Here is a 112080-nt window from a genome sequence, read left to right as displayed (position 1 = left end):
CCGAACCCTTCGCTTTTTAAGTTTTCTTCTAGAGAACTAATCGCTTCTTCTAAGCTTTTCGATGTTTTTACCGTGTAATCAAACATCAAATCTCCTCCTGTTAAATTAAAATGATTTCCTTTTTTAGACGAAACTCGGAGTCGATACTATTCTGCCCCATCCTGTAGCTTTAAACCTGATATCAACGGCAGCAGCCCCAAGTAAAATTACATCGCATGTTTTACACCTTTTTTAACAAGTACCCAGTTCGCTGGATAGCTTGTACAAAAGCCAATAATCATGGCGATTTGCATCATGAACCAAAAGACCGCGCTGTCTGGTTTGGGTGCCTGTGTAAAAAAGACATAATGTGATAAAGCCATCCAGCCAAACATGCCGATTTCAAAGGCAATAAGGGACCACGTATCCGCTTTTAACGCGTTTTTCAACTCTTCTTTTGAGCTATTATCTTTCATACTCATGCCGTAGTATTGAAAAGCAATTCCCGCTATATAAGCGAGAATAAATTCCGCTACGTAATCCGCAAAAAGTACACTTCCGGCAATCGTCCACCCTGTTAAAAATACAATCGGTGCACCAATTAAATCTCCAATCGAGCACCCGCTGCTGCAGTGCGTAGTCGATACAAAAACACTTTGCCAAAAAGGCTTTTCACTATGATGGTGCTCGTGATGATGACCCTCATGAGCATCATGCGTATGATCAGAGGAATGATGAGCATGATCGTGTTTTTTTCGATCTTTACGCCCTAATTTAAAGTAAAACCATATCCCGGCGACAGGAAAATATAGCCCCGTAATAGGCCACACAATATTCATCACAAACATCATCTGCGGATGCCTGATCACGTCGATTGTAATAACTAAAAATTGAATAATTCCGATTGCAATAGCTATATACGAAAGTATTTCTAGCCAGCTCATGTGCTACACTCCTTTAAGATTTATCTATCAACCACATACCCTCCACCCCTATATTTAAACGTAAAAAGAGAGACTGCTCATTACTTAATAAGTTTTACAGCACTCTTATGTTTATTATGTTTACTAAACTAAACGATAGTCTAATGTAATAGAGAGAGAAGAAAAATAAGGAGGAATTTTACAATGTCTCACGAAAATTATCAAACCGTTATTCAAACGCTGCATGACTGTATGAGTGCCTGCAACCATTGTTTTGATGCTTGTCTAAAAGAAGAAAATGTGGGTATGATGGTGAACTGTATCCGTTTTGATCGAGAATGTGCAGATATTTGCGGATATTTGGAACAAGCTCTAGAAAGAGGAACGCCTTTCGTTGCTGAACTGGCTGGAGTTTGCGCCGAAATTTGCGAAAAATGCGGAAATGAGTGTAAGAAACACGATCATGACCACTGTCAAAAATGTGCGGAGGCCTGCTTGAAATGCGCGGATGAGTGTAGAAAATTAGCTGCATAATCTTTAGAACATAAAAAAGCTAGAACCCTTGAAGCGCATTTCAGGCATTAAGGGTTCTTTTTAATGTATTGGAAAAGAGAAGACATCACGCCACCTCAGGACAGAATCTATAGACTCCCTAAAAAATGAATAAACTTTTTAAGACTTTGAGAGCGCTGCTTCCCTTTCTTTACTACAAAATCAATATGAACGTCTTCTGAAAGCTCTTGATATTCAATGCTTTTCATATCACCACGAGAATTTACTACGCTAGCCGGGACTACACTCATGCCTATTCCATCACGAACGCCTTGTAAAATAGCTTCTAATGAATCAAATTCCATAATATTGGCTTTATGTATATGATGTTTCTTTGAAAACTCTAATAGTCTGTTTCTATAGATGCAGTTTACATCACTATTAATGAGTAACGTTAGTTGACCTGTTTCTACTCTCTCTGCGGATAGAGGTGAAATAAGCACCATTTTTTCTGCATAGTGATAAACCGTTTCAAACTGAGCCTCATTATAGATACCGCTAAGAAAAAGTCCGTCAATTTCTCCGTACGAGAGCATTTCTTGTAAGGCTTGTTTTCTATCTGTTTTTATTTTAACTTCAATATTTTGTTGTTCTTTCAGAAAAGATGAGAATAAAGAAGGAATTTTAATAGCGGAAATCGTCTGCGAGGCACCAATAATCAAGGATCTTTTAAACTTATTCGGATTAACTTCTGCTTTAGCTTCCTCCATTAAACGTAAAATACGCTGTGCGTAGTCAAACAAAGCTTCCCCTTCGTTTGTTAACGTAACTCCTCGATTTGTACGTATCAATAATTTGGTGTCTAATTCTTCCTCTAGATTTTTAATCCGCTGGCTGATATGCGGCTGCACATACCCTAATACCTCCGCAGCTTTTGATAGTGACTTTGCTTCTGCGACACATTTGAAAATTCGTAAGTCTTGGCTTTCCAATTGTAATTCCTCCGTTGATATCACTTTAAATGATACCTCTCTTAGTATTACCTATTATATCCTTTTTTCCATCGAAGATATAATAAAAGATGTTAAGAGAAAGGAAGGTTTATAGAAATGAACGATTTTAAAAATAAAGTATTTATTATTACAGGCGGCGGCACTGGTATAGGCAAAGCAACGGCTTTAAAGTTAGCTGACATGGGCGCGAAACTTGTTATAAACTACAGCGGCTCAGAAACAGAAGCGAAAAAAGTTGTGGAGGAGATTATAGAAAAAGGAAGCATGGCTTTTGCTTTTAAAGCGAATGTAGCCAACGAGCACGAAGTGAATGAAATGATTCATCAAACCATTGCACAATTCGGACGGTTAGATGGATTAGTGAATAATGCTAGTATTACAGCTCAAATCCCCATGAATGACTTAGAGTCTGCAACGGATGACATGTGGGACTCTTTATATGATGTAAACGTAAAAGGCATGTTTCACTGTGTAAAAGCAGCCGTTCCACATATGAAAAAACAAAAGTCAGGAACGATTGTTAATGTAGGAAGCGTTGCCGGTACAACTGGAATCGGCTCTTCTATTCCCTATGCAGCAACAAAAGCAGCAATTCATACGATGACTAAGTCGTTAGCCATTGCACTCGCACCACATATTCGAGTAAACTGTATCTCTCCTGGTGCAGTCGACACAAAATGGTGGTCTGGCAACGAAGATAAAATGTATCAGCTGGCAGGAAACCTACCTCTTCAGCGCATTTCTTCTCCTGAAGATATCGCAGATGCTATTTTGTTTCAGTTAAAGCAAGAGTCCATAACAGGCCAAGTGTTTACGATTGATAACGGGCAAACTCTTTAAGCATACGTGAATATTCCTAAAAAAGAACCCCACTACTAGCAAGAAATAGTAGCAGGGTTCTAACAAGGCTACTGATTCAACCTCTATTTACCCAGTGAAAATCCTTCAAACAGCCGGCCTCCATGTGGCGCTAACACTTTATCCACCAGTTGAATTACTTTATCTTTATTTCCTGTTTTATAAAAGGTATCAAATGCCTCTACAAACTCTTTACTAAAGCGTTCATTATAATCATTCAAAGACCGGACAATCCATTTAGAATCCCCGATCCAATGACCATTCGTTCTTAAAACAAATTCATGCGTTATGTAAGCGAGCGTGTTAGCAATAAAAAGTGATTCACCTTTATTTGAAGAACCAATTAAATCATCTAAGGCATCACTTATAAAATATCTTTTTAATCTAATCGTCTCTTCCGACCATTTTTCCGGGCCTTTTTCTAGTAATTGTTTCGCTTCTTTTTTTATAGACTGCATCACTCCTTTATCCGCTAAAATAATTCCCTCGGAAATCATTCTCGGCAGTGACGGTCTAGCCCTCTTACAGTCGCTTTTAAAAAAAGCTTGGTATGAAGCCAGGTTATGAGCAAAAACTTCAATGGCCCATCCAAATTCAATGAGTGACTCCCTAACAGAAGAGGTAAAACTCTCATCAAAAATAACAAGGTCAAGGTCGGACGTGCGCGTAGTTTCTCCTCTCACCACGCTTCCAGCGAGTAATGCGCCTTGACAGTTAGGGTAATGTTTAAGAATGAATTGTGTAGCTGCCTGCAGCGGTTCTAACCTTTTTAGCTCTTTCATCGTATTCCTCCAAAAAACAATATATATGGTTTTTCTGGTTAGAACGTGTAAATTCCTTTAAATTAAAAGCTAAGCGTTTGTTTTAATGCCTGAATAGAAGTTCGAACCCCTGCTTCAACTGACATTGTTAAATCTTCCATTTCTAAAGAAACTTCTTCATCATAGCCCATCATCTTAACAACAGAGAAAAACTCTTTCCACCACTGTAAATCTTGACCACAGCCTACGGCCACGTAATTCCAGGCTCTATTTGCTACATCCGTCACTTCTTTTGTTTCCATCACTCCGTTCACTCCTGATAGATGTCTCTCAAGGCGCACGTCTTTTCCATGAACATGGTGAATGGCTGCTCCTAATTCTCTAGCTGACAAAATAGGATCTGCGCCCATCCAGATTAAGTGGCTTGGATCTAAATTTAATCCTACGATAGGTCCTACCGCATTACGAAGTTTAAATAACGTTTCAGGGTTATAGACTAGTTGAGAGCTGAAGTTTTCAAGAGCGATTTTTTCAATATCGCAGGCTTCAGCTTTCTTAACGAGCTCTTTCCAGTAGGGGATGGCTACTTCATTCCACTGGTAATCTAAAATCTCTTTTAACACTGGAGGCCAGCTTACTGTATACGTAATCCAGTTTGGAATCTTGTCTTCAGGACTTCCGGCTGGTAATCCGCTCATCATGATCACTTTCTTTACACCTAATAACTTTGCCAGTTCAAACGTTTTATCCGTTACTTCCCGATGTTCTCTTCCCAGTTCACCTGGATCTAAAGGATTTCCAGAACAGTTTAACGCACAAAGCTTGATGTTACGCTTTTCTAATGCATGTAAAAATTCACTTCTCTTATCATCACTTTCTACTAATTCATTTAGTTTTAAATGGGGTGCCGGAGACCAACCCCCTGTGGTCATTTCGATTGTATTGATTCCCATCTCTGCGATTACATCTAACATTTCTCCAAAAGGTAAATGTCCCAAACTGTCTGTTACATAAGATAATTTCATTGTCTTCTCCTCCTAAAAATTTCGTCTGCAGCTTTTAATCTCAATAAGCTAAAAACACTGATTGTAAACGTTTTTATTTAATTTTAATAAAGTATAGCTATTATTATATAATTCCGAATCTTAATCGTCTTTGCTTTAAGAAGACTACTTTTTATCTTTTCAGGACATTTTTGAACCTTATTAGTTTTATTCCATAAAAATAACTCTCCTCTGCTTGGGACACATGTAAGCAAAGAAGAGTTGGCTAATCTTTATATGCAGTTGTTTTTAATTTTGTATATAGATTACGAAAACGTCCTGGTGAACTGCGCATTGAAGCTGTAAAAACCCGCGTAAAGTAGTGAACATCTGGAAATCCTGTTTCTTGAGCAATATCTCTAATCGATAAATCAGTTGTTTTGAGCAGTATCACAGCTCTTTTAATTCTTTCATTTTGTACATATTCCGAGTAGCTGACACCTAATTCAGTTTTAAAGAGACGAGACAGATGCCGGCTAGATAGGTGTAAATGAGTCGCTGTCTCCGTAAGTTTAATAGAATTGGCTAGATTATCTTTAATGTATAATTTTGCTAGATTAAGGGTTAAAGAAGATGTCTTTTGAACAGCTTTCTGATAATGGTAATTTAAAGGCAAAACAAAAGTATTTATGAGCGAAAGAATAAGAGAATGAGCTAAATTTGTCAGTATTTCTTCAAAAAAGACATCTTCTCCTTTTGCGGCATGGTTCAAAAGAAACTTCCAAATGAATGGAGCCGTTCCATCTTCTTTTACATCTATTACTACTTTAGAACATCGTTTAGCTTCTTCTATTAGCTTGATGCACTTTTCAGTTGATTCTGATTCAACCAGTTCAAAGCCTACATACAAGAGAAAAAGCCCCCTATCGCTTTTTATGTGGTGTAATACGCCGGGCTTTGAAAGAAATAGTGTATTTTCTTTTACCGGATAGGGATGCCCGTCGTCTATATAAATTCCTTTCCCTTCAAGCACGTAACACACCTCAAAGAAAGAATGTTTATGAGAGACATTATCATAGTGCTTGGGCATAACTCCCCAATAATGAACGTGAAAAGACGCTCCGTTTCCTTGTGTACGATGAACACGTTCATTTAAAGAAATTTTCCCCGCGATAAGATTAGCTGTCATATGCTTCACCCCCTTCTTATCTGAAGGAATCTGTAATTTATAAGAAATTTCAGAATTTAAATTCCGTTAAAATGTGAACATGATTGATGACGATGATTAGCCGTTTTATGTCTGACAGCTTAACTAGTTACAGAAGATGGTTTTATTTCTTTAATTGTTTTGACGATAAACACCGGAACAGGCAGCAAGCTGAGTTTTCCTAATGAAGTAATGATGCGAATATACTTCATTTCACCTTCCACATCAATTTCATCTCCGATACTCCAGCATTCCATTGATTTTTGGCTAAGAACAGGAAGAATTTTCAGTGCATCGCCATCAAAGGAGATGTTATCTTTCACCTCTAAAAAAGAAAGATGATCCATTCTTTTATAGTGATGCTTTGGATATGTTCTTTTTTTGAATACTGTTCCCTTAATCCTCACTAAAGTCACCTTCTCTTTTTTATCAGAGTATTCCTTCCGCTTTGCTGTAAACAAGAGAAGACAAAGGTGATGGTCTCTCTTGTTTACTTCTCAGCAAAAAACATCATAGCATGTAAACAGCACTAGTTAATTTTCTTAGCTGAGCCTTCAAGCTGGATAAAATTTTTCACTGTAGCTTTACTTCCGCAAGACTCGCGTACGATTAGTTCATCTTTTAATACAAACTTTTTTTGTTCTAAGGCTTTTCCGCTCATCAATCCAAGCAGTAATTCCATCGCTTTTTTTCCAATTTCATATTTAGGCTGCTCAATTGTTGTAATATGCGGTTCAATGATATCCGACATTTTTGAGTTATCAAATCCGACTACAGCTATATCTTCAGGCACTTTTAACCCGCTGTCTTTTGCGGCTTTTATCGCTCCGATCGCCATTTCATCGTTAAAAACAAATACGGAAGTTGGCCGTTGTTCTAACGATAATAAGCGAATCATTTGATGATAACCGGACTCTAGGCTAAAATCTCCTTCTTGAATAAAAGCGGAATCCACGGGTAAATCGTGGCTAATCATCGCTTGGCGGTATCCTTTTAATCGATCACGGCTTAAGATAACATTCATAGGACCAGTGATATGCGCAATTTTGGTATGCCCAAGGCTTATTAAATGCTCCGTTATTTTTCGCGCCCCGCTAATATTATCAATAGATACGGTAGAAATATCTAAGCCATCAATGTACTCACACGCAAGAACCGTAGGGAACTGTCTGGAGACTTGTTCAATTCTGTCTTTATCCATACGGGCTGTTAGAAGGATCATGCCGTCCGCTTGCTTTTGGAATAATAAATCAACAAACTCTCCTTCTCGCTCAATGTCATTTTCTGTATCTCCTAAAATTACTCGGTAACCGCTGTTAATCGCCGTATGCTGAATTCCTTTAAGAACTTCAGAAAAAAACGGATGAGTAATATCAGGAACAACTACTAAAATGGTTTTTGTTTCTTTTTTTCTAAACTGTCTTGCGATGATATGGGGCTGATAATTTAATTCTTCAATGGCTTTTAAAACTTTTTCCTGCGTTTCTTTGCTTACTAGGTGGGGCTGACTAAGAACTCGCGAGACAGTAGCTGGAGCTACATTAGCTAGTTTGGCCACATCACTCATTTTAACTGACATACGTTCACTCACCTTTATCTGTAGTAATTAACATTTTATAATAAAAAGTTCTATCCGTTTTGCATCTATCTTTATTATACATTACTAGCATAATAAAGCCTCTCTTTATCATCATGATGGAGTCCGGATAGAACAATTAAGGCTATTTTAAACTAGCTATGCCCACAAGTTCTGATCTTCTTTCAAGCATAAACCATGAAAAGTGATGCAAAACATATCTCGTTATGCTTTGCATCACTTCAGTCAATCACGTTAAATGTTTAGGCCTTCTTTAATATTTAATCCTTCTCTAATTGACTTTAACGTTACTTCGTTTGACCATTCCGGTCGATCAGGGTAAGCAAATACAGAGTTTGTTACGATGCCGTCAAATTTAATTTCTCTTAATTTGCGATACAGTGCGTCAAAATCAATTTCTCCTTCACCAGGATTTAAATGCTGGTGAATCGTTACTTTCGCATCAGGTGGATTTACAATATAGCGCAGTCCAAACGCTGCTTTATGGTTAAGAGTATCGGCAATCAGAACGTGTGCAAGCAAATCACCTGCTTCATCAATATGCTTTGCTACATCGCCAATGCCATCGTCATAAAAGAAAGCATGAGGGACAGAATAAACTAATTTAATCCAGTCTTTGTCCAGCGCACGAATCATTGCAATTGCTTCTGTGTTTAACTCAATAAAATCATTTGGATGCGATTGAAGGTTAAGCTTAATTCCTTCTTTTTCAAAAATCGGCATCAGCTCTTCCATCGATTTAACAAAAGCCGCTTCGCTTTCAACAGGGCGGCTCTTGTCGCCGCTGAACTCACTGTTCATTAAATCTACTTCCAGCTCAGAAGTAATTTCGATTGTACGCTTCCAGTTCCTTACTGCCGCTTCACGTTCCTGCTCATTTGGTGAAGACCACTGCTGTACCGGAAGCACAGACGAAATCTTTACCCCCGCATCGGCACAGTATCTTTTTAAGTCTTTTATACGCTGTCTATCAACTTTTGGATATTCATAAAACCAAATAAAATCTTTGCGCGGAGATAACTCTACGTATTCATAGCCTAATCTTGCAACTGTATCAATCGTATCTTTTAAACTTGTATTGTCACGGTAATGTGACGGATCATATGCTAAACGCAATGTAAGGCTCCCCTTTCTTTTATGCACACCAGACGTGTCCATCCCCTAAGTTTTAATTAAGCTGTTTTGTAAGCAAACCGTTTTTACAATTACAGTTTGCCTGCTGCAGTTAACGTTTTATGGTAGAAATCAGGACGTTCACCTAACGAAATAGGAACAATGTTTCCTGATTTTTTTGCTTCTAAGCAAGCATCTGAAGTAACGGCCGCAACGTAACCGTCCCAAGCAGTAGGTCCATTCACTTCGCCTTTAAGCGTTGAGTTAATCCAGTCTTGCAGCTCTGTATCATAAGAGTCAATGAATCGATCTTTCCAATCTACTAAAATTTCAGTAGATTTTTTTGCTTCACTGCGCAACACGACGCTTGAAGGCTCAGGTAAATTAGCGATTCCTGTTTCTCCTACTACTTGACATTGAATATCATAGCCGTACTGGCAGTTTACAAAAACCTCAGCATCAATTCGAACGCCTTGCTTTGTTTCAAGCAGCACCATAATTGGATCTTGCAGATGTTCAAGTGCCTTGCTCGTTTTTCGCGGTGCCACGATTTGAACAGATACATAATCGTCATTTAATAACCAGCGCAAAACGTCAATTTCATGGATGAACGTATCAACAATTGACATATCGCCCGTGTATGTATCAGGTACCGTAGGATTTCTGTGTGCGCAGTGAACCATTAATGCTTCACCAATTTGCCCGCTTTCAATCACTTTCTTTAAAGCACGATACCCTGTATCGTAGCGGCGCATATAACCAACTTGCACCAACGGCTTGCCGTGTGTAATTTCAGCGTCAACGATTCTTTTACAGCCTTCTGCCGTTGTAGCAAGCGGCTTTTCGCAAAATACAGGTTTTCCAGCTTGAATCGCTGCCAGCACAAACTCCTCGTGCGTCGGCCCCCAAGAAGTCACAACAACTGCATCTACTTCTTCTGATTTAATTAACTCATGTCCATCATCGTAAATAACGGCATCCAAGCTTTGATTTTTTACCACAGCTTTTGCTTGTTCTTGGTTTACATCCGTAACCGCAACGATTTTTCCGCCTGATAACGTGTTTGTAATTCTTCTAATATGATCTTGTCCGATTGCTCCTGTTCCAATAACACCAATTTTCAACACCATAATCTATGGCCTCCTTTAATATGTGAGCTTTAAAAATAGAAATAAATGCTTGGTTCCACGTTTTATTTTGCTTTAAAAACTTTATATGACGCTTCTTTCTTATCCCATGCCGCTGCAAAAACAGTAGCGGTTAACCCTAAGGCTGCTGCAAAAAAGAAGCCTGCTTTAAGTCCCGTCCAAGAATTTAATATTCCTGCAGCAAAAGGACCTCCGAATATCCCTAACGCATACAGCGCTTGATAGCCTCCCATCGCCGTAGCTCTTTTTTCTGCAGCTATTCTTTCAATAGACATTCCTAGCATAAGAGGAAACACTAATCCTAATGAAAACCCGTTCACGCTTTGAATGATACAAAGCAAAAGTTTATTTTCCGTCATAGGAATCATACAGGTAAAGAATGCAGCCAGAAAAAAAGCGGCCTTCAAGATGCTCCATTTTCCAAAGCGCCAAACAAATAGCTTTTCCATAATAAGAGGAGCAGCCGCATGAGGGATCATAAAGGAAAAGACAATCAAACTCAGCTCGCTCTCTTTAAATCCTGCGCTTAATGCGTACGCAGGAGTAAAACCAAACATGGTCGTGAAAATAAAGCTGTGTGCTAGAATAGACAGCAGCGAAATTTTTAATAGCGACGGCTCTTTTATTACGCTCATTAATTCTTTAAGCTTTATAGGCGATCTCTTTACGTTCTCTTTGGGCTCGTAAATGAAAAGAGAAAGAATAGTGCCTATTACACTCAAGATTGTTCCTATCCAAAACGGAGCATGCCATCCCCACTCACTTACAATGTAACCGCTTAAACTCATACCCAAAAGCTGAGCCAAAACCACTATAAACGAAATGATATTCATAGCACGAGTCGTTTTTTCACGTTCAAAGTAGCTTGAATATAAAATCGTAAAGGCAACCCACGTTGCAGCTGCCAATCCAGCCAAGCAGCGTGATATAAACACGCCTATTAAGCTATCGGTCAACGAAAATAGCAGGCAGCTTGACATGCTGGCTATCATGCCGAAGATAACAAACGGTTTTCTCACTTTCACAAAGTCTGAAAAGATCCCGAGCGGCAAGCGACATAATAGCTGCATGAGTCCATAGCTGCTTAACACTACACCAATAAAGGCATACTTGCCTCCCAGCCCTTCCATATAAGGAGACAAAATAGGTACGTAAATAAACTGTGAGAACCAAAAGATAAATGAAACGGCTGCAAAAAGATACTTATCTTTGACGGTACTTATAGCACTCAACTAATCACTTCCATTTTGTTGCGACGAAAAAACCGACTTTTATTTTTTTATACGATTGTACTACAGGGTACTAGCAAATGTCGCTAGTATCCCATCGTACGATAAGTAAATTCTTAGTAGCGTGCCGTAACCATTTTCTTTCTTGTATAAAACTCTACGCCGTCCGTACCGTTGGCATGAAGATCGCCGTAGAAAGAGTCTTTCCAGCCTGAGAATGGGAAGAACGCCATAGGTGCCGGCACCCCTACGTTCACTCCTAGCATGCCTGACTCAATATTTTCACGGAACTCGCGTACACTTGCGCCGCTGTCTGTATAGATACAAGCACCGTTTGCGAATCGAGAGTTATTAGCTACTTCAATAGCTTCTTCTAATGTTTTTACACGCACGATAGAAAGCACCGGTGCAAAGATTTCGTCTTGCCAGATTTTCATTTCTTGTGTAACGTTATCAAAAATAGTGGGTCCAACAAAATAGCCGTTCTCTTTTACCGCGTGATCTTCTCGGCCGTCACGAACTAAGCGAGCTCCTTCTTCTACGCCAGCTTCAATATAGCTAAGCGTACGTTCTTTATGGTTTTCACGAATAACCGGCCCTAAGAAAACATCTTTTTCTAATCCGTTTCCAATGACAATATTGTTTGATTCTTGAACAAGTCGTGAGATTAATTCATCTGCCACGTCTTCTTGCACCGTCACGACAGATGCTGCCATGCAGCGTTCACCTGCTGAACCGAAAGCAGCTCCGATAATTTGTTTTGTTGCTACGTTTAAATCTGCATCGTTTAATACGATTGAGTGGTTTTTAGCACCCGCTAATGCTTGAACACGCTTTAAGTTTTCTGTACCTTTTTTATACACATATTCAGCTACTGGCTGTGAACCTACAAACGAAATTGCTTTCACTAATTTATGTTCAAGAAGGCCGTTTACCACATCATGCGCGCCGTTGACAATGTTTAATACGCCTTTTGGCAATCCAGCTTCTTCAAATAATTCTACTAATCTTGCTGCTAAAAGCGGCGTGCGCTCAGACGGCTTTAATACAAATGTATTACCGCAAGCAATTGCAAGAGGGAACATCCAGCAAGGAACCATCATCGGGAAGTTGAACGGCGTGATCCCGCCAATAACACCGATTGGATAGCGATACATGCCAGACTCAATGCCCGTTGCAATATCAGGAAGCTGTTTTCCCATCATTAACGTAGGAGCACCCGCTGCGAATTCTACACATTCAATTCCGCGCTGTACTTCTCCGCGCGCTTCATTAAAGCTCTTTCCGTTTTCAAGCGTCACAAGCTTCGCTAACTCGTCCCAGTTATCTACTAATAGCTGCTGATATTTAAATAGAATACGTGCACGTTTTGGCACCGCAGTTTTTGCCCATCCTTTGAAGGCTTCATTTGCAGCCTGTACCGCTTGATCTACATCTGCTTTTGTGGAAAGAGGTACCTCTGCAATGACTTCACCCGTTGCAGGATTATAAACTGGTTCTGTCAGACTTGTAGATGAATCCACCCATTCGCCGCCAATATAGTTTTTTACTGTTTTTACTGTTGTTTGTGTCATGTTCATTCTCCTCTCAATTTTTGATTACGCTTGTTGCAGAACTTCTTCGGCTGTATCCATAAACTGCTTAATTTCTTCTACAGTTGGCATTGCATCTGAAGAACTGTGTTTTGAAATAACGATGGAAGCAGAAGCACCGCCAAATCTCATCGCTTCAGGAATTGTAAACCCTTGCATTAACCCGTAGATAAAAGCAGATGCGTAAGAGTCGCCAGCTCCAAATGTTTTAAGCACTTTCGTTTTAAAGATGCCGCCTCGATGAGACTGGCCGTCTTTTGTATAAGCAATCGACCCTTCTCCTCCATGCTTGATTACGACAATCTTAGCATGATGGGAAAACCATCGTTCAGCTGTAACTTGATCATTTGATTCTTCATAATTTAAAAGCTTTTCCATCATATCGAATTCTTCTCGCGTACCGATTATTACGTCTGATTTTTCTGCCGCTAAATTATAGTAGACGGCAGTCTCAGCTTCTGATTCCCACGTATACGGACGGTAGTCCACATCAAAGAATACAACTACGCTATGTTTTCTCGCATATTCAAGAGCAAGAAACACGGCTTCTCTTGAAGGACTTTTAGCAAGAGCAGTTCCAGAGATAAGCAGCGCTTTTGATTGCTTAATATACTCTTCAGAAACTTCTGTTGGATGGAGCTTTAAGTCTGCCACGTTATCACGGTACATCAGGATGCTGCACTCTTCAGGACTTTTAATTTCAGTAAAGGCAAGTCCCGTTACGGCTCCTGTTTGATCAATTACAATGCCTTCAGTGTTAATGTTATTTTGATTTAAATATCTAGTGCTGAACCGCCCCATTTGATCATCTGACACTTTTCCAATAAAGCCTGTCTTCATTCCAAGCCTTGAAAGACCAATGGCGATGTTAGCAGGAGATCCTCCTACGTATTTTGTAAACGTCATCGTTTCTTCCATTGGGCGATTAAATTCATTTGCATTTAAGTCGATGCAAAGCCTTCCTACTGCAAGAAGGTCAAATCGCTTTTGTGAATCAAATGTTAAATAACTCATACTCGCGTCGTCTCCTTACTTTAATGCTAATTTTTCTTCCATAACCCATTCATGATCTTTGCTATTATTAAATTTCCATGTTCGGACAGGACCAGCCATGACGTTTAAATAATAAACTTCATAACCTGGAGGCGCAGATACCGGGTGATACCCTTTAGGAACCAAGACTGCATCTCCATCTTTAATGACCATTGTTTCATCTAGAGATTGATCGTCCGTATATACTCGTTGAATTGCAAATCCATGTCCTGGGTTGACTTTATGGTAATATGTTTCTTCTAAATACGATTCATGCGGCAAGTTGTCTTGATCGTGCTTATGAGGAGGATAGCTTGACCAGTTTCCTTCCGGCGTAAACACTTCCACTACTAGCAGACTATCGGCCGGCTTTTGTTCTGGAAGAATGTTATGGACTTGTCTCGCGATATTTCCTGCTCCGCGATGCTCTACGCCTACATCCTGCGGCGTAATTAAACGAGCAGGGTATGTACCTTTTCCAGGTGCTGCGCAAACTGCAATTTCTAAGTCGGTTACAGCTTCTACTTCATAGTGATCATCATTCGATACATATACGGAGTACGGAGGGATTTTTTCAAAGATATTCATTCGCTGTCCGATGTTTTCCCATTTCTCTTCTTTTGTAGAAATGTTGGACTTACCGGTTAAAATCACAATACAAATCTCTTGATTTTCCGTATTTTTTTTTAGCTTTTGGCCTTTTTTTAATGAGTAAACGTCAAAGCCAATGTACTCCCATCCTGCAGATTGTGGGGTGATGCTTAGTACGTTTCCATCACTGTCAGCTGTTTGTGTTGGTACGATTAAATCAGCCATTCCTTTCCACACCTTTCTATTTCTTATTTTTTAACGTGTTTATGCTAGGGACACTCTTTAATCAAGCAAACTGGATATTCTAGCTTTTTAAAAGATTAATATTTTCTTGCCTTTTGTAACTGGCTTTCTTTGCCTTCAAACGCCGTTTGAACGTTTGAGCTTTCAGATACGGCTGCTACTCCTACATGCCACCAAGAATCGTAGCCGTCCGTCATTGTTTTTGGAAGAACTTTAATGTCAATCAGTGTACTAACACTTTGTTTTTTTGAATCTTCAATGGCATATTCAAGTTCTTCCATCGTATACACTTCGTATGTTTTGGCTCCGTACGCAGCTCCAGATTGAGCAAAGTTGATGCGCATAATATCTCCATCAAGCTGCCCCGTCCGCGGGTTACGAACGCGGAACTCTGTGCCGAAGCTTTCAATTCCATTATCCATCTGCAAGTTGTTGATGCAGCCAAAGCCGGAATTATCAAAAAGAACAATATTTATTTTAATTCCTTCTTGAATGCTCGTTACCAGCTCACTATGAAGCATTAAGTAGCTTCCGTCTCCTACCATTGCATACACTTCTTTATCCGGCTCAGCCATCTTAGCGCCTAAGGCAGAAGCAATTTCATAGCCCATACATGAATATCCGTATTCAAGGTGATACGTATTACGTTCATTTGAGATCCACATGCGCTGAAGGTCACCCGGGAGGCTTCCCGCTGCACATGTAATAATAGAATCAGGTGCAATGAGTTCGTTTACTTTACCAAGCACAGTCGTTTGGACAAGTTCGGTGCTTAGGCTATCTTTATACTCCGACAGGCTTTGATCAAAATGCCCTTTAATTTCCGGAATAAATTCTTCGCCTGTGTATGCAATATTTTTTAGTCGAGCCAGCTCTTGATTCCACTCTGATTTGGCTTCTTCAATTTCAGTTTCATAGTCTGATTTATAGCCTTCTAATGCAGACGAAAGAGCTTCAAGACCCACTTTGGCATCCGCGACAATTTTAGTAGCCTCCAATTTTGATGCGTGAAATTCAGAAATGTTAATGGTTAATACATCCGTCTCAGCGTAAAACAGCTTTGAAGAAGTTGTGAAATCTGTAAAACGTGTACCCACGCCAATAATTAAATCCGCTGATTGCGCTATTTTATTAGCAGCGCTATTCCCCGTTACGCCAACTCCTCCTAGATTTAAAGGATGATTGCTTTCAAGACCGCTTTTTCCAGCTTGCGTTTCGCTAAATGGAATATGAAACTTTTCAGCAAATGCAGCAAATGTATCCGCAGCCTCTGAATAACGAACGCCGCCGCCTAAAATAAGAAGAGGCTTTTTCTTTGATTTAATCAGCTCTACTGCATTTCTGATACTTTCTTGCGAAGGCTCGCGGCGTTCAATAAGGTGGGTACGCTCACGGAAGAAACTTTCTGGAAAATCCCACGCTTCCCCTTGTACATCCTGCGGCAGCGCAATTGTAACGGCTCCTGTATCTGCCGGATCTGTTAATACACGCATCGCATTGATCATAGCCGACATCAGCTGTTCCGGACGGCTGACTCGATCCCAGTACTTGCTGACGGACCGGAAAGCATCATTTGTAGAAAGAGATAAATCATGCGTCTGTTCAATTTGTTGAAGAACCGGGTCCGGCTGGCGAGTGGCAAACACATCGCTTGGCAAAAGCAGCACCGGAATATTGTTTGCAGTAGCTGTCGCAGCCGATGTAACCATATTCGCTGAGCCTGGACCAACGGAAGAAGAGCAGGCCATGATTTGCTTTCGATGTTTTTGTTTGGCAAAGGCTACTGCAGCATGAGCCATTCCCTGCTCGTTTCTGCCTTGATATACTTCAAGGTCGCCTGGGTTTTCCTGCAGCGCTTGCCCGATCCCCACTACATTTCCATGTCCAAAAATGGTGAATACTCCTTTAATGAAACGCTCTTTTTTTCCATCAAACTCTACATATTGCTGATTTAGAAATTTTACTAAAGCTTGACTAGTTGTTAACCTTATCGTTTTCATATACCTTCCTACCTTATCTTCTGAAATTAATCACCATCAGATTGATTTTTCTACCCTTTTTTCACATTTTTAAATGAAATCGATTTCATTTGGTGTAATAAATGAGGTTCTATCCTTTTACTTCCTAGCTCTTTCCTTTGTTTCAGCTGCTATTTAGCGATGAGACAAATACTTTCAGCCCCTGCACTTTTCAACGCTTAAAGATGGAGAAAAGCTCGAAAATTCATCATAAATTCCACTTTCAAATGAAATCGATTTCATTTGGTGTTAAAAAAATATTTTTCAAACTCCATCTTTAACTTCCCCATCATTTTTCCATACTCTGTCTTACCTGTAAAACCAGTTTTATTATACATGTAGCTTCGTTTGATGAAATCGATTTCATCTAATTTTAAAACCGCTTTCTTATCTATGAACCTAGTTTATAATATTCAGTTTACTTTGTAAACACTTTTTTAAAAATTTTGTTAGTTTATCTTTTTATCCACTGTAATCGCTTTCTAGATAAGCCCGATGTGAAGAAAAAAGAAAAGGCATACTTCTTTTGTATGCCTACTGGCTCTTAGTCTAAGCGTATGTATAATCACTCAAAAACATTTATTCTTCCGCAAGGACAAACGTAATCTCATTTTCTTTTGCATAGTGCTGATAGCTGACGTCCACTTTATCTGTAATTAAATAATCAATTTCATGCAACTGACAATACGTAACCATTGCATACTTATCAAATTTTGTATGATCTGCTAATAAAAACACTTTTGTACTTCTTTTTATGACCGTTTCTTTGATTTCACTTTCAACGGGCGATGAATTGGTAACGCCATTTGATATGGAAATACCCGTAGAAGCCATAAATACTTTATCAAAGTTGTAATTCTTTACAGGATTGGCATGGTTAAAGCTTGAAAATGATTGAGTTTCACGCTCAAGATAGCCGCCCGTAGAAATTACTTTTAGCGCATCAAAAGGCAAGGCTTTAACTATAACATCTAAACTATTTGTAACAATCGTGATCGATTTGTCTTTTAGAAATTCGATCATTTCTAACGTGGTAGTTCCTGAATCAATAAAGATGACGTCTCCGTCTTCTACATACTGAGCTGCCGTTTTGGCAATTAAACGCTTTTGAAACTGATTTCTTGTTTGTCTTTCATTAAATGATTCAAGCTTCACGTGATTAACGGCTACTCCGCCATATACTTTTTTAATATGCCCTTCATCCACTAACTTTTGAACGTCGCGTCGAATCGTGTTTTTGGAGACTTCAAACACTGAAACCAAATCATCTAATGAGACAGATTCATGTTCAAAAACATACTCTTGAATTTGTTGAATCCGCTTCGTTTTTAACATTTTTACCTCCCCGTTTACCTTTCTTTTCGCTTTTTTGTTACTTACTATTATAACCTTTACAAAAGGCATTTTCTAGAAGAGTAACTGCTAAAACAAAGAGAGATTGAGACATAACTCCATTATTTCCAGCTAAAGACAAACAAGTTAGATACATAAGCTAGTAGGGATCGCTTGTTTCACCGCTGATGATTTCCGTGCAAGGCTTCGCTTTCCGCGGGCGGCCGCTGAGCCTCCTCGTCGCGTACGCTCCTGCGGGGTCTCACCTATTCCGCTTTTCCCGCAGGAGTCTTCGCCTTGCCCTCCAATCATCAGCTAGAAGCAACTCAATAGAATAAAATCCTATTAAAGAAAAAATCCGAACGAGCTGGATTCTCCTTCAAGAATCTCCATTCATCGTTCGGATCTTGCTTCAACTGTAATTCTTTTGTCTCAGCCTCTTTTTTATTAAGCTTTATGACTTGTATGAAACTCTCTCATTTTCTCTTTTACAGTCGCCATCACCGCTTCTTTTCCCGGTGTAAGAATGGTTCGCGGATCATACACGTCACTGTCACTTTCCAACGTGTGACGGACAGCGCGCGCCCAAGCCTGAAGGCACTCAGTGTTCACATTAATTTTTGCATGCCCAAGAGCTATTGCTTTTTGAATTTGGTAGTTTGGTATACCAGAACCTCCGTGTAACACCAGCGGTACATCTGTTAAGTCAGCTATTTCCTTCATTTCATCAAAGCCCAGCTGCGGTTCACCTTGGTACTGTCCGTGAACTGATCCTAAAGCGGCCGCCAAAGCATCGACTCCCGTTTCTTTTACAAGACGCAGACATTCAGCGGGATCAGCGTACACGATGTTGCCAATAAGCCCGTCTTCCATGCCTCCGACTGTTCCAACTTCAGCTTCAACGGAGACATACTGAGCAGCAGCATAGTCTACTACTTGCTTAGTCATGGAAATATTTTCATCAATTGGGTAATGAGAACCGTCAAACATGACTGAGCTAAATCCAGCGTCGATAGCTTTTTTACATCTTTCTACACTCATACCGTGATCTAAGTGAAGCGCGACAGGAACAGTAATATTCATTTCTTCTAACAAACCTTCGATCATGCCTACAATGGTTTTAAATCCGCCTAAATAGTCCACAAGCCTGTCTGAAACGGCTGCAATGACAGGCGCTTTTTCCTCTTCGGCAGCTTGTAAAATAGCCTGTGCCCACTGCAGGCTGTTAATATTATACTGACCAACCGCATAGTTTCCTTTTTTAGCGGCATGAAGCATATCTTTCATTGATACTAGTTTTGAAGATACTAACGTCACTGACTGACACTCCTTATCATGAATATGATTTTGTTGTTTGAAAGCTGTAGTATTCCGAGATAGCCTTAACGGTTGTCTCTTTAGCCGTCTTAATTGCTTCTTCCGCGTTTAATTGATAATATTCAGGTCGGAATAGCTCTACAGATACCGCGTCATTATAGCCTTTTTCTTTTAATGTTGAGAAAATAGCATCTAAATCAATCGCTCCTAGACCTGGCCATACTCGGTCTTCATCTGTTAAGAAGCCAATAGGAAAATCTTCCGTGTCATCAATATGAACGATAAATATTTTAGAAATATCCGCTTGTTTTAAGTCTTCCAACTTTGATCCCATCGCATGGAAGTGGAAGCAGTCAAGTACTAATCCTACGTTATCTCGGTTCACCGTTTGCACAATGTCATACGCTTGATCAAACGTATTAACCGTACACTGAGGGTGTCCTACAAACTCAACGGCGATTTTAACTCCGTAAGGTTCAGCCAATTCCGATAATTCATTCAGCACTTGTACGCAGCTATTTTTAATCTCTGCTTTTACGATTTTTTGTTCTGTTACTAAAGGAACGGCTACGATATACTGAGCGCCTATCTTTTGAGCAGTTTCTAGCATACTCTTAAACTCTTCTATCACTTCCTGGTACTCTTTTTCACTGCGGTTATTAAAGAAAACTAAAGCGTTCAGCGCTAGTGGTTTAATATGATTTGTATCAAAAAACTGTGCTAAATCATCCATTGAGTGACTTTCTAAATACTCAGGGAGTTTATCCATTGTGCGAATTTCGATATAATCATATCCGTGCTTGCTGCAATATTCAAGGTCCTTTACAAGATTTGAATTTTCTAATGTTGTTGCTTCGTTAAAACATAGTTTCATAATGATTCTCTCCATTCTTTACTTAAATAATTTTATTGTCATTCATGACGTCAGCGTCTTCATTATCATAGCTGCGGAACCTTTGCTCCAGTTCTTCAAGCGTAAGCCCTTTTGTTTCCGGTAAAAACTTTTTAACAAATAAAATCGCTCCGATTCCGAATACAACAAAGACAAAAAACGTAGTGGATAAGCCAATGCTGGCCAGTAAAACAGGAAACGTTAAACCTACAAGGAAGTTAATTCCCCACAGACAAAATACGGTAACACCCATCCCTAAGCCTCTTAATCGTAATGGAAAAATTTCTGAAAGCATTAGCCACGTTACCGGAGATATAGCTCCTTGCTGAAACGCGAGGAACGTAATCGTTAGTGCTAATACGATATATGGGAGTGCCGCGGACCCTTCAAATACAAGAGAAAATATACCAATTAGCAGCAGGGCAGTAGTCGTTCCTACCAATCCTGTTATAAGCATTGGTCTGCGCCCAACTTTACCTAGCAGCCAAATGCCTACAAACGTGGCTAAAACGGAGATGACCCCATTTCCGATATTTCCAATAAGGGCAGCTTCTGTTTGAAAACCTGCGTCTTTTAAAATTTCAGTGCCGTAATACATGATGGAGTTTACGCCGGTAATTTGCTGTACGACAGCAATTCCAATACCAAGGAAAACGACTCTTCGAACCCACGGAGTTGTTAAGTCTTTAAACGTTGCTTTTTCCATTTTTGCTTCTTTCTCGTAAGCGCTCTCAATCTCTTGCAGCTCTGATTTGGCTCTTTTACTTTCCCGTATCTTTTGAAGAACCGTTAGCGCTTCGTTATTTTTCCCTTTTGACACAAGCCAGCGCGGACTTTCTGGTACTCTAAGCATGCCAAAGAATAAAAAGACAGCTGGAATGGCAGCGATTGGCAGCATATATCGCCAAACGTGAGGGTTTTCTCCTAGCATATTTCCGATAATCGCGTTAAACGTAAAGGCAAGAAGTTGACCAGTAACAATCATAAGTTCATTTTGAGTTACCATTTTCCCCCGGCTTTCAGCTGGTGACATTTCTGCTAAATATGTCGGTACGGTAACAGATGCGCCCCCTACAGCAAGCCCTAATAGGAAACGGCAAAGAATCATAACGGCTGCGTTTGGCGAAATTGTACATCCAATTGTGGAAACAAAAAATAGAATGGCAAGATACAGAATCGTTTTACGCCGCCCGTTATAATCTGCTAGCCTGCCGCCTACTACCGCACCAAACGCAGCACCAAATAACAGAGCGCTCGTTACAAGACCTTGAGTAAAAGAGTTGAGATTCAATTGATCAGATTCAGACATATAAGGCAGGGCCCCGTTAATAACTCCTGTATCATATCCAAAAAGCAGTCCACCAAACGTAGAAACTAAAATGATCGTACGTAAAAATGAATGTTGATTTCCCTGTTTATCCATGCTAATTCCCCCGTCTTATTTTAAGAATGAATAACTAACTTTTCGTTAATGTACTTTCGGGCCATTAAAGCATATTCCAATGGATGCGCAATAGAAGGGTCCTGTTCCGCCTCCACTACAATCCATCCTTTGTAATTGTAATCAACTAACGCTTTATACACGTTTGTAAAATCTACACACCCATCACCTGGCACGGTAAACATGCCGGCTAGAAACGACTGTAAAAATGACTTTCCTTCTTTTTTGCACTGCTCCAGCACGTTTCTTCTTGCATCCTTAAAATGAACGTGTTTAATACGATCTATATGTTTATGTAGTAGCTCCATATAGTCTCCGTCAGAAACGTAAATATGTCCCGTATCATATAAAAGATGAACATGATTTGCGTCGGTTCCTTCCATTAATCGATCAATTTCAGCTAATGTTTGTACACCTGTCCCCATATGATGATGATAGACAAGACGTAAACCGTATTCTGCTGCGATTTTTCCCAGCTCATTTAATCCTGCACATAATGCTTCCCATTCTTGATTACTGAAATAAGGTTTTTCAGCAAAAACATTTCTTTCAATCCCTTGAACACTATAAGTTTGCTCAGATACGACCGCCACATCAGCATGCACTTCCTGCAGATACTGACAATGTTTGTGAAATAAATTTGACGTTTCCTCTATCCCATCACGAATGATAAAACTGCTAAACCATTGACCTGCAATTTTTAAGTTTCGAAGCTCAAGCTCTTTGTTTAATATGCTTGGTTCAGGAAAAAAACCTCCCACTTCCGTTCCTTGAAAGCCCGCTACGACGATATCGCTTAACAGATGCTGCAGTGTGTTTTCTGCACCAATCTCAGGAATATCGTCATTTCTCCAGCCGATTGGAGCAATTCCCCACAAAATATTTTCGTTTCCCATTTTGATTCCTCTTTTCCCCTTATTGTGTAATGCTGCCTCACTAGAAATAGATAGTGATAAAACTTACCAATCCTATAATTCTACAAATGAAATCGATTTCATTTGTAGATAAAAAAATTCATTTGTTATGTGTTGGTTAAATATTGGTTAAGTTTGAATTAATATTAATATTAAAAACGCTTTCAGTCAATAATAAAATTTCAGAATTTTTTATACACTACAATTGCCTAAAAGCTTATGCCTTCTAAAAATGCTAGTTATAAAAGATATCGTATCCACTTATATAACCACATAAAAAAGCTTTATCTACTGTTATTTCAACAATAGATAAAGCTTTTATGAGAAAAGTTATATTTCTTATTTTAATAGTATGATTATTTAGTATGAATTTATGGAATGGATTTATGAAAAAATGACCTGCACCTTTTTATAATCAGTTTCCTTTTACTTTTATAATAGCTTCTCCGTAGCTTGTCATTGACGTTTTAAATTCAGTTATGAACTTCTCTACTTTTGAAATAGATTTTTTCATTTCATCGTCCCCTTTGCCTCTTATCTAACTCTATTATCAACAATTGTCTGCTGTTTGACAAAGTCAGTGGAAACGGAAACATTCCGCATGAAAACGTACACATATCTGTTAAAAGAGGCAAATCTTCTTATTTGCTTAGTATTTCATCATTTTTCTTTCTTTTTTAGGGTCTCTTCTTACGTGTTTTGGTCATCCACTAAAAGAATTTATGAGAACTTTCTTTTATAATCACTTCGTTTACATTCCCTCGTACTAACAGCAGGATTACTATGTGCATTGACATTAACCTTACCTTTTGTCCCCTTTCCATTTTTTATCCAAATTACCTCTTGCCTTAAAGTTAACTTTAACGTTTAAGCTAGTTTTATAGTTTTTAAAATACAAAAAAGGGGAAATACAATGCTGATTAAAAGAATGACGGTGCAGCTTTCTGGAGGACTCCAAGCTAGACATACAGCTCTATTTGTACGTGAAGCTTGTTCGTTTCAAAGTGACATTTTTATTTCGAAAGATGGAAAATGTGTAAGTGGAAAAAGCATCATGAAGGTCATGGCTTTAGCTGTTAAAAAAGGAGATGAAATAACACTGCTGACAAATGGATTGGATGAACACGCCGCCGCTCGCACCCTTGAAGAATTTCTTTTAACTAAATAGAGAGAAAAAGCTGCTATGCTATCTCTTACTCTCCTTTTTTCATAAAATCATAGAAAACAAATTTTTTTTAAAAAAACTCTTGCTTTAAAGTCGACTTTAACGTTTAAGCTAGGATTGTAGTTTTAAATACATCAAATGACGAAAGGATTGTGTTTTTACTTATGTGTAATCAACATACAACAACATCACGTGTTCTAAGTGCGCCGCATGCAAAGGCAAAATTCGAGAACACGACAATTGAACGCAGAGAACTGCGAGCAGACGACGTTTTAATTGATATTAAGTTTAGCGGTATCTGTCACTCTGATATTCATAGTGCATTCGATGAGTGGGGCGGCGGAATATTCCCGATGGTTCCTGGTCACGAAATCGCGGGAGTAGTTGAAGCGGTTGGAGAAAACGTAACAAAATACAAGGTTGGCGATCGCGTTGGCGTTGGATGTTTTGTTGACTCTTGCGGAGAGTGCGAGTACTGTGTGAACGGTGACGAGCAATACTGTACAAAAGGCGTTGTTCAAACGTATAATTCGTTGGATTATGACGGAAATCCTACATACGGCGGCTACAGCCAAAAAATCGTCGTAAAAGAAGGATTCGTTGTTCGTATTCCTGATAAGTTAAGTATGGATGCAGCAAGTCCGCTTCTATGTGCAGGGATTACAACATTTTCTCCGTTAAAGCACTGGAATGCCGGTCCTGGCAAAAAAGTGGCGATCGTGGGAATGGGCGGCCTTGGACATGTAGCGATTCAATTTGCACATGCAATGGGTGCTGAAGTGACGGTGTTGAGCCGTTCTAACAATAAAAAAGAAGAAGCTCTAAGCTTTGGCGCAGATCATTATTTTGCAACAAGTGATGAAGCGACATTTACTGAATTAGCGGGTCGCTTTGACCTTATCTTAAACACGGTATCGGCTAACCTGAACGTAGATCAATATTTATCTTTACTTCGCGTAGATGGAACGCTTGTTAACGTTGGCGCACCGGCTAACCCAGATCAATACAGCGTATTCTCACTTATCATGGGACGCCGCAGCATTGCTGGTTCACTTGTAGGCGGCATTCGTGAAACACAAGAAATGCTTGATTTTGCGGCTGAACACGGCGTTGCTCCTATGATTGAAGTTATCGATGCGAAGCAAGTAGACGAAGCGTACGAGCGCGTTCTTCGCAGCGACGTTCGCTATCGATTTGTTATTGACATTTCCACACTGTAAATTTAGAGAAAAGCGGGCAGCTCATTGGATGAGCTGCCCGCTTTTTATTTCTTTATAAAATAAGAAAAACAACCGGTAAATTAGGCTTTAGATGAAAGCTGTTCCTGATACTTTTGTTCTAATTTATCATAGTAATCAATTTTTGTTTCCACTTTTCTAAAAGCTGCGTCCAGCTCTCTTTGTTTTTCCATCATTTTCTCTCTATGCTTTTCAAATATCTGCTTGCGCAAACCGATTGTATCATCGCCTTCTTGTGTTAATTCAACAATTTTACGTAATTCTAAAAGAGCGATATCCGTTTTCCGTAAGCAAATAATAAATTCTAGCCACTCGATATCGGACTCGCTAAAAATACGATTTCCGTTCTCATCTCTTTTTATAAAAGGTAAAAGCCCTTGCTGTTCGTAGTATCGAAGCGTATGCGTAGGCAGCCCTACCTTTGCAGCGGCGTCTTTAATATGATATTCCATTCCACTATACCCTCCATCGCCGTTCTTAGTACGGCGTTTGCTTTATGTATCCAAGCTTCCCTTTTTACGGGTGCTTTCAACTCATCTTCTAGGTTTCTACTATACGATATATATAGTAGATTCCGCTATTTTCTTTACTATGAGGTAACTGTATAAATAGTATTATAAACATTAAAGTAAACGTTAAGGCAACTTATAAAGAGCTGCCGTGAAGTCAGCAGCTCTTTTCATTTTTATATAAAATACGATTAATCTGCGGCCATCACTTTACTTAGTTCATTTAATAAATAATCAAGGGTTTGACTGATTCGAACTGTATTACGACTTGTAAGACCTTCTGTAAGTCCTAACATAACCATGTTCTCTCTTGCTGTTTCGATTTCTGTCATTAAGACTTGCATGACAACTCCTTTATACCACTTCACAGCTCATCACCCCTTTTTACTATACATATATCTCATATGCGGTAATCTTAAACCTATCATACAGGTTTTGGGGGGTGAATAGCGAGTTTTATAGCTTCAACAGTTGTATTTTTTATAAAGTAAATATACTAATATACTTATTGAAATAGAAAGTATCACTCCACTCTCTGCTCGAAATTAAGAAAAAGGCCTCCATTTAGGAGGCCTTTTTCTTATTTCTTATAAAACAGTCTCATACAAAGCCTTAGCCTCTAAAATATTCTCTATAATACGAACCTTTCTCACACTCTATCTCATAGCGCAGCCTAGTTTGCTTTCTGTAAAGCTCTTCGGCCAGCTCATTAAATTCACCTTCTGTGATAGATCCATGAATTAAATTGTTGAATAAATTATTAATATGTTCAGTTAATTCTTGAAGTTTTTTTTCTTTCAATGAACGTCACCCTTTAAAATAATTTTCATCTTCTAAAATTATATCAAATAAAACGTTTTCATACGATATATTTTTTACTGAATTATCGTATTAAAGTGATGAAAGTATTTTTTAACGACCGAAAAAACAGACAAGAAGCTCAGATAAATCATGAATCACATGATTTCAGCAAAAAATAAGTGGATAAAGACCGCGGACAAAAAGGCAAATGGTATCAACCGTTTTGACAAAAGCATAGGATGAAAAGAAAAATTAAACGAGAAAAGGAGAATGAGTATGCACTATACACCTTATTATCATCAGTGGCAGACTCCAGTGTATTACGGCTGGCAGCCATATAGTTATTATGTGCCGAATCACTATCACACCAGCGAACAGTTTCAGCAAAGAAACGGTAAATTAAAGGACTACGGACCAAGACCGTTTGTTATTAATATTAATGAAGCGTCAAAGCAAAACAATACGTACCGCACTGCTTTATGGACGGGAACACATTTACAAGTGACGTTAATGAGCCTTAAGCCCGGTGAAGATATCGGCTTAGAAATCCACCCTAACGTTGATCAATTCCTGCGTATTGAACAAGGGCAAGGCGTTGTTCAAATGGGCAAAAGTAAAAACAACCTAACCTTTAAACGAAAAGTCTACGATGATGATGCGATATTTATCCCTGCCGGAACGTGGCATGATGTCACCAATACGGGTACCACTCCGCTAAAGCTTTACTCCATATACGCTCCGCCAAACCACCCATTTGGTACGGTTCATGTGACAAAAGCAAATGCCCTGGCTGAAGAACATTAAAAATAAGCAGAGTGTTATGCAGGATTGGAACGCTTTTTCAGGATCAATACTAAGTGAATAGACAGATGTTGACTAAAGAAGCCCACTAGAAAATCGGTGTATGACCTTTTCTAGCGGGTTTTTTTTAAACTTGCTATACATACAGGATTTTATAGCCAAGGAAAGAATTATAGAATTAACTACTCTTTTTAAACAGCTCAAAATAACTGAAAGGCAAACAAGCGATGAAATTATTTTATAAAATTCCCAAATCAAACGTACATCCTTCTCTTAAACTAGCAAGAAAAATTCTATATATATCTGTAGAAGCAGTCATTATGACCATGCTTGTGATTAAATCTTTTACTGTGGCTTATGAAAGCGACACAAATTTAATTCTCAGGCAGCTAAATGAACTAAAAGCTTCCATTGGGGGATTTGGCATAAACGAATCATTATTTTGGTTTATGATAAAGTGCAGTATCTTCACCATTGTTACATTCGATCTTTGCTTATACGTCCGAAAAATGCTAAAAAGAAACAAAAGAGCTTTATGATTTATACGCTAAAGCTTTTACATTGGACCGCTGTTAATTTCCGTGCAAGGCTTCGCTTTCCGCGGGCGGTCGATGAGCTTCCTCGTCGCTTGCGCTCCTGCGGGGTCTCACCTGTTCCGCTTTTCCCGCAGGAGTCTTCGCCTTGCCCTCCAATCAACAGCTAGAACCATTTAAACACATGAAACCTACATTCAGCATATCAATAAAAAACCGAACAAGTTGGATTCACAATCAAGAATCAAACTCATTCGGACCTTCCTTCACCTAAAATACTTTTTCCCCGGCTTCATGTTTAATAGAAAAATAATAAAAGTAGAGGCATGTTACACCTCTACTTTCTGTTTAGAAATCTACATCGATATCTTCTTGAATAGTTCCGGTCACTTTTTCACTTTTAATTAATTGACCTTCTTTAAATGTTTCTTCTTCCTCATTTTCAACGGGTTTCAGCTGCTTATAGGAAGGAGCTGACGCAGAGCCCAGCTCTTTTTTAAGCAAATGAATTTCGCCTAACAGCTCGGCTCTCAATGAATGAATTAACGATTGAAAATCGTCTTCCCGGCTGTCTTTCTGCTCATTTTGTTCCACAAGCTTCGCTACATAATCCTGAAGTTCCTTTGCCTGCGAGGCCTCATACTCCTCACGATTTGCAGCAAGACGCGAATTCATTTCTTTTTTTAGTAAGTCAATTTCGCCCAACAGCTCTTTTCGAAGTGAATGAACGAGCGTCTCCACTTCATTTTCTTTGCTCTTTTTTTGCAAGTCTTGCTGTATGAGTCTCACTATATAGTCCTGCAGCTCATTTGCGTGCTGTTTTTCTTTCAAAAATGATGACACTTCTGACGGAATGTCAGCAGTGTCAATTGTAAAATTTGCACGTTCATCTCTATTACTTACGGTCTTTTCCCTTGCTCCCATCATATCTGCTGATAGATTGCCAGCTGTCAGAAACGCATTTGATAGTAAGTAAAATGGTGCAGCCATTTGGGAGCTTAGCTGACCGTACCAATCATCTAGTGCTTCCTTAAGGCGCGTTTGTTGATGACTCATATATGCTCCCCCTTTTTAAGCATGAACCGCTGCGTTTGTTTCATGTCTGCTTAAAATTTCAAGACCGTATAAGTTTAATTTGCGCGTCTCCGGCAAGAAAAGATGATTTTCTTCTCTGATTTCTTCCCCGTACATGTTATCAATCTGCTCTGCAATAAACTGTTGAAGGATAGGAGCCAGTCCTCCAATATAAATATATTTATAAACTTTATCTTTTGGCGATGGAAATAGATTTTCAACTTTCGTTAATAAAATTTGCGTGTATTCTCTAAGCGAAGCGTGAATAGGCTCCGTGAGATCTACTTTTTTCCCGCTATTGCCGTCTCTTTGCTCCATTTTTGCTTTATGGATATTGGCAATAATAAACTCTTCTAATGAACGAACATCATCAAAATACTCAAGCAGTTTTTCATTTCTTAGCTTTTCAATATGCTTCAAATATGAAATATCCGTAAGACACTTCAGCGAATTTCTGCTTTTAGGAGCTTGAAGTCCCGCAGGAAGAAGCGCCAGGTCAACCGTGCCTCCGCCCAAATCTACAATTAGCGTTTCAAAATGTTTGAATGCATTTGCTTCTTCTCTATCTTGTAATTCAAAATCTTTTTTGATCGCCCAGCGAGCCACTTCGCTTTCAATACGGCATTTGCTCGTTTCAATATTCACAGTGAGCGTTTTTTCTAACCCAGGAGTCAATACCGTAACCGTGTGCTCTCCTTGAAAACGTTCGGCCATCTTCTGCTGCATTTCACTGAATTTATTTGTTTTCTTAAGCAGCCAAATCGGAAGCATAGTCGAGAAATAATTAATCGTCACATGATTATCCTCTTTGTCTTTTCCTTTAAGTATGTTGTAATAAGCAACTGAAGCTAAAAACATCACATAAGGAATATCAGATTCAGTTTTATTATGTAACTTATTAATATGGATATTGCCTAGCACATGTTTCTCTGCTGCGTCTCCTACTAAATAATACTTTTCTACTCCTTCGATTGTTGTAGAAATCAGTAAATTTTGAAGAAGTAATTCCGGTTCATTTACGCTTGAAGGAAAATGACCCTCTGCCTGATCTTTGGTGATTTCTACTACGTTTGTAGGAATTTCATAGTAATAACCATCCACTAGCGTTTGAAAAATTGAGTTACCAAAATCAACGTTTTGACGTTTGATATCCATCCTTGTTTCTCCCCTTTATCTTTTCGTGACAACACTAATAAGTATATATTTTCCTCATTTGTTTGTCTAAGTATTTAAATAATTTATGTTATTCGAAATTGACAATTAATTAATTTTAGACGGCTACTGTAATTGAAAAGCACTTGAAATGCTTCTTTTTACCAGTACCCCTTTTTACAAGGAATATAACATATGACGCTGTGACTTCCTCTTAAATTTTTCGTAATATAAGCCTTTCTTTTATTTTTTAGAGACACGAGAAAACTAAGAGATGGAAACATAATTAAATCAACCCAATCACAAGACGAACAAATGAGATAAATGAGTTGGACTTCTTTTTACACCGCTGGTGATTTCCGAGCAGGACTTCGCTTTCCGCGGGCGGCCGGTGAGCCTCCTCGTCGCTTATGCTCCTGCGGGGTCTCACCTGTTCCGCTTTTCCCGCAGGAGTCTTCGTCTTGCCCTCCAATCACCAGCTAGAAGCAGTTACATACATAAAACCTACGTTCACCATAACAACAAAAAACCCAAACCATCAATCAGATTAACGGTTTGAGTTTAACTTCAACTAACATACTTTGTCTAAGCCTCTTCCTTTTTTTATTCATTGAAAAGGCCATTTGTTTGGTTTTCTTTGCGGATTTTCTGGCAGTTTGCTAAAGCCTATTTCTTCAAGGCCTTTTTCTAACGTCGCTCTTGTTTTGATTGTTCCAAAATCCACGCCTAAATCCACAACGGTTTGCGCGATTTCCGGACGTATTCCGGTAATCATCGTTTTAGTTCCGATAAGCTGTAAGGCTTTTACAATTTGAAAAATATTGTCTGCTACCATCGTATCGACGATAAGAACACCTGAAATATCAAATATTAAATAACTCAGCTGCAGCTGAGCGCTTTTTTCTAAAGCCGTTTCCATAATAAGCTGGGAACGATGCGTATCAATTTGTCCAACGATTGGCATCACAGCGATTCCTTCAGAAAGAGGAACGATGGGAACTGATAATTCTTCTAGGGCTGCATACGCGCGTTTTATGGTGTCCGTATTATGTTCTTCGTAGATTTCGACAAATATATGATTAAGCTCATCAAGCATCGGATCAATTTTTTTACTTACATCAAGCATCGTAATAGGAGCAAACTGCTTCTGCTGCAGTTCTTCTGTAAAAACACCCCATATCACTGTTCGAAACAGCGCAAGCGATTTTAACGCTTGACTCAAAGAAAGTCCGTTTTCCACAGCCACTTTTCCTATATCTGTACCCCACTGAACGATTTTCTTTAAAACGACCGAGCGCTCCTCGAATAACGACTCGCCTAAATACTCAATGAGTTCCGCTCTCCATTTTAAAACTTCGCTTTCTTCGTGGTAAACAAGCTTCCGCTTATATTCAGAGTCCATCAGATCAGAAAATTGTATCGCTAATTCCTGTTTATTATCGATAATTTTCTTCCCTATATATAACAACTCATCCCTCATTTTTTTCTTTATCTCCTTTAGTTAGCAGAATTAACGATTACATTTTATAACAATAGTTATATCACATACAATATAAAAATATAACCGAAATGAAAAAATTGTTAGGCCCTCCCTATTTACTTTTACCCCTCTTCTTCTAATCGGTATACCTGCCATAATAGGATTGAAATTTCAGCGTTTGGGTAAAAAACTACTATGAATTTATTTCTATACTTATAAGGGGGCTTTTTCAATGAACAAACATAAAGGAACCGTTAAATCTTTCAACGAATCAAAAGGATCTGGATTTATTACACCCGAAGACGGATCAAAAGAAGTGTTCGTTCACTCCAATGCGATTGACCGTGAAGAATATAAAAACCTGGCAGAAGGACAAAAAGTAGAGTTTGAAATCCAAGAAGGAGCTAAAGGACCCAGCGCTATAAAAGTACACCCAGTTGACTGATAGAGTGACATTTACATACAGATTATGGGTAGACTATCGAATCATATACTCTTCGAATCCAAAAACACCTCTTCGACTTTTGTTCGAAAAAGGTGTTTTTTTATATGCTGCAACTAATTCTACATTCAAAATTAGTTACTATTAGCTATTAAAAAAACCGTTCTAAAGTTATCGGACAAGTATCCAAACATTTCCTCTATGAGTGAATATAGTATAGAGTACTGCAAAAAAAGGGTGATTATTATAAAAAAGTATTATTTTAATTACAATGATAAAGATGACAAATATTATGTGGAAAAATCTTATCCTTATAAGAATAAGAAGAAAGCTCACGATAATTTAAAAGAGCAACTTCAAGAAGATGCCCCTGAGGAAACACGCGGCTGGGCTTATGGACGTGAAGAAGATAGCTCTGAAGAATCACAAGTTTGGATTTATGAACGCGAAGAAGATTTCTATGAGGAATCACATGATTTGGCTTCTAGATATAAAGAAGATAAAGGCAAAAAAGGCAGCACGCGGGAGTCAGCATTTAGAGCGCTCAATTTAACGATGCCTCAAAATGTTCCTGCCAATACGTTTGTAAAAGCAGTTTTCCCAACTGAACAATTTGATTTAGCAAATGAATATAACCCGATTACTTCTACCTTCCGCCCCAAAAAAGATGGCGTATATTCCATCATTGCTACAATTGGATTCTCTCCTAATGACCAGATGCTAGATTATAGAACACGTATAGAAATACGTGTAAATGGGACAACCGCTATCGCTATCGATAACGATTTCTTTGGCGGGAACACACCGTTTGTTAATGCGGTATCCGTGTCTACTATTTACAATTTAGAAGCTGGAGATCGCGTTGAAGTTTTTGTTCAAAGCAGCATAGCTGGAACAATCGTCACATCCGAAGATGGCTCACACTTTGAAGCAGCCAGATTTCCTTCTCCAACAAATAACTAACACTAGCTTTTAGCCAAAAACATCAATCCCCTCTTTTTAGATGGCTTCATTTTTCTAAGGGAGGGGATTGATATGAACATTAGTGGTCTAAAGGTCCATAGGAACTTTTTAAGCGTTTGTATGTACATAATTTTTTAGTGGATTTATAACATTAATTCAGTGTATCAAATCATGTACTTCTATGTAGTTTGCTGCCTCACTCACGCTTGCTTCGCTAACTTTTCCGTTACGCTGCCAAGCTCTTCAACTAATCCACTTAAAAATTCCGCCGTCTGGTCAATGATCTGCAGCGATTGCAGCTGACGCACGGAAGCAGAAGAAATGTTGCTGCTGCTTGCAGCCGATTGGCTGGCAAAAGCGGTCATATCGCTGACGGCATGGAGCACCTGTGTAGATCCGGCTGCTATTTGCTGAGCAGAAGCAGCCGTTTGCTGAATTTGTTCGTGAACGTACGCAGATGCATCGGCGATTCGATTAAAAACATTTTCCGCTTCGTTGGCTAGTAAAATACCGTTTTTTACATCGGCTGTTCCTGATTGAATGAAGGCTACGGCTTGAGACGTTTCTTGCTGAATATGCTGAATGAGCCTTGCTACTTGTTCGGCTGACTGATTGGATTGTTCGGCAAGTTTGCGAACTTCCGATGCTACGACCGCAAACCCTTTCCCATGTTCGCCTGCGCGCGCTGCTTCAATTGCAGCATTTAGCGCCAGTAGATTTGTTTGTGCAGCAATGCCTGAAATCACACTCATAATATCGTTGATTTCCGCAGAACGTTCTTTTAACTGATGAATAACGCTAGCTGCATGCTGAACAGAAGAATCGATTGTATGAATTTGCTGAATTGCTTCTTGAATTTTTTCTTTTCCCTGCACGGCTTCATTTGCTGTTTGATCAGAAGCTTCGCTGACTGCCGCTGAGGCCTCGGCTATTTTGGTTACGCCTTGCGCCATCTCTTCTAGAAACTCGCTGCTTTTTTGAGCCATTATTACCTGCTGCTCAGCTCCTGCCGCTAGCTCTTGCATTGAAGCAGACGTATGATGACTAGCCGTTTGTGATTCTTCTAAATTTCCCTTTAAGTCGTGAACCGTTTGTCTTACCTCCCCATTCGTTTCATGCAGTTTTTTCATCATGTCATAAATGATATGCTGCTTTTGTTCATTTTCCCGCTGAAGCTGTTCTGTGTATTTTTTCTTTGAAATAATTTGCCAAGCAGTTGCCCCTGATGTAAAAAGCAGATAAGCCGCGTGAAGGCAAAGCATCGAAAAAGAATAAGAAGACGTTCCGAAAATAATCGGCGTAAAAAATGGTACAAAAAATCCAGCTAGATGCTCGATGACAAAAATACCCGTCATTAACAATAACAGCTTTACATTTTCATAGTAGGAAAGAATAGCTATCGCCATAAAAATTGAAAAATGATACTCGACCATTCCTCCTCCGCCTACAACCGTGCTGATACTTGAAAACGTCAGCGTTAGCGTCACAAACGCAGGTACTAGGTCGTGTTTTTTAACGTACAGCACAAGCAGCACGCCAAGAAAAAGAATAGGAAGCATCAAAAAGATCAATGACACTTCGCCTGGCGTTGAATTATGTTCCATGGACATGCCGGACATGCCCATCGGCCAAATACGATGAATGATATGTACGAGCAGAGAAAGTATCACTGCTCCGCTTGATAAAACAACCATTAATTTATGTTTATTCATATTTATCCCTTTCTATATTAGACAAAACTTTCTTTATCTATAGAATCGGCTGCAGATTGGTTTTTTTTATAAAAATTCACGTTATTTTTCCCCTGTCGTTTTCCTTCGTACAGCGCTTGATCCGCCTGTTTTAACAGCTCTTGAAACGATTCTCCGTTTTCTGGATAATAAGCGGCTCCAATGGTCGATGTAGCTGTAAAGATGCAGGATTCAATACTCCATTCTTTTTGAAGCTCTCGGTGAATTCGTTCCATAATTTGCTGTATTTCCTCGCGCCTTTCAATCTGCCGAAGCAAGATAACAAATTCATCACCTCCAAGGCGATAAACTTCGTCACATGCGCGAATGCAAGACGTTAAACGATGCGCGTACTGAATTAAAAATGCATCGCCAATATCATGACCAAATTGATCGTTCACTTCTTTAAAATTATCACAGTCTAAAAACAGCAGGCCAAACCTTTCGTTTTGCTCGATGTCAGCCTGTACTTGTTTTTGCAGCATCATTCGATTCGGCACCCCCGTCAAACTGTCATGAAACGCCTTAAACTTCAGCTGATTTTCTAGGTTTTTTTGCGCAGTAATATCGGTTTGAATCAGCACGTAGCTTGAGATTCGATGATGAATATCTGTCAGCGGAACAATGGTCTTATGGCTCCAGACGATGACGCCTTCTTTGGTTATGCTTTTGACTTGCCCTCTCCAAACCTTTCCTTGTCCAATACTTTCAAGAACCCGAAGGTCATAGCTTACATCGAATAACTCATATGATTGTCCAATTAGCTCTTCTTTTTCATAGCCAAATATCGTACAGAACATATCATTGACATACCTAATCGTTCCATACGGATCCAAGACGCTTACGATAGCGGACTCATCAAGGGCATACTTCATGTTTGCTAAATCTTTCACCGTGTTTTCCAACTTTATTTCAGCTGTCTTTTCTTTTGTCACGTCCTGAGCAATCAAGTAAATACCAATCCATTCATTTTCCACTATGATGGGCACGTTTGTAACATATAAATAAATCTTTCCTTTTTCTTTGTGCCACGCTTGAATTTCTTTGCTGTAGCTTTGGTCGTATATGATGTGATGAAAAGGCAAAGCACGGGCATCGATCTTCAATTCTTCTAGAAGCTCCCTATAAGAACTGTTGATGATCTCATGCGCATCGTATCCGAACATTTGCTCACAGGCAGGATTTGCTTGAACAATTTTACCGCTTAAATCCATCATACATATGGCGTTTTCATGGTTCATAAAAAGCGACTTATACTGCTCCATGCTTTGGGCTAATTCTTTTTTAAACTTCTGGATATTTTTACTCATCACTAATAGGTGCGTACTCTTGTCGGCATCATCAAAAATTGGAGTAAGCGTTGTTTCAAACGCTTCAGCTTCATCTGAGAAGGTATTTATGTCATGGTAGGTAACTGGCTTTTTTGTTTCCATCGCTTTCATATAGTAAGGGTAAAGGGAGCGATACGCCCGCTCAGAGAGTACGCTTTCTAGCCGCATGCCCGCTTCTCCTTGGCACCGTACAAGCTTAGCGGCCGCTTTATTCATTTTTTTATAATAAAGATGTTGGTTCTTTACTTCCGCTAAAAAAACCAGCTCATTCATTTGATCAAAATAAAATTCAAACGTATGATCTTTCAACATGGTAGGATGCATCTCCTTCGTTTTTTCACAGATGAACGCCCCCTGTACTTTACACTTCTGTATGAAATATACACTAGATCTTTTCACACACAAACACAACTTTAAATGTACAAACAGTAGTTCTTTTGTATCATTACCTACCCTCCTTAACAAGAAGGGTAAACATGATGAACAAAAATAAAAGAGATTGAAGCATGGCTAAATTAAAGACGAACAAACGGGACAAAGAAGCTCGTAGAGGTTATTTGTTACACGGCGGTTGATTTCGGTGCAAGTCTTTGCTTTTCGCAGGATTCTTCACCTTCCCCTCCACTCAAGCACTAGAAGTCCCTGCATATATGAAACCTACCTTCATCAAAACAATAAAAAATCCGAACGCGTTTGATTCTCTATCAAGAATCAAACGCGTTCGGATTTTCCTTCAACTAATCTGCTTTTATTCTAGCTTCTTTTTTAAACTACTTAATTCCGTAATATTCTTCAAGCGTAATTCCTTTACTCTTAATCGCTTGCGCCACTGGTTTGCCTACATATCGCAAATGCCACGGCTCATATTTATAGCCTGTTACCGCGTCTTTCCCTTTTGGATAACGAATAATAAATCCATATTCTGCTGCGTGGGCATCGAGCCAAGCTGCTTCTTTTGTTCCGCCAAAGCAGTCTTGAGCAGCACATGTGCCGTCTCCTTTTGTTACATCAATTCCAAGACCCGTTTCATGTTCACTCGTGCCTGGCAATGCGCTGTAAGTTGCCGCTTTGTCATAACCGTCTCTTTGAACATACGAACTAAAAAGCGCGCTTTGCGTTGCATGTGAACGGTAAGCCGATACGCCAAGAAGCGTAACGCCTTGTTTTTTCGCACCCGCAAACAGCTGTGCAATAGCAGCGGCTGCTTCACTTCGCATTTTTTTCTTTTCCGTTTGTTCTTTGAATGTAAATGGAATCGTTGTATATACTAAATCTTTCGGAACATAGTTTTCCGGAAGCTTGTTTTGTTTATTCACAACAACTTGGATGCTTTCAGGGGTCGAGACCACTTTCATGCCAGCTAATGCTCGTACGTATTGACCGCTTACATAGCCAACTTTACCTTGATACGTAATTTTCAGCCAGCCGTTTGCTGCTTTAGCCGTTACGTCTATCTGTGTGCCTGCTTTAAGTGTTGCGATAACCGCACCAGAAGTTGAAGCAGTTGTTCGAACATTTAAATTCGCCGTTGCCACATAGACAGAAGCCTCCGGAGCTGGAGCTGGAGCCGGTTCAGAAGAACCCGTTGATTCTTTTACGTACTGCGTGCTCACATAGCCCGTTTTGCCTTGATAGCTTACTTTTAGCCAGCCGTTCGCTGCTTGTGCTGTCGACGTTAGCTGCGTGCCTTGTTTCACCGTTACCACAATCGCGCTTGACGTTGAGGGAGCGCTTCGAATATTTAAATTTGCTGTTGTTACATAGGTTTTGGTCGTTGAACTCGCTGACTTTTTCACATACTCACTGCTTACGTAACCCGTTTTGCCTTGATAGCTTACTTTCAGCCAGCCGCTTGCTGCTTGTCCAACTACCGTTAGCTGCGTGCCTTGTTTCACCGTTGCAATAATCGCGTTGGACGTCGATGGGCCGCTTCGAATATTTAAATTCGCCGTTGTTGTATATGTTTCTGCCGCTGCGCTTGCTACAGTCGGCTCATCCGTAAAATGTAAAGAATGAAGACCTAGAGTTCCTGCCCCTACAAGGGTAAAAGCAAGACCTGTTACCGCTAATTTTTTGTAAAATCTTTGTTTGTTCACTTCTGTCATTTTTTATACCTCATTTGCAAAATATAATAGAAATATATGCTGCTAGTTTAATAGGTTAAATGAAAACAGGATCCGATGTTTAAGCTCAACCTTAACTAAACAGCATTAAGTAAAATTATTCGACGTCTAGAGGCTTACACTTACTTCGTTCCAGCTAGCACGTACTTTTAGAATACCGGATAATCGTGTCAAAAGTATATCAAAATATTTCAAACTTGTTTCCAAACTGATACATTTTCAACAAAAATAGAATAATAGAGCAGAAACAGCAAAAAAACCCTTACGTTTACTCCCAACTGCTTAGGGTAAAAACAACTAAAAACAAAGATTGAGATGGTGATAAAATGAACACGGCAACGGATTTTTCCCCAACTGCGTTTCGAGAACCTCACACATTAAAACAGCATATTTTTGATACGCTTCATTTCTACTATCCCGCTTGTATTGACAACAAAAACGGCGGGTATATCCATGAATACTACGACGACGGCACCGTCAACAACACGCATTCAAAGCATTTGGTAAGTACGGCCCGCTTTATTTATATCTTCAGTGTAGGGGCTCTTTTAGACGGACCGGATTGGTGCAAAGAAGCAGCTCAGCACGGCATTCGTTTTCTACAAAACAACCATTATGATAGAGAGCACGGCGGATATTTTTTTGAAATAGCCGATGACGGAGAAGTAAAAGATGATTCTAAACAAGCATATGGGCACGCTTTTGCTCTTTTAGCTTCCTCCGTCGCATATCAAGCCGGCATTTCAGAAGCAAAAGAAACGATTGAACAGGTATATGACGTGATGGAAAAGTACTTTTGGGAAGATGCGCACGGCTTTTATCGAGACGAATGGGACGCATCGTGGTCGGCTTCTTCTTTATATCGCGGCCAAAATGCAAATATGCACATGTGTGAAGCGATGCTTTCTGCCTTTGAAGCAACAAGAGGTAAAAAATACTTGGACCGAGCGTACACGCTTGCAAAAGGCGTTACGCAGCAGCTTGCTGAACGATCCGGCGGCATGGTTTGGGAGCACTATGATACAGACTGGAAGCCGGATTGGGACTACAATAAAAACAATACAAAAGATGAATTTCGGCCGTACGGCTTTATACCAGGACATCAGTTTGAATGGAGCAAGCTGCTTTTATGGCTTGATCGGCACCGTTCGGAAAACTGGATGACAGAATGTGCAAAAGATTTGTTTGATAAGGGCTGGAACCGAGGCTGGGATGCTAAGTACGGAGGTCTTTACTTTGCGCTGTCGCCTCAAGAAGAGGTCATTGACCGGGACAAAAACTACTGGGTGATGGCTGAAGCCATTTCTGCGGCTTCACTGCTCGGGGTAAAAACCACAGACAGCGGATATTGGAAAGCATACGATGCCATGTTCTCCTACTGTCAGAAACACTTTATCGATCACACACATGGAGGCTGGTATCAGCTGTTAAATCAGCAAAACGAACGCTACAGCTCGAAAAAAAGCCCGGCTCCTAAAGCCGATTATCACCCTGTGGCAGCTTGCTATCAAACGCTGATAGCACTGAATTCTCTCTAAAATAATAATCATAAAGAAACCGTTTTCTTCCAAATGCGTTTATTTTGTTTATTTAAGGGAATTTACTTACTAACAATCATTGTTTCTATATTTCATAAAAAGCACGACTATATATATGTAAGGAGTGAAGATGATGTATTTTTACGCGTTAGCACAAGGAACAGATTCGGGAGACCCAGTAACACTGCATCATGAGAAGCAATTTTCGAAAAAAGAATTTTTAGAGATGTTTAATGAAGCATTAGATGAGTTGGATACGCATCCATCTCCAAGCGATGTTGGTAAATACCTTTGCCGTGCGTACGGATTTCAAGAAATTGAAATCGAGACGGGTGTTGTATGCTACTGCGCTCCTTTTAGAAAGCTAGACGACTCAGATATTATAGAAGACCGTACGTACATGGATGCCACGACCGGAACACTAAAATACAACTAATCAAAAAGAAAGGTTGGATGCGTGTGAAGACCGTACAGAACATTTATCGAACGAGTGAAGCTGTACCAGAATCGGGCGCTTACGTTTGTGCAGAAGGTGAAATTAAACTCTTTCAAAAAGATGATCTTTTTACACCTTGCCCGCACACACGTGAATCAACGACGTGGAAGCCTGTAGATGACGCCTTTTCAACCGGAGAATTGGTTCCGCAAACCGGTCGCTATACCGACGAAAACGGCAATCAAGTAAAGCTAAAAGAAAACGATCTATTTCCAAGATGCCTTCGTTCAGGTGAGCCTACGACGTGGAGGCGAGGATAACAGACAACAAAGCAGCCGCTTATTAAGCGGCTGCTTTTATTAAAGCTTATTTAAAAAATGAATTCTTTTTTCTTCCTTTTAACAGATCGCCCGTCCACCCTTTCATTCGTAGATAGAGATAAATGGCAACGGTCGAAAGGACAATTAAAATGAGTGCATAGATATAGCCAAACTTCAAATCAAGCTCCGGCATCCCTTTAAAGTTCATTCCCCAAAGAGCTCCAAAAGCCGTTAAAGGCGTACTGATTGCTGTCAGCAGCGTTAAAGCTTTCATAATCTCATTTCCTCGATGAGTAGACACAACTTCTTCTAATTTAATTAACGCATCAAATTCTTTTTGATATTGTTCAATCAGCGTTAAGCCAATTTCAATTTTTTTACACATCCGCTGATATTCGACCGTTTGGTTAATTTTTTTATGAAACGCTTCTTCTATTCCCATGGTGACTTCTCGAACAGAACTGATTAAATTTGTCCATATAAGCAGGTCATACCGCGCTTTGTGAATTTCATCTAACACGTCGATGTTATTATTATGGCGCACTTCCCACAGAAGCTCTCTGAAATGACTTTCAAACTGATCAAACCCATTTAAATGTTTTTTCATAATTTCACCTAAAAGAATAAAAAAACTTTCCGCCGTGTTAGCAGACTGCTTCATGCGTTCAATCATTCGTTCATGATTGGTGTTCTCGAGGATTTTCAAATCAATTCCTGCCGTTATAATAAACTCCTCGGTAATATAAAAATGAAACGAATCGTAATTTTTTTGATCAAACGACTCCTTATGATAAATCAGTGAACCATAAATGAGCTCACTTTCTCCTATTACATCTACTTGAATATGATTAGAATTTTTCTTTTGAAGCTGCTGGCAAAACCATTCATCTCTTGGATACTGATATTCTTTGATTATATCAGCTATTCCGTCTGCTTCTTCTAAATCAAACTGATACCATTTCCACTGATCGTTCGTCACGGTATTCATACTTTCCCTCTTTCCCCTTTTATTAGAATTTTTCCCTATATACAATCATTTAAAACCTAACACACAAAATAAACATACATTTCATATCCATCTTTATAAAAAAGGTGCTATAATAAATACGTTGCGCACCTGCGCCATGCTTTATCAGTTTGAGAGGAGAATAACAGTGAAGAAAGATATCGCTTTACGTTCTTATCTGCTAGAAAGTGCACCAACTATGACGGAAGAATGGTATGAATCTTTGGACAAAAAATCTTCTGAAGGCGTATATACCTCTAATGATCCAGACGTCATTCAACGCTTAAAAGCGCAAAACTATGAATTTCATTTATATATTAGCAACGTCTTTATAGAAGATGAAAAAAGCTTTTTTGAATCTTTTAACACGTGGCTAAATAAAGTTGCCAAAGACCAACAGCATCTCAGAACCCCCATTCAAAGTATTATTAAAGAATTTATGAACGTCCGCAAACAATACTGTGAGTATATTCGCCGATTTGCAGAACTTCATGATGATATCACTCAGCAGCATATCGATATGTGGAATGAAAAAGTAGTACGGGTATTTGATATTATTATTTTGAAATTCATCACAGAAGCGCAGGAATATGCCTCAAACCGCCTCCGCTCTCAGCAGGAAATGATTCATGAATTAAGTTCACCTGTTATTGTGATTAAAAAAGACGTGGCTCTTTTACCGTTAGTCGGCGATATTGATACGGCAAGAGCCAAAATGATCCTAGAAAGCACGTTAAAACAGTGTGCAGAAAAACAAATCGCTCATTTGTATATTGATTTGTCAGGAGTTGTGATGATCGATACAATGGTCGCGCACGAGCTGTTTCAGCTGATAAATGCGCTTGATTTAATCGGCGTTAAATCGATTTTATCGGGCATTCGCCCTGAATTAGCCACTACTGCGATGCAGCTTGGTTTAACTTTTGACCATATACGAATTAAATCGAACCTTGCTCAGGCATTAGAAGATGATTCAAAAATTGTAATTGCTTCTAGCACTCATTAATATAGGGATACAAACAAAAAACAGCCCCGGAAGGCTGTTTTTTATTTTTTATGATGAATGTTTTCAGAACCTGATTCATCTTTCGTTTTCGTTTTATTTTTCTCTTCTTTTTGTTCAAGTCTTATATCTTCCAACGGCATAGGATCGACCGTTTCTTCTTCTTTGAAACGTTCAAATAACGTTTCGTCTTGATCTGTTACACGCTGTTCCGTTTCATCTCTTTTTTTTGGTGTATTTGAAATAGATCTTTTCTGGCGTTCTCCCATCTTTTCTCCTCCTTTACTATAGGTGAAGCAATTATGTGTTCATGAAATCTCCGCCGTTGACATGAAGCGTTTGACCCGTCATATAAGATGAATCATTTGAAGCTAGCAGCACATAGCAGCCTACGTGCTCCACAGGATGCCCAGGTCTGCCCATCGGTGTGTCTGTACCGAACTCTCCTACTTTATCACCTGAGAAAGTAGACGGGATAAGCGGTGTCCAGATTGGGCCCGGCGCTACAGCGTTAACGCGAATGCCATCTTTGACAAGCGCTTGCGCCATACTGCGCGTAAAGCCGTTGATTGCACCTTTTGTCGCCGTATAATCGATCAGCTGAGGATTTCCACGGTAAGGATTAATTGACGTTGTATTAATGATCGCACTGCCTTTTCCTAAATAATCAAGCGCTTTTTTCGTAAAATAAAAGTATGAATAAAAGTTTGTTTTGAACGTTCGTTCAAGCTGTTCACTCGTAATTTCTTTAATGCTTTCTTTTGGATGCTGCTCTCCTGCATTGTTCACAAGGATATCAAGCTTTCCAAGCTCACTTACTGTTTTTTCTACCGCTTCGTTACAGAACGATTCGTCTCCTACGTCTCCTGCAATCAGCAAGCATCTTACACCTTCTTCTTCAATACGGGCTTTTGTTTCCTCGGCGTCGCTATGTTCGTTTAAGTAAACGATGGCTACGTCCGCTCCTTCTTTCGCATAAGCAATGGATACAGCTCGTCCAATTCCGCTGTCTCCCCCGGTAACTAGCGCTACCTTTCCTTTTAATTTTCCTGTACCAATGTAATTGTCATCCTCATAAATAGGGAGAGGATTCATCTCACTTTCGATACCCGGCTGGCGGTCTTGCGTTTGTTGGGGCTGGCCTTGTGTTTGTTGATCTTGTAAATTCATTTTAATCTCCTCCTATTTTTGATGGAACTTTTTAGTATAGTCTAGGTTTAGCCTTCTGTTTTGAAGTTCAAACATCTTTTTTTAAAAATTTATGATGTTTCTATTCTCTTTTACTATCTTAGAAAATTCATAGAAAACAAGTTTAAAGTTGGAAACAAAGGCTACAGAATGAGTAGAAGATGTATTTCAGAAATATCTTTTATCAGGAGGTTTGGTTCGTGTATGAAACACATTCAAGTAGCAGAAAACCAAGAGGAGGCAGCCTGCGTCATCCGTTCTTTTTTAAAGAAAGGATTTACAAGCAAAGATATTTATCTGCTGGCCTACGATAAAGAATGGGCTCAGAATTTAACAGAGGCAACACATACAAAAAAGTACAGAATGGCAGAGCAAGGTATGTTTGAAACGGCGGTAAATAAACTTCTTTCAAGAGAAGATGAGCTTCTTTCAAAGATGGCTTCGCTCGGCTTATCCAATCAAGAAGCAAACCGCTATAAAGAAGAAATGAAACAAGGACATATCGTGGTTATTGGCGCACAGAGTCAATCCATTCCCTACTAAAATAGCGGAAACGTTTTTTATCAGCTTATAAGGGTATTTAGTAAAATAAACCATTGTTTATCAAGAAAGGAAGTTATAACGATGTTAAATTATTTGGGAATTCAGATAGGCTCTCTTTACTTTCCTACTAGTATTTTGCTTATCACGTTTCTTGTATTAATCGGCTTTTTTATTTATTTCCTCTCTAGAAGAAGAAAAAACCGCCATGAATCACGTGAGCAATCACGAGGAAAATAAAAGAGAATGCCAATTTAAAAGCCCTTCACGCAGAAGGGCTCTTTGTACTATAAAACAGGCAGATACTTTTCATAGCGAGGGTTTACATAAAAAGGAGGACGAGGTCCTAAAAGCGGCAGCTCCATTATTAATACTGCTTCAATTGTGACGTATAAAGACTATGACCAGTTAATTGACTATACGGCAACCAAAGAATCCATTGTCGGTTTCACTCGTGCGCTTTCCAATAGCGTGATTAAAGACGGCATTCGCGTAAACGGCGGAGAGTGGGTCTCTTCTTAAAAATCTCAATATAAAAAGCATGAAGCCAAGCTCCACGCTTTTTCATTATTTACGGGATTCTTTTTGCAAAGGCGATTTTTCAATAGAACGCGTAAAGCGGTAAACATCAAGCTCTTGTCCTACCTCTGAAGGCAAATACCCAAACGTGGTGAAGCTGTCCACTGATTCCGGCTCAAGTGATAGAGACAATAAATTGTTTTGCGGCTGAGATGTTAAAAAGACGTAGCTTCCTTTTGGGAACGTCACCGTTTTTGGTTTCACGATTGTTTGCACGTCTACATTTGGTTTGTTTTCGTAGGCTTCATTTTCAATCCGGCTGCTAACGCTATACGCTTCTACTGAAAGAGCCGTTTCTTTCGTTAACTTGAAACCTTTTACTCCTTGTCCCTGCAGTTTTGCTGCTAACTCTTCATGTCCTGGCTTTAAAAGATAAGCAGTCGGACGTTCGCGGACAAGCGTCGGCGTTGCTTTCTTTGCACTGTAGTACGTCACAGAAATTTCTTTAACAGACGCGCTTTCCACATCAACCATTTCTAACGTAGAGTTTGGTATTTTTTTATTTTCACTGTTCACAACAATTAGATCATGATCATTTGCATTTTTTCCTTTTTTGACAAGCGCCGCTTTTTCTTTTGCAATCAGCGCTTTAATTTGTTTGGCATGAGCGGCTGTTTGCGTAATCAGCTTTTCTTGCGTAGCAATTTGGGCACTCACTCGCCGCGGAAAATCTTCTCGGCCAATACCGATTCCCCTGCTTTCGACTAAAAATGAAAACGATGGATACAAACCTAATGAGTTTCGGCCGATTCGCGGTTCAACTGAGCCTTCTTCTACTTCAAGCTGCCCTTGTTTATTCACTTGAGACGTATAGTATACTTCTCCAGAATATCCTTGCTTTTCAATGGCTGTAAGCGTACTGTTCACAAACAGCTCATCAGACACGTCTCGAATGCGCTGCGGAATATTTAAGTTTCGACCGGACTGCAGTAAAATGTCGTGATACTTCCACACGCCTTCTTTACCGATATTTTTAAATCCGCTGCTGTAAGGCGTATATTCATGAGCGTCAATGACGACTTCCGGTGAAAAACGGTTAAATTCAGCTCTTACGCTCTGTACTTCAGGGCTTTCAAGCTTTATGTAGTCACGGTTTCCATCTAAATTATTTGCTAGCTGACGCTTGAATGCATAAGATCCGTCTGGATTAATGCGCGGCACAATAACGATGTTCACTTTATTTAGCACATCTTTTCCAAAGTCTTCTGTCAAACGCGTCGCAACGGCGAGTACGGATTCACCGCTTGCCGGTTCATTACCATGAATTTGACTTTGAAGCCAAATCGTTGGCTTTTTCGATGTTTTTCCATCCGCAAATTTCTTTTCCTTTGAAAAATACAGAGCTGGAATGTCACGCCCTTGCTGTGACTTTCCGATAATCTTCAGCTTTACGTATGGACTTTTATGAGCAAGCTTTTGAACATAGCTCATCATTTCTTCTTGAGTGGTAAAGGCGTCTTGTCCTTTCAGAAACGCCGGCGTGGCTTCATTCACCTTTATTTCCGGATAAAGCGCTTTAATTTTTTCCGGCTGGCTATAGTCTTTTCCGTAATAAGGCATCTCAGCTTGTACCGCAAGCGGCGACAGCAATAATCCAATCGACAAAAGAGCCGGCACGGCCGTTCGTTTTACTGTTTTTTTCATTCATTTACTCCTCCCCATCCTCTTGGTTAGACATTTTAAATTTTTAAAATATTTAAAATGTTACATAAATAATTATACCGTTTAAGGAAATAACTTCAAGATAAGGGAGCTGAACCTTTTTGACTATTTTAATGTAGGAGACGAGTGCGATTTTATAACAAAGAGATTAGGACATAGCAAAACCAACTCAATATGAAGACAACCAATCAAGGTAAATGACCTAAACCGTTTCCCCCGCAGGAGCCTTCCCCTTCAATCAACAGCTAGAAGCAGCTACATACATGAGACCTACGTTCACCACCTTAATAAAAAAACACGAACTATTAATCAATTTCCGATAGATAGTTCGTGTTTAAATTCACCTAAAATAATTTTTTCAGTCTCTACTCTATTACAAAGTCCGCTTCTGCTTTTACCACTCCGTTTACAATAACAGAAAGCGTATGCGTACCGCTGTAATGTTTTCTTGTACTTAAATCTTTAAACGCATGCTTTTTTGTGACTGTTAGCGTTTGGCCTGCTTTTGCTTGAACATTTTTTAGCATAAACACTTTTTTAGTGCGGTTTCCTTTTGCTTTTACGTAATGAATTCCGTACTCTATGCGAAGCGGCATGGTTTTTTCCACGGATAGTTCAAATGAAAAGTCAATGCTATCACCGATTGTAATAGTATGCGGCTGTAAGCTAAGCTCTGTGACACTCACTCCTGGGTCATCTCCATAGCCAAAAAGAGACAGAGCTTCAGGGTCTCCTTTTTTCAGCAGTGAACGGCACGCATGTTTAACGATCCAGTCGGTTTTAACGTCTTCACCGTGCCATTTTTTCATCACATCAAGCATCCAGTCTTTTTCTATGTAAGAAATATCATTTAAATGATTGGCTACGCTTTTGCGGACATAAAGCGATTCATCTCGTTTTAACTGTTCTAAGATCGGCAGCGTTTGTTTTGGATCTTGCTTTAACTCAGGTACTGATTGTCCCCACGGAAGTCTAGGCCGGCTTCCTTCGCTTGCTAATCTGCGAATATGATGGTTTTCATCTCCCGCCCACTCAATCATTTGCTGGAGCATTCGATTTTTATCTTGAATTAAAAATGGACGCACTCCAAATTCTGATGTGGAAAACGGCGTAAAAAACGCGAGTGCTTTTATTGAAGCTTCCCAATCGTTCAATCCGTACAGTTCAACGTAATCTGGAAAAATCGTGCCTTGAAGTCCTCCTACCGTTGGAGCCACTTTATAAAGAATATGAAGTGCTTCTTCATAATCCCCCGGCAGCACTTCATGCATCGAAAGCGTAATTCTTCTCATGCGCTCTTTCAGTCCTAAGTCTTCCCAGTCTTGTTGAAAAACCAGCTCATGAAATGCTTGTTTATCAAATGAACTCATTTCGCGTGAAAAAGCGTCGCTTAAGTGCGTAATCAACTCTTCATTAAATACGCTTTTACGTAATTCTTCAGCCATACTTATCCCTCTTTTCCAGGCAGTATTTTATTTTCTTTTGAATAAAGTGCCCGCTCGTACATCCCTTTTTTAAAAATTTGCATGAACAGCTGCTTATTTTTAACTTCTTTAAATCCGTACTGACTGTACAAACCGTGAGCATCTTTTGTTGCCAATAAAATTTTTCGCACGTGTTGAATCGGCTGATAGCGAATCATTTCTTGTACCAGCGCTTTTCCAAGCCCGTTGCCTCGGGCGTGCGGAAGAATAAACACATCCGCCAAATAAGCAAACGTCGCAAAATCAGAAATAATCCGTCCAAATCCTACTTGTTTATCGTACTCATCATACACGCCAAAACAAACGGAGTGTTCAATGGACGTTTGAACAAGGTGAAGCGGAATTCCTTTTGCCCAGTATGATTCATGATGAAGGTACGAGTAGATGACATCTATATCAAGCTTTTCTTTATTCGTATGTATGGTAAACTGATGATTTTCTTTCATGCTGCATCCTCCTTGCTCCTCTATCATAGCACAAATGTTCGCAACAGAAAAAAGCCTTTTCGGTAAAAGGCTTTTTTGCTTAGTATGATATTTTTTTAGAAACAGAAGCATTTTTTCTATAGCGTCTTGCGACTATGTAAATAAGCGGACTGCCAATAATCGTATGTTCTCGCCGTTGCCGGCTTTATTCTTATCTTTGTTTCCGGCCTTATTGATTTTACAAACCTGCGGCCGATTCTTGAAAAAGGCATCGCTCCGGTTCTGCGCGTTGCGTACAGCCAAACGCTCTATTTTCCTTTTGGTGAAGTGATTGTATTTGCAATGATCTTTCCATACACAAAAAATGTGAAAAAGACCGCTCCGATTGTCTTCAGCGCAGTTACGTTAAACGGTATTAACCTTATGATTACAATGATCGTCAATATAGGTGTGCTGGGCGTTACCTTAACATCGAGGTCTGCTTTTCCGCTTTTAAGCACGGTTCAAAGCATTCAATTCGCAGGTTTTTTAGAACGGCTTGATGTGTTTTTTATGGTGGCTTTAATCACGGGCGGCTTCTTTAAAATCGGTCTGTTTTTCTATGCCACTGTGCTGGGCCTTTCCCACGTGTTTAAGCTTAAAAACCCGTCACCGCTTGTATTTCCAATCGGCTTAGTCGTTTTGTTTTATTCATTGTCTCTTGCTCAAAACTATTTCGAACACGTATATGAAGGGTTAAAAATCATTCCCTTCACTTTACATCTTCCGTTTCAAATTGTTATTCCTGCTCTTTTACTCGTGATCGCATTTTTAAGAAATCGAAAAAAATACAGTCCGTCACTGTGAAAAATACTGCAGAAAGTTCGTAGTATGTCCATTTCTCTATTGGATTTAACCTCCTAAAATTATACAATATGGGTAAGAAGCAAAAAGGAGAACCAATATGATTGGATTAATTCTTTCTATTTTACTATTTAACATTCTTGCTTTTAAAACAAACAAGCGCTTCACAGCAAATCAAATTGTTCACATTTGGATGTTCACCATTGCTGCTCAGCATATCTTTGACGTCTTCATTAATTTCAAATTTCACGGCTACTGGTATTTTACACAAGAGACAGACTGGCAAGGTATTTTTGCCTATACTGTTCTCATTCCGCCTGTGAACATGCTTTTTCTTACCTACTATCCTTTTGCCGGAAAGCTCACAAAAAAAGCCGCCTATATTTTACTTTGGTCGGTTGCTGTTTTACTTTATGAAGTAGTGGCCCTTCTACCTGCTCCGTGGGGTTATTTTCACTACGGATGGTGGACATGGTGGTATTCGCTTCTGCTAAATCCGCTGCTGTTTTGGATGGTGGTGCAGTATTACCGGTGGGTGTGTAAAATTGAAAAAAGAGCGATCACTTAAAAATAGAATAGCCTTTGGATCAGCACATCATCATTTTCAGGACCTGCAATAAAATGAATGTCTGCTTCTCCGCTGGCTATTCTTTTTTATTTAAAAACGTCTTTGGACAAGGAAACTTGCTTTTCTTTTTCTTTTCCAACTAACGACACAAGGAATCCTGCTATTCCAGCTATACATAGAACCACCAATAGACCAGTAGTGCCTACTAACAAGCTCACCGCAGCTGACGCTAACATTCCTCCAATATAACGAAAAGTGGAATAAATGCCCGATGCAGTGCCTGATTGCTCTTTTTTGACGGATTGAATATTCATAGCCTGCATAGATGAAACACCGATTCCCGCTCCCACTCCTCCTACTAATAAAGATACAATGGTATAAGAAATGGAGGCATTCGCTAAGTGGAAATAAAGCATCGCCGCAAGCAGCGAAATAAGAAACGATAATCGTATCGGATGTTCTTTCCCTACCTTTTCTGCTAACAATCCTCCCAGCCAAGAAGAAATAGACATGGCTAATGAAAAAAAGAAAAGAAGCAAACCAATTAACCGAATATCATACTGCTTCTCTAGCAAAAGCGGAACAAACAAAATGGTACTATACATCATAAAATTACTGCATAAAATGGAAAGATTTGAAGAAAAAAAAGGACGAACCTTAAAAAGCTTAAAATCAATCAGCGGCTCTTGGACTTTGCGTTCTTGCACAATGAAAAGAACGATAGACGCTATACATATAAAAATAGTCCAAGCATTAAACAAATCACGGTGCGTCAGCATTAGGGTAAAGCTCGTCATGCTTACTCCAAGTAAAAAAGCGCCCCCTATATCCAGCATTTTTGCTTTTTGTTTTACGTTAGACGGCACGTATATAAATGAACAAATCAACGATAGAACAGCAAAAGGAACGTTAAACCAAAAAATCGACGTCCACCCAAGATACTTAATTAAAAAGGCACCTAATACAGGACCTACAGCTGCTCCCAGCCCCATTGATAAGCCAAATAACCCAAGCGTTCTTCCAAGCTTTTCTTTTGGCAAACTGTGTCTCATAATGGCTGTTGCGTTAGGCGTAGCTAGTGCGCCTCCTAATGCTTGCAGCGTTCGAAAAACGGTGAGCGAAAGTAAGTTATATGAAAACACACAGGCGGCAGATCCCACTAAAAAAATAATCATTCCAGCTACGAACATCGTTTTATTTCCATATAAATCGCCAAGTTTCCCCGCGATGGGCTGAGCAACTGCCATCACAATTAAGTAGATAGTTACCACTACTGATACATGTACGATGGAAAGATGAAGCGCTTTGGCAATAGACGGTAAGCCTACTGCAATCATAGTGGAATTAACGGGAATTAAAAAAGTTCCCGTTAAAATAGAAAAGATAATCAAAGACGGCTTACTGCTGTTCAATCGTCACCACTCCGTTAGTTCCGTCTACGGTAACGACATCTCCGTCTTTTAGTAGATCCACGGCTACTTTTGTGCCAAGAACCGCTGGAAGTTTATATTCACGAGCCACTGTTCCTGCATGAGATAAAATCCCTCCTGCATTGGTTACAATTGCGCCTGCAAGCGAAAATAACGTGGTCCAAGCCGGTGCTGTTGTTTCACACACAAGAACCTCTCCTTGTTTAAGTTTAGAAAATTGACTTGGATCTGAAATGATTTTTACTACTCCCGTATAAACGCCTCTTGAAGCGGCACTTCCTTTAAAGATTTTTTGCGTTTCATCTACTTCTGGAGGCCCCATTTTCCCGAATATACGCTCTAATAAAGGATCTTCTCCTGTTTGAGGAGGCGTGCCATAAGCAGGCGGCGTTTTTTTATGACGATTTTCTTCAAACTCCTGCTTTCTATTAACGATCAGTTCATGAGACGCCACGGGCGTTTTTAATACTTCCAGCAATTCATCGTAATAAAAATGAAAAATATCTTGAGGCTGATGAATCACTTGGTGATCAGCTAAAAGAGTTCCTACATTCAGTAAAAACAGTCTTGCTGTAGCGGGCAGCATCGCATCGATATAAAAATGATGATCTTCATCCAACCCCCACGCGTCTAGGGCCCATCCATAAAACAGCTTAAACTGCTTTTTTTCTTGGCACTCTGGCATTTTTGCAAGTACATCATGATAGCTTTCTTCTCTTTTTTTTACGACATCTTCATAATTTTTCTTGAAGTCGTAATCTTTACGCACATAGCCAGCAATAATCGATAGCGCATGTAAAGGATTCTCTACCCACGTCTCATCAATAAACTCGTGCGAATTTGCAGAACGATAGCCATACTCATCCAAAAAGTTTTGCAGATTCTTTAAAAATTCTCTGCCTTCAGCTGTGCCTAATAGATTTGCTTCTATGTCTTCTGACTTCTGGTCCGTAAAAGCTTGTTTTAACGGGCCAGAACGCTTTACCTTGTCAGTTAGTTCCCAAAGTGCTTGATCCGTTTCAAGTGACTTGTTCATTACGCCTTCCAGCAGATCATATACGTAAGCGGTATTCTCATCTCCCGTCAAGGCTCCATATAGCTCTTCTAAAATCATTCCTAAATCACTTCTTGGCATGACAATTTCAAAGTGAAGCTGCCAAGCTTTTTTATAAAAATCATGCAGTTCTTTTACTTTTTCTTCTGCTTCTTTTAAAGATAAGGGACGTTCTGCATTTCTTTTGACTTCCGTATAAAAAGGTAAAAACACCTCATTAACGTACTCATATAATCTAGGTTTAAGTCGAGGTAACAACGGCTTCACTGCTTCTTGGTGCTCCTTTAAGCGATCGTTTACGTCACCGGGAAACGGGATATTTTGCTGATACATTTTTCCATCAGCTAATTTCACTACAAATTGAGCAATAGGCAATTTTAACGTTTCAAAACCTTGCTTCGTCCCATAAGTCATTGCCGGAAGCTGAAAGGAAGCGTATAAAGGACTTAGTGCATGTGCGATATGTAGGTTGTCTTGCACCCAAAATCCTGTTTGTTTTTCTTCCTCACTTAAAAATAGGTCGTTTTGAAATGCAGATAATACGTTCATTTGATTTCCCCTTTCCTTTTCATTATGTAGTAACAGGTCTCACTTGAAGCAAATAAATATGTTCATTTTTTATGGCAAATTCAATGTCTACAGCGTACTGACAATACTGCTCTACTTGATTCGTTAAACGAAGCAGCTGTAGTGCTGTTTCATCTGATATAGAAAATTCTTTTTTTTCTTTATCTGTTGTCACAGCTTTTGTTATTCCTGTAAAACCTGACACTACCTTATACTCTTTTAATCCTAGTTCTTTCATTATATTTTTTGTCTGTTTATGAATAATAAATAAATCCGGGGTCACACCACCTGACACAATTCCCTCTCCTAAGCCGTACGCCACGTTAATGACTACTTCATCTTCACTTTCTGTAATAGGATTTACGCTAAAAATCACTCCGGATACATCGGCTTCAACCATTCCTTGTACAAGGACACCCATCTGGGGATTAGAAAGCGAAAATTCTTTATCTTCGGCGTACGCTTGAACAACGGATGAAAAATAAGAAGCCCAGCATTTTTTTATACTTGTCAAAAGTTCTTCTCTGTTTCTTACGTTTAATATCGTTTCATACTGTCCGGCAAAAGACGCATTCTCCAAATCTTCAAGTGCGGAAGAAGATCTTACGGCTACGGCTTTTACACCAGCACCTTGAATATTGGCATACGAAGAAACAATTTCTTTTTGCAAAGCTAAAGGAAACGTGCCGCTTTGAATCTTACTTTCTATGACGCTGCTATCTTCTGCTTTTATTTCTATTTGGTTAAACGTTAAAAAGGAATGTAATGCGTGAGATGTTAAAACAAATCCTGTAGGGATATGAGAAACGTGCTGAATCATTTTTGAGAGATTGTAAGCTTTTGAACCTACTGCTTGAAGTTCTGCATAACATGCTTTTTCTAAAGAGACGATGTGCAATCACTTAACCTCCTTTCATTTATGTCAAAAGACAATCAAATAAAATAGGAAAATCCATTTAAAACCATAATGTAATTTTATGGAACTAAGTTCAGTTTACCAAAAATTAACATAAATTTAAATATCTTTACAAAAAAATCACAAACCATATTCACTAGAATATGATTTGTGATTTTTTTTATAACTAACACATATAAAAAAACGATAGCCACAAGGGCTATCGTTTTTTATTATTGAGATACCATTACTTTTTGGCGAACGTGCTCTAAGTGATCACGAACCGCTTCTGCTGCTTCTTCTGGGTCTCCATTTTTAATCGCTTCAAAAATGCGCTCATGGTCGGCATCCGTTTGCTTGCGATTTTCTTTTTGGCTTTTATTTAACGAATAAGCAAGCGCTTTTCGATACAAATGGCCCAAATCTTCTACAGCATGAAGAAGGAATGAGTTATGAGCTGCTTTCACGATATCATGGTGAAAGCGATAGTCCGCTTCATGTCCAATTTCTTCACTGTTGTGAACCGTCTTTTTAAATGCTTCTAACGATTCTTTAATTTCAATCAGTTCTTCATCTGTACGGCGCAGCGCGGCTAAGCTTGCTGCCTGCGACTCGATGATAATACGCATTTCAATTAGTTCAAGAACCTGATCTGCTTCAACCATTTCAAACGTCATTGGATCAAGCATCCCCACTAAGTTTACACGTTTTACGTAGCTTCCTCCGCCTTGTCGTGATTCAATTAATCCGCTGGCAGAAAGAACGCTTAGCGCTTCACGAATTGGTGCGCGGCTCACTCCAAACATTTTGGATAACTCATGTTCCGACGGCAAACGAGACTCTGGCGGGAACGTTTTCTCTTTAATCATCTTTTTTAATTGATCAAGCACTTGACTAGATACTTTTTTACGCTCAATAGGTACAAACATACTTCTATTCCTCCTCCAAGTAATTATCTCTCTCTTTTTTTTTAGTTTTCATCGGACCCAGATTAACTATGTGTATTCCGATTTATGTAAACGCTTCAATCTTTGTATTACAAGTATACATTATTTCAATTCAAATGTGTTGATAAAATTTTACTATTATTGTTATTATACCATGAAAACAAGTTATAAATGAATAACGATTCATGGTTTTTTGACATAATACCACTATCTTACATATAATCCGTATACAATCATAATCGCCGCGTCCGCTAACGCATGACTAATAATTGCCGCTTCGGCACCATATCGCTCCCTTATACACGCCCACATTATACCTGCTAAAAAAACGCCTGAAGCCGAGATCCAATTAAAAGGAAACGCAAAAACGGGCAGAATAATAAACAGGTGATAAAGCGTATAAAAGCTTGATGTAACAATGGTTGAAGCGGATAAGGACAGATGCTTCTTCACTTTACTCTGTATATATACGCGCCAATACATTTCTTCCAAATAAGGATTAATAAAAATCAAAATGACGGCTAAAATGATCACTTTCCATCCGCTAAATCCCCATATTTGCAAAACCGCTTGCATATCTTCTACATGAAAGATTTTACCAGAAAAAAACAGGCTGCTTCCAATTATCACAGCGGCACATAGAACTCCACTCAGAGTTCCCACATACAGAGATTTTTTTGTAAGCGCTACCTTAAAGTTAATTTTATTATTCGCATATAAAATCATAAACATCCAGCCGTAAAAGCAAACAAATGTTACCAACACATTTTGGATAAGCCACAAACCGAAAAAAACAAAGATTGTAGGCATGAACAGCAAAAACAAAAATTTTATCATGTTTATGGCGCACCTTCTTTAAGAGCTGCTTTTCTTTTACCTAGTAAACCTTTCGTATTCAAAAGGTTTACTATCTTTTATCTTATAAAAGTCCGGGGGTATTTTCAATTATTTTTTAATTCCTGCTCCAGCTCACGAAGACTTTCAGCAAGCTTTTTCTTTTCTTCTTCAAAGTGGGCATCGTTTTTAAAAGCAGGGGCTGAAGGTTCTAGCTCTTCATTTTCTCTTAGCCAATCCGGCGTCAATTCCTTGCGAATGACGCGCTTTTTAGTAGCGTAGGAAAGCGGCTTTGCAGTCTGTTGACTCGCTAGCGTACGCTGTAACGTTACATAATGCTTATGAAAAAGATGCTGTTTGATATAGGCAAACGCTCGAATCGTATCACCGCTGTATTTAGGCACGTAGTGATCGAATGCTTCATGCAGTCCTGATAGCGCCTCTTCTACAGGTATTTCGCTTTTGGCGACTTCGTACATATGCTTCAAGTCACTCGCTGAAGGATACACTCCTCGGTTTCTTCTAGCAATAAACGCGGCTTCTAACGTTTGTACATAAGCGTCATGCGCGTCTTCTTCTCTTTTTATTTGATTTGTATTTTCTGCAGTAGTCTCTGTTAATGACGCCGTCACAGTGAGTGAATCCGCTGCTTCAATTTGACTCTCCCCTTCTGTCAAATTGACATCTTCGAGCTCTTCAAATTCATCGCTTGGCATAAGCTCTTCTAGTTTCTGATAATCAATCCGGTACCAGACCGTGTTGTTAAATTTAGAGCGGTTGTACTTTCCTTTTACAATCAGGCCTTCTTTTTCAAGCTTTGAAATGATGCGTTGAATCGTTGAAAGCGACCAAAATGGAAACTGCTGCAGCCACTGCTGATTGGTGTTGTATACCCATGTATATCCGTCCTGCACGTTTACGCTTTTTTCAAGCCAGTAGTGAAGCTGCTGAAGAAACAGCGCTCCGTTCACTCCTACTTTGACTGCCAGCGCCGGCAGTACAATTAACGGCTGATCTTTTAATAATAATTTACTCATTACGTCATCTCCTTTGTTATGTAAAATAGCTACTATATATATACAAAGAAAACGAAAAAACGGGGATGGCGGCTTTAAAATCATGTTAAAATATAGAAAAAAACGAGGTGAGCATATGATACGTCAAGGCAGAATTGGCGATGAATCAGGCATTGCGAATGTACACGTAGAAAGCTGGAAATCAACTTATAAAGGACTTGTACCAGATTCTTTTTTAGATTCTTTGAGCGCTGAAAAGCGAAAACCTGTTTGGAGAAAACAGCTGGAGTCAAATTCTATTTTCGTTGCAGAAGAAAACGGTCAAATCGTAGGCTTTGCTTCTTATGGCAAAGAAAGAACCAGCAAGCATCCTTTCTATAAAGGAGAACTGTATGCCATGTATTTACTCGCAGAACATCAGCGAAAAGGAATCGGAAAAGCGCTTATGCATAAAATAGCGCAAGAGTTGGCAAACCAACATATACATACGATGCTCACATGGGCTTTTGAACAAAACGGCGCCTGTCAGTTTTACGAAGGGCTTGGCGGAAAAAGAATCGATCGTGCTGAGGTTGTTATTGAGGGGACATCCCTATCTGAGGTGGCTTTTGGATGGGACACGCTTAAAAATTTGTAAGACAACTCTCTGGACAGATTTTTTTCTTCACGGTAAACTGTTTAGTTGGTATAAAAAGAAAGGATGACTTACCGTGACGAATTCTACTTATCGAAACATTATTTTGCTGGTTCTTTGTGTCACAGCGGGTATCGTCGATGTGATTGGCTACTTAAGCCTTGGCCATATCTTTACTGCAAACATGACCGGAAATATCGTGTTGCTCGGGTTAGCAATCGGAAACTCGCTTGAAACAACTGTTTTTCACTCTCTGACAGCTTTAGGAGGCTTCATTATAGGAGTTGTAGGAGCTGCAATTTTAGTTGGAAACAAAGAAAAAACGTTTTGGCCTAAAGCCGTAACGATCGCACTTGGAATAGAAGGATTACTTTTGCTTGTTTTTGCACTTTTATCTTCGTTTTCTCCTTCTTTACACTTAACTTACTTGTTTATTTTCTTATTAAGCTCAGCGATGGGACTTCAAACAACGGCTGCTCGAAAGCTTGGCGTAGCCGGCATTTCCACAACTGTATTGACAGGGACGCTTGCTAACTTTTTTGAAGACGTAACGGCACGTTTTCGTAGTTCTCGCTACCGCAAAACGTTTAACACCGATGCTATTCTTCGCGCGCTGTCTCTTGTGCTTTACTGCTTTGGCGCTGTTATCGCCGCGCTTGCAGAGCCTGCTTATAAATTTGAAATTATTTGGCTGCCTATTGTGATTTTGTTAGCCATTATCATTTTTGTCAGCACGAAGTTTCACTCTGATTCAGAAAAATAATAATAAACCGAGGCTGGAATAAAAGTATTTTAGTCAAAGGAAAATCCGAACGAGTTTGATTCTTGATTGAGAATCAAATTTGTTCGGTTTTTTATTAGTATAGTGAACGTTCATATATGTAGCAGCTTCTAGCTGTTGATTGGAGGGCAAGACGAAGACTCCTGCGGGAAAAGCGGGCTAAGTGAGACCCCGCAGGAGTGAAAGCGACGAGGAGGCTCACCAGCCGCCCGCGGAAAGCGAAGTCTTGCACGGAAATCAACAGTGCTGTAACAAGCGAACACAATAGCTCATCTATCCAATTTGTTCTCCTTGAGATTATATTGATTTAGTTATGTCTCAACCTTTTTCATTTTCCCGCTAGTGCCGCTAAAACGCCAAAAATGATTGCTGCTGCAGGCCCTACAATGAATAGTCCAATTAAAATTGATCGCATGGCTTCCCATAATGACCGCAAAGGACCTTGCTTAGACTCTGCTTTTTCCACTCTTTCCTCTAGGTGTTCGACTCTTTGCTGAAGCTTCGCTAATTCCTGCGTAACATCTATTTGTTCGCTCATCGCTCAAGCTCCTTTTTACTCTACATTACCATATACTTCCTTACTAAAACTACTATTTATTTGTGATTACTTCAATGCCGATTTCGCGGTAAGCATTTAACACGGTTTCGTTCACATGTTCTTCTGTAATGAGCCAATCTAATGAGTTTGCTGAACTGAAGGTGTACGTTGACGATGTATTGAGTTTTTTAGCTGTTACAATAGCCGCTACTTCACTCGCACTTTTAATCATTTGGCTTTTAATGTGCATTTCTTCAAGCAAAGGAATGCTCATGCCGATTTTAGGATCGATTGCGTATACGCCTAAAAAACAAAGATCCGCTCGAATTTGTTTAAGCGTATCAACCACGCTTTGTCCTACCGTGACCATCGACTCTTTTCGAAACGTTCCTCCAAGAGAAACAACTTCTACAAAGTCATGTTCCGCTAGTGCAACGGTAATTAACGGACTGTTTGTAATGACGGTAACCTTCAAATTCTTTGGAAAAGCTTTGACAAGCTGAATATTTGTTGTACTTCCATCCATCAAGAGCACCTGCCCGTCTTTAATTAACGGAAGCGCCGCTACGGCAAGTGAATGCTTAACATCCATCAATTCACGTTTTCGCTCTTTGTAATCAACCGCAGACGTGGAACGCGGAAGCGCTCCTCCGTGTACGCGCTGCAGCAGACCAAGCGCGTCCATTTCCCGCAGATCTCTTCGGATTGTATCTTCTGAAACATTCAGCGTTTGGCTAAGCGTCGTAGCCACAATTCGCCCTTCTTTTTCAAGCAAATTCATAATTTGTTTGCGTCTTTCTTGTTTTAACATTGCTTGTTCACCTGTTTTCTTTCTGCTTTTTACTTTATTATACTTGTTTCTTTTGTAAAAACAATGTAAAAACGCTTGATTATCAGTGTTTTTTCGTTTATTGTAGGATAAACAAGATAAAACATGCAAAAACAAGTAATAATATTCAAAAGGAGAGATAAGTTTATGAAGATGATTTTTACAGATTTAGATGGAACTCTTTTAAATAGCAGCAGTGAAATTAGTACAATTAATGCAGAAGCAATTAAAAAAGCGCAAAAACACGGAGTTGAAGTCGTGGTTGCTACGGGGCGCGCTTATTTCGACGTGCAGGAAATTTTAAAAAAAGCTGAGCTTTCAAACCTTTGGGTGATTGCCGCAAACGGAGCGACTATTCATGATCCGAACGGACAGCTCAGACATTCTGTTCCGATTGATGCACATCACGTAAAAGAAGCGCTTCAGTGGCTGGATGCAAACGAATTTTACTATGAAGTGTTTGCTGAACATGCGATTTATACGCCAAACTCAGGCCGTGAGCTGCTGGCTATTGAAATTGACCGAGTAAAAAGCGCCAATAAAAACGTGGATGAAGAAAGACTTCATCACGCAGCGGCTAAGCAATACAGCCAAACGGGGTTTGCCTTTGTTGCATCGTATGAAGATATTTTAAATACAAACGCTGAGCTTTATAACGTACTAGCTTTTTCATTTGATGATGAAAAACGAAAAAAAGGCTGGGATCACTTTAGCAAGCAGCATGATATGACGCTTGTCTCTTCGGCTGATCATAACTTCGAACTTGAACACAAAGACGCGTCAAAAGGAAACGCATTAACATACGTGGTAAAAGAGCTTGGCAGCTCTCTTCCTGATACTATTGCTATTGGAGACAGCTTTAACGACGTATCCATGCTGCAAACGGCTGGAAAAGGAATCGCTATGGCAAATGCGCACGCGGAAATTAAAGCACTAGCTGATGACGTTACATTAACAAACGATGAAAACGGAGTAGCTTCCGTTATTGAAAAAGTGTTAGAAGCACAGCTGGAAGCACATTAAAAAAAACGCTTGGCATTTGCCAAGCGTTTTTAAATGGTCATGCGATAAATACCAACAAACCAGCTAAACAGCGCAACTAGAAACAACAGCCATGCGCTGGTTTTCTTTCTTTTTTGCCACTCGATTGCTCCTAAAACTAGCATGGTAAACCCGAGCAGTATATTTAAAAATGAAAGGAACTGGTAGCTGTGAGTGAGCATAATATAAAGAGCCAGTCCAACAGTAATAATTGAAAGAATAAGCTGTAATGCTTTTAACAAAAAATCTCTCCTTACTTGTAATTCACGTCTTCATTCACACACGTCACTAAAGGCTTTTTTTCAAGACCTAAAAGCAGGTTCTGGACGGCTAAATCTGCCATGCGATTGCGCGTTTCGTACGTAGCACTTCCGATATGCGGCGTCACCAGTACGTTTGAAAGCTGCAGCAGTTTATGATCTGCGGGAAGCGGCTCTGGGTCTGTTACGTCCAGTGCGGCATACGCAATTTCTTCATTTTCTAGCGCATTATACAGTGCTTCAGTATCCACTAATCCTCCGCGCGCTGCGTTCACAAAATACGCGCTGTTTTTCATGGCTTTAAATTCAGCTTCTCCGAACATGCCTTTGCTTTCATTTGAAAGCGGCACTAAGCATACGATACAGTCAGCTGTTTGAAGCAGCTCTTCAAATGAAAGGTATACGGCATCAAGCTCTTTTTCGGCTTCATGCTTGCGGCTTCGGTTGTGGTAAACGATGTTCATACCCGATGCCTTTGCTCGTCTGGCAACGGCGCTTCCGATATCGCCCATTCCAACAATACCAAGCGTTTTTCCAAATAAATCAACGCCAAATACCGTTTCCCAGTTTCCTTGTTTCACTTTTTCATAGCCTTCATGAATGCGGCGAGCTGCTGACAGCAAGAGACCAAACGTTAAGTCTGCCGTTGCTTCTACTAGCACGCCTGGCGTATTGCTAAACGGCACCCCTTTTTTGGTGCATGCTTCGACATCTACACTGTCATACCCGACGCCCGATTGAGAAATAACGCGCAAATTTGGCGCTGCTTCTAACAGCTCTTCGTCCACTGTGATGTGGCCGATATTAAAAAAGCCGTCGGCATCACGAAGCCAGTCGCGTAGCGTTTCTTGTGGAATCTTTCCTTCTCCTTCCCACATTTGAATATCGCAGTACTCCGCTAGCTTCTCATAAGCGTTTGGCCACGTTTTTCCAGACATAACAACTTTGTATTTCCCCATGTGTATCTCTCCTTTTCCTTGTTCACTCATATGTATGAATAGTAACTAGCTATCCTATCATAAGCCTACTATAAAGATGAAACTTTTTCCATTCAGTAAGCGTATTTATAGTAAGGGGGAATACGAATGTTTGAAGATGAAATGATATTTGAAGATGATCCGTCCGGAGATGACATTGTTTTTGAAGGTGATGTGCCCGACGACGTAAGCGGAGGCGCTTTTTTTCCAGACGACGCGTTATTTAACGGAATGCCTGCGTTTGTGATGCTATTTTTTGTTATTGTTATTGGTATTTTTCTATTTTCTATTTTTAAAGGGATCGGCACATGGAGTAAAAATGAGCAGTCTCCCCGTCTTTCCGTAAAAGCAAAAATTACGGGCAAACGTACAAACGTTCATCGCCATGGGGGTCACGCTCACGAACATCACCACTCTCACACGTCTACAACTTACTACGTAACCTTTCAGTTTGAAAGCACCGACCGCTCTGAATTGACTGTTTCAGGCCGCGAATACGGCATGCTAGCAGAAGGCGATGAAGGAATGCTGACGTTTCAAGGAACTCGTTTTTTGGATTTTCAAAGACATCCAAGTGAAGAACATACAGATGCCTAGGTTATGACCTCTTGCTTTTAGAGGTCTTTTTTACTGAAATGGGGCATTTATACAGCAAACGACCTATTTGTGCCCTTTTTACATTCTACAAGAACGTTATTCAATACAAAAACATACCGTGTAACACATTCATTTAAACAGGTAGGTGATTTTATGTATTCTCCTTATTCAGGCAGCGGCCTCTACTACGGACATTACGGAGAAGCCCCTCATTCGCATCCTATTCAAACAATACTGGCGCAATACTGGCACGAAACCCACTATCCAGGTCCACACAAAAAATATGTACACGTGTATTATCTTAACCCGGCTTCTCTTCATTATTATCCAGCCTACCGAACGTTTTTGTGAAAAATTGGTGATTCATAAACTTTTTTATTGTAAAATTAATCCATACTTGTTTATTGGAAAGGAGGGTAAAAACAGTGCATAATTCTACAGCAAAAAATAGGGTGATAGTCACCACTTTGCTTTCCGCCCTATTTTTCTGCTTCATTTTGGTTCTTGGTTCGCTTTCTCCTCTAGCAGATTCAGGTCCCAACGTTAATACGTTCGGCTCAACTGGGCTGTGGTTATCTCTTGGCATGGTTCTATTTTTATACCTATTGCCCTTAGCTTTTTATATGTTGGGAATGCATTTCTTAAAATTTGTGATGGCCGCTTTTTGCAGCATTGGCCTTTTAATCGCTGCTAGTACTCTATTACTGATGCCGGCTCTGTTTTTATTCGGATTAGAAGATTTTTCAGGAAGCTTATCTTCAATTATAGGAATAATGATTTCTTGTTTAGGCTTGCTGATCACGAATATTGTGTGGTTTGTTGCTGCGTTTAAAAGACCGTCAGCCACCGTGCAGGAAAGCGTTTAAAATGATGAAGAGGTTGAGGCATCTAAGTCCATTTTGCCTAAATACGAACAAATTGGAGAGATGAGCTGAACCGCTTGTTACACCTCTTTTGATTCCGTGCAAGACTTCGCTTTCCGCGGGCGGCAGGTGAGCCTCCTCGTAGCTTCCGCTTCTGCGGGGTCTCACCTGTTCTGCTTTCCCCGCAGGAGTCTTGGTCTTGCCCTCCAATCATCAGATAGAAGCAGCCATATACATGAAACCTTCCAATAAAAAATTCCAACGAGTTGGATTCTCTACCAAGAATCTCAATTCATCGTTCTAATTTTGCTTCAACTAACATACTTTTGTCACAACCTCTTTTTATAGCTCGGTAGGCAAGTAGTGTAAATACATATCTAAGCAGTCTTCGTACTGCGACAACACGTCCATTGTTTTTTTATGAGGTTTTGTATAAATAACTGGGTAGTCAATTTCACCCCGTATAGAATTCGCTGGAAAAGCCAGTTTTTCTTTTTTTAGCGAAAAGTCGGCCTGCACTCCTTCTTTATTTCCTCTCGCATCTAATCGAATCCATCTCTCTTCACATTTAATGTAAACTGCATTTAAGGCATGAATACAGTAGCCTGTGTCTATCGTATCCCCAAGTATCAGCCTTTGATAACAAAAGCCTGCAGGAATCCCTTCTGCACGCAGCAAAGCGGCTAATAGATTACACTTGCTGTAACAAATTCCTTCCTTTTCTTTTAAAGCCTCTGAAGCGGTTTTCGTGATGATTTTGCTTTGAATATCCCAGGAATGAGATACTTCATCTCTCACAAACTCATAGGCTTTTTTTATGTACGCTAGGGAAGAATGAGGCAAGCTGCTTTTGAGTTCACGTACCTTTTGTTGAATCAAAGGATGTGTAAAGTTCACTTCTGGAAGTTCTTGCGTGTAGTCTTCTTTTTCCAACGATTCACAAATCAATTTCATTTACTTTTTCCTCCTCTTATATTCACCATATGTTTTTTTATACATAATATTGAATTTTATTACATATTTTTATATAATGAAAGACCACTTAAACGGAAAACGATAGTAGATACAAGATTGAAAGAGGTTTTGTTTTTGGTGACGTTATTTTTGACAAATGTACTGCTCGGTCTTTCGATTGCCCTTCCCGTTGGTACGGTGACGATTGAAATGACAAAACAAGGTTTAAAAAACGGGTTTCTTCACGGATGGGTTGTTGGACTCGGAGGAATGACGGTTGATTTATTACTAATTGTGCTTCTTTACTCTGGACTGGCTTCTGTTTTATCGGCTCCTTTTATACAGCTTATCATGTGGCTTATAGGAGCGCTTTTTTTACTTTATATTGGCTATGACAGTATTAAACATGCCGACCATGATATAACGGCTCCTGGAGAACACGTAAAAAAGTCGTTTTCCTCTTCTTATGTGAACGGGATCTTTGTTGCGATTTCTCCTAGCAATCTCATTTTTTGGCTCAGCGTGTTTGGAACGGTGCTGACCAATTCGCTTCAATCCTCTCACTCGTTTCATTTCCTAGTGATTGCTGCCGGAATATTAACAGGGATTTTAATTCATGACCTAGGCTTAATGACGATTGTCTCTGGAACTAGAAAAGTGCTGAATCAGCTTTATATCAAATGGGTTTCTATTGCAGCTGGATGTATCTTAATTGGCTTTTCATGCTATTTCCTCTACCGATTTATTGAGAATCTGCGCCTGTATTTTTAATGTTTCTACATATTTTATGACGTGCTATATCCCCTCTTTATCTAGTATAGAGAGGGAATTTTTATCATCTATCAGGGACTATTAGACAAAAAGTTCACAAATTCGTCACATTTCTATTGATTTTTTTCTCTTTTTATACGAAAATATAAAAAAGGGAGGAAATATCATGAAAATCAAAAAAGCACTTCGCATCTTTATTGGATCAAACGTTCTTGTATTATTAACATTTGGCCTTCTTCCAGCACTATTAGTTAACCCTGATATTGACCTAATTCAATCATTTATTAATTATATAGGCAAGGATTAATTCCGCTTTAAATAGTCTTAATTTTCAATCTATTATTTTCATAAAAAAAGACAGCGCTGGCTGTCTTTTTTAGTAGGTTTGTTTATTTAGTTGAAAACAGCTTTTTCACATCTACTTTTTGATCTTTAACAATCGTATATGTCGCCTGTTTTTTATCTTCAAAGCTAAACGCTTTTATGTAATCATTATCGTAAATCGTTAAACCGTACGCATCTTTTCCGTTTTCAACGATTTTTACCCAGTAAGCTTGGTCAAACTTTGGGTCGAGCTCCTTGCTTTTTTTTACTTCTATCTGTGACAAAGAGTGTACGATCTCTTTCGTATTCTTTTTATCATCTACTACACGCTTTCCTTCGTCCGTATCTATTTCAATACGCGTAACGTTTGCTTCATCTACTTTTATGACGTCTTTTAACTGATAGGCTTTCCCGGTATATGTAAAATAAAATACGACAATAAATAAAAGTGCAGCTATAATAATCGTTCTTTTTTTCAAAAGGAACCTCCTTTTCTACATCACGCTGCATTCACGTGATACACCTTTTTATTCCTCCTGTTCCGCAGCCTTTTAGTACAATGCTGCTTCCTACAAGTAAAATATACGTTAATCCCGGAACAGGAAGTACTAACGTTACCATCAACAGTAACATGCCGATACTTGTAAGAGCTACTTCGGCAGCTCGATTTTTCATTCATTTCACCACCGTTGCTCTGTAAATCTCTTTTTTATAAAGTGATAGAAGTAATATTGATCTACTGTTTACTCATGTGCTTTTAGGTTATAGTTCAGAAATGTTAAAACTTCCACTAGTAAGATCGCTACTTCACATTACCTTCTCTTTTTAACTAACTCATCATGATTTATGAAATAAAAACAGCTCATCTACTGTTGCTCCCAGCTCCTCAGCCAGCTGAAAAGCAAGGGTCAAGCTTGGATCATACTTATTGTTTTCAATTGCATTAATCGTTTGTCTCGATACGCCGCATACTTTTGCCAGTTCGTCTTGAGACATTCGCTTGCTTTTACGCAGTTCTTTAATTCGATTTTCCACCATTCATCACTCATCTCTAAAATGTAAAAAACTTTTTACATCCATATCTTATATTATTTTTCTTGTTACTGTCAAATATGTTTGACAAGTCAATGTCTCTTACCTACCTAAAAAAGAGATTGAGATATAACGAGATTGATCCAGTCTAAAGACGAAAAAATGAGAAAAATGATTGAGTATAAATCCCTTGTTACACCGCCGTTGATTTCCGTGCAAGGCTTCGCTTTCCGCGGGCGGCCGCTGAGCCTCCTCGTCGCTTTCGCTCCTGCGGGGTCTCACCTGTGCCGCTTTTCCCGCAGGAGTCTTCGCCTTGCCCTTCAATCAACCGCTAGAAGCAACGAAATAGATTAAACACCTGTGCAACCTCTCAATAAAAAAAGCCGTACTTATTCATGTAAATACCACCTTTACTTTTACATATTTATAATAACTACACAGAAATTAATATAAAAAAGCACAAACTCCTTAAAGGAAGCTTGTGCTTTTCTATTTCGTTGTTTGTTAAAGCTTCTTACTCATATTAAACCACTGCACGCCTGCATGCTGAGATTCGGCAACGCCTTGATTGATATATCCGTTTTTTTCGTAAAACGGAATCAATTCTTCTTTACATGTTAAAGTAACCGTTAAGCGCTGTTTGCTCCGGGCTTGTTTTTCAAACTCTCTTAGCAGCATACTGGCAATTCCTTTATGGTGATGCTTGGGATTTACAACGATACCTAAAATGCTTTGATGACCGCCTGTCCCAGGGTTCGAAATCGTTTTTTCAAACAAATCATCCGTAATAAACGGAGCTGAAATGACGGGACCGTTCACATATCCGATTATTTCTTCATTTTCTTGGGCGATGATAAACGTATCAGGAATGGTGTTGATCCGCTTGATAAATGCATCTTTTGAGGCAGCTTCTTCAGGTGTAAAGCCTTTGTTTTCTAACCTAATTAATTGGTTTAAATCTTTTTCATCCACTTGTCTTATAATCATTGGAACCTTTCCTTTCATTATGTATTTCTTTTTTTTCTCTAAAAGCTTCTATTACATATAACTATCTCTTTCTACTATATATAAAAATGCCCAAACAAAAAAGGATTGACCTCTGCATCATACAGAATTCAACCCTATTTCGCTTTTTAATTAACGTCTTGATTATTTGATAAATGCTCCAAACGGCTTGCCCACCGGAAGCACAACTCGACCATAGTGAGTATTTAATACAGCCGCTGCAGATCCATAGAATGAAAACAGAGCAATCAATAGCTCTGACACTGCTGCTAGTAAGTGCGTATATTCATATGCCACACCAAATGTACTTAGCGATAATCCAATGAATAAGAAATCGATTAACACAAAAATAATAAATAATACTTTATGAGTGCCCATTGCTCCAACTGTCATAAAAACGCTGAAAATCAAGTAGCCGACAAAAGCAAATGCGAGCTGCTTCGGATCCGCTTCTTTTGCGAGCGCTTCCCCAAATGCTCCAAGCTGAATAAGCCATGTCATAGCTACACCTAGCCAAAATAACCCGAAGGCACCAAAAGCAGTTGCGCCGAAGGTATTATTATGTTTGAAATCTTGCATAGACGCGATTAACTGTCCTATTCCGCCTAAAAAAACCGCCCATGGCAATACCAATGAAACACCATCGGTTACCCCAAGCTTTTGAAACGATGCAACAAGTGTCACCATGGCAAGTCCGAATAGACCTAGCGCTGATGGATCCCCTGTTACAATTTTAACGTGCTGCGTGCTGTTGTTACTCATGTTGTACCTCCCTGATTTTAAAAACACCTTTAAAAAGATACAAAAATGTACGGGAAGTGTCAATGGATATTTTTGGCCTTTTAAAATCCCATAAGACCAAGCAGTGTAGCGGTTACACTGCTTGGTCTTTACTTTCTTATTATTAAACGTTTTGTAATAAATTTTTTCTGGTTTGTTTTGCAGACTCAACCATCACTTTTAAAGCTTCAACCGTCTCGCTGATTCCTCTTGTTTTAAGGCCGCAGTCGGGATTAATCCAAAATAATGCAGGATCAAGTACCTGCAGAGCGCGGTCAATGTTTCGCTGAAGCTCTTCAAGCTTCGGTACGCGCGGGCTGTGAATATCATATACGCCAAGTCCAATTCCTTGATTGTACGTATGTTTTTCAAACGCATAAATTAATTCACCGTGGCTTTTAGACGTTTCAATAGAAATCACGTCGGCATCCAGCGCTTTAATCGCATCAATAATTTCTTCGAATTCCGAATAGCACATATGCGTGTGAATTTGCGTCTCGTTTTGCACCGATACCGTCGCTAGTTTAAATGCATACACCGCAGCATTTAAGTAGCTGTCCCAGTTTTCTCGTTTTAACGGCAGTCCTTCACGCAGCGCAGGTTCATCTACTTGAATCATTGAAATGCCCTGACTTTCAAGTGCTTCTACTTCTTTTCTAAGAGCAAGCGCAATTTGATTTGCCACGTCGTAGCGCGGGATATCATCACGCACAAACGACCAGTTTAAAATCGTAATCGGACCCGTCAGCATTCCTTTAACCGGCTTATTGGTTAAAGACTGTGCGTAGACCGTTTCTTTGATCGTCATCGCCTGCTCGTACGATACATCTCCGTAAATAAGCGGCGGCTTCACGCAGCGAGAACCGTAAGATTGCACCCAGCCAAACTTCGTAAACTGAAAGCCTCCTAATTTCTCACCGAAGTATTCGACCATGTCCGTACGCTCAAACTCTCCGTGCACAAGGACATCTAAGCCGATGTTTTCTTGAATTTCAATCCATTTTTTTATTTCCTCGTTAATGTACGCTTCATATGCTTCATCGCTTAACTCGCCTTTACGCCATTTTAGACGCTCTTTTCGCACTTCTTTTGTTTGCGGAAAGCTTCCAATCGTTGTCGTTGGAAGAAGCGGCAGTTGAAAAGCTTCTTGCTGAACGCGCTGACGTACGTCAAACGGCGCTTGTCGCTCTGCTTTATAGCTGTGCAGCTGCTTCAGCTCTTTTTGCACGTCTTGATGATTTCGAAAAGATGATCCATTTAATGCTTGAATTGCCTGCTTGTTTACGCTTATTTCTTCTTCTATTGCTTCTTTTCCTTGCTGCACTGCTTTTGCTAAAAGCGTGATTTCCTTTAGCTTTTCATCTGCAAAAGAGAGCGCATTTTTCAATACTGGATCAATCGTCTCTTCATTTTCCACCGTGACGGGAACATGTAATAAACTTGATGAAGGCTGCAGAATCAAACGTTCTTTTGATACGGCTTCTTCAATTTCACTGATCGTTGAAAGCTGTTCGTCCAAATTTTCACGCCAAATGTTTCGTCCGTCAATCACTCCTGCTGCCAGCACTTTATCAGTTGGAAAACCATATTTATTAAGCGCAGTGAGATTTTGGCCTCGGTCATGCACAAAGTCTAAACCAATTCCTTCAACAGGAAGAGACACAACTTCTTTGTAGTGATCAACGCTGTCAAAATACGTTTGCAAAATGACTTTTACATTCGGTGCCGCTTCCTTCAAAGTTTGATAGACTTCTGTGTAAAGCGCCAGGTCTTCTTTTGATAGCGTTGTAGCTAAAACCGGCTCATCTATCTGTACCCACTCTACTCCTTCTGCCTGCAGCTCCGCTAAAATAGTCGCATACAGAGGAACAAATTGTTCAACTATTTCTTTAAACTCATTTTTTTTATATCCTTTTGACAGCTTTACAAATGTTACTGGACCTAAAATCACGGGCTTGCCTTCCATATTCAGCTTCTGTTTTGCTTCTTTGTAAAACTGAAGCGGGCGATTTTCTATAAGAGACGGCGTACATTCCTCAAGCTCTGGTACGATGTAGTGATAATTTGTGTTAAACCATTTTGTCATCGTAGAGGCTACCGCACCTTTTGTTCCTCGGGCGATGTCAAAATACGTTTCAAGCGATACCGGTCCTCCGTCATAATCAAAGCGCTTTGGCACTAGACCAAACATAGTCGCTGTATCTAGCACGTGATCGTATAAACTGAAATCGCCGACTGGAATTAATTCAATTCCTGCGTCACGCTGTTTTTTTAGATGCCCTAGACGAAGAGCTTCAATCTCCTGAAGAAAGATATCTTTCTCTAGCTTTCCTGCCCAAAACTGCTCAAGCGCTTTTTTCCATTCTCGTTTTTCACCAATTCTTGGATAACCTAAGTTTGAACTTTTTACACTGCTCATTTTTTCCACTCCCTGTATATTTTTTATCGGTAAACTAAAAAATCTCTCTTTTCGAAATGAAAAGAGAGATGATACGCATACTTAACTAAAGTTGAGATAGCCTGTTTTTCTCAACACGTATTCCTCACTCCTCTCTATATCCCGTAGAGCTTAAGTGCATACAACAGGCAGGTCTCCTGACTTAGGTTCATCGCTTCTTATCCCTTCCCATTTCAACATGAAACAGTGGTTAATAAGTTGCTCCCCATTACAGTGGCGGGACCGCGCCGGCTTTTCACCGGTCTTCCCTTTTAAGCTGCGTACATTCGTTACACACACAGCACCTGATGCATTTTTATAAAATTGTTCATTCAAAATATATTCACATAAAATAAAAAGCCTCTCTATCATGAATAGAGAGGCATAGTATCTATGGAATCCTCTCTTATTTTTCAAAGCTGTACGCTTTGCAGGATGTAGCACCTTTTTAACAAAATTGTTAAATGGTTGCCGGGCTTCACAGGGCCAGTCCCTCCGCCTCTCTCAATAAGAGTTTTAATTGTTTATAATATTTTGAATGTAGAGTCATCTTAACACCTTACATTTATGTTGTCAAAAGAAATTTCAAAAAAATTAGTTTTCAGGAGGCGTTGACGCTAATTTTTGCCTTAACAATTTGTAATCATCTTTTCGATGTGTTTCGATTAAATCTTTCGCTCCTTGGTGATATCCTGACGAATAAATGTACTCTACCGCTGTTTCGATAAGCTTTCTTTTTTCTTCGGCACACTCCCGGTCCATTAGGGGGAACAGTCTACCTAAAAGGTCATTTAAATCTTCCTTGATAAAACGATCAAGTCCTTCTTGCATCTTTTCGTTTGCCATGATTGCTCCTCCATTTGCTGTGTATGTTCTGAGCCTCTATAAGCAGGCATTTCACTGTAAATTTCAAGATAAAGTTAAGTCATTAAACAGTATATCAAGTGAATGTTTTTCTTTAATTACATATGTAATACAAATATATGACAAATATAGAGAATATATCATCATTCATTATCTATTATAACGTTTGACTGAGCCTTCTGCTACAAGGTTTCGTTAAGAGTTATGCACATTTTCCCAAAAGAGGTTGAGACATAACAAAATGAATTCAATCTAAAGGCAAATGGGATACATGAGCTGAATCGCTTGTGACACCGCAGTTGATTTCCGTACAAGACTTCACTTTCCTCGGGAGCCTTCGTCTTGTCCTCCAATCACCTGCTAGAAAGACCTATACACATGAAACCTACGCTTACCTTAACAAAAAAAACAAACCACTAATCAAACATCTTGATCAATGGTCCTTTTTTCACTTCGTCTAAAATCCTTTTGTCCCAGCCTCTTTTTTTGAACCTAGCTTTCTATTTTCTTGTTTTCACAAACAATTTCTTCGAGGTCGTCCAAAATCCTTCCAAAGAAGAGGTCCTAAAATGTCGTACCTGCTTACAAAAAACTGCGTAAAATTATAATTATTTAAAATTAAAGGCGGCTCAAAATCAAGGGGAGCACCCGCGCCTCCTGACAATACAAAATCAGTGCCTCTTCCAAGCGTAAACGACCCGTTTCTGTTTTTTCTAATAAACTGCTCGTCATACGCATGCACGTGGCTGACTAACACTTTTTTCACGCGGTGTTCTTGAATTAAATCAAAAAATTCTTGACTTTGAGGAGTCGTTACAGGAAACCCTTCAAGGTTTGTCCACCGGCCAATATTTGGCTGCGCATGCATCGCTACAACGGTGTTACGAGGAGCATCCTCCAGCTGCTGCTCTAAATAATTCAGCTCTCTATCTGTAAATCCATATATTTTATTCTTGGGACTGATGACATTATTTAATGCGATGCACCGGAAGTTGAAGACAGGAATATCAATGACCCAGTGTACTTTTCCGATAGTGGCTCTGAAGTTTTCAAGATTGCTTTCATCAAGGTACAGTTCATCATGATTCCCTACGCATACAAACATAGGAATGTTTGGTGCGATTTTTTCAACAACCTTAACAAAATGCTCCAAATACTCTTTTTTACCTGTATAGACGGTGTCTCCCCCATGAATAATGAACAGCGGGTTCAATTCCACCGCCTTTTTTAACACAAGCTCAAATTCACCGCTCATCGTGAAACAATCATCGTTTGGTCCGTCACCTCTGCTGTCTCCCATAAAAATAAAGTTAAATGGATCTCTCGGATTTAATTGTTTAATTCTTTGCTTTAATAACTTTTCAGAACGTTCATGAAGCGTCAAATTCATCAACTAGTTAATCCCCCTATTAATAAATAAAGTTAGTTAAAAGTAAACAAGCTTACTTATTTATATGAGAATTTGTTGATGAAGGTCACTACCCTCTTGTAAGCAGAACGCACATTTAAATTAGTTTCCATAGCCTATCTATCCTTTTATTTTGTTAAGCACTGATAGGACCACATAAAAGCTAGAATCCTACAAATCTAAAAAAGAACCCCTTGCTGGGATAGCAAAGGGTTCTTTTTTTAAAACATTTACGACAATTAAACATATTTATTACGCTCAACTGGAGGTACAGAGCTTCTTCCAGAACGAGCTGCCATGTCTGTTTCAATTTGCTCTAGGCTGCGTCCTTTTGTTTCAACCACTACAAAACGTATGAAGAATAAACCGAGAATACAAATGATCCCGAACGTTGAAAAGATAACGCCCAAACTAAACTGATCAGCTAAAATTGGGAACACAAGCCCTACTGCCAGCGATCCAGTCCAGTTAAAAGCAGATGAAATCCCAGCACCGATTCCGCGTACAGAAAGCGGGAAAATTTCTCCTACAATGATCCACGTAAGCGGCGCCCAAGAAAACGCATAGCAAAGGATAAAGCAGCAAAGAGCAATTAACGTAACCCAGTTAACAACGACTTCATTAACCCCTAACGCTCCTAGAATAGCTGGTGTGAAAAAGGAAAGAGCCATACCCGCGCCGCCAATCGTAAGAATGGTACGGCGGTTGAATCTATCAACAAACTGCAGAAAAATAAGTGTTGTCACGACAAAGATTACCCCAACGATAACCGTAAAACCAGCAGCTACCTGCGGCGCTAAACCAACTTGACGAGCAATGCTTGTTGCATAATAAACAATTGAGTTGGAGCCTTGAATCTGCTGAAAAGTTGCCATTCCGACGCCGATAATTAAAGCTAGACGAAACTTTTTATGAAACAGCTGTTTAATGCCTGATTGTTCATGAACAGCTACGCTTTCAATTTCAGACACTTCAGCTTCCACTTCAGCTGTTGAGCGGCGAAGCGTACGCAGCACTTCACGCGCTTTATCTGGCATTCCATTTTTAATTAAGTAGCGAGGCGACTCTGGAAGCTTGATCATACCGATGCATAATACAATTGCGAAAATACCGGCGCTGCCGAGCATTAATCGCCAGCTGTTTGGAACCGGCTCAAAAATAAAGGCTACGATATAGCTTAATAATAATCCAATTACAATCATTAGCTGATTTAAACCTGAAAGCTTCCCGCGAATATGAGCAGGTGCGATTTCTGACATATAGGCAGGAACTAACGAAGAAGCCGTTCCTACTGCTGTACCTAAAAAGACGCGCGCAATCGTTAACGTAATTTCCTCTGGTGCAATCGCTGAACCGATGGAGCCTAAAAGAAAGATGATAGACGAAATTAAAATTAACTTTCTTCGTCCAAACTTATCCCCTAACAATCCGCTTAAAATGGAACCGATAATTGCTCCTCCCATTAGCGATGAAACCACAATTCCCAGCCAGAGCGGACTCAAATGAAACGCTTCACGGATATGACCTTCTGCACCAGCAATAATCCCAATATCATAACCGAATAAAATACCGGCAAATGAGCCGAAGAAGAAGATAAACTTACTTGATACTTTACTCATGATTATATCCCCTTTGTATTGTCTTAGTTTTGCTTTCTATCACACTTATTTAAAACGCTTTCATTTATTCTTAAAAACAGCGTTCTTTTACTGAGGCTATATTTTCATTTCCAAGGAAGCAGCGCTCCCTCGGAAATGTGAATGCTTACTTAATAATGACGTACTCTAGATCCACAAGCTTTGCATAGCTGACGATTTGATCCGTCGTTAAATTTAGTGAAAGAACCGTATGATGGCCTCCTCCGTTTTCAATCCACGCTTTAACGCCGTCTTGGAAGTTCGGCTTAATGTTCCAAAGCACGCGCGCTACCGGAAGATTGGGAGCTGGAACTTCTGGCTCAAATGCCGATACTTCGTTAATTAACAGCTTGTAATGCGTACCGAAGTCAGCCATGGAAACCACTACGCCTTCTCCTTGTTTACCATCAAACACTAAGCGGGCCGGATCTTCGCGGTTACCGATACCTAGCGGAGAAACGATTAGTTTTGGCTTGTTTACCGCTAGCGTCGGGTCTACTTCAAGCATGTGTGATTGAAGCACAGACTCGCGTCCGGGAGCCAATTCATACGTGTAGTCTTCCATAAAGCCCGTTGACTGATTATGGCTCATCACTTTAAGCAAGCGGTCAAGCGCCGCTGTTTTCCAGTCTCCTTCACCAGCAAAGCCGTATCCCTGTGCCATCAAGCGCTGTACCGCTAGACCAGGAAGCTGCTTCATGCCGTATAGATCTTCAAAGTTAGTCGTAAAAGCGCTGTAGCCGCCTTCATCTAGAAAACGTTTAATCGCAATTTCATAGCTTGCCTGTACTTTTACGCTAGATTCCCAGTCTTCTGCAGAATAATCACCGTAGACAAATTCATACGCGTCTGCATATTCAGCAAATAAATCATTGATTTCTTCTTCCGTAACGGCATTTACATATTGAACAAGGTCGCCGATTCCAAAGTAGTCAACCGTCCAGCCGAATTGAATTTGTGCTTCAATTTTGTCTCCTTCCGTTACGCCGACGTTGCGCATATTGTCACCGAAACGCGCAACTTTAATGTTGAAGCTTTCGTTATAAGCAGCGGCTACGTCCATCCACTGTGCAATTTGCTGCTGTACTTCGGGGCGCTCCCAGTAGCCTACTACGATCTTATTTTGCTTGTTCAAACGCGCGTTGATAAAGCCGTATTCACGATCACCGTGAGCGGACTGATTCAAGTTCATAAAGTCCATATCAATCGTTTCCCAAGGAATGCTTTCGTTAAATTGTGTTGCCAAATGAAGCAGCGGTTTTTGCAGTAGCTTGGTGCCGCGAATCCACATTTTTGCAGGCGAGAACGTATGCATCCACGTGATTACGCCGGCAACTTCATCTCGGTAATTCACTTCTTTCATCATCTTTGTAATCGTGTCAGCATTCACAGCTAAATCTTGCAGAACAATCGGATAAGGCAAGACACCGCTTTCATTTAAAGCATCAGTCATGCTTTGCGCGTGTGCCTTTACTTCTGCTAGCGCTTCTTTTCCGTAAAGATGCTGTGAACCAACAATAAACCAAAATTCTTTTTGAGCTGTTTTTAACATGATAATCCCCTTTTCTGTATGTAAGTCTTTTATTGTCCTTGCCCGTAATACGCGTTTTGTCCGTGTTTTCGTAAGTAATGTTTGTCTAATATACGCTGCGGCAGCTCTTCAGCCAGCCCGTTTAATTTTTGTGTAAAGAAGTTCATTTTGGATACTTCGTCTAATACGACGCTGTTCATTACCGCCGTTTTGGCATCTTTTCCCCACGTAAACGGCCCGTGCCCTTGAAGTAAAATACCAGGAACCGCTAATACATCTAAGCCGCGCTTTTCAAATGTTTCGATAATCACCTTGCCCGTTTCCACTTCATATCCGTCATTCACTTCTTTTTCTGTCAAAAAGCGCGCGCACGGTACGGAACCATAGAAGGTATCAGCATGAGTCGTTCCCATTGCCTGTACATCAAGTCCTGCTTGAGCCCAAATGGTCGCCCACGTTGAATGCGTATGAGCAATACCGCCAATTTCGGAATAGTGTTTATATAGTACGGCGTGCGTCAGTGTATCAGAGGACGGATTAAGCTCACCTTCTACCACGCGGCCATCTAGGTCTACGACTACCATATCTTTGGCTGCCATTTTTTCATACGTCACGCCGCTTGGTTTAATCACAAACAAACCGCTGTCTCGGTCAACTGCACTTACATTTCCCCACGTGTACTTGACCAGTCCGTGTTTTGGCAAATCGAGGTTTGCTTGAAATACTTCTTCTTTTAATTTATCTAGCACAGTAACTCCTCCCGTTCTTCGCTGTGATGCTCGGCAGCTGTTTTTTCAATGACTAGCCCTTTTTTATATCTTTTAATAAATGCTTCAAACCCTTTTACATCGAGTTCGTCAGGGTAGATTTCCTGTGCGGTCACTTCTTTAAAAACTTTATCATCCAAGAAATCTTCTAAACTTTCATTCTCACTTTTATTGAGCATGTAAGAAGAAAGAATAGCCATTCCCCACGCGCCGCCTTCTCCTGCTGTGTCCATAACGGAAACCGGGGTATTAATTGCCGCTGCCATCATTTTTTGACCAACTACCGGCGTTTTAAATAACCCTCCGTGCGCTAAAATACTATGAATCTTTACGTTTTCTTCTTTGACTAAAAGATCCATTCCTATTTTTAAAGCACCAAAAGCTGTAAAAAGATGTGTACGCATAAAGTTTGCTAGATTAAAATTACTTTTTGCTGAACGGACAAATAGCGGACGTCCACTTTCTACTCCGGTAATATTTTCACCTGAGAAATAACCGTAGCTAAGCAAGCCCCCTCCATCAGGATCAGCTTCTAGCGCTTTATTTAACATCACTTGAAATAATTTATCCGACTCTATTTTTTGCCCCATCGCTTCCGAAAATTCACGAAACAATCCGAGCCAGGCGTTTAAGTCGCTTGAGCAGTTATTCGCATGAACCATGGCAACTGGACTGCCGCTTGGCGTCGTAACTAAATCAATTTCTGGATAAACGTTTGCAAGCTTTTTGTCTAGGACAATCATCGCAAAAACGGACGTTCCTACCGAAACATTTCCCGTGCGCTTTCTTACGCTGTTTGTCGCCACCATTCCCGTTCCCGCATCTCCTTCTGGAGGACAAAACGGAATGCCCGGCTGCAAATTTTTTGATTGATCTAAAATACTAGCCCCAATGGCTGTTAATATACCTGCTTGCTCGCCTGAAGTATAGACTGCAGGCAGAATATCTGATAGTTGCCACGGATACCCTTTATGAGAAATGAGATCATCAAACTGCTTCATCATATTTTCACTGTAATTTTGCGTGCGTTCATCAACCGGAAACATCCCCGAGGCATCTCCAATGCCAAGCGACTTACTTCCAGTCAGCAGCCAGTGAATATAGCCGGCTAGCGTTGTCATGTAATCAATGCGCGGCAGATGTTTTTCTTGATTGATGATTGCCTGATAGAGATGCGCAATGCTCCATCGTTCAGGGATATTAAATTGGAAATGTTCAGTTAATTCTTTTGCTGCTGCGCTTGTTGTTGCATTACGCCACGTTCGAAACGGAACAAGCAGCTCACCCGTTTTATCAAACGCCATATATCCGTGCATCATAGCTGAAACGCCGATGGAGCCAACTGTTCGAATGGTGATTCCGTAGCTTCGTTCCACTTCTTGCTTCATTTCACGGTAAGCACTTTGCAGACCTGTAATAATATCGAGTAAGTTGTACGTCCAAAAACCGTCTTCTAAGAGATTTTCCCATTCATAACTGCCCGATGCGATCGTTTCAAAGTTTTCATTAATCAGCACCGCTTTAATACGAGTAGATCCAAGTTCAATTCCAAGGGACGTTTTCCCTTTAGCAATTGCTTGTTTGATGCTTTCTTGAGTTGTTTTCACGTTTATTCTCCTTTCTGATAGCTATAAATATACCTATAGCAGTAAGGAAGCGCTTTCCGTTTTATGTAACGCTGTTTGAATTTGTTAACAACCTAAGTATATTTATTTGTACGTACATTTGTCAATATAAAAATTATATATGCACACAAATATTCAAAACACCCTACTCTTCCCTTCTTAAACTTTTAAAAAGTCGGTATCCAATCCTTAAATCATTTCCCTTTCGATTAAAAACCAAGGAAATCTTTTCATTTATTCATGTTCATGATAAAATATGTCCATACAAATTTTACGCATAAAAAAAGTTGAATGTATACAACTACGAAAGAAGTGAAAACATGAAGCCAAAATATCAGGTGATTATTGAGGATATAAAAAGCAAAATTCTTTCAGGCGATTACAGCATGGGCGAACAAATCCCGACTGAATCGGTCATGCAAGAAACGTATGGTGTCAGCAGACATACGGTTCGAAAAGCCATTTTAGAGCTGTCGAATGAAGGATTTTTAAGAAGCGAAAAAGGATCTGGCACCTATGTAAGCAATCAGTATCAATCCAAATCTAGCGGGACTTCTGTCAACAAAACAATCGGTGTAATTACCACGTATATTTCCGACTATATTTTCCCTTCTATTATTCGCGGAATTGAAAGCAGATTAAATAAAGATAATTATTCGCTGCTGCTGGCGAGCACGAATAACGATGTGGAACAAGAAAAAAAAGCGTTGGAAATGATGCTTTCCTACGGAGTAGACGGTCTAATTGTTGAGCCTACAAAAAGCAATTTGTACAATCCAAACATCTCGTATTATTTATCATTCAAAGAACAAGACGTTCCGTTTACAATGATTAACGCCTACTACGAAGAATTGGACGTTCCGTTTTTTTGTCTAGACGACGTTCAGTCAAGCTACCTTGCTACAAATGAATTAATTTCAAAAGGACATACGCAAATTGGACTCATCGCAAAAATGGATGACCTGCAAGGGAAGCACCGAATGAAAGGCTACATAAAAGCGCTCGGTGATGCAAAACTCCGCTTTCAGCCTGAGCATATTTTGTCTTTTAACACGGAAACAAAGCTTGATTTGTACGCTAATTTGAAGACGTTTCTTACTGAAAATCAAGACGAAATGACCGCTCTTGTCTGCTATAACGATGAAGTGGGATTAGAAGTCGTAAATGTATGCAGACAGCTCGGCATTTCCATTCCGGACAATTTGTCAATTATTGGTCAAGATAATTCGTACATCGCTAAAAATGCAACGATTAATTTAACAACGTTAACCCACCCGCAGGAACAAATGGGACACGACGCGGCGGATTGGATTATTAAAAAGCTGCAGGGCAAAAAAGAGTTGCCAAACGAAACCTACTATCAGCCTGTGTTAGTTGAAGGTGAAACGATTAAAGAGTTAAATGCGAAGCGCGACGAAGTTCGTTAAAAGAAGGCTTCCTTAGAGGTCTATAAAACTTTTTATGAGAGAAAGGGATGCACATTATTATGCATCTCTTTCTTTGTGTAATGAACCGGTTCATACCAAAACTTAATACCCTATTCTTTTGTAACAACTTGTTCAATTCTTTTACATGAACACTCATAAAAATCACTCATTGGGATGATTTTATTTTGTGACTTCAGTGATAAAGTTTTATGGAGATATTTATTTAATAATAGGATATACGCTAAAAAAGGAGATATTTATGAAAAAGCTTAGCATGCTGCTGCTCGTTTTAGTCATTGCCGTGGTCGGCTGTTCAAAAGGAAATGAGCAGCAGTCACAGGAAGTAAAAGGAACAATTGAAGTGCCGCAAACTATTAAAGAAAACGAACAAACATCTATTAACGTACTCGTTACACAAGGAGATAAAAAAATCGAAAATGCAGACGCCGTACAGATTCAAGTTGAAAAAGAAGGCTATATCAACCAGGAAATGATCGATGCAAAACATCAGGATAACGGCGCATACAGCACCGACTATACGTTCAAAGACGACGGCGAATATACGATTACTGCTCATGTGACGATAAAAGGCGACATGAAAATGTTTACGAAAAAAGTGACGGTTGGCGAGAAAAAGTAAATAGCCTATCAAAAAGCGACCTCTGCTTGTCAAAGGTCGCTTTTATTATTTCTTTGATTCTTTAATACGGTCAAGATACTGCTTCGCATGAAGCAGACCAAGATTTTTTTCTTTTCGTATGTATTTAATAGCCTGCACATCACTTCGCCCATTCATCATCATCAAATTGACTCTGTTTTCAAAAGCCTCGTCTTTCTCTATTTCTAGCTGCTTCCACTCTTCATCTAAATCACGTTTAGGTGTTTTGAGCAGGAATATCACCAGTATAACAAGAACGCTGCTTGTGGTGATATAAAGCCAAAGCCAATCGAGAAACCAGCTGTTAATCACATTCACTACGATGAGAATGGTGAAACAAGAGTATAGCCTTGTTTGATACTTATTAGCTTTTTTTGAATCTATTTTATTAGAAAATATCCCCACAGTCAGTCCCCTTTTAGCACGTTATCCGCGCTTTTTCCTACTAATCTCTCTTAGTGTAAACTGCAGCTTCTTTTTACCTGACGATGACGCTTTTGGTCGTACCCTCGCTTGTCTGATAGCTTCCTGAACTGTTGCTGCCAATCACTTGTATGCTGCCGTAATTACGATAATCTTCGTCCAAAACATGAGAGGTTTGTAGTTGTTTTAACTCCGTTCCCTCTAAAATAAAGTAAGGGCCGTCATAACTCGTATTCTCGTACTCACCGGAAGAATAAAGGTGCGTGTACGCATAGCGACTAGTTGTAAAGAAATGCTGGTTATTAAGAACCTCTACCTTCGAAAAAAACTCATCTGCGGTCATTAATCGGTCATATTGAGCAGGCTTTCCATCAACTTTGTCACTTGTAACCGTCAACCGATCCTCTCCTTTGTCTTCACATGAAAAACAAGAGCTGTAATCCAGCATTTTATAGGAGTTATGATCAGAAGGATCTATTAATGTAAACCGCATAGAAGATATGTTTTGATCTCTATCTAGCGTTAAACGAAAACTTTCTATTTTTGCATTGTTCTGTGACAGCTGCTGTTCTTTTCGAAATGATTCCCAGCTTTTGCTTACTTCTCCAGACTTCAGCTCATCTCTCGTAAATAGAAGCGTTTGTTTTGTACCTTTATAAACGACATTTACGATACTGAGAATAAGGAGAGCAAGGATTGCCAGCCAGCAGATGGTTTCTGCTGCCTTGTTTTTCGCCATAGTTGTTCTCCCCCAGAAGTTACATGTGTGCGTATCATAAAACAAATACACCTCATACAAATTACCATTTATCCTAAAAAATATCAATTAATCTTACATTATAAAACTGAATATCTAGTTAATTAACAACTCATAAAAAAAGCAGGGCTCTTTTCAAAGCCCTGCACTTTTATTTCATATTTAAATAAGGTTAAACGCTTTTACCACTTGAGCAACCGCAAACGTAACCCCAATCGCAATCACTGTTGGAATCGCAAAGGCAAGAAACGTCCACTTGACATTTTTGGTTTCTTTATAAATATTTACAAGCGTCGTTCCGCATGGAAAATGCAGGAGCGAAAACAGCATCATATTAAGAGCCGTTAGCCACGTCCAGTGGTGATCAAGGAAAATTTGTTTGAGTCTTGTTGCATCTTCAATTTCAATTAATGAACCCGTTGATAAATACGCCATCAGTAGAACCGGTACAACAATTTCATTAGCCGGCAAGCCAATAATAAAAGCAGCTAGTATATACCCGTCTAGCCCCAGCGTCTTGGCAAACGGATCAAGAAACTGAACGAAGTGCATTAAAATACTTGTGTCACCGATATAGATATTAGCCAATACCCACGTTAACACCGCTGCGGGTGCTGCAACAATAATCGCGCGTTTTAACACAAACAGCGATTTATCCAGCGTCGCGCGCACAATCGTATCAACAAATTTCGGCTTACGGTAAGGCGGAAGCTCTAGCGTATAGTGTGTTGGTACTCCGCGCAGCGCCGTTTTAGACAGTGCCCACGATACGAACAGCGTCACCACAATTCCAAACAACACCGTTCCCACTACAACAAGAGCCGTTACGAAAGTTTTAGCACTTCCTGTAAAACCGGTCGCCATAAATAAAGAAGCTAACAAAATCAGCGTAGGCCATCTGCCGTTACACGGAACAAAGTTATTTGTTAAAATCGCCATCATACGTTCACGCGGCGATTCAATAATACGCGTTGACATAATCGCAGCGGCGTTACATCCAAACCCCATCGCCATCGTCAGTGACTGCTTGCCGTGTGCGCCTGCTCGTTTGAACAAACGATCCATATTAAACGCGACGCGAGGCAAGTAGCCGTAGTTTTCTAAAAGGGCAAACACCGGGAAAAAGATGGCCATCGGAGGCAGCATCACGCTAATAACCCATCCCGTACCTCGAAACAGTCCTAGTACAAGAATTCCGTGCAGCCATTCTGGTGCATGCATCGCTTGAAAGAAAGCTGTTAAGTACCCTTCCGCCCAGCCAAAACCTTGTGCGATTAATCCAGAAGGAACGTTTGCGCCGGCTATGGTGATATAAAAGATGACCGATAAAATGCCAAGCATAATTGGAAAGCCCCAAATTGGCGAGGTAAAGACTTTATCTAGCTTTTCTGTGCGCTGAAGCTTTGAGCGGTCTTCGTACACAACTGATTTTTTACATATTTGCTGCGATGACTTGTAAATGCTTGCGACCATATTGGAACGATGATCTTTTTCTTTTGCCTGCTGGGCATAGCGCGTTAGCTGTTCCATGGCTAATGAGTTTTCAGGAGTTAACGGATTTCCCATATGCGCTGTTCCTCCTTTCTGTGTGACTGATATCTTGCTGCTGACGCTGCTGAATGGTTTCTAAAAATGACGTGTCTCCATCAAGAACCCGTAAAGCAATCCAGCGTAGAGGAAATTGATTTCCCACAATAGAAGCGACTTGAGGTTCTAGCTCCTTTAGTGATGCTTCAATTTCTTTTGTGTACTGCACCTGGTAAGGATTAAGATTTACTTGCCCTCGCACGACTTGCTCAATCGCATCCAGCAAATTCGTAATTCCTTTTTTATTGCGAGCTGATATAGTCACAACCGGTACGCCTAACGATTCAGCGATCTTTTTTTCGTTAATTACAATTCCTTTTTTCTTTGCTTCATCCATTAAGTTCACGCAAATCACGACGTTTTCCGTCATTTCCATTACCTGCAGGGCTAAATTAAGATTTCGTTCCATCGCCGTTGCATCCACCACAACAACCGTAACGTCAGGTCTTTCAAATAAAATATAGTCACGCGCTACTTCTTCGTCCGCTGAGTTTGAATAAAGTGAATACGTTCCAGGTAAATCAACGATTGTGTAGAGCTGCTGGTGATGTTCAAATGTCCCTTCTGCTTTGGCTACGGTTTTTCCCGTCCAGTTTCCCGTATGCTGCTTAAGACCGGTTAAGCTATTAAATAACGTACTTTTTCCTGTGTTCGGATTTCCTGCTAATGCAATACGATACTTACTCATCGTCGTCACCTACTTTTTTTACATAAATTTTTGAGCTCTCTTCTTTTCTGAGACCAATCGTTGTATGACTGACTTGATAGGCAACAGGATCTCCTAACGGGCTTTTTTGAAGCACTTTGATAATTGCTCCTGGAATAAATCCTAAATCTAACAAGCGTCGCTTCAAGGCACCTTCGATTTCGATTCGCTCTAGCTGTACCGTTTCACCTGTCGTAAATGTAGACAATGGATAATTATTTACACTAGCCATCTATTTTTCGTCCCTTCTCATTTTTTACCTAAGGTTATGTTTTTTTCATCAGGCCAACTTTTAAGGTAAAAAAAATATGCTCGTTGATTTTTAATAGGGTATTCTGCTGGTGCAGAAAAATGAACATGTCAGCATCATTTATTTAAAATTTTCAGTTTTTACTTGTCATGATACCGAAAGTTTACCACAGGAAACTTTTTTAGTCTAGGGTAAAATACTGTGTTTTTTCTTATTTCTACTGAAGACATAAAGTGCGCCCGCTATTTTATTTAATCATTTAATAAGAGGAATCAAGTCGAAAAATAATTTAGTAAACACAAATTAACAAAAGTAAAAAACTGTAAAAATATGCTATACTAGTGAATGGGTTTTTTTGAAAATAAAGTATTGATTAGCTTTAAAACCTCAAAAAATCACTTTAGGGGGCTTTTATGAAAAGGTTCAAAAGAGTTAGCGCAGTTGTTTTAGGTTTGGCTTTGTTATTCTCACCGCTTGCTCCGCAAACAGTTGCAGAAGCAAAAGTCGTGTGGGGGAATCAGGAACTGGTTAAGGGGCAAATAGGACGCGTTACCGTTTTAAAGAACACGAATCTTTACAACATTAAAAACAATAAGTTAGTAGCGGCTAGAAAAGTTACAAAAGGGCAAGTATTCCGCGTGTATTCTGAGTCCAGCAAATTTGGTGGTCTGTATGGGGTATCAAAGGGTACCTATGCTCAGAAGTCATCAAGTATTAAGTATGAAAAAGCACCTAGTGACAAAATTCAAGCACTAGGAGTAACGGTTACGAAGAAATCTTTAGCAAGCAACATTAGCTATCCGCAGGTATCCGGCCTTATCAATAAACCATTTGAGGCTAGCTATAATCGAAAGTTTTTAAACATTGCGAAAGAAGCACAAAAAGAACACAACGAGCTAAAAGAACAAGAGAAGGAAGACCGTAAAAACGGCTGGGCGCCAGGTCCTTATTCTCGTAATATGACATACTCTGTACCTTACAACCAAGATAATATTTTAAGTGTTGCTATTACGAATGATGCGTACGCTGGCGGCGCTCACGGCAACGCTTGGATTGATACTTATAACTACGATTTGTTAAAAGCTCGACAAATTAGCTTAAAAGATATTATTAACACCAACACTAAGTTAAATAAGGTTAATAACTATATTCGCAATGAAATGATCGCTCGTAATAAAAAAGGTGCTCAGTTCTGGGTTAATGAATTTAAGTCTGTAAACTTAAAAGAAGATCAGTTTTACTACACAAGTGGCGGAATTGCCATTATATTTGGTGAGTATGAGTACGGCCCGTATTCTAACGGCATTCATACGTTTAAAATTCCGTCCAGCATTTATAAATAAGATCGTCGTATAAAAAAACATAAAAAAAGCAGCATGCGAACCATCAGTTCACATGCTGCTTTTTCTTTTTTTCTGCAGAATAAGCGGAGCAAAAAAGAAAGGTGAGCCCTATTCCGCTTCTTATAGCCTAGGAAAAACCGCTTTTAGAAGTATTTTTATAGCGTTTGAAAAAGTGAAATGGTCAAAACTAACGTCAGCAAGGAGCCTGCGGATGTTAACATCATTATCTTTCGGTTACTCTGATTTTTTTCAGGTTTTAAAAACTCTTGAATGGCTACAAACCAGATAACAAAAGTGATTAAAGAAAGTATCCCCATAGACATACGAGCATCTCCATTCATATATGTATTTAAATTTTTAACACATCTAATTAACTACCAAATTGATCGTATCTCCTTGTATTGTATACCGCCCCTTTATTTCTCCGATACCAGTAATTAAAAGGGAATCATCTGTTTCCAATGGTTTATCCTTTAATACGATGAGTAATTTTTTTATATCTTTTAATCCATCCGCACAATAAGTAAGAGATGGTTGTTGAATAAGGTATTCTTGGTTATTTATCCTTACTTTTATATAATTTTTATGTAATAACCTGCCTTCCAAAGGGATGATATTCATTGGATCAAAGGATAAAGCAATGATTTCTCCTTCAATGAAAAGATGGGTCCCTATCTGTGCTTCGAATTCATCCAATTCTTTCTTCCTTGATTCAACCGCAAAATTTACTGCTGCTTCTGTTTCCGGGCTTATTTGAACCTCTTCAATTGCCTGTTTTCGAGGGCCAATATCAAGAAGTTTAATTAACTCAAATAGTGTTGTTTTAGTCTCAAAAAAACTTTCCTTCCAATCAAGTGACAATTCATCTAGCAGCAAACACATAAATAAGCCTGAACTATAACAGCTCCGCCTTGTATTAGAAGTGGATTCAACCACGTCTATTAGATTTTTCCCATATTTTTTTAAAACCAAATCATTAGCGAGCGAAGATTTTTCTGAAAAAGCCTTTAGTTCAACGTACCAGGCAGGCCCTTCAACAGATTCAATTAAATTTTCATATGTTAGATGCTCTTTTATTCCTTCTGACCTTTTTTCCCTTAGACTGATAAACTCGTTCAAATACTGCTTCTTTTTACTGATACCAGTTTCTATCAATGCATTATAAAGACTTTTCCTTTCGCGATTTCGAATTTCTACATTCTCTTTTGTTAAGGGGTAGGTTATTCCCAGCGTTTCATCAGGAAAGCGTTTTTCCCCTTTTACATATTGATTTCCGTGGAATAATTCGTGAACCAATATCGAAAAAAGTCCTTCATAGTCATCGTACAGTTCTATATCAGCAATAGCCGTAGGATAGCCATCAAATAGAATAAGCGTATTTCCCAAAAACTGCTCGTCCCGTTTTAAAATTTCATATGATTTAGGAGGAATGTTATTATACCTAGGATGATTGAACAGGAATATACTGTTTTCGTCGTACAATGCATAGGCAACAAGTTCAAAATTTGGCCAATACCTTTCTACGTTCGTACTAGTTAAGTCCTTGGCAATTTGATTCAGAAAATGATTCATTCTTTTCATCCCCAATTGTTAATTCCCTAAGGAAAGAGAATATTCTTTTTTAGAAAAAAAGGGCTTGTTCAACTTTACCTCCTCGTTAGTTAAACAAGATTACTATTATTATCCTAATTTTAACATAAGTTTCCTAATGTTTGGTTTGCTGTCTTGGAAGAAACGAAATGATTAAAAAATTAAACCATTTTGTATCAACGGTAAAAGACGTTGAAAAAGGAACTTATTAAAAAAAGAGAATGCACAAGGCATTCTCTTTTTAAATGGCTATATAAGGTACTACTCTTTAGACTTACCTACTTCTACTTTTTTCGTAAACATTTTCATGTCACCGTCTACCGTCACGTGAGCGGTAATCATATATTCGCCGTCTTCTTTAAACGTATAGTCCGTGCTGTATACGCCTTTTCCTTCGTGCGGTGCTTTTGTCATTTCTTGATTGATATATCCTTCTTTTTCAACTTGAAACTGTACGTCATCGGCGTTTTCCACTTTTTTATCTCCTTGCGTCACAAGGACTTTAAGCTTGACTTGTTCATTTGCTTGAATTGATTCCGGTACTTCAATCGTTCCTTTTACTTCTTTTGAACTTGAATCATTTCCTTTTGAACAGCCTACTATAGCTATCATTAAAACGAATAATACGATGCTGAGTTTTTTCATTATGTTGTTCTCCTTTGTTATGTAAATGTGAAGTCTTCCTGCAATTTCATATTATACTCATTTATCCGGTAAAAAGAGAAAAAATGCTTATTATCCACATAAAGTTCTTATTTCTACAGTAGCTTTTGCATCTTTTCATTTCTCTACTCTCCCTTCGCTCCACAAAAAAAGCTGAAGAAGCTTATTGCCTTCTCCAGCTTTGCCTTTATCTCTGCGGTTCTTCTAACGTGTACGATGAGAGTGCGTTTTCTACCCATCTTACAAAATCTTTGCTTGCTCCCCAATCAATATTCAATATCCCTTCTGCGCTTCCTGAAGGAATACACTTTACTTTGTTTGGACCGGACACATTTTCTAAAATAATCGTTAGTGATCCCCTGCCGCCGGTGCGGAAAAAATAGCGTTCAAACACAAGCGTACATAACTGCTTGCCGTCTCCGAGATCATAATATTCTTTGTATAATAAGTCACTTTCGGAATTATTTGCATTCACAAGCTTTTTTGCTCCATCAAAAGGAAGCAGCGTCGTTTTAAACTCAATTACCTTTTCCATCACTCAAGCCCCTTTCTATCGCAACAGATATCTACTACTTCTCTTTTTCTCTCTAAAAAACCTGCCGCTTCTCTTTATGTACAATATGGTACAATAGAAAAGAAAAGAAATTGTTTGAACGGAAAAAGGAGCACACAACCTCAATGAATACACGAGATGAAATTATCCAAGATGTGGTTTCAACGATGCGAAACCAAACTAAAAAAATGCAGATGTCAGTTATCCCCACTTTAAAATCATATATTCCTTTAAATGAATTTTTAGCGCTTCACATGCTATATAAAGAAGGGAATCATATCGTTTCTGAGATTGCCGAGCATATGCACATCTCAAACAGCAGCATGACGTGCATCAGCGACCGCCTCATGGAAAGAGAATTTGTTACGCGCGTACGCAGTCAAAAAGACCGCCGCGTTGTCTACTTATCGATTACGGATAAAGGAAAAGCGTTTGCAGAAGAAATGGAAAAAGTACTCACCAAAGAATATGGTGAAAAGCTTAGCCATTTTACGGATGAAGAATTACAGACGTTTCTTCGCTTGTTAAATAAAATGGATATCTAATAAAAAACCAGATGCACGCTAAGCAGGCATCTGGTTTTTATTTTGGTTAGTTGTTGTTCACCTTTAAATTAAAGGCGTCTGAAGTTAAATCTTTTGACCAGTCTTTTTCATGATCACTTACATATGGAATAAATCGAAGCATAATAACGTCTTTATCATTTCGGTACTCTCCGTCCATCTCTAGCACTGTGTCTGTTCCTCCTCCACTGCCGCTTTCAGAAAGATTTCTTCCGTTTTGATCTTTTATGTTTACACCGACATCCGTTCCACCTCGGATGCTTCCGGTTGACGATGTAAACGTATAGTGCAGCTTAATCGAAACAGGCGATACGCGAACTTCTTTGATGGACAATACGCCTTTTATTCCTTTTTCATTAATCGGAATTTCTTTATTTAACGGATACACTTTAGTATCAGCGATGATTTTTGAGCCGTTTACACTAGTGTGTACCGTCCAATTTCCTTTAATTTCTCCGTAGGAATCCCGGTAGTTCCCGCTTTTCGTCTGGCCGGGGTTCTTTTCAAATTCAAGGCTCGTGAACTGAGCGCTGATTTGATAATTTTTATTCGGATCAATATGATCCAGCACATTGTAGCCTTTCATATCGATTTTTCCGTCTCCGTCCGTGTCGGCTTGCGTTAATTTTAAAGCGTACAGATAGTTCCAGCTTCCGTCTTTATTTTTGATTGGTTCCTCCTCTCTAATACTTGAAGCGGAATCAAAAAATGACATGTTTCCAATTTTCACGCGCAGCTCTCCCGGTCGAATTGGCGCGTCTCGTTTAAGTCCTAGTGCGGTTCTTCTAAATTCATCTGCGCTGATCGTTAATCCAAGCAGCACCTGTCCATCATCAAGCATCATTTCATTTACTTTTACTTGAATGCCTTGGTCCGTTGCCGTTTCATTTACCGTTTTTTTATAGCTGCTCAAGCTGCCTTCAGGCTTGTTCATAAGCATCTCAATTTGCTGGCCAATTTGCTGACTGATCCGCACAGCCGATGCCCATACCGTTTCGTTTTGCATCATCACAGGCGTCACAGCAAGCAGCAGCACCGCAGCGGCAATCAGCGGACGCGCTTTTTTTCGCGCCGGCTTTATGTCACGTTTTAAACGTTTTTTCATTCGCTTTTTCTCGCTTGCCGTTAGCTCAATTTCTTCATATTCATCAAAATCTACAGAAGATCCGTTTAATAAGTCGTATTGATTTTTCATCTTTGTCCCTCCTTATTTCTCATTTAAAAATGGCTTTTAATTTTTTTCGTCCGCGCGACAGCCGGTTATATAAATTGCTGATAGTGGTCTGCTGCTTTTCAGCAATTTGCTTCAGCTCGACTTCCTGTAAGTAATACGCTTTAAACAGCTCGCGGTCTCCTTCATTTAAGTGACCTAAAAGTTCTTCCACGTCGTCCCCTTGAACATTATGAACTTCTGACGTTTCACCCACTCCCGCTTCGCCAAGCGATTCGTGCTGGGTTTTTATGTATTTGCGCTGATAGTCAATGGCTTTGTACTTTGCAATAGCCGCAACCCAGTTTTTAAACGTATTTTTCTCCGAATCAAAGCGGTGAATATGATGCCATACCGCTAATAATACGTCGTTTATACACTCTTCTTCATAGCTTTTTAACGTACCTAAATGTTTGCGTACAATGGCCGTAATTAACCCTCCGTACTGATCAATTAACAGCTCCAGCCCTTTTTCTTTTTTACGCATTATACTCGCAACAATCCAGTCATCTTCCATGACATTGCTCCTTTCCGCTTGCTTTTACATCTATTAATACGAATTCTTTTTACAAAACCTATCAATCTTCCTAAATTAAATGAAAAATAAGCTTGTTCCGTATTTCTCTCGCTGGTAAAATAAGCTAAAACCTTTGAAGGAGGCCGCTATGATTACCTATCCTTTTTTTACATCCAACCCAACCATCGGCATAACCGCACCTTCTTCTGGTGTACCTCAAGCTCTTCATTCCATGTTTTCTTTATCGTGTGAACGCATGAAAGAAAAAGGCTTTTCTGTTATACCGGGCGAAACCGTGTGGACGCAGCATAAAGCAAAATCCGCTTCTCCTAAAAAACGTGCAAATGAGCTTCAAGCCATGATTGCTGATGAAAACATCGATATCATTATTCCTCCTTGGGGAGGCGAGCTGCTAATTGAAATTCTTGAACATCTAGACTTTACAAAATGGACAGCAAAATGGGTGCTTGGCTATTCTGACACTAGCGTTCTTTTGCTGGCTATTACACTTAACACCGGGATTGCAACGGCTCATGGAACCAACTTTGTGGACTTGCGAGGAGAGCACTGGGATCCAACGACTGCGATGTGGCAGCAGGTGCTGACGACCCAAAAAGGAGAAAGCGTGGCTCAAGTTTCTTCTGATCACTATCAAAAAGAATGGCAGCATGACAACCCGTCACCATGCGTGTTTCATTTAACCGAACAAACCGCTTGGAAGCATACAGAGTTAAGCGACGTGCACATCGAAGGGCGTCTTCTCGGAGGATGTATTGACGTGATCAGGCACTTAGTAGGAACTCCTTTTGGAGATGTAAAAACGTTTAGAGAAACATACATTCCTGCTGAGCCGGTCATTTGGTACTTTGACAACTGTGAACTGACGACCGCTGACCTTCGCCGCTCACTTCTTCAGCTTAAGCTAGCGGGCTGGTTTGATAACTGCTCAGGTATTTTATTCGGCAGAAGCAGCGCTAATAAGCCCGTTGATTCCTACACCGCTGAAGACGTGTATCATGACCTTGCCTCTGATTTACATATTCCAGTTATCTATGACATCGACTGCGGCCACCTCCCTCCTCAGCTCACGCTTATTAACGGCGCGTATGCTCGTGTTAACGTAAAGAAAAATAAAGGCACAGTCGTTCAATACTTTACGTAAAAAAAGAAGCTTGTATAAAAGTAGTTTGATTAAAGGAAGATCCGAACGAACTTGATTTTTGATGGAGAATCAAATTCGTTCGGGTTTTTTTATGGGTATAGTGAACGTAGGCTTGTTTCATATATGCAGGTGTTTCTAGTGGTTGATTGGAGGGCAAGACGAAGACTCCTGCGGGAAAAGCGGGACAGGTGAGACCCCGCAGGAGCACACGCGACGAGGAGGCTCACCGGCCGCCCGCGGAAAGCGAAGTCTTGCACGGAAATCAACAGCGGTTTATTTCGTTATGTCTAAATTTTATTTTACATATCTGTCATCAGTAATATAAATGTCCCAAATAAGAAAAAAGTTGCACCAAACCACGAGTGGTAGTGCTCTTTTTGCTTTCTTGCAAACTTCCATTCTTCGAAACCTCGAATTACGTAGAGGAGAAAAAAGAAAAGAAACATAAAAACCGAGGTGTAGGCTGGAGGTATAACGAAGATGAGCACTAAAAACGAAGCAAGCATCACCATTTCAATTGTGACAAACAGCGGACGCCTTCCTTTAAAACTTCTCCAATAGCTTTTTTTCATCTTTGTATGGAGCTTTTTTCGCATGACAAGATCCAGAAAGATATAAACAACTGCCAGAATGAGCAAATACACAAGCGTCATTTTCATTCCTCCTTCCGATCGAAAATATCCTTATACTTCCATTTTAAAGAACTTTCCACAAATTTCAAGCGTCTAAAAAATCTTTACACAACTTATTAGTGCAAGCATTCATATATTCAAAAATCGCTAATATATTGACTAATGTACAGGTTGAATTCTCTGTATAAACTCACCTAGAGGGGGACATCAAGTTATGAGAATAAAAGAAGTGAAGCAAGGTGCACTCGCAGCGCTGAAAAACCGCTGGGGATTTGCCGTACTGCTTACGTTCGTTACGTATCTAATTGCTGCCGGGATTCCAGGACTTATTGACTTTTTAATCAACGGATTTCCAAGCGGGTCTGAAACCGAATACTCTCAGTCTACCTTAGCTAATATTGTATCCCTGCTGCTCGTACCGCTCTTTTTCTCTTACTACTGGGTACTATTGCGTCTGGTGCGAGGAGAAAGTGTACGTGTAGGAAACGTGTTTGATTCGTTTTCATGTGCGGGATTATACTTTAGAACCCTCGGACTTTACTTGCTAACGATTATTTATACCGTGCTATGGAGTATTTTATTAATTATTCCCGGCATCATCAAAAGCCTTGCCTATTCACAGGCTTACTACGTATTCCGCGATAACCCCGATCATTCAGTCAACCAGTCTATTACTGAAAGCAGACGATTAATGAACGGCTACAAGTGGACCTACTTTTTACTTGTTTTAAGCTTTATCGGCTGGGGAATTTTAAGTATCATTACGCTTGGCATTGGGTTATTATGGCTCGTTCCATACGTCACAACTTCGCTTGGCGTATTTTATGAAAAGCTAAAAGCAAATGAAACTGAAGTCGCTGAATAAACGAAAAACCGTATTCGAGTTGCGAATACGGTTTTTTTATGGATAGCTTCACGCTGCCTGGTCTCCTCCATCAGAGGGGTTTAACTTTTGATTCTTCGCTTTTTTATTCACTAAATAAATACTGATAATAATAAGCACCAGCCCTGCAAAAAGTGACGACGTAAACGGTTCGTCTAAAAAGAGCGTGCCAATGACAATTGAAATAATCGGAACAAGAAAATTAAAGGACGCCACTTTGCTGGCCTCTCCTCTACTGATTAAATAAAAATAAATGAGCCACGCAACGGCAACGGAAAACAGTGCTAAAAATAAAAGCAGCAGCATAGATGATGAATTCCACACCATATGAGACCATCCTTCCACTCCGCTTCCAGCTGCTGTCATAACCACTCCGCCGACAAGACTTTGAAGGGTAATAAGCCAAATGCCATCTACACTGTCGCTAATACGCTTGATATAAACGGTTCCAATCGCCCAGCTCAGTGCCGTAAGGACAGCTAAAAGAATTCCAATGGCTGAAGCATTAGCAGATAATTCTCCCGTGCTGATGGTAGCTACACCTACAAAGCCAAGAAGCAAGCCCCCTATCTTCACAGCGTTCATGCTTTCTCCAATCCACAGCCATGCAATGATGCCGATGAGCACCGGCTGCAAGTAGACAATTACGCTGAAGACCCCTGCTGGCATAAACATAAGTCCAATCGTTTGCAGACCGTAGAATAAGATTGAATTAAATAGACCTGACACCATATATTTACGCCAGTTCTGCTTCCAGTGAAGCTGCTTATATCTTGGCAGTGCGACTGCTAATAAGATGATTCCCGCACTTAATGACCGCAGTCCAGATAACAAAATAGGCGATGAATAGCCAAGTGCCAGCTTCGACATCGGCCACGTTAATCCCCAAATCAATACGAGAGCAGCTAAAAGACTTCCATTAATAAAAGATGATGACTGTTTCATACAACAACCACTCCTACCTATATGAATGTAAATGACTCACGCGTTCATTCCTCCTTGTATACTACGCTTCTTTTTTGCTCACTTCAATTGCACGCTTTTAATGTACTTCATGTATAGCAGTTATAGTAACTGAGTTTCTATTATGACAGCTTATCTTTCTTCTCTATGTGCTCATCCAGAAAAAATAAAGTGCATCGCTAGTGACGATATCACTTTTTATCTATAGCTTTTATACATCCTAAAAGCCTTGAAGCCATTCAGCTGCTGGGTTTCTGCTCCCATTTTTCATTTAGCTTACATATTTTCTAATAAATCTATGAATCTCCTAAACATTTCTACCTAGATAAATTGTCAGAATTATTACAGAGAAGGTGACAATTCTACTTATATCGCCCTTTAATATTAAAACTATGTTACAAAATGTCGTAATTTGGAATTAGATGTTTACTTTTCCTGTCAGGATTGATAGACTCACACTTGTGAATAAAACAAGTTATGGAAAGGGAGAAAGAACATGCTAAAGAAAGCAAATCGTACAGTTATGAATATGGGGTTAGCAGCATTACTTGTTCCCGCTGCCCTAACATTTAGCACAACTTCAGCAAGTGCTAATGACGGAGGCGCTGCACCAGCACCCGTACAAGAAAAGGTAACGCCAAGCGTACCTCAACAACAAGCAACTACTACTACTAATCAAAAAGTCATCGTAAACGTGAGTGCGTTAAATATTCGTCAAGGAGCTAGCTTTTCATCTCCAGTCGTTGGAACTGCAACACAAGGTCAAGAGTTTGCTATTTTAAAAGAAGCAAACGGCTTAGTTGAAATTGCACCAAACAAATGGATTTCAAAAAGCTCAAGCTACGTAACAATTGCATCAGGTAAACCAAGCGCAAGCCAAGTAAAAGGTGTAAGCACATCAACTCCTTCTACTTCTACAGCATCTGCATCTACATCTGCAGCACAAGAAACTAGCACACCAGCACCTGCTCCAACAACAAGCACGGCTTCTGGAAGCACAGTAAATGTTGCACGTAGTTTAGTAGGATCACCTTACCAATGGGCAGGAAACACACCAAGCGGTTTTGACTGCTCAGGCTTTATCGCATACGTGTTCAACCATAGCGGTCACAGCATTTCACGTACAAGCGTAGCCAACTACTGGAACATGGCGACAAAAATTTCGTCTCCACAACCAGGCGATCTAGTATTCTTCCAAAACACATACACAAGCGGCCCATCTCACATGGGAATCTACATCGGAAACGGCCAAATGATTCATGCTGGTTCACACGGTGTAGCTGTAGCTGACCTAGATGTTTCTTATTATCAAGATCATTTCTTAGGATACGGACGCTTCTAAGAAAAAAATGCCCTCTAATCGTTAGATACGTTCTAACGATTAGAGGGCATTTACTTTTTATCGCTGCGCGACGGAAAGCGCCTTTTCAATGCGCGTTTGAAATTTATGCTTCCAGTCTTCAGCCAGCTCAGCCACTTCTAAAGCCCGCTGCATTCCTTCTACATCTTTTGAGCGATGGAAATATAAATCAAGCGTAAACCAAACGGATACTTGGTTTGGATGAGCTTCAATCAATTTCACTTCCGCATCTTGCGTAATCGTACCTTCTTTCAGCACGCGGCAAAGATAGCCGGTATAGCTTGTCTCAATCATTCGTTTTAAAATCCCTTTAACGCCCGTTCGCTTTGTAATTGTGTCGCATGGATTTCGACCTTGCGTCACTTGAATAACGGCGTCTCCTACTTGATAAACGTCTCCAATGCATACGTCTTTTTCAAGCATGCCTGCTAAGACAAGATTTTCTCCAAACGCAGACATGGGGAGTTCCGTATCAAACTCTTCGTTCCATTTTTTATAGTGTTCATACGGATACACGCACACCGCACGATCCGGTCCGCCGTGATACCTTAAGTCCGCTACCCCGTCACCTTGAAACCCTTCTTTTGCTAAAAACGTTTCGTCTACTTGCTTCTTGCAGATGCCTGTACGCATTTCTTTATCAGGACTGTATGCCATTTGTTCAGGCATTCCGGTTGCTAAATGAATCAGCTTTCTCTCGGGTGTTGTCATTATGTTTACACCTCTTTTATCATTTTTACTAGTTTACCACACTTATAGAGCATTTTATTTACTTGTTAGCTCTCTCAGCGGCTTCCACTTAATTCCTAATGCATAATTAATAGCGGTAGCTGCTACAAATCCAAGCAGCACTCCTGAAACGGTCGGCATAAACAAAGATTGGAACACCGCTACATACACACGCTAGTGTTACAACAAGATTTCCAGTGTACGACCATTTTGGATGCTTTGAAAAAAAGGTTTGAATCGTATTCATTGCTAACTCCTTTGTACTTTTGCTTTGTCATTCTTCATAAATATTCTACCATTAAAAAGGAAAAATTTCTCTTAAACGGCGTATGATAAGTGATTTTGTCTCTTTTTTACTTCCCATGCTGTAATTCCAAGAATCGGAAGTATCATAAATTTTTAAAAATATTTCACAATTATATTAAAAATATCTTCATTTCCTCTTTTTCTTTTGTTCGAAATGATTTAAGATAGTAGAGGCTGTCGAAATATAAGTTATTATGTCAGCTCTGCATGTTTCTTTACATAATAGCACATAGTAAATATTATTTTACAATTACGTCATTTTTTACAATGGCCTAAAAAATTTTGCCCATTTTTAACAAAATTGGCGTAAAAGTTCCGTTTTTGTATAAAATAGAGGCCGATTTACATAGTCATTTCTATGCACGTCCCTCTTTTATAAATATAGAATACATGTAAGGAGAAAAGTAAATGTCAATTTTAATGGGAATTATCGGGATTGTAATTATCTTAGCAGTTGCATTCCTCATGTCGAACGACAGGAAACTTATCAACTATAAAGGCATCGCAGTTATGCTGGTTATCCAGCTTGCTATCTCTGCTTTTATGATGAATACATCGATTGGTCGCAAGGTGCTTGACTTTATCACAAGTGTATTTACAAAGATCTTATCATTTGGTAACGACGGAATTTCGTTCGTGTTTGGAGATCTTGCAGGAAAAGGCATTTTCTTTATCCAAACGTTAGTTATGATTGTATTCGTTTCAGCATTATTAAGTATTTTAAACTACTCTCGTATTTTACCCTTTGGGATCAAATATATCGGAGGACTTGTTTCAAAAATTACGGGACTTCCCCAAATTGAAAGCTTCACAGCCGTGAACGCAATGATTTTCGGTGATACAACGGCGCTAATTGCGGTGAAAAACCACATCGGGGGTTTAACACCAAACCGTTTATTTATCGTTACAACAACGTCTTTAGTATCCGTTTCTTGTTCAATTCTAGGCGCGTACATGCAGATGATTCCGGCGGAATACGTCTTAATTGCCCTTCCGCTAAACGTATTCTCTGGCTTAATCGTTTCTTCTATCGTTGCACCAGTAAAAGTAGAAGATGAAAACGAAGTGGATATCAAAGCACCTGCTAAGCAAGGCACGCTGTTTGAAGCAATCGGTGACGGAGCACTAGACGGCGGACGCGTTGCGTTAATCGTAGCAGCGATGCTTGTGACGTACGTTGGTCTTTTAGCATTAGTGAACTACGTATTAAACGGTGTAATCGGATTAACGGTTCAAGACATTTTAGGCTATATCTTCTACCCAATTGCCTTTATCATGGGTATTCCGGCAGATGAACTAATGAAAGCCGGCGGCGTAATGGGAACAAAAGTAGTAGCAAACGAATTCGTTGCTATGCTTGACTTCCAAAAAATGATGCCTCACCTTTCTGAAAAAACAGTCGGGATCGTATCAGCTTACTTAATCTCATTTGCAAACTTCAGCTCAATTGGCATCGTTCTTGGTACGATTCAAGCAATCAACGGCGAACAAGCTTCACGCGTTGCGAAGTTCGGCTTAAAGATGCTGTTAGTCGCTACATTGGGCTCGATTTTAACAGGTATTATGGTTGGATTGTTTATTTAATGAAAAAGCACTCACTTTTAGTGAGTGCTCTTTTTGTTTGGTTGTTCTTTTTGGGTTATAGCTGGAGCATTTCTACAATGTTGAAATTTATTAAATATCTCTGTTGACATACTCCGAGTTATAGGCACTATTATCAAATGCTTTTTATCTTCATTCTAATAACATTTAAATTAGTTTTACATATTGGATTAAAGCAATATCTCTTATCCCATAAAAAGACAGCTTGCTTTATCAGCAAACTGTCTTTTTTGTAATGACCCGTCCGGGATTCGAACCCGTGTTACCTTTTTAAAAGGACAATTTCTCGACCACTCGGTCAACGGACCAGATAAAATTATAAAATGGCAGAGAAGAAGGGATTCGAACCCTCGCACCGTGTTAACGATCTACTCCCTTAGCAGGGGAGCCCCTTGAGCCACTTGGGTACTTCTCTGTATGGATCTCCTACTGAGATACTGTGGAATAATAGCAGGCCTAAGTGGGCTTGACACCGACCTTACGCTTATCGGACTTGGTCTCTACCAAAATGAGCTGCTTCCCGTTTATGGCGCGCCCGAGAGGAGTCGAACCCCTAACCTTTTGATCCGTAGTCAAACGCTCTATCCAATTGAGCTACGGGCGCTTCCTAAAATGGTGCGGATGAAGGGACTTGAACCCCCACGTCATAAGACACTAGATCCTAAGTCTAGCGCGTCTGCCAATTCCGCCACATCCGCATGTGAAAAATGGTTGCGGGGACAGGATTTGAACCTGCGACCTTCGGGTTATGAGCCCGACGAGCTACCGAACTGCTCCACCCCGCGATAATAATAAAGAGACAATGGAAGAGGAAGAGGGATTCGAACCCCCGCGGGCTTTGACACCCCTGTCGGTTTTCAAGACCGATCCCTTCAGCCAGACTTGGGTATTCCTCCATATTTCAGGTTCAATGGTGGACCTTGTAGGACTCGAACCTACGACCGGACGGTTATGAGCCGTCTGCTCTAACCAGCTGAGCTAAAGGTCCTTTCTAAGTTCTCTCTTAGAATGTGAAGACGGCAATCGGATTTGAACCGGTGATAAAGGTATTGCAGACCTTGACTATGCCACCAATAAGTATGAAAATTATTTATAGTCAGTCACATTTATCCGTATGCTACCCCTTCATATGAAACATGCACTAGTAAGTTAATAATTAATATTTGTTTCGCTACCAACAAAAATTATTTTACCTTATAATTTCGCAGAAGTCAACATCTATGTAAATTGTGTTTTAATACTTAATTTTGCAATTATTAAGTAGGAACATACACCTAAATAAAAACACTCTGTAACAAGAATCATGATTCTTGTTACAGAGCTTGTTTTTATAAAAAGGTTTGCGTAATCGCATTTTCTAAATCTCTTGTAGAAGATTTTAGGTATCGTTTTGTAACATTCACATCAGAATGGCCTGCTAGTTCGGCAACTGTTGCAATATCTATCCCTTTCTTAACTAACTCATGACAGAAAGTATGGCGTAATTTATGAGGATTTACATTATATTTTTTTAACATGTACTGAATTGTACGTGCAGACATTCTTCTATCAAAATTAGAGACAAATAAAGCTTCATGATTAGAATCAAGTGAATCAATATATTTCTTTAAACTATTTCTTGCTTCTGTAGAAAGAGGAACAAGTCGCTTTTTAGACCCTTTAGCCTTACGGATAATTAAAAAACCGTCAGATTTGTTAATCTTTACGTCTTTATGATTCAAAGCACAAATCTCTGATACTCGAATCCCTGTATGTAATAAAGTATATACAATAGCAATATCACGAAGGTTTCCCTGTTGATTTACTTCAGATAAAAGGCGCTCACGCTCACTTGCTTCTAATGACTCTGGTACAACCTCGTTATTTTTCTCTTTTGGTTTACGTTCAATATTTTGAACAATTTCTGGTTTTTCAAGAAAGCGTGCAAAAACGCTAATTGTGACAAAAGCTTTTTCTATAGTCGACGCACTTTTATTATTAGATTCAAGGTTAATCATATAAGTTTGGACATTATTTCTTGTTACTTGCTCTAAATGTCTACCTTCACTTAGAAGCCATTCATGAAATTGGTTTAGCACTGCTCGATAGGTTTTAATCGTATTATCAGATTTGCCTGATTTTATTAACCATCGGCTAAAGTCATCAATCAACGGAATAACTTCTAGGCTATTTTTTTTCACTCTAAATCCTCCTACATGTACTAATAAATTACATAAAACATAACATTTAATTTCGTAGAAATCAATTTAAACGAAATTAATATACAAAAAAACAGCCCATCATTGATATGATGGGCTGTTTTTTTGCCTGACAACGTCCTACTCTCACAAGGACAAAGTCCCCACTACCATTGGCGCTAGAGAACTTAACTTCCGTGTTCGATATGGGAACGGGTGTGACCTCTCTGCTATCGCCACCAGACCTATTAAAGATAGTTTTCTTAACACTAAATAAAAATTGCTAAGTAAAAACACCGTGCACCCGTCGTTGACATGATCAAATAAGCGTTACTTGTACAGTTAGCTCGACCGGGCTGTGCTGCAACACACAGAAGAATCTACTTATGGCTGCTCCCTTCCGGACCTGACCATGTTCATAGGTTTCTGTTGTGCAGGACCTAGTTGTCAACACCACTTGTCCAAGTCAGACCTTACCTGACTCATACCTCTGTTAGGAATTAAACCCTGCTAAGGCGGATTGCAGGTTACAGGGCACCGCCATCTCCCCGTCTAGCACGGTATGTATAGTTAAGGGATTCCCACCTATGTCGTCCTCCCAATCTGTTTTGTGAACCCGCGATCTCGCAGGTGGGTTTCCGCATATTAACGTTCCAGCGATCCTGTTTCAAAGACAGGCATGGCATCAGTCAACAAATGTAGGAATCCCAAATAAACAGTACGGTTCAAAACAAATAGGGCATAACGTACATCGTAGGATAAGTATTTAATGTGTTTATTGATGATATAGATTATCCTACAATAAAATTTCGTAGAAGTCAACATAAACGAAAAAATAACTCCTAACCCTCAATGTTTTCTTATTTGCTCGATTTTCTGTTGTTGGGAAGGGATTCCTTTGAAAGGTGGAAGTTATAAGGAGTGGTGTTTCATTATATTGAGTCCTCCACTTAAAAGTGAAGTTCATTACGATTAGATTTTTATACATCCTTGATCTGACAACACTTTTCTGATGCGGTTATTTTTCTTCTTATCCTATGGGAGAAAAATAAAAAAGCCTACATAAAACGGCTTTTTTATTCTAAGGGTAAATTATTGTTCTGTTAGTTCAGTTATAGAAACACTTTGCTTACTATTTGGTTCATCCAGGTTATGAATTGTAGCTACCCCATTTTGTTGGTCTACATGCTCAATGTAAATGCTTTTCCCGTTATGTATGACATTGGCCATGTCCACTGAATCGGCAATTTCTTGTGCTCTTTGTGCATCCATCTTTATCTAGCCTCCTTTTTATTTATGACAGTGAAAGTATTTGTTTTTAATTAATTTTTATGCATTTAATTCCTCTATATAAAACCAATTTTAATTTTTCAAATGAGACATGAAGCAGTAAAAAAGCTATCTCATTCATAATTTGAGATAGCTTTTCATTTTATTATTCAGTTTAATCTTCTTCTGGAATCTTAATTAAAATGGCTATAGCTATTGTTGCCAAAAATATAACCCCTAAAGTTAGCAATAGACTCGTACTCATATGCCTCATCTACCCTTCTCTTTTCATCCCTATGATTCCATTTTAGCAGAGGAAATTAGGTAATAAAACTGGAAATGATAGCGTTTTACTAAAAATTTTATACATGTTAAAATAATGTAGTTGTTTTAACTCAACCAACGTATTCAACTTTTTGCTTCAGTAGAGCAAGCTACCTCTTTCCTATTTTGGGGTAGCTCTTTTTTTATCGTGATAAACTAAAATGTTGTTTTGGATCTATTTCTTCCTACCTTCGGTTTACATTCGTTATTTACGAATCTGTTCAATCTCTTCTTCTGTAAGCTCCGTTAATTCAGATATTGTTTGATTATCCATACCTTTTTGCAGCATTCTTAATGCTACTCTCTTAATACCTCTTTTTTCTCCTTGCTTTTCAGCTTTTTTTAATGTCAATGTTTCATCTACTTGGAATTCCTGTTTTACTTCATAAGTCATTAACATTTGTGGATCCTCAGTTACACGTGCCCATTCATTCATCGCATTTTTCAACGTTTGATCTTTCTCCATTACAACTTCCTCCAAAAATGAGTAAAATCTTCATCTCTTGACACATTAAACAACAATAATTGTTTTACTAATTATGTGTCCTTTTTACGATACTATTCTCACCTATTCCAAAATCAAATTAATCCCATAAAGCTTGTCCGTCCACCCTAAAACTAAAAAAGAGTAATTACTGCATTAGGTGAGGTGTAAGTAGTAATGTAAGATGTGCTCGGTTGTTTATATGCCGGGGTTAGCTTGGTGATCAATAGGGTTTTGATTCAGAAGCAACTAACAAATTATTTATTTAATTTATATGTTTTTTCTTATAGTTGCACATATTAAAAACAATACTAAATGAAAGCGAGATGAGATAAGTAATGTCAAAACAAGGGACACAGAAAAAGAATCAAACAAGAGAGCAAGTAGAGAAGCAAGATAAAAGAAATGATGTTGAATTAGGCAATGAATTTCAAACTGGCAACACAAGTTCCCAGAGCCAGAAAAAAAGTGGACGCCAAGTAAATAAAAAATAAATTTAACCTTTCGAGGATAATAAAAAACCTCCGTTCAAATTTATGACTTGAACGGAGGTTTCTTTTATAGAGTGAAGAAGACTTATATGAAAAACGATCTTTTTATTTATACGATATTATCTTATATCTTTTTTTATATTTACCTTCAAATTTTCTAATCTGATTCTCTGTATAAAAGTGCGCTACTTTATATCCGTCGTTATTATAGGCTTCTGCGATTCTAAGAGGTTGTTTAACATCTCTTGGATAGTAAGTTGGCATCATGGTCGATATACCATTATAAGTCAGAACACCTGTATTTTTGCTTTTTTCACGATTTAGCACATAAAGCCCTTTAAATATTGCTTCAAATCGTCCCGAAGAAGTTTTAGCATATGCGAATAGCGCGATCTTCTGATTCAGCTGATACATTCTTTTTTGAAAGTAGGCTTCGTTCTCTTCTGCAATTGTATTATATTCAATAAATACTTCCTCGTTTTCAAGAAGTTGATTGTTCCACGTTTCATTAGGGAAAAATTTTAATCTTTTGATATCTGTATTTTCTTCAAATTTGTGCGGGGCGCCGCTTTTTTGAATTCCGTGAGCATAGCCAGATCCAAACACATTGCAACAGTCTGCAACTAACCGTAAAGAAATATTATCGTCGGCATCTATATATCCTTGTTCAATATAAGTATTTGGATCATATTCCTTCTCCGCAGGGAGACACTTTTACAGTAGATGATAAAGCGGAAGTTTCTGTAACAAAAGTAGAGGAAAGGGAACAAGTTGGAAACCAATATGCAAATAAAAAAGCTTCTGAAGGCGGTACACTTGTTGCTGTGCAATGGACTGTTAAAAACATCTCTGACAAACCATTAGGTGCTTTTTCAACCCCAACAATTAACCTCGTTGATGAAAAAGGAACAAAGTATGACGCTGATATTGATGCAACATCAAATTATGCAGTTGAAACTAACATTGATAACTCTAAGATTGCAAGTGATTTAAATCCAGGTATCAAAGTTACGGATGTTGACGTATTTGAGGTTTCAAAAGATAGTTATGCCAAAGGTAAATGGTACATTGAAATAAACGAAAGTAAAGTTCAAATTAAATAATACTTTTCCATACAGTAAAAGCTCACTAGACTTTCAACGTTTAGTGAGCTTTTTATGTTTATATTATTATCCTTACTGTGACAGAGTATATCGGAAAACGGCCCCTTTTTCTGCAGAGAATGTTGAGTATTAATGGGATATTATATACTTGTTACAGACAAATTCAATTTACGCACCGAAATTATAAATAGAGTCCTTTAATGTAAATAGATGCGATATTCTTAGCAATTTGTTCTACAGGATGCTCATATTCATTACGAACAATTTCCCAAAGGTACATTTCATTAGTGAAAAACCACCCTCTTGCTACTAACTCGTTATGTACATCTTTACGTGCTAATCCATTGCGCTGCGCATAGGCAATGTCTTCTGAAATTCGTTGAATAAACTTTTCCCGAATGTTTTTCCATTTTTCTGAAACGAGAGGAGAAATACAGATTTGAAATATTCCCCCCTAACACTCTGTCTGTAACTTCTCCACTAGTTGCATCTGAAAAATTTGCGTGTCTTGAATACCGGCTTTTTGGAGGCCCTGTTTAAAGGATTCTCCTTTTTTTAGTTTTAATAATTAACAAATCTATACTAACTCCACTCATTCATAATTACCAAAAGTTCACATCCATATAAACCGGGTTTTTCTTTTAACAAACCTAAGGTTAAAAATGGAATCACTTGATCTCTCCTCATAAAATGGGATTAATTTTGCTTTACTTACTTTCATTAATAGTAGAGATATTAATAGAAAACTCCTCAAAACTTACTTGTCCCAAGGCAAACTTCATACTTTCAACAAATATACGTTCATTTTTAGTTAGTTCACGCTTTGCTTCCTTTTCAATCCATTCATGCTCAACGTCTAAAACATCTAAAACATGCTTTTGTTTTGAAAAAGCCTCATAGTATCTTAATCCAAACTTTCTTTGAGAGACGGCATCAATATGAATGCCATCTGGATTTGCTGTTAAGCCTGTTGATGTTACAAAATAACAACTTTTTTCTTTGTGGGCGACTTTAGATAATATCTCGTTTATTTGTTTATATTCTACAGCACTTTTTCCGAATCCGACATCTCCAAGGTAATGTCCCAACTCACCGATAATAATCGGGATATCTGGTGCATTCAACTCTTCTCTCAAATGTTTAAATAATGAAAGCAATTTATCTTCATACGTCTTATAACGTTCTCCGTAACTGTCGCTTTCTCCTTGATGCCACAGAATTCCCACTAACTCACTTGTTTCCATTGCGAATTTTGCTTCAGAAATCGCGTGTCTGGTTAACAGTCCGTCAATTGTCCACTCATCAATTGAGCTTCCTCCCTCGGCACATGGTATTAACCCAATAGACTCGCCCGGATGATCCCCTGTCCAAGCTCGAGCAAAAGAGGCTGCCGGCCCAACACCAGATATGTGACGATCAAAATTAAGTGGTTCTGCCATCGTTTGCCATCTACCGTTTCTCAACATATTTATATGCTCATTATAAATCGGCGGTACATCCTCAATAAATCCTCTGCCTGCCATATTTGATTGTCCAATTAACAATACAGATTTCATAGAAATACCTTCTTTCTCTTCCATATTGATCACTTTTTTCTAATTTGCTCGTAGTCATACTTATAGAATTAGTTACACTTTGATATATAGCTTAATTGATAGCTTCAAGGGCTTGTTTCAAATAATCCATTTCAGAGGTTATATCATCTATCTGTTGGTTTAATTGATTTACTTTATCAAGAGTATTCTGTGCATCTAATAAATTAATTTCTAACATCAAACGGCTTGCTTCACTCTCAAGTTCCAATCTCTTTGCAAATAATACCTCATGCTTTTTTATAATTTCGGATTTTAAATTTTTAATATTGTTTTCTTCCATACTTCTACCTCACTAACTTGTAATAACAGTATTTTATTGAAATGTAAATTCCCCTATATAATTTAATAATTACCTACAGGGAGGTTTATATAGCATGGTTAAAATCCCCTTTTTCACTTACAGGAAAACCACATTTATTTCGCATTTACATAAGCTAAATAATAAGAACCAATTAAAATAAATTCCATTATTCACTTTCCTCGGATGGTGTTCATAAGTTCTTGGTGTTGACATTCAGATACATACTGAGCACTCAAAAGCTTCTCTAACTGTTAAAAACAAATACAACATTCCAAAATAAGGGAAATTTTAAATCATTTAGTTTTTTTTGCAGGAAAAGAAAGCGAAGTATATAAAAATAACAGTATGCATTAAAAAGTGTTAAGAACATTTTATTATCATTTTCTATCAGCACGAGAGCAATAATTTGAGAAAAGAGCTTATATCAGTCCGTGTCTTAAGTATGCCTATTATATAGAATGGGTTACTTAGTAAATAAGGGAAGGTGATTTATATGTTAGGGGAAGAAGATTTAAAAGTAAATTGTATATCAGCTGCTATAGGTTTACTCATCCAACATAATATCATCACTCACCAGGAACTGGACAAACTAACTAAAACGAATTATCACGTTTTTTATCATTTTCTCATGGATAAGCTAATTGAAGAAGAGTTTAGTAAGGATAGGGTTGTACAAACATAAGTGCTTCAACAAAAAAAGAAGCGCAAGATCCAAAGCAGGAATCTCCTATTTCAAATGTAATTCGTATAGGGCTCCTTACATATTAGACATGTATAATATGTAAGGGCTTTCTTATTTATCAAAGCCTCCTATAGTTTAAATGTATTTCTTCACAATCTATCATTTGATCAAAGGAACTCTGCCAATAATGTTACAAAAAAAGTCCTCTCCTCGTTTCAGGAAAAGAACGTATATTCAGTTAATTTCACAAGCTACTTCCAAGTCTGATCCAGTTTATCTGAATAAAAATGTAAGGCTTTTTTATAACTTAGTATTTCATTGTCATTTGTCGTATTTAGTAAGCACTTCAATAACAGTTCCATCGCTTGACTATGTTCTTTTAAATTGTACAAGGTCATGGAATAAAACACTTTAATTATATGATTATCTGGGAATAATTCCAGCCCTTTTAAAAATATATCTTTTGATTTTTCATATTCCCCCAAGGCTCTATATGTGCTGCCCAATCCCAATATTGCACCTTCCATATCCTTACAAGGTAATCCTATCTTTATGGCATTTTCGTAAAAGGGCACTGCCTTTTCTTCTTCTCCTAATATGTCAAAGCTCCAAGCACATTGATAGTTATATAAAGCATCGTCTGGACATTCCTTAACTAATTCACTTAGCAATTCGTTAGATTCTTTGTGATTTCCATTCTTTCGTAACGCTAATGCTTTATCAAGTTTGTTATTCAACTTAAATCTCCAACCCTTCTTTTTCCCACTACTTATCTCTTAACATCCTTACATATCCAGAAATTCAGCGTATTCGTACACTTTATCCAGAACTATTTCTTGTTTTAACTATCCTTAATGTTTAATTTTTAAAGGCTAACCCATTGGCCTGCAAAGCTGTTCTAAGTTTAGGTAAAGAAGCCGGCCCCATCCCATGAAATTGTAATATCTCTTTTTCACTAAATGTTGATAGCTGCTGCAAAGAAGCTATCCCGTTGCTTTCCAATGCTCGTCTTGCTGGTGCTGATAGCATGGAAAGAAATCCATTGTCAGGTTTGCGTTCTTGCTCACAGGTTGGGCAGGTCGGACAGTTACTGCTTTTATAATATTTGTGTCCTTTATGACAGATCCTTAGATTTTCCTTTCGGATGTTCATCTTTAATCTCCCCTTTTCCCAAGAATTTTTTTGCTTTCATCCTCTGCCACTTCTTCAATGGATCGTTTATGAAGGAACAAAACCTCCTACGTATAGTAAGCTAATTACCATTAAATACTTATGAGTCTCGTTTCAGGTAGCGCAGCTCCATTACAAATCATGCTAACACCTTACATGTTTGCGTTTGAACCCAAGCCTTCCTCTATCTATATCCTTTTGAATGTTTTCGGAAGCAAGAAGAATACTACTTTTTTTCTTATTCTTCTTAACTTCGACTGGACCTACTGCCTTTGCCGTTTCAAGCGCCTTCTCATGAAGTGGCAAATATGAAACACCGACTGTATAGATAAAATTATTCATAGCCGATTTCGTCCGATCTGGAGAATCGTGAATCGTATTTTCCACTTGATTAAGCATATCGGCAATCTTGCTTGTGCTAAATTCCTCGTCAGGACGATTACCCAAAAGCCAGCAGTAACAACTCCAACCTGCCGACATTTTAAGTTCTTCATCGCTTGCCACCCATCTATCAGCAACAACATGCGCAAAATCGGTTTCTGACAAAGTTACTGCAACTACATAATCGGACAGCATGTAAAAATACGCTTTATCGATCCAACGCTCAAAACCCTCCGCAGTCATCTCTGTTGGGTCTGCAATGATACCAGCAAAATACATAGCGTCATAATTGCCAGACGCATAAAGCTGCTCGGCTAAAGCCTGATTTTTCTTGATTTTCTTTGCAATCGGCTTCATTTTTCCTGTTGCCACTCCAAAAAGTGGATCGTGTGCACCATTGTTTATGTAAGTCTTTTTAATTCGTTCCGTGCCAAGCGCTTCAAGTTCTTTCATAACCATTTCAAAATCCACCGTTCTGTACCCTCCTTCTTCTCCGTTCATAATCTGCTTTTTATTTCCGCCAAAAAGTTGAACAGTCTTTCTTATCTAACATATTAAACTCAATTATTTTTTTAAGTAATTCATAGTTTACTGGCTCAGTCCATAGAATTCGAAACAGGCCTTTAGTAGCGCTGTATCCAGCCTCGGCAATGTCATGCTTAAAGTGCACGATTCCTGTTTCTTCAGGTGAAACGCTCAAATGATGTTTCGCTGAGGCAAAGCCGATGATGAATGTGCCATGATCAGTAAACATTGGCGTATTCCATTTGATTTGTGGTTCCAAATTTGGGAAAGTATCAGCAATCCACGCCAAAACCTCCTCTATTCGATTACGGTGGTCAGGACTATCTATACGCGCTAAATATTCTGCAAAAACTTCCATAGCATTTTCTCCTCAAATAAATTTTTTTTTAATTTACTCTACTTTTATACAAATGGAACACCAGTCAGTTCACTTAACCTTGTTTCACTTTTGACTCAAATACATTAACAATTTGTATTCGCCATGTTTTAAATAAAATGTATTAATCATTTAATCCTTTTCCATTAAGAATGTTTGGAACGCATTTTTCAATCCTTGATTCCCGAGTCTTAGATTGTTTGGCCGCAGAAAAATGCAGAATGTACGCTCTTTGTCGTCCTGGAGTCAATGTAGTAAAAGCCGTTTTTAAAGCAGGCATTTCATCAAATTTATGTTGTAGCTCTTCAGGAATAATGAGTTCTTCAGGCTTTTTAGCTTTGACTTTTAATCCCGCTTTTTCCACCTCGATGGCCTCATAAATATAAGCTTTTAAGATGGCTTCCTTTTCAGCTATTTCTTGCACATTGGTAAACCGAATTTGTCGCGCGCCTTGTACATTCTCCGTTTGTTGGATTAGAATACCATGAGAATCTTGTAACAGAGAACCTTTAGGAAACAGCAGCGCACAGTATTCTTTAAATCCATGCATTAAAACAATGTTTTTTTTCTCGAACGTGTAACAAGGATTCATCCACTTAAAATCTTCGGTCAACTCACAGTCAAGAACAATTTTTCTCAACGTCTCATATTCTTCTTTCCACTTTTTAGCTTTACTTAAAAATTCATCGACCTTAGGATTCATTTTACTATTTGTCATCAAGGAACACTCCTATTCAATTTTTTAATCTTTGGCTCTAGCAATCATACAGGCAACCTTCAATTCATTTAATGATGTTACTATTCTTCAAATGTAGGAAATGCCCTTCTTCAACGTTTGCATTTAATATTAAAAAAACCAAAGCAAGGAATACCTTCATGTCGATACATCTAATGACTCTGTTTGGTAGCTGCTCATAATCGGTCCAAAGAACCTATCAAAAAGAACATTCGTTCCCTACATTATACACGAACAAACGTTCTCTTTTCAATAAGAACTCTAAAGTTTTCCGAATTATCCCTATGAATAACGTCGAATTTATTATTTTATTAAAAAAGAAATACCTTATATACCTAGAGAAAGGTATCGAGATAACGAAAACAAAAAAACATGAGAAAATGTTCTACAAAGCAAAATTTCGGAATGAAATAATCAACAAAATTTGCCATAATAAGTGAAGTAAGGAGGTGTATTATGTTTCGATTGTATGAAGCCTTAATTGGCTTAGTTTAATTTGGGGTTTATCTTTTGTATTTATGAAGTGGCTGCTTCCCTCAGCTGGCATATGGGGAATTGTATTTTTTCGTTGTTTAGCAGGTGCTATCATCTTGCTCCCGTTTTTATGGTGGAAGCGCAGAAAAGTTAAAGAGAAACTGCCCTGGAAGGCATTGATTGTTGTTGGCATATTTAACTGTGGTTTAGCGTGGGGATTAATTTCCTTAAGCGAAACTGAGATAAACAGTACAACTGCCTCTATTCTGAATGCAACCACTCCAATCTGGACAGGTCTTATCGGATTTATTCTTTTTTCTTATCGACTTACCGGACGTCAGTGGATCGGTATTCTTATCGGTTTTTTCGGGATACTCGTCCTTATGGATTTTCAATTTGGTCAGATTTTCGGGAAAGGGTTTGTTGGAATTGGAACAATGCTTGTTGCTTGTATCTGCTATGGGCTTGCTGGGCAGTTAACAAAACGGTTTTTGTCTGAGGTGAGCGTACTAACTATAACAACCTTCACCCTACTAACAGGTGCTATCATTGGTTTAGTTGGGATGCTGATTACCGAACCATTCAAATCAGATTTGTTGATTCATCCACTTCCGATTCTGGCGATTGTGGGTCTCGGCTGTTTTGGTTCAGGATTGGGTCAGTTGATCTATTTTTATATTAATAAAAATGGTGGCCCTGAATTAGCAGCGACGGTTACTTACCTGATTCCTGCCTCGGCCATGGTATGGGGTTATTTACTACTGGGAGAGACAATTACTCCAAACGTAGTTGTTGGACTACTTATTATCTTTGCTGGCGTTTATCTTTCATCTAGGAAATCAAAAAGCAAAACTTCGCGTGTCACTCTCGTTAGCAATAAACAAAATTAAGTAAGTAGATTTTATAATGTAAGTCTTTAAAGTTATCTCCGAGAGAGGAATTAAGGAACTGAAGGACTACAGAATATGATATATCTCAAATGAAATTCATCATATGTGATGAGAAAACGTAATTCTAGTTGTTCAATTTTGTTTAAAAGGCAGCCCTCTATTTGGCTGCCTTTTTTTATTTCAAGGCAGAAAATAATTTTAAAATTCACTGCTAGTTATCCCATACAACACAACATCAAACAAAAAACGCTGAATTTATAGATGTAGCAGATTCGAGATATTCCCACCTAACACTCTGTCTACAACTTCTCCACTAGATGTATACCGCTTAACCGCCTGTAGATTTAAGTATGGATCTCCATATGGAAAATCTGAACTAAATAACGTTCTTTCAGGTATTTCTTTTATAGCTAAAGACAAGGCATATGTTGTATAAAATGCAGATATATCTAAGTAAGCATTTTTAGTATCTTTTATCATTTCTATCGTTTGTAGCCAATGAATTCCGCCCATATGCCCGTATATCACCGGCACATTTTCATATTTTTGAGTGAGAAGAAATAACTCCTGAATATCCTTTAAGTTCAAAGAATGAAAAGTATGTACCCAGATAGGCAAAGACATATAGTCACTCGCTGCTTTAAATATAGGTTCTAACAATGGAATTTGACCTGTACCAAGAGTAAATTCTCCGAGACCTTTCATCTTTTGGTCTTTGACAAGTTTCTCTACCCAGTCATTTAGAGTGACATCACCCGGAGAATAAGAAAGAGGAACTGAACCGAATCCTATAAACCTATTTGGATATTGGTTAATCGCATCGCTTACTTCTTCTAGCGCATTTAACCGTGCTTGTAGGGGATTCACCTCGTTATTGAGAATTTGATGTAATTTGTTCATTTCGGCTGTAAATTCTTTAACATTACTGCTTTTTTCTGGATGAACAAGAGTAGAAAACAATACGGTTTTATCTATTCCACTTTCATCCATCATTTTAATATGTTTCTCTATTGGTAAAACCACATGTGCATGACTATCAATAATCATTTTGTTTCTCCTTTTCATTTCTTTCGTAAAAGACTTCATTGGCAACTGTTAAAATTGTATTTAAAGCTACAGGAAATCCAGCATAAATGACCATTTGTAACATTGCTTCTAAAATTTCTTCCTGTGTCCACCCAACATTCAAAGCACCGTTTAGATAAAATTTT

126 protein-coding genes, 6 tRNA genes, 1 rRNA gene, 2 other RNA genes, 2 pseudogenes and 2 riboswitches (2 of these 139 cut by a window edge) are annotated in these 112080 nt (G+C 39.2%); of the genes and pseudogenes, 38 read left to right on the top strand and 99 right to left on the bottom strand.

Going from position 1 to position 112080, the window contains the following annotated elements:
* Positions 1–86: the beginning of a DUF302 domain-containing protein gene (locus AC1D0Y_RS15925; RefSeq protein WP_028409477.1), read on the bottom strand. The gene continues 298 nt to the left of window position 1, outside the view; 86 of the gene's 384 nt are visible here — the first part of the coding sequence; the start codon lies at positions 84–86; the stop codon falls past the left edge of the window.
* Between the two features lie 120 nt (positions 87–206).
* Positions 207–923, bottom strand: coding sequence for a DUF4396 domain-containing protein (locus tag AC1D0Y_RS15920; RefSeq protein WP_060745185.1), 717 nt, complete (start codon positions 921–923; stop codon positions 207–209).
* Positions 924–1106: 183 nt separating this feature from the next.
* Between AC1D0Y_RS15920 and AC1D0Y_RS15915 the strand changes: the two genes are divergently transcribed.
* Complete coding sequence (locus AC1D0Y_RS15915; RefSeq protein WP_060745184.1) at positions 1107–1436, top strand: four-helix bundle copper-binding protein; 330 nt, start codon at positions 1107–1109, stop codon at positions 1434–1436.
* A gap of 107 nt (positions 1437–1543) precedes the next feature.
* Here the strand turns inward: AC1D0Y_RS15915 and AC1D0Y_RS15910 are convergent, their stop codons facing one another.
* Positions 1544–2386, bottom strand: a complete 843-nt coding sequence (locus AC1D0Y_RS15910; protein ID WP_477707774.1) for a LysR family transcriptional regulator — start codon at positions 2384–2386, stop codon at positions 1544–1546.
* A 117-nt stretch (positions 2387–2503) separates the two neighbouring features.
* On the opposite strand from AC1D0Y_RS15910, the gene AC1D0Y_RS15905 reads away from it, so the two are divergent.
* The gene (locus tag AC1D0Y_RS15905) at positions 2504–3247 is read left to right on the top strand and encodes an SDR family NAD(P)-dependent oxidoreductase (RefSeq protein ID WP_477707773.1); all 744 of its coding nucleotides are present in this window, start codon (positions 2504–2506) and stop codon (positions 3245–3247) included.
* Positions 3248–3330: 83 nt separating this feature from the next.
* Here AC1D0Y_RS15905 and AC1D0Y_RS15900 read toward each other — a convergent pair whose 3' ends face one another.
* The 18 genes from AC1D0Y_RS15900 to iolE form a co-directional block, all read right to left on the bottom strand.
* A complete protein-coding gene (locus AC1D0Y_RS15900; RefSeq protein ID WP_477707772.1) occupies positions 3331–4047 on the bottom strand; it encodes a nucleotidyltransferase domain-containing protein in 717 nt (238 codons plus the stop codon).
* A gap of 62 nt (positions 4048–4109) precedes the next feature.
* Positions 4110–5051 (bottom strand): sugar phosphate isomerase/epimerase family protein, encoded by a 942-nt coding sequence (locus AC1D0Y_RS15895; protein WP_477707771.1) that lies wholly within the window; start codon positions 5049–5051, stop codon positions 4110–4112.
* 244 nt (positions 5052–5295) lie between these two features.
* Positions 5296–6198: an AraC family transcriptional regulator gene (locus tag AC1D0Y_RS15890; protein ID WP_048019455.1), complete on the bottom strand. Its 903-nt coding sequence runs from the start codon at positions 6196–6198 to the stop codon at positions 5296–5298.
* A gap of 119 nt (positions 6199–6317) precedes the next feature.
* A complete protein-coding gene (locus AC1D0Y_RS15885; protein ID WP_043981198.1) occupies positions 6318–6623 on the bottom strand; it encodes a hypothetical protein in 306 nt (101 codons plus the stop codon).
* Between the two features lie 122 nt (positions 6624–6745).
* Entirely contained in the window at positions 6746–7795 is a 1050-nt protein-coding gene (locus AC1D0Y_RS15880) for a LacI family DNA-binding transcriptional regulator (RefSeq protein WP_048019454.1), read from the bottom strand.
* A 252-nt stretch (positions 7796–8047) separates the two neighbouring features.
* Positions 8048–8929: a sugar phosphate isomerase/epimerase family protein gene (locus AC1D0Y_RS15875; RefSeq protein WP_043981194.1), complete on the bottom strand. Its 882-nt coding sequence runs from the start codon at positions 8927–8929 to the stop codon at positions 8048–8050.
* An 89-nt stretch (positions 8930–9018) separates the two neighbouring features.
* On the bottom strand, positions 9019–10056 hold the full coding sequence (iolG, locus tag AC1D0Y_RS15870; protein WP_048019452.1) for a bifunctional inositol 2-dehydrogenase/D-chiro-inositol 1-dehydrogenase: 1038 nt from the start codon (positions 10054–10056) through the stop codon (positions 9019–9021).
* A 62-nt stretch (positions 10057–10118) separates the two neighbouring features.
* Positions 10119–11306 (bottom strand): MFS transporter, encoded by a 1188-nt coding sequence (locus AC1D0Y_RS15865; protein ID WP_477707770.1) that lies wholly within the window; start codon positions 11304–11306, stop codon positions 10119–10121.
* Positions 11307–11419: 113 nt separating this feature from the next.
* Positions 11420–12877 carry a CoA-acylating methylmalonate-semialdehyde dehydrogenase gene (locus tag AC1D0Y_RS15860; RefSeq protein WP_162214671.1) on the bottom strand — a complete coding sequence of 486 codons (1458 nt, stop codon included), beginning with the start codon at positions 12875–12877 and terminating at the stop codon, positions 11420–11422.
* 24 nt (positions 12878–12901) lie between these two features.
* A complete protein-coding gene (gene iolC / locus AC1D0Y_RS15855) occupies positions 12902–13909 on the bottom strand; it encodes a 5-dehydro-2-deoxygluconokinase (RefSeq protein WP_048019449.1) in 1008 nt (335 codons plus the stop codon).
* Between the two features lie 15 nt (positions 13910–13924).
* Complete coding sequence (iolB, locus tag AC1D0Y_RS15850; protein ID WP_048019448.1) at positions 13925–14743, bottom strand: 5-deoxy-glucuronate isomerase; 819 nt, start codon at positions 14741–14743, stop codon at positions 13925–13927.
* A gap of 95 nt (positions 14744–14838) precedes the next feature.
* Positions 14839–16761, bottom strand: a complete 1923-nt coding sequence (gene iolD / locus AC1D0Y_RS15845) for a 3D-(3,5/4)-trihydroxycyclohexane-1,2-dione acylhydrolase (decyclizing) (RefSeq protein ID WP_060745177.1) — start codon at positions 16759–16761, stop codon at positions 14839–14841.
* A gap of 597 nt (positions 16762–17358) precedes the next feature.
* Positions 17359–18114, bottom strand: coding sequence for a DeoR/GlpR family DNA-binding transcription regulator (locus AC1D0Y_RS15840; RefSeq protein WP_048019446.1), 756 nt, complete (start codon positions 18112–18114; stop codon positions 17359–17361).
* 144 nt (positions 18115–18258) lie between these two features.
* Positions 18259–18423, bottom strand: coding sequence for a hypothetical protein (locus AC1D0Y_RS15835; RefSeq protein WP_176524012.1), 165 nt, complete (start codon positions 18421–18423; stop codon positions 18259–18261).
* 135 nt (positions 18424–18558) lie between these two features.
* A complete protein-coding gene (gene fba / locus AC1D0Y_RS15830; protein ID WP_060745346.1) occupies positions 18559–19398 on the bottom strand; it encodes a class II fructose-1,6-bisphosphate aldolase in 840 nt (279 codons plus the stop codon).
* A gap of 46 nt (positions 19399–19444) precedes the next feature.
* The gene (gene iolI / locus AC1D0Y_RS15825; RefSeq protein WP_060745176.1) at positions 19445–20302 is read right to left on the bottom strand and encodes a 2-keto-myo-inositol isomerase; all 858 of its coding nucleotides are present in this window, start codon (positions 20300–20302) and stop codon (positions 19445–19447) included.
* A gap of 22 nt (positions 20303–20324) precedes the next feature.
* Positions 20325–21743: a sugar porter family MFS transporter gene (locus AC1D0Y_RS15820; protein ID WP_060745175.1), complete on the bottom strand. Its 1419-nt coding sequence runs from the start codon at positions 21741–21743 to the stop codon at positions 20325–20327.
* A gap of 20 nt (positions 21744–21763) precedes the next feature.
* On the bottom strand, positions 21764–22657 hold the full coding sequence (gene iolE / locus AC1D0Y_RS15815) for a myo-inosose-2 dehydratase (protein ID WP_060745174.1): 894 nt from the start codon (positions 22655–22657) through the stop codon (positions 21764–21766).
* Between the two features lie 931 nt (positions 22658–23588).
* On the opposite strand from iolE, the gene AC1D0Y_RS15810 reads away from it, so the two are divergent.
* Positions 23589–23843, top strand: coding sequence for an HPr family phosphocarrier protein (locus AC1D0Y_RS15810; protein WP_221840975.1), 255 nt, complete (start codon positions 23589–23591; stop codon positions 23841–23843).
* Between the two features lie 161 nt (positions 23844–24004).
* Positions 24005–25060, top strand: a complete 1056-nt coding sequence (locus tag AC1D0Y_RS15805; protein WP_050690415.1) for an NAD(P)-dependent alcohol dehydrogenase — start codon at positions 24005–24007, stop codon at positions 25058–25060.
* An 80-nt stretch (positions 25061–25140) separates the two neighbouring features.
* Here AC1D0Y_RS15805 and AC1D0Y_RS15800 read toward each other — a convergent pair whose 3' ends face one another.
* The 3 genes from AC1D0Y_RS15800 to AC1D0Y_RS15790 form a co-directional block, all read right to left on the bottom strand.
* Positions 25141–25530, bottom strand: coding sequence for a MerR family transcriptional regulator (locus AC1D0Y_RS15800; RefSeq protein WP_477707769.1), 390 nt, complete (start codon positions 25528–25530; stop codon positions 25141–25143).
* 248 nt (positions 25531–25778) lie between these two features.
* On the bottom strand, positions 25779–25955 hold the full coding sequence (locus AC1D0Y_RS15795) for an aspartyl-phosphate phosphatase Spo0E family protein (RefSeq protein ID WP_230683488.1): 177 nt from the start codon (positions 25953–25955) through the stop codon (positions 25779–25781).
* Positions 25956–26199: 244 nt separating this feature from the next.
* Positions 26200–26388 (bottom strand): hypothetical protein, encoded by a 189-nt coding sequence (locus tag AC1D0Y_RS15790; protein WP_477707768.1) that lies wholly within the window; start codon positions 26386–26388, stop codon positions 26200–26202.
* Between the two features lie 276 nt (positions 26389–26664).
* Here AC1D0Y_RS15790 and AC1D0Y_RS15785 point away from each other — a divergent pair, with 276 nt between their 5' ends.
* Entirely contained in the window at positions 26665–27192 is a 528-nt protein-coding gene (locus tag AC1D0Y_RS15785) for a cupin domain-containing protein (RefSeq protein ID WP_016764982.1), read from the top strand.
* Between the two features lie 224 nt (positions 27193–27416).
* A complete protein-coding gene (locus tag AC1D0Y_RS15780; protein ID WP_060745169.1) occupies positions 27417–27728 on the top strand; it encodes a hypothetical protein in 312 nt (103 codons plus the stop codon).
* A 1-nt stretch (position 27729) separates the two neighbouring features.
* Here the strand turns inward: AC1D0Y_RS15780 and AC1D0Y_RS15775 are convergent, their stop codons facing one another.
* The 5 genes from AC1D0Y_RS15775 to AC1D0Y_RS15755 form a co-directional block, all read right to left on the bottom strand.
* Complete coding sequence (locus tag AC1D0Y_RS15775) at positions 27730–27885, bottom strand: hypothetical protein (RefSeq protein WP_162531884.1); 156 nt, start codon at positions 27883–27885, stop codon at positions 27730–27732.
* A 185-nt stretch (positions 27886–28070) separates the two neighbouring features.
* A complete protein-coding gene (locus tag AC1D0Y_RS15770; RefSeq protein ID WP_477707767.1) occupies positions 28071–28778 on the bottom strand; it encodes a hypothetical protein in 708 nt (235 codons plus the stop codon).
* Positions 28779–28793: 15 nt separating this feature from the next.
* Entirely contained in the window at positions 28794–29951 is a 1158-nt protein-coding gene (locus AC1D0Y_RS15765; RefSeq protein WP_098432418.1) for a ParM/StbA family protein, read from the bottom strand.
* A gap of 338 nt (positions 29952–30289) precedes the next feature.
* A complete protein-coding gene (locus AC1D0Y_RS15760; protein ID WP_255256570.1) occupies positions 30290–30424 on the bottom strand; it encodes a hypothetical protein in 135 nt (44 codons plus the stop codon).
* A 131-nt stretch (positions 30425–30555) separates the two neighbouring features.
* Positions 30556–31428, bottom strand: a complete 873-nt coding sequence (locus tag AC1D0Y_RS15755) for an STAS domain-containing protein (RefSeq protein ID WP_060745166.1) — start codon at positions 31426–31428, stop codon at positions 30556–30558.
* A 232-nt stretch (positions 31429–31660) separates the two neighbouring features.
* Here AC1D0Y_RS15755 and AC1D0Y_RS15750 point away from each other — a divergent pair, with 232 nt between their 5' ends.
* Together AC1D0Y_RS15750 and AC1D0Y_RS15745 are read left to right on the top strand one after the other, a co-directional pair.
* A complete protein-coding gene (locus AC1D0Y_RS15750; RefSeq protein ID WP_034650169.1) occupies positions 31661–31873 on the top strand; it encodes a cold-shock protein in 213 nt (70 codons plus the stop codon).
* 474 nt (positions 31874–32347) lie between these two features.
* The gene (locus tag AC1D0Y_RS15745) at positions 32348–32833 is read left to right on the top strand and encodes a hypothetical protein (protein ID WP_060745345.1); all 486 of its coding nucleotides are present in this window, start codon (positions 32348–32350) and stop codon (positions 32831–32833) included.
* Between the two features lie 200 nt (positions 32834–33033).
* Here the strand turns inward: AC1D0Y_RS15745 and AC1D0Y_RS15740 are convergent, their stop codons facing one another.
* From AC1D0Y_RS15740 to AC1D0Y_RS15730, 3 genes are all read right to left on the bottom strand, one after another.
* The gene (locus AC1D0Y_RS15740; RefSeq protein ID WP_477707766.1) at positions 33034–34545 is read right to left on the bottom strand and encodes a methyl-accepting chemotaxis protein; all 1512 of its coding nucleotides are present in this window, start codon (positions 34543–34545) and stop codon (positions 33034–33036) included.
* A gap of 17 nt (positions 34546–34562) precedes the next feature.
* Complete coding sequence (locus AC1D0Y_RS15735) at positions 34563–36206, bottom strand: diguanylate cyclase domain-containing protein (RefSeq protein ID WP_430247364.1); 1644 nt, start codon at positions 36204–36206, stop codon at positions 34563–34565.
* Between the two features lie 458 nt (positions 36207–36664).
* Positions 36665–37999 carry an SH3 domain-containing protein gene (locus AC1D0Y_RS15730; RefSeq protein WP_060745163.1) on the bottom strand — a complete coding sequence of 445 codons (1335 nt, stop codon included), beginning with the start codon at positions 37997–37999 and terminating at the stop codon, positions 36665–36667.
* Between the two features lie 344 nt (positions 38000–38343).
* Here AC1D0Y_RS15730 and AC1D0Y_RS15725 point away from each other — a divergent pair, with 344 nt between their 5' ends.
* The 3 genes from AC1D0Y_RS15725 (at position 38344) to AC1D0Y_RS15715 (ending at position 40311) form a co-directional block, all read left to right on the top strand.
* Positions 38344–39555 carry an AGE family epimerase/isomerase gene (locus AC1D0Y_RS15725; protein WP_477707765.1) on the top strand — a complete coding sequence of 404 codons (1212 nt, stop codon included), beginning with the start codon at positions 38344–38346 and terminating at the stop codon, positions 39553–39555.
* Between the two features lie 130 nt (positions 39556–39685).
* Complete coding sequence (locus tag AC1D0Y_RS15720) at positions 39686–39991, top strand: hypothetical protein (protein WP_477707764.1); 306 nt, start codon at positions 39686–39688, stop codon at positions 39989–39991.
* Between the two features lie 17 nt (positions 39992–40008).
* Complete coding sequence (locus tag AC1D0Y_RS15715; protein WP_155660409.1) at positions 40009–40311, top strand: hypothetical protein; 303 nt, start codon at positions 40009–40011, stop codon at positions 40309–40311.
* Positions 40312–40357: 46 nt separating this feature from the next.
* Here AC1D0Y_RS15715 and AC1D0Y_RS15710 read toward each other — a convergent pair whose 3' ends face one another.
* Positions 40358–41299: a magnesium transporter CorA family protein gene (locus tag AC1D0Y_RS15710; protein ID WP_025750842.1), complete on the bottom strand. Its 942-nt coding sequence runs from the start codon at positions 41297–41299 to the stop codon at positions 40358–40360.
* A 166-nt stretch (positions 41300–41465) separates the two neighbouring features.
* On the opposite strand from AC1D0Y_RS15710, the gene AC1D0Y_RS15705 reads away from it, so the two are divergent.
* Entirely contained in the window at positions 41466–42323 is an 858-nt protein-coding gene (locus AC1D0Y_RS15705) for an STAS domain-containing protein (protein ID WP_060745161.1), read from the top strand.
* A gap of 41 nt (positions 42324–42364) precedes the next feature.
* On the opposite strand, the gene AC1D0Y_RS15700 is transcribed toward AC1D0Y_RS15705, so the two are convergent.
* Together AC1D0Y_RS15700 and AC1D0Y_RS15695 are read right to left on the bottom strand one after the other, a co-directional pair.
* Complete coding sequence (locus AC1D0Y_RS15700) at positions 42365–42589, bottom strand: hypothetical protein (protein ID WP_016764994.1); 225 nt, start codon at positions 42587–42589, stop codon at positions 42365–42367.
* A gap of 31 nt (positions 42590–42620) precedes the next feature.
* Positions 42621–43490, bottom strand: coding sequence for an SDR family oxidoreductase (locus tag AC1D0Y_RS15695; protein WP_013058194.1), 870 nt, complete (start codon positions 43488–43490; stop codon positions 42621–42623).
* A gap of 222 nt (positions 43491–43712) precedes the next feature.
* Here AC1D0Y_RS15695 and AC1D0Y_RS15690 point away from each other — a divergent pair, with 222 nt between their 5' ends.
* The 3 genes and pseudogenes from AC1D0Y_RS15690 to AC1D0Y_RS15680 form a co-directional block, all read left to right on the top strand.
* Positions 43713–44051 carry a YflT domain-containing protein gene (locus AC1D0Y_RS15690; RefSeq protein ID WP_043981149.1) on the top strand — a complete coding sequence of 113 codons (339 nt, stop codon included), beginning with the start codon at positions 43713–43715 and terminating at the stop codon, positions 44049–44051.
* Positions 44052–44132: 81 nt separating this feature from the next.
* Positions 44133–44288, top strand: coding sequence for a hypothetical protein (locus AC1D0Y_RS15685; RefSeq protein ID WP_169305194.1), 156 nt, complete (start codon positions 44133–44135; stop codon positions 44286–44288).
* Between the two features lie 108 nt (positions 44289–44396).
* A pseudogene (locus tag AC1D0Y_RS15680) lies at positions 44397–44546 on the top strand (SDR family NAD(P)-dependent oxidoreductase); the annotation flags it as partial.
* A 69-nt stretch (positions 44547–44615) separates the two neighbouring features.
* On the opposite strand, the gene AC1D0Y_RS15675 reads toward AC1D0Y_RS15680, so the two are convergent.
* From AC1D0Y_RS15675 to AC1D0Y_RS15665, 3 genes are all read right to left on the bottom strand, one after another.
* Complete coding sequence (locus AC1D0Y_RS15675; protein ID WP_477707763.1) at positions 44616–46271, bottom strand: M14 family metallopeptidase; 1656 nt, start codon at positions 46269–46271, stop codon at positions 44616–44618.
* A 383-nt stretch (positions 46272–46654) separates the two neighbouring features.
* Positions 46655–47734 (bottom strand): DNA alkylation repair protein, encoded by a 1080-nt coding sequence (locus AC1D0Y_RS15670; protein ID WP_060745158.1) that lies wholly within the window; start codon positions 47732–47734, stop codon positions 46655–46657.
* A gap of 2 nt (positions 47735–47736) precedes the next feature.
* Positions 47737–48219, bottom strand: coding sequence for a GNAT family N-acetyltransferase (locus AC1D0Y_RS15665; RefSeq protein WP_060745157.1), 483 nt, complete (start codon positions 48217–48219; stop codon positions 47737–47739).
* Positions 48220–48405: 186 nt separating this feature from the next.
* On the opposite strand from AC1D0Y_RS15665, the gene AC1D0Y_RS15660 reads away from it, so the two are divergent.
* Both AC1D0Y_RS15660 and AC1D0Y_RS15655 read left to right on the top strand, forming a co-directional pair.
* Positions 48406–49044: a GerAB/ArcD/ProY family transporter gene (locus tag AC1D0Y_RS15660; RefSeq protein WP_477707815.1), complete on the top strand. Its 639-nt coding sequence runs from the start codon at positions 48406–48408 to the stop codon at positions 49042–49044.
* Between the two features lie 97 nt (positions 49045–49141).
* On the top strand, positions 49142–49609 hold the full coding sequence (locus AC1D0Y_RS15655) for a hypothetical protein (protein WP_060745154.1): 468 nt from the start codon (positions 49142–49144) through the stop codon (positions 49607–49609).
* A gap of 86 nt (positions 49610–49695) precedes the next feature.
* On the opposite strand, the gene AC1D0Y_RS15650 is transcribed toward AC1D0Y_RS15655, so the two are convergent.
* From AC1D0Y_RS15650 to AC1D0Y_RS15625, 6 genes are all read right to left on the bottom strand, one after another.
* Positions 49696–51021, bottom strand: coding sequence for an MFS transporter (locus AC1D0Y_RS15650; RefSeq protein ID WP_235593547.1), 1326 nt, complete (start codon positions 51019–51021; stop codon positions 49696–49698).
* The gene (locus tag AC1D0Y_RS15645) at positions 51008–52642 is read right to left on the bottom strand and encodes a PEP-utilizing enzyme (protein ID WP_060745153.1); all 1635 of its coding nucleotides are present in this window, start codon (positions 52640–52642) and stop codon (positions 51008–51010) included. The genes AC1D0Y_RS15650 and AC1D0Y_RS15645 overlap by 14 nt, the downstream gene beginning before the upstream one ends.
* Before the next feature lie 22 nt (positions 52643–52664).
* The gene (locus tag AC1D0Y_RS15640; protein ID WP_477707762.1) at positions 52665–53558 is read right to left on the bottom strand and encodes a PEP/pyruvate-binding domain-containing protein; all 894 of its coding nucleotides are present in this window, start codon (positions 53556–53558) and stop codon (positions 52665–52667) included.
* Positions 53559–53788: 230 nt separating this feature from the next.
* The gene (locus AC1D0Y_RS15635) at positions 53789–54484 is read right to left on the bottom strand and encodes a FadR/GntR family transcriptional regulator (RefSeq protein ID WP_016765006.1); all 696 of its coding nucleotides are present in this window, start codon (positions 54482–54484) and stop codon (positions 53789–53791) included.
* 225 nt (positions 54485–54709) lie between these two features.
* A complete protein-coding gene (locus AC1D0Y_RS15630; protein ID WP_060745151.1) occupies positions 54710–55339 on the bottom strand; it encodes a CPBP family intramembrane glutamic endopeptidase in 630 nt (209 codons plus the stop codon).
* Positions 55340–55443: 104 nt separating this feature from the next.
* A complete protein-coding gene (locus AC1D0Y_RS15625) occupies positions 55444–56373 on the bottom strand; it encodes a hypothetical protein (protein ID WP_060745150.1) in 930 nt (309 codons plus the stop codon).
* Between the two features lie 115 nt (positions 56374–56488).
* Here AC1D0Y_RS15625 and AC1D0Y_RS15620 point away from each other — a divergent pair, with 115 nt between their 5' ends.
* Positions 56489–56989, top strand: coding sequence for a GNAT family N-acetyltransferase (locus tag AC1D0Y_RS15620; protein WP_060745149.1), 501 nt, complete (start codon positions 56489–56491; stop codon positions 56987–56989).
* Between the two features lie 73 nt (positions 56990–57062).
* Complete coding sequence (locus tag AC1D0Y_RS15615; RefSeq protein ID WP_060745148.1) at positions 57063–57749, top strand: YoaK family protein; 687 nt, start codon at positions 57063–57065, stop codon at positions 57747–57749.
* A gap of 346 nt (positions 57750–58095) precedes the next feature.
* Here the strand turns inward: AC1D0Y_RS15615 and AC1D0Y_RS15610 are convergent, their stop codons facing one another.
* Both AC1D0Y_RS15610 and AC1D0Y_RS15605 read right to left on the bottom strand, forming a co-directional pair.
* The gene (locus tag AC1D0Y_RS15610; protein WP_060745147.1) at positions 58096–58305 is read right to left on the bottom strand and encodes a hypothetical protein; all 210 of its coding nucleotides are present in this window, start codon (positions 58303–58305) and stop codon (positions 58096–58098) included.
* Positions 58306–58357: 52 nt separating this feature from the next.
* Positions 58358–59116, bottom strand: coding sequence for a DeoR/GlpR family DNA-binding transcription regulator (locus tag AC1D0Y_RS15605; RefSeq protein WP_013084219.1), 759 nt, complete (start codon positions 59114–59116; stop codon positions 58358–58360).
* 165 nt (positions 59117–59281) lie between these two features.
* Between AC1D0Y_RS15605 and AC1D0Y_RS15600 the strand changes: the two genes are divergently transcribed.
* Positions 59282–60157: a Cof-type HAD-IIB family hydrolase gene (locus AC1D0Y_RS15600; RefSeq protein WP_060745146.1), complete on the top strand. Its 876-nt coding sequence runs from the start codon at positions 59282–59284 to the stop codon at positions 60155–60157.
* 29 nt (positions 60158–60186) lie between these two features.
* Here AC1D0Y_RS15600 and AC1D0Y_RS15595 read toward each other — a convergent pair whose 3' ends face one another.
* Together AC1D0Y_RS15595 and AC1D0Y_RS15590 are read right to left on the bottom strand one after the other, a co-directional pair.
* Entirely contained in the window at positions 60187–60417 is a 231-nt protein-coding gene (locus tag AC1D0Y_RS15595) for a YczI family protein (protein WP_034650134.1), read from the bottom strand.
* Between the two features lie 11 nt (positions 60418–60428).
* The gene (locus tag AC1D0Y_RS15590; RefSeq protein WP_060745145.1) at positions 60429–61394 is read right to left on the bottom strand and encodes a 2-hydroxyacid dehydrogenase; all 966 of its coding nucleotides are present in this window, start codon (positions 61392–61394) and stop codon (positions 60429–60431) included.
* 126 nt (positions 61395–61520) lie between these two features.
* On the opposite strand from AC1D0Y_RS15590, the gene AC1D0Y_RS15585 reads away from it, so the two are divergent.
* The 3 genes from AC1D0Y_RS15585 to AC1D0Y_RS15575 all read left to right on the top strand — a co-directional run bounded on the left by AC1D0Y_RS15585 (position 61521) and on the right by AC1D0Y_RS15575 (position 62875).
* Positions 61521–62009, top strand: coding sequence for a DUF2500 domain-containing protein (locus AC1D0Y_RS15585; protein WP_217598686.1), 489 nt, complete (start codon positions 61521–61523; stop codon positions 62007–62009).
* 153 nt (positions 62010–62162) lie between these two features.
* Positions 62163–62360 (top strand): hypothetical protein, encoded by a 198-nt coding sequence (locus AC1D0Y_RS15580; RefSeq protein ID WP_028409517.1) that lies wholly within the window; start codon positions 62163–62165, stop codon positions 62358–62360.
* Positions 62361–62434: 74 nt separating this feature from the next.
* Positions 62435–62875 (top strand): DUF5391 family protein, encoded by a 441-nt coding sequence (locus AC1D0Y_RS15575; RefSeq protein ID WP_060745143.1) that lies wholly within the window; start codon positions 62435–62437, stop codon positions 62873–62875.
* A gap of 37 nt (positions 62876–62912) precedes the next feature.
* Here the strand turns inward: AC1D0Y_RS15575 and AC1D0Y_RS15570 are convergent, their stop codons facing one another.
* Together AC1D0Y_RS15570 and AC1D0Y_RS15565 are read right to left on the bottom strand one after the other, a co-directional pair.
* Entirely contained in the window at positions 62913–63086 is a 174-nt protein-coding gene (locus AC1D0Y_RS15570; RefSeq protein ID WP_477707761.1) for a hypothetical protein, read from the bottom strand.
* Positions 63087–63214: 128 nt separating this feature from the next.
* Entirely contained in the window at positions 63215–63826 is a 612-nt protein-coding gene (locus tag AC1D0Y_RS15565) for a transglutaminase-like domain-containing protein (protein ID WP_098580000.1), read from the bottom strand.
* Positions 63827–63964: 138 nt separating this feature from the next.
* Between AC1D0Y_RS15565 and AC1D0Y_RS15560 the strand changes: the two genes are divergently transcribed.
* Together AC1D0Y_RS15560 and AC1D0Y_RS15555 are read left to right on the top strand one after the other, a co-directional pair.
* Entirely contained in the window at positions 63965–64597 is a 633-nt protein-coding gene (locus tag AC1D0Y_RS15560; RefSeq protein ID WP_060745344.1) for a LysE family translocator, read from the top strand.
* Between the two features lie 166 nt (positions 64598–64763).
* The gene (locus tag AC1D0Y_RS15555) at positions 64764–64904 is read left to right on the top strand and encodes a hypothetical protein (RefSeq protein WP_013058226.1); all 141 of its coding nucleotides are present in this window, start codon (positions 64764–64766) and stop codon (positions 64902–64904) included.
* Between the two features lie 82 nt (positions 64905–64986).
* On the opposite strand, the gene AC1D0Y_RS15550 is transcribed toward AC1D0Y_RS15555, so the two are convergent.
* From AC1D0Y_RS15550 to AC1D0Y_RS15490, 13 genes are all read right to left on the bottom strand, one after another.
* Positions 64987–65400 carry a DUF5301 domain-containing protein gene (locus AC1D0Y_RS15550; protein WP_060745141.1) on the bottom strand — a complete coding sequence of 138 codons (414 nt, stop codon included), beginning with the start codon at positions 65398–65400 and terminating at the stop codon, positions 64987–64989.
* A gap of 31 nt (positions 65401–65431) precedes the next feature.
* Positions 65432–65596: a hypothetical protein gene (locus AC1D0Y_RS15545; RefSeq protein WP_201026576.1), complete on the bottom strand. Its 165-nt coding sequence runs from the start codon at positions 65594–65596 to the stop codon at positions 65432–65434.
* Between the two features lie 162 nt (positions 65597–65758).
* The gene (locus AC1D0Y_RS15540) at positions 65759–65959 is read right to left on the bottom strand and encodes a helix-turn-helix transcriptional regulator (protein WP_034276269.1); all 201 of its coding nucleotides are present in this window, start codon (positions 65957–65959) and stop codon (positions 65759–65761) included.
* A 187-nt stretch (positions 65960–66146) separates the two neighbouring features.
* Positions 66147–66281 carry a hypothetical protein gene (locus AC1D0Y_RS15535; RefSeq protein WP_255256547.1) on the bottom strand — a complete coding sequence of 45 codons (135 nt, stop codon included), beginning with the start codon at positions 66279–66281 and terminating at the stop codon, positions 66147–66149.
* A gap of 176 nt (positions 66282–66457) precedes the next feature.
* Positions 66458–66958 (bottom strand): GNAT family N-acetyltransferase, encoded by a 501-nt coding sequence (locus AC1D0Y_RS15530; RefSeq protein WP_060745140.1) that lies wholly within the window; start codon positions 66956–66958, stop codon positions 66458–66460.
* A gap of 144 nt (positions 66959–67102) precedes the next feature.
* A complete protein-coding gene (locus tag AC1D0Y_RS15525) occupies positions 67103–67720 on the bottom strand; it encodes an acetate uptake transporter (protein WP_060745139.1) in 618 nt (205 codons plus the stop codon).
* A 142-nt stretch (positions 67721–67862) separates the two neighbouring features.
* Entirely contained in the window at positions 67863–70157 is a 2295-nt protein-coding gene (metE, locus tag AC1D0Y_RS15520) for a 5-methyltetrahydropteroyltriglutamate--homocysteine S-methyltransferase (protein ID WP_477707760.1), read from the bottom strand.
* A 149-nt stretch (positions 70158–70306) separates the two neighbouring features.
* A riboswitch (cobalamin riboswitch) is annotated at positions 70307–70499 on the bottom strand.
* 79 nt (positions 70500–70578) lie between these two features.
* Positions 70579–70689, bottom strand: a riboswitch (SAM riboswitch).
* An 80-nt stretch (positions 70690–70769) separates the two neighbouring features.
* Positions 70770–71021 (bottom strand): hypothetical protein, encoded by a 252-nt coding sequence (locus AC1D0Y_RS15515; RefSeq protein ID WP_025750813.1) that lies wholly within the window; start codon positions 71019–71021, stop codon positions 70770–70772.
* Between the two features lie 532 nt (positions 71022–71553).
* Positions 71554–72429: a metallophosphoesterase family protein gene (locus tag AC1D0Y_RS15510; protein ID WP_235593556.1), complete on the bottom strand. Its 876-nt coding sequence runs from the start codon at positions 72427–72429 to the stop codon at positions 71554–71556.
* Between the two features lie 257 nt (positions 72430–72686).
* A complete protein-coding gene (locus tag AC1D0Y_RS15505) occupies positions 72687–74066 on the bottom strand; it encodes a sugar porter family MFS transporter (protein ID WP_098332661.1) in 1380 nt (459 codons plus the stop codon).
* A 145-nt stretch (positions 74067–74211) separates the two neighbouring features.
* Positions 74212–75636, bottom strand: a complete 1425-nt coding sequence (gene araA, locus AC1D0Y_RS15500) for an L-arabinose isomerase (RefSeq protein ID WP_060745136.1) — start codon at positions 75634–75636, stop codon at positions 74212–74214.
* Between the two features lie 29 nt (positions 75637–75665).
* Positions 75666–76364 carry an L-ribulose-5-phosphate 4-epimerase gene (locus AC1D0Y_RS15495; RefSeq protein ID WP_060745135.1) on the bottom strand — a complete coding sequence of 233 codons (699 nt, stop codon included), beginning with the start codon at positions 76362–76364 and terminating at the stop codon, positions 75666–75668.
* A complete protein-coding gene (locus AC1D0Y_RS15490; RefSeq protein ID WP_060745134.1) occupies positions 76358–77989 on the bottom strand; it encodes a xylulokinase in 1632 nt (543 codons plus the stop codon). Before AC1D0Y_RS15490 ends, AC1D0Y_RS15495 begins: the two co-directional genes overlap by 7 nt.
* A gap of 338 nt (positions 77990–78327) precedes the next feature.
* Between AC1D0Y_RS15490 and AC1D0Y_RS15485 the strand changes: the two genes are divergently transcribed.
* Both AC1D0Y_RS15485 and AC1D0Y_RS15480 read left to right on the top strand, forming a co-directional pair.
* Positions 78328–79434: a GntR family transcriptional regulator gene (locus tag AC1D0Y_RS15485; RefSeq protein WP_060745133.1), complete on the top strand. Its 1107-nt coding sequence runs from the start codon at positions 78328–78330 to the stop codon at positions 79432–79434.
* Positions 79435–79693: 259 nt separating this feature from the next.
* Positions 79694–80074 carry a FixH family protein gene (locus tag AC1D0Y_RS15480; protein ID WP_060745132.1) on the top strand — a complete coding sequence of 127 codons (381 nt, stop codon included), beginning with the start codon at positions 79694–79696 and terminating at the stop codon, positions 80072–80074.
* Between the two features lie 45 nt (positions 80075–80119).
* Here AC1D0Y_RS15480 and AC1D0Y_RS15475 read toward each other — a convergent pair whose 3' ends face one another.
* The 5 genes from AC1D0Y_RS15475 to AC1D0Y_RS15455 form a co-directional block, all read right to left on the bottom strand.
* Positions 80120–80497, bottom strand: coding sequence for a hypothetical protein (locus tag AC1D0Y_RS15475; protein ID WP_028409531.1), 378 nt, complete (start codon positions 80495–80497; stop codon positions 80120–80122).
* Between the two features lie 73 nt (positions 80498–80570).
* Positions 80571–81254 (bottom strand): hypothetical protein, encoded by a 684-nt coding sequence (locus tag AC1D0Y_RS15470; protein ID WP_477707759.1) that lies wholly within the window; start codon positions 81252–81254, stop codon positions 80571–80573.
* 180 nt (positions 81255–81434) lie between these two features.
* On the bottom strand, positions 81435–82802 hold the full coding sequence (locus AC1D0Y_RS15465) for a nucleoside recognition domain-containing protein (RefSeq protein WP_028409533.1): 1368 nt from the start codon (positions 82800–82802) through the stop codon (positions 81435–81437).
* 13 nt (positions 82803–82815) lie between these two features.
* The gene (locus AC1D0Y_RS15460) at positions 82816–83547 is read right to left on the bottom strand and encodes a FeoB small GTPase domain-containing protein (protein ID WP_477707758.1); all 732 of its coding nucleotides are present in this window, start codon (positions 83545–83547) and stop codon (positions 82816–82818) included.
* Entirely contained in the window at positions 83540–83797 is a 258-nt protein-coding gene (locus AC1D0Y_RS15455; protein ID WP_013084241.1) for a FeoA family protein, read from the bottom strand. The genes AC1D0Y_RS15460 and AC1D0Y_RS15455 overlap by 8 nt, the downstream gene beginning before the upstream one ends.
* Before the next feature lie 431 nt (positions 83798–84228).
* Here AC1D0Y_RS15455 and AC1D0Y_RS15450 point away from each other — a divergent pair, with 431 nt between their 5' ends.
* The gene (locus tag AC1D0Y_RS15450; RefSeq protein WP_060745129.1) at positions 84229–85158 is read left to right on the top strand and encodes a DUF3298 and DUF4163 domain-containing protein; all 930 of its coding nucleotides are present in this window, start codon (positions 84229–84231) and stop codon (positions 85156–85158) included.
* A 155-nt stretch (positions 85159–85313) separates the two neighbouring features.
* Here the strand turns inward: AC1D0Y_RS15450 and AC1D0Y_RS15445 are convergent, their stop codons facing one another.
* The 4 genes from AC1D0Y_RS15445 to AC1D0Y_RS15430 all read right to left on the bottom strand — a co-directional run bounded on the left by AC1D0Y_RS15445 (position 85314) and on the right by AC1D0Y_RS15430 (position 87946).
* The gene (locus AC1D0Y_RS15445) at positions 85314–85481 is read right to left on the bottom strand and encodes a hypothetical protein (RefSeq protein WP_013058248.1); all 168 of its coding nucleotides are present in this window, start codon (positions 85479–85481) and stop codon (positions 85314–85316) included.
* Between the two features lie 43 nt (positions 85482–85524).
* A complete protein-coding gene (locus AC1D0Y_RS15440; protein WP_477707757.1) occupies positions 85525–86730 on the bottom strand; it encodes a hypothetical protein in 1206 nt (401 codons plus the stop codon).
* A gap of 279 nt (positions 86731–87009) precedes the next feature.
* Positions 87010–87393, bottom strand: a complete 384-nt coding sequence (locus AC1D0Y_RS15435) for a FixH family protein (RefSeq protein WP_013058250.1) — start codon at positions 87391–87393, stop codon at positions 87010–87012.
* A gap of 205 nt (positions 87394–87598) precedes the next feature.
* Complete coding sequence (locus AC1D0Y_RS15430) at positions 87599–87946, bottom strand: DUF6054 family protein (protein ID WP_060745125.1); 348 nt, start codon at positions 87944–87946, stop codon at positions 87599–87601.
* A 143-nt stretch (positions 87947–88089) separates the two neighbouring features.
* On the opposite strand from AC1D0Y_RS15430, the gene AC1D0Y_RS15425 reads away from it, so the two are divergent.
* Positions 88090–88509 (top strand): MarR family winged helix-turn-helix transcriptional regulator, encoded by a 420-nt coding sequence (locus AC1D0Y_RS15425; protein ID WP_060745124.1) that lies wholly within the window; start codon positions 88090–88092, stop codon positions 88507–88509.
* Positions 88510–88555: 46 nt separating this feature from the next.
* Here AC1D0Y_RS15425 and AC1D0Y_RS15420 read toward each other — a convergent pair whose 3' ends face one another.
* Both AC1D0Y_RS15420 and AC1D0Y_RS15415 read right to left on the bottom strand, forming a co-directional pair.
* Positions 88556–89722 carry a DUF4179 domain-containing protein gene (locus AC1D0Y_RS15420; protein WP_477707756.1) on the bottom strand — a complete coding sequence of 389 codons (1167 nt, stop codon included), beginning with the start codon at positions 89720–89722 and terminating at the stop codon, positions 88556–88558.
* A gap of 19 nt (positions 89723–89741) precedes the next feature.
* The gene (locus AC1D0Y_RS15415; protein WP_060745122.1) at positions 89742–90254 is read right to left on the bottom strand and encodes a sigma-70 family RNA polymerase sigma factor; all 513 of its coding nucleotides are present in this window, start codon (positions 90252–90254) and stop codon (positions 89742–89744) included.
* A gap of 148 nt (positions 90255–90402) precedes the next feature.
* On the opposite strand from AC1D0Y_RS15415, the gene AC1D0Y_RS15410 reads away from it, so the two are divergent.
* Positions 90403–91416, top strand: coding sequence for a S66 family peptidase (locus tag AC1D0Y_RS15410; RefSeq protein WP_060745121.1), 1014 nt, complete (start codon positions 90403–90405; stop codon positions 91414–91416).
* Positions 91417–91558: 142 nt separating this feature from the next.
* The gene (locus AC1D0Y_RS15405; protein ID WP_081085206.1) at positions 91559–91741 is read left to right on the top strand and encodes a hypothetical protein; all 183 of its coding nucleotides are present in this window, start codon (positions 91559–91561) and stop codon (positions 91739–91741) included.
* Here AC1D0Y_RS15405 and AC1D0Y_RS15400 read toward each other — a convergent pair.
* A complete protein-coding gene (locus tag AC1D0Y_RS15400) occupies positions 91716–92069 on the bottom strand; it encodes a DUF4181 domain-containing protein (protein ID WP_060745120.1) in 354 nt (117 codons plus the stop codon). The genes AC1D0Y_RS15405 and AC1D0Y_RS15400 overlap by 26 nt on opposite strands.
* A 193-nt stretch (positions 92070–92262) precedes the next feature.
* On the opposite strand from AC1D0Y_RS15400, the gene AC1D0Y_RS15395 reads away from it, so the two are divergent.
* Positions 92263–92913, top strand: coding sequence for a DUF975 family protein (locus AC1D0Y_RS15395; protein ID WP_477707755.1), 651 nt, complete (start codon positions 92263–92265; stop codon positions 92911–92913).
* A 48-nt stretch (positions 92914–92961) separates the two neighbouring features.
* Here AC1D0Y_RS15395 and AC1D0Y_RS15390 read toward each other — a convergent pair whose 3' ends face one another.
* The gene (locus AC1D0Y_RS15390; RefSeq protein ID WP_477707754.1) at positions 92962–93876 is read right to left on the bottom strand and encodes a DMT family transporter; all 915 of its coding nucleotides are present in this window, start codon (positions 93874–93876) and stop codon (positions 92962–92964) included.
* A 514-nt stretch (positions 93877–94390) separates the two neighbouring features.
* Here AC1D0Y_RS15390 and AC1D0Y_RS15385 point away from each other — a divergent pair.
* Positions 94391–95236 carry a C40 family peptidase gene (locus tag AC1D0Y_RS15385; protein WP_043981056.1) on the top strand — a complete coding sequence of 282 codons (846 nt, stop codon included), beginning with the start codon at positions 94391–94393 and terminating at the stop codon, positions 95234–95236.
* A gap of 57 nt (positions 95237–95293) precedes the next feature.
* On the opposite strand, the gene AC1D0Y_RS15380 is transcribed toward AC1D0Y_RS15385, so the two are convergent.
* On the bottom strand, positions 95294–95965 hold the full coding sequence (locus AC1D0Y_RS15380; RefSeq protein ID WP_060745117.1) for an MOSC domain-containing protein: 672 nt from the start codon (positions 95963–95965) through the stop codon (positions 95294–95296).
* Between the two features lie 732 nt (positions 95966–96697).
* Here AC1D0Y_RS15380 and AC1D0Y_RS15375 point away from each other — a divergent pair.
* The gene (locus AC1D0Y_RS15375) at positions 96698–97873 is read left to right on the top strand and encodes a NupC/NupG family nucleoside CNT transporter (protein ID WP_477707753.1); all 1176 of its coding nucleotides are present in this window, start codon (positions 96698–96700) and stop codon (positions 97871–97873) included.
* A 342-nt stretch (positions 97874–98215) separates the two neighbouring features.
* Here the strand turns inward: AC1D0Y_RS15375 and AC1D0Y_RS15370 are convergent.
* From AC1D0Y_RS15370 to AC1D0Y_RS15315, 12 genes are all read right to left on the bottom strand, one after another.
* Positions 98216–98306, bottom strand: a tRNA-Ser gene (locus AC1D0Y_RS15370).
* Positions 98307–98418: 112 nt separating this feature from the next.
* Positions 98419–98495: transfer RNA gene (locus AC1D0Y_RS15365), tRNA-Arg, on the bottom strand.
* Between the two features lie 9 nt (positions 98496–98504).
* Positions 98505–98589 (bottom strand) — tRNA-Leu (locus AC1D0Y_RS15360).
* Between the two features lie 10 nt (positions 98590–98599).
* A tRNA-Met gene (locus AC1D0Y_RS15355) sits at positions 98600–98676 on the bottom strand.
* 18 nt (positions 98677–98694) lie between these two features.
* Positions 98695–98787 (bottom strand) — tRNA-Ser (locus AC1D0Y_RS15350).
* Between the two features lie 15 nt (positions 98788–98802).
* Positions 98803–98879: transfer RNA gene (locus AC1D0Y_RS15345), tRNA-Ile, on the bottom strand.
* Positions 98880–99219: 340 nt separating this feature from the next.
* Complete coding sequence (locus AC1D0Y_RS15340) at positions 99220–100071, bottom strand: tyrosine-type recombinase/integrase (RefSeq protein WP_060745116.1); 852 nt, start codon at positions 100069–100071, stop codon at positions 99220–99222.
* A gap of 125 nt (positions 100072–100196) precedes the next feature.
* Positions 100197–100312, bottom strand: a 5S ribosomal RNA gene (gene rrf / locus AC1D0Y_RS15335).
* Positions 100313–100364: 52 nt separating this feature from the next.
* Positions 100365–100629: signal recognition particle sRNA large type (ffs, locus tag AC1D0Y_RS15330), an RNA gene on the bottom strand.
* 13 nt (positions 100630–100642) lie between these two features.
* A non-coding RNA gene (ssrS, locus tag AC1D0Y_RS15325) (6S RNA) lies at positions 100643–100831 on the bottom strand.
* A gap of 329 nt (positions 100832–101160) precedes the next feature.
* Entirely contained in the window at positions 101161–101340 is a 180-nt protein-coding gene (locus AC1D0Y_RS15320) for a small acid-soluble spore protein H (protein WP_028409545.1), read from the bottom strand.
* A 526-nt stretch (positions 101341–101866) separates the two neighbouring features.
* Positions 101867–102127: a hypothetical protein gene (locus AC1D0Y_RS15315; RefSeq protein WP_060745115.1), complete on the bottom strand. Its 261-nt coding sequence runs from the start codon at positions 102125–102127 to the stop codon at positions 101867–101869.
* Between the two features lie 356 nt (positions 102128–102483).
* Between AC1D0Y_RS15315 and AC1D0Y_RS15310 the strand changes: the two genes are divergently transcribed.
* Complete coding sequence (locus AC1D0Y_RS15310) at positions 102484–102639, top strand: hypothetical protein (protein WP_176524009.1); 156 nt, start codon at positions 102484–102486, stop codon at positions 102637–102639.
* A 102-nt stretch (positions 102640–102741) separates the two neighbouring features.
* Here the strand turns inward: AC1D0Y_RS15310 and AC1D0Y_RS15305 are convergent, their stop codons facing one another.
* The gene (locus AC1D0Y_RS15305; RefSeq protein WP_477707814.1) at positions 102742–103308 is read right to left on the bottom strand and encodes a hypothetical protein; all 567 of its coding nucleotides are present in this window, start codon (positions 103306–103308) and stop codon (positions 102742–102744) included.
* A 32-nt stretch (positions 103309–103340) separates the two neighbouring features.
* Here AC1D0Y_RS15305 and AC1D0Y_RS15300 point away from each other — a divergent pair.
* A pseudogene (locus AC1D0Y_RS15300) lies at positions 103341–103739 on the top strand (DUF4352 domain-containing protein); the annotation flags it as partial.
* 707 nt (positions 103740–104446) lie between these two features.
* Here AC1D0Y_RS15300 and AC1D0Y_RS15295 read toward each other — a convergent pair.
* Together AC1D0Y_RS15295 and AC1D0Y_RS15290 are read right to left on the bottom strand one after the other, a co-directional pair.
* Positions 104447–105295: a sialate O-acetylesterase gene (locus tag AC1D0Y_RS15295; protein ID WP_060745340.1), complete on the bottom strand. Its 849-nt coding sequence runs from the start codon at positions 105293–105295 to the stop codon at positions 104447–104449.
* 91 nt (positions 105296–105386) lie between these two features.
* Positions 105387–105614, bottom strand: a complete 228-nt coding sequence (locus tag AC1D0Y_RS15290; protein ID WP_060745105.1) for a hypothetical protein — start codon at positions 105612–105614, stop codon at positions 105387–105389.
* A gap of 514 nt (positions 105615–106128) precedes the next feature.
* On the opposite strand from AC1D0Y_RS15290, the gene AC1D0Y_RS15285 reads away from it, so the two are divergent.
* The gene (locus AC1D0Y_RS15285) at positions 106129–106317 is read left to right on the top strand and encodes a hypothetical protein (protein WP_014458940.1); all 189 of its coding nucleotides are present in this window, start codon (positions 106129–106131) and stop codon (positions 106315–106317) included.
* Positions 106318–106568: 251 nt separating this feature from the next.
* Here AC1D0Y_RS15285 and AC1D0Y_RS15280 read toward each other — a convergent pair whose 3' ends face one another.
* From AC1D0Y_RS15280 to AC1D0Y_RS15260, 5 genes are all read right to left on the bottom strand, one after another.
* Positions 106569–107054: a tetratricopeptide repeat protein gene (locus AC1D0Y_RS15280; protein ID WP_477707752.1), complete on the bottom strand. Its 486-nt coding sequence runs from the start codon at positions 107052–107054 to the stop codon at positions 106569–106571.
* Positions 107055–107175: 121 nt separating this feature from the next.
* The gene (locus AC1D0Y_RS15275) at positions 107176–107469 is read right to left on the bottom strand and encodes an RNA polymerase alpha subunit C-terminal domain-containing protein (protein WP_060745103.1); all 294 of its coding nucleotides are present in this window, start codon (positions 107467–107469) and stop codon (positions 107176–107178) included.
* Between the two features lie 162 nt (positions 107470–107631).
* On the bottom strand, positions 107632–108339 hold the full coding sequence (locus AC1D0Y_RS15270) for a DNA alkylation repair protein (RefSeq protein ID WP_098334213.1): 708 nt from the start codon (positions 108337–108339) through the stop codon (positions 107632–107634).
* 40 nt (positions 108340–108379) lie between these two features.
* Positions 108380–108751 (bottom strand): iron chaperone, encoded by a 372-nt coding sequence (locus AC1D0Y_RS15265; RefSeq protein ID WP_060745101.1) that lies wholly within the window; start codon positions 108749–108751, stop codon positions 108380–108382.
* 142 nt (positions 108752–108893) lie between these two features.
* A complete protein-coding gene (locus AC1D0Y_RS15260) occupies positions 108894–109487 on the bottom strand; it encodes a YdeI/OmpD-associated family protein (RefSeq protein WP_060745100.1) in 594 nt (197 codons plus the stop codon).
* A gap of 536 nt (positions 109488–110023) precedes the next feature.
* Between AC1D0Y_RS15260 and AC1D0Y_RS15255 the strand changes: the two genes are divergently transcribed.
* Positions 110024–110869, top strand: coding sequence for a DMT family transporter (locus AC1D0Y_RS15255; protein WP_477707751.1), 846 nt, complete (start codon positions 110024–110026; stop codon positions 110867–110869).
* Positions 110870–111124: 255 nt separating this feature from the next.
* On the opposite strand, the gene AC1D0Y_RS15250 is transcribed toward AC1D0Y_RS15255, so the two are convergent.
* Together AC1D0Y_RS15250 and AC1D0Y_RS15245 are read right to left on the bottom strand one after the other, a co-directional pair.
* Positions 111125–111916, bottom strand: coding sequence for an amidohydrolase family protein (locus AC1D0Y_RS15250; protein ID WP_060745099.1), 792 nt, complete (start codon positions 111914–111916; stop codon positions 111125–111127).
* Positions 111906–112080 carry the 3' portion of a carboxymuconolactone decarboxylase family protein gene (locus AC1D0Y_RS15245; RefSeq protein WP_060745098.1) on the bottom strand. 233 nt of this gene lie beyond the right edge of the window, so the window shows 175 of its 408 coding nt (coding positions 234–408); the start codon falls outside the window, past its right edge — the gene reads right to left on this strand; it ends in the stop codon at positions 111906–111908. The genes AC1D0Y_RS15250 and AC1D0Y_RS15245 overlap by 11 nt, the downstream gene beginning before the upstream one ends.

The sequence above is a fragment of the Priestia sp. P1_B12_1 genome, assembly GCF_056406695.1.
Note: the sequence above shows the minus strand (reverse complement) of the source record. Positions and strands in the feature narration are given on the sequence as shown.

Coding starts and splice junctions, on each gene's coding strand:
- AC1D0Y_RS15460 (WP_477707758.1), bottom strand. CDS start 83,547: ATGAGTAAGTATCGTATTGCATTAGCAGGAAATCCGAACACAGGAAAA.
- AC1D0Y_RS15780 (WP_060745169.1), top strand. CDS start 27,417: ATGAAATTATTTTATAAAATTCCCAAATCAAACGTACATCCTTCTCTT.
- AC1D0Y_RS15835 (WP_176524012.1), bottom strand. CDS start 18,423: ATGATTGGAGGGCAAGGCGAAGACTCCTGCGGGAAAAGCGGAATAGGT.
- AC1D0Y_RS15740 (WP_477707766.1), bottom strand. CDS start 34,545: ATGAATAAACATAAATTAATGGTTGTTTTATCAAGCGGAGCAGTGATA.
- AC1D0Y_RS15425 (WP_060745124.1), top strand. CDS start 88,090: ATGAATACACGAGATGAAATTATCCAAGATGTGGTTTCAACGATGCGA.
- AC1D0Y_RS15590 (WP_060745145.1), bottom strand. CDS start 61,394: ATGGGGAAATACAAAGTTGTTATGTCTGGAAAAACGTGGCCAAACGCT.
- AC1D0Y_RS15715 (WP_155660409.1), top strand. CDS start 40,009: ATGCGTGTGAAGACCGTACAGAACATTTATCGAACGAGTGAAGCTGTA.
- AC1D0Y_RS15635 (WP_016765006.1), bottom strand. CDS start 54,484: ATGTTTGTACCTATTGAGCGTAAAAAAGTATCTAGTCAAGTGCTTGAT.
- AC1D0Y_RS15480 (WP_060745132.1), top strand. CDS start 79,694: ATGAAAAAGCTTAGCATGCTGCTGCTCGTTTTAGTCATTGCCGTGGTC.
- AC1D0Y_RS15455 (WP_013084241.1), bottom strand. CDS start 83,797: ATGGCTAGTGTAAATAATTATCCATTGTCTACATTTACGACAGGTGAA.
- AC1D0Y_RS15805 (WP_050690415.1), top strand. CDS start 24,005: ATGTGTAATCAACATACAACAACATCACGTGTTCTAAGTGCGCCGCAT.
- AC1D0Y_RS15585 (WP_217598686.1), top strand. CDS start 61,521: ATGTTTGAAGATGAAATGATATTTGAAGATGATCCGTCCGGAGATGAC.
- AC1D0Y_RS15685 (WP_169305194.1), top strand. CDS start 44,133: ATGTTAAATTATTTGGGAATTCAGATAGGCTCTCTTTACTTTCCTACT.
- AC1D0Y_RS15630 (WP_060745151.1), bottom strand. CDS start 55,339: ATGATAAAATTTTTGTTTTTGCTGTTCATGCCTACAATCTTTGTTTTT.
- AC1D0Y_RS15920 (WP_060745185.1), bottom strand. CDS start 923: ATGAGCTGGCTAGAAATACTTTCGTATATAGCTATTGCAATCGGAATT.
- fba (WP_060745346.1), bottom strand. CDS start 19,398: ATGAAAGATATGCTTCATGCCGCTAAAAAAGGAAACTATGCGGTTGGT.
- AC1D0Y_RS15385 (WP_043981056.1), top strand. CDS start 94,391: ATGCTAAAGAAAGCAAATCGTACAGTTATGAATATGGGGTTAGCAGCA.
- AC1D0Y_RS15540 (WP_034276269.1), bottom strand. CDS start 65,959: ATGGTGGAAAATCGAATTAAAGAACTGCGTAAAAGCAAGCGAATGTCT.
- AC1D0Y_RS15690 (WP_043981149.1), top strand. CDS start 43,713: ATGAAACACATTCAAGTAGCAGAAAACCAAGAGGAGGCAGCCTGCGTC.
- metE (WP_477707760.1), bottom strand. CDS start 70,157: ATGAGCAGTGTAAAAAGTTCAAACTTAGGTTATCCAAGAATTGGTGAA.
- AC1D0Y_RS15255 (WP_477707751.1), top strand. CDS start 110,024: ATGAAGTGGCTGCTTCCCTCAGCTGGCATATGGGGAATTGTATTTTTT.
- AC1D0Y_RS15415 (WP_060745122.1), bottom strand. CDS start 90,254: ATGGAAGATGACTGGATTGTTGCGAGTATAATGCGTAAAAAAGAAAAA.
- AC1D0Y_RS15530 (WP_060745140.1), bottom strand. CDS start 66,958: ATGAAAGGAAAGGTTCCAATGATTATAAGACAAGTGGATGAAAAAGAT.
- AC1D0Y_RS15880 (WP_048019454.1), bottom strand. CDS start 7,795: ATGTCAGTTAAAATGAGTGATGTGGCCAAACTAGCTAATGTAGCTCCA.
- iolE (WP_060745174.1), bottom strand. CDS start 22,657: ATGGGAAACGAAAATATTTTGTGGGGAATTGCTCCAATCGGCTGGAGA.
- AC1D0Y_RS15755 (WP_060745166.1), bottom strand. CDS start 31,428: ATGAGGGATGAGTTGTTATATATAGGGAAGAAAATTATCGATAATAAA.
- AC1D0Y_RS15710 (WP_025750842.1), bottom strand. CDS start 41,299: ATGAATACCGTGACGAACGATCAGTGGAAATGGTATCAGTTTGATTTA.
- AC1D0Y_RS15390 (WP_477707754.1), bottom strand. CDS start 93,876: ATGAAACAGTCATCATCTTTTATTAATGGAAGTCTTTTAGCTGCTCTC.
- iolD (WP_060745177.1), bottom strand. CDS start 16,761: ATGAAAACGATAAGGTTAACAACTAGTCAAGCTTTAGTAAAATTTCTA.
- AC1D0Y_RS15400 (WP_060745120.1), bottom strand. CDS start 92,069: ATGACGCTTGTGTATTTGCTCATTCTGGCAGTTGTTTATATCTTTCTG.
- AC1D0Y_RS15435 (WP_013058250.1), bottom strand. CDS start 87,393: ATGAAAAAACTCAGCATCGTATTATTCGTTTTAATGATAGCTATAGTA.
- AC1D0Y_RS15565 (WP_098580000.1), bottom strand. CDS start 63,826: ATGAAATTGATTTGTGAATCGTTGGAAAAAGAAGACTACACGCAAGAA.
- AC1D0Y_RS15665 (WP_060745157.1), bottom strand. CDS start 48,219: ATGAAAGAAAATCATCAGTTTACCATACATACGAATAAAGAAAAGCTT.
- AC1D0Y_RS15600 (WP_060745146.1), top strand. CDS start 59,282: ATGAAGATGATTTTTACAGATTTAGATGGAACTCTTTTAAATAGCAGC.
- AC1D0Y_RS15645 (WP_060745153.1), bottom strand. CDS start 52,642: ATGAACGTATTATCTGCATTTCAAAACGACCTATTTTTAAGTGAGGAA.
- AC1D0Y_RS15700 (WP_016764994.1), bottom strand. CDS start 42,589: ATGGGAGAACGCCAGAAAAGATCTATTTCAAATACACCAAAAAAAAGA.
- AC1D0Y_RS15670 (WP_060745158.1), bottom strand. CDS start 47,734: ATGGCTGAAGAATTACGTAAAAGCGTATTTAATGAAGAGTTGATTACG.
- AC1D0Y_RS15570 (WP_477707761.1), bottom strand. CDS start 63,086: ATGATTGGAGGGCAAGACCAAGACTCCTGCGGGGAAAGCAGAACAGGT.
- AC1D0Y_RS15785 (WP_016764982.1), top strand. CDS start 26,665: ATGCACTATACACCTTATTATCATCAGTGGCAGACTCCAGTGTATTAC.
- iolI (WP_060745176.1), bottom strand. CDS start 20,302: ATGAAACTATGTTTTAACGAAGCAACAACATTAGAAAATTCAAATCTT.
- AC1D0Y_RS15320 (WP_028409545.1), bottom strand. CDS start 101,340: ATGGATGCACAAAGAGCACAAGAAATTGCCGATTCAGTGGACATGGCC.
- araA (WP_060745136.1), bottom strand. CDS start 75,636: ATGTTAAAAACAGCTCAAAAAGAATTTTGGTTTATTGTTGGTTCACAG.
- AC1D0Y_RS15290 (WP_060745105.1), bottom strand. CDS start 105,614: ATGGAAGAAAACAATATTAAAAATTTAAAATCCGAAATTATAAAAAAG.
- AC1D0Y_RS15450 (WP_060745129.1), top strand. CDS start 84,229: ATGAAAAGGTTCAAAAGAGTTAGCGCAGTTGTTTTAGGTTTGGCTTTG.
- AC1D0Y_RS15750 (WP_034650169.1), top strand. CDS start 31,661: ATGAACAAACATAAAGGAACCGTTAAATCTTTCAACGAATCAAAAGGA.
- iolC (WP_048019449.1), bottom strand. CDS start 13,909: ATGAGTTATTTAACATTTGATTCACAAAAGCGATTTGACCTTCTTGCA.
- AC1D0Y_RS15545 (WP_201026576.1), bottom strand. CDS start 65,596: ATGAAAAATCGAGCTGCCGAAGTAGCTCTTACAAGTATCGGCATGTTA.
- AC1D0Y_RS15375 (WP_477707753.1), top strand. CDS start 96,698: ATGTCAATTTTAATGGGAATTATCGGGATTGTAATTATCTTAGCAGTT.
- AC1D0Y_RS15735 (WP_430247364.1), bottom strand. CDS start 36,206: ATGTTGAAAGATCATACGTTTGAATTTTATTTTGATCAAATGAATGAG.
- AC1D0Y_RS15275 (WP_060745103.1), bottom strand. CDS start 107,469: ATGAACATCCGAAAGGAAAATCTAAGGATCTGTCATAAAGGACACAAA.
- AC1D0Y_RS15655 (WP_060745154.1), top strand. CDS start 49,142: ATGATTGGATTAATTCTTTCTATTTTACTATTTAACATTCTTGCTTTT.
- AC1D0Y_RS15265 (WP_060745101.1), bottom strand. CDS start 108,751: ATGGAAGTTTTTGCAGAATATTTAGCGCGTATAGATAGTCCTGACCAC.
- AC1D0Y_RS15440 (WP_477707757.1), bottom strand. CDS start 86,730: ATGAATCATTTTCTGAATCAAATTGCCAAGGACTTAACTAGTACGAAC.
- AC1D0Y_RS15900 (WP_477707772.1), bottom strand. CDS start 4,047: ATGAAAGAGCTAAAAAGGTTAGAACCGCTGCAGGCAGCTACACAATTC.
- iolG (WP_048019452.1), bottom strand. CDS start 10,056: ATGGTGTTGAAAATTGGTGTTATTGGAACAGGAGCAATCGGACAAGAT.
- AC1D0Y_RS15720 (WP_477707764.1), top strand. CDS start 39,686: ATGATGTATTTTTACGCGTTAGCACAAGGAACAGATTCGGGAGACCCA.
- AC1D0Y_RS15515 (WP_025750813.1), bottom strand. CDS start 71,021: ATGGCAAACGAAAAGATGCAAGAAGGACTTGATCGTTTTATCAAGGAA.
- AC1D0Y_RS15420 (WP_477707756.1), bottom strand. CDS start 89,722: ATGAAAAATCAATACGACTTATTAAACGGATCTTCTGTAGATTTTGAT.
- AC1D0Y_RS15510 (WP_235593556.1), bottom strand. CDS start 72,429: ATGAATTTGACGCTTCATGAACGTTCTGAAAAGTTATTAAAGCAAAGA.
- AC1D0Y_RS15505 (WP_098332661.1), bottom strand. CDS start 74,066: ATGAGTAAAGTATCAAGTAAGTTTATCTTCTTCTTCGGCTCATTTGCC.
- AC1D0Y_RS15395 (WP_477707755.1), top strand. CDS start 92,263: ATGAGAATAAAAGAAGTGAAGCAAGGTGCACTCGCAGCGCTGAAAAAC.
- AC1D0Y_RS15445 (WP_013058248.1), bottom strand. CDS start 85,481: ATGTCTATGGGGATACTTTCTTTAATCACTTTTGTTATCTGGTTTGTA.
- AC1D0Y_RS15555 (WP_013058226.1), top strand. CDS start 64,764: ATGAAAATCAAAAAAGCACTTCGCATCTTTATTGGATCAAACGTTCTT.
- iolB (WP_048019448.1), bottom strand. CDS start 14,743: ATGGCTGATTTAATCGTACCAACACAAACAGCTGACAGTGATGGAAAC.
- AC1D0Y_RS15820 (WP_060745175.1), bottom strand. CDS start 21,743: ATGGATAAACAGGGAAATCAACATTCATTTTTACGTACGATCATTTTA.
- AC1D0Y_RS15285 (WP_014458940.1), top strand. CDS start 106,129: ATGTTAGGGGAAGAAGATTTAAAAGTAAATTGTATATCAGCTGCTATA.
- AC1D0Y_RS15675 (WP_477707763.1), bottom strand. CDS start 46,271: ATGAAAAAAACAGTAAAACGAACGGCCGTGCCGGCTCTTTTGTCGATT.
- AC1D0Y_RS15380 (WP_060745117.1), bottom strand. CDS start 95,965: ATGACAACACCCGAGAGAAAGCTGATTCATTTAGCAACCGGAATGCCT.
- AC1D0Y_RS15260 (WP_060745100.1), bottom strand. CDS start 109,487: ATGACAAATAGTAAAATGAATCCTAAGGTCGATGAATTTTTAAGTAAA.
- AC1D0Y_RS15905 (WP_477707773.1), top strand. CDS start 2,504: ATGAACGATTTTAAAAATAAAGTATTTATTATTACAGGCGGCGGCACT.
- AC1D0Y_RS15730 (WP_060745163.1), bottom strand. CDS start 37,999: ATGACAGAAGTGAACAAACAAAGATTTTACAAAAAATTAGCGGTAACA.
- AC1D0Y_RS15895 (WP_477707771.1), bottom strand. CDS start 5,051: ATGAAATTATCTTATGTAACAGACAGTTTGGGACATTTACCTTTTGGA.
- AC1D0Y_RS15580 (WP_028409517.1), top strand. CDS start 62,163: ATGTATTCTCCTTATTCAGGCAGCGGCCTCTACTACGGACATTACGGA.
- AC1D0Y_RS15725 (WP_477707765.1), top strand. CDS start 38,344: ATGAACACGGCAACGGATTTTTCCCCAACTGCGTTTCGAGAACCTCAC.
- AC1D0Y_RS15525 (WP_060745139.1), bottom strand. CDS start 67,720: ATGAGTAACAACAGCACGCAGCACGTTAAAATTGTAACAGGGGATCCA.
- AC1D0Y_RS15250 (WP_060745099.1), bottom strand. CDS start 111,916: ATGATTATTGATAGTCATGCACATGTGGTTTTACCAATAGAGAAACAT.
- AC1D0Y_RS15695 (WP_013058194.1), bottom strand. CDS start 43,490: ATGAATTTACAAGATCAACAAACACAAGGCCAGCCCCAACAAACGCAA.
- AC1D0Y_RS15620 (WP_060745149.1), top strand. CDS start 56,489: ATGATACGTCAAGGCAGAATTGGCGATGAATCAGGCATTGCGAATGTA.
- AC1D0Y_RS15310 (WP_176524009.1), top strand. CDS start 102,484: ATGTCAAAACAAGGGACACAGAAAAAGAATCAAACAAGAGAGCAAGTA.
- AC1D0Y_RS15810 (WP_221840975.1), top strand. CDS start 23,589: ATGCTGATTAAAAGAATGACGGTGCAGCTTTCTGGAGGACTCCAAGCT.
- AC1D0Y_RS15465 (WP_028409533.1), bottom strand. CDS start 82,802: ATGGAACAGCTAACGCGCTATGCCCAGCAGGCAAAAGAAAAAGATCAT.
- AC1D0Y_RS15410 (WP_060745121.1), top strand. CDS start 90,403: ATGATTACCTATCCTTTTTTTACATCCAACCCAACCATCGGCATAACC.
- AC1D0Y_RS15770 (WP_477707767.1), bottom strand. CDS start 28,778: ATGAGTCATCAACAAACGCGCCTTAAGGAAGCACTAGATGATTGGTAC.
- AC1D0Y_RS15765 (WP_098432418.1), bottom strand. CDS start 29,951: ATGGATATCAAACGTCAAAACGTTGATTTTGGTAACTCAATTTTTCAA.
- AC1D0Y_RS15625 (WP_060745150.1), bottom strand. CDS start 56,373: ATGAGTAAATTATTATTAAAAGATCAGCCGTTAATTGTACTGCCGGCG.
- AC1D0Y_RS15430 (WP_060745125.1), bottom strand. CDS start 87,946: ATGGAAAAGGTAATTGAGTTTAAAACGACGCTGCTTCCTTTTGATGGA.
- AC1D0Y_RS15470 (WP_477707759.1), bottom strand. CDS start 81,254: ATGGCGAAAAACAAGGCAGCAGAAACCATCTGCTGGCTGGCAATCCTT.
- AC1D0Y_RS15800 (WP_477707769.1), bottom strand. CDS start 25,530: ATGGAATATCATATTAAAGACGCCGCTGCAAAGGTAGGGCTGCCTACG.
- AC1D0Y_RS15295 (WP_060745340.1), bottom strand. CDS start 105,295: ATGAAATCTGTATTGTTAATTGGACAATCAAATATGGCAGGCAGAGGA.
- AC1D0Y_RS15915 (WP_060745184.1), top strand. CDS start 1,107: ATGTCTCACGAAAATTATCAAACCGTTATTCAAACGCTGCATGACTGT.
- AC1D0Y_RS15610 (WP_060745147.1), bottom strand. CDS start 58,305: ATGAGCGAACAAATAGATGTTACGCAGGAATTAGCGAAGCTTCAGCAA.
- AC1D0Y_RS15890 (WP_048019455.1), bottom strand. CDS start 6,198: ATGACAGCTAATCTTATCGCGGGGAAAATTTCTTTAAATGAACGTGTT.
- AC1D0Y_RS15860 (WP_162214671.1), bottom strand. CDS start 12,877: ATGACACAAACAACAGTAAAAACAGTAAAAAACTATATTGGCGGCGAA.
- AC1D0Y_RS15840 (WP_048019446.1), bottom strand. CDS start 18,114: ATGTTAAAAACGAAGCGGATTCAACAAATTCAAGAGTATGTTTTTGAA.
- AC1D0Y_RS15485 (WP_060745133.1), top strand. CDS start 78,328: ATGAAGCCAAAATATCAGGTGATTATTGAGGATATAAAAAGCAAAATT.
- AC1D0Y_RS15315 (WP_060745115.1), bottom strand. CDS start 102,127: ATGGAGAAAGATCAAACGTTGAAAAATGCGATGAATGAATGGGCACGT.
- AC1D0Y_RS15605 (WP_013084219.1), bottom strand. CDS start 59,116: ATGTTAAAACAAGAAAGACGCAAACAAATTATGAATTTGCTTGAAAAA.